This window comes from Pseudomonas gingeri (genome assembly GCF_013386165.1).
Taxonomy (GTDB): domain Bacteria; phylum Pseudomonadota; class Gammaproteobacteria; order Pseudomonadales; family Pseudomonadaceae; genus Aquipseudomonas; species Aquipseudomonas gingeri_C.
Window position 1 is genome coordinate 113,014 of the sequence record NZ_JACAOS010000016.1, and the last position, 113,166, is coordinate 226,179.

107 protein-coding genes and 4 pseudogenes (2 of these 111 cut by a window edge) are annotated in these 113,166 nt (G+C 61.3%); 70 read left to right on the forward strand and 41 right to left on the reverse strand.

Annotated features, from left to right (window positions below; translation table 11 throughout):
* The 4 genes from fmdA to HX866_RS16845 all read left to right on the forward strand — a co-directional run.
* A protein-coding gene (gene fmdA / locus HX866_RS16830) for a formamidase (protein ID WP_177140129.1) crosses the window boundary here: on the forward strand, positions 1-523 show its final stretch. The gene continues 707 nt to the left of window position 1, outside the view; only the last 523 of its 1,230 coding nucleotides appear in the window; its start codon lies off the left edge, out of view; it ends in the stop codon at positions 521-523.
* Between the two features lie 30 nt (positions 524-553).
* Positions 554-898, forward strand: a complete 345-nt coding sequence (locus HX866_RS16835; RefSeq protein WP_177095727.1) for an FmdB family zinc ribbon protein — start codon at positions 554-556, stop codon at positions 896-898.
* Positions 899-912: 14 nt separating this feature from the next.
* A complete protein-coding gene (locus HX866_RS16840; RefSeq protein ID WP_177095729.1) occupies positions 913-1,956 on the forward strand; it encodes an aliphatic amidase in 1,044 nt (347 codons plus the stop codon).
* 90 nt (positions 1,957-2,046) lie between these two features.
* Positions 2,047-2,970: an AAA family ATPase gene (locus tag HX866_RS16845; protein ID WP_177096922.1), complete on the forward strand. Its 924-nt coding sequence runs from the start codon at positions 2,047-2,049 to the stop codon at positions 2,968-2,970.
* An 11-nt stretch (positions 2,971-2,981) separates the two neighbouring features.
* Here HX866_RS16845 and HX866_RS16850 read toward each other — a convergent pair whose 3' ends face one another.
* Positions 2,982-4,157, reverse strand: a complete 1,176-nt coding sequence (locus HX866_RS16850; RefSeq protein WP_177095731.1) for a GGDEF domain-containing protein — start codon at positions 4,155-4,157, stop codon at positions 2,982-2,984.
* Positions 4,158-4,542: 385 nt separating this feature from the next.
* On the opposite strand from HX866_RS16850, the gene HX866_RS16855 reads away from it, so the two are divergent.
* The 24 genes and pseudogenes from HX866_RS16855 to HX866_RS16970 all read left to right on the forward strand — a co-directional run bounded on the left by HX866_RS16855 (position 4,543) and on the right by HX866_RS16970 (position 30,577).
* On the forward strand, positions 4,543-6,060 hold the full coding sequence (locus tag HX866_RS16855; RefSeq protein ID WP_177140130.1) for a hypothetical protein: 1,518 nt from the start codon (positions 4,543-4,545) through the stop codon (positions 6,058-6,060).
* Complete coding sequence (locus tag HX866_RS16860) at positions 6,057-6,452, forward strand: hypothetical protein (RefSeq protein WP_177140131.1); 396 nt, start codon at positions 6,057-6,059, stop codon at positions 6,450-6,452. Before HX866_RS16855 ends, HX866_RS16860 begins: the two co-directional genes overlap by 4 nt.
* A 644-nt stretch (positions 6,453-7,096) precedes the next feature.
* Positions 7,097-8,791: a 2-isopropylmalate synthase gene (gene leuA, locus HX866_RS16865; protein ID WP_177140132.1), complete on the forward strand. Its 1,695-nt coding sequence runs from the start codon at positions 7,097-7,099 to the stop codon at positions 8,789-8,791.
* Between the two features lies 1 nt (position 8,792).
* On the forward strand, positions 8,793-9,533 hold the full coding sequence (locus tag HX866_RS16870) for an AraC family transcriptional regulator (RefSeq protein WP_177095740.1): 741 nt from the start codon (positions 8,793-8,795) through the stop codon (positions 9,531-9,533).
* Positions 9,534-9,716: 183 nt separating this feature from the next.
* Positions 9,717-11,180 carry an efflux transporter outer membrane subunit gene (locus HX866_RS16875; RefSeq protein ID WP_177095742.1) on the forward strand — a complete coding sequence of 488 codons (1,464 nt, stop codon included), beginning with the start codon at positions 9,717-9,719 and terminating at the stop codon, positions 11,178-11,180.
* Positions 11,177-12,349, forward strand: a complete 1,173-nt coding sequence (locus tag HX866_RS16880) for an HlyD family secretion protein (RefSeq protein ID WP_177095743.1) — start codon at positions 11,177-11,179, stop codon at positions 12,347-12,349. Before HX866_RS16875 ends, HX866_RS16880 begins: the two co-directional genes overlap by 4 nt.
* Positions 12,342-13,883, forward strand: coding sequence for a DHA2 family efflux MFS transporter permease subunit (locus HX866_RS16885; protein WP_177095746.1), 1,542 nt, complete (start codon positions 12,342-12,344; stop codon positions 13,881-13,883). The genes HX866_RS16880 and HX866_RS16885 overlap by 8 nt, the downstream gene beginning before the upstream one ends.
* A gap of 463 nt (positions 13,884-14,346) precedes the next feature.
* The gene (locus HX866_RS16890; RefSeq protein ID WP_177095748.1) at positions 14,347-15,123 is read left to right on the forward strand and encodes a DUF3050 domain-containing protein; all 777 of its coding nucleotides are present in this window, start codon (positions 14,347-14,349) and stop codon (positions 15,121-15,123) included.
* The gene (locus HX866_RS16895; RefSeq protein ID WP_177095751.1) at positions 15,120-15,467 is read left to right on the forward strand and encodes a DUF4437 domain-containing protein; all 348 of its coding nucleotides are present in this window, start codon (positions 15,120-15,122) and stop codon (positions 15,465-15,467) included. The genes HX866_RS16890 and HX866_RS16895 overlap by 4 nt, the downstream gene beginning before the upstream one ends.
* A gap of 25 nt (positions 15,468-15,492) precedes the next feature.
* Positions 15,493-16,422, forward strand: coding sequence for a diiron oxygenase (locus HX866_RS16900; protein WP_177095753.1), 930 nt, complete (start codon positions 15,493-15,495; stop codon positions 16,420-16,422).
* 12 nt (positions 16,423-16,434) lie between these two features.
* A complete protein-coding gene (locus HX866_RS16905) occupies positions 16,435-19,911 on the forward strand; it encodes an amino acid adenylation domain-containing protein (RefSeq protein WP_177140133.1) in 3,477 nt (1,158 codons plus the stop codon).
* Positions 19,912-19,931: 20 nt separating this feature from the next.
* The gene (locus HX866_RS16910) at positions 19,932-20,399 is read left to right on the forward strand and encodes an SRPBCC family protein (RefSeq protein ID WP_177095757.1); all 468 of its coding nucleotides are present in this window, start codon (positions 19,932-19,934) and stop codon (positions 20,397-20,399) included.
* Positions 20,400-20,663: 264 nt separating this feature from the next.
* Entirely contained in the window at positions 20,664-21,554 is an 891-nt protein-coding gene (locus HX866_RS16915) for an acetaldehyde dehydrogenase (acetylating) (protein WP_177095759.1), read from the forward strand.
* Entirely contained in the window at positions 21,551-22,546 is a 996-nt protein-coding gene (gene dmpG / locus HX866_RS16920) for a 4-hydroxy-2-oxovalerate aldolase (RefSeq protein WP_177095761.1), read from the forward strand. The genes HX866_RS16915 and dmpG overlap by 4 nt, the downstream gene beginning before the upstream one ends.
* A 22-nt stretch (positions 22,547-22,568) precedes the next feature.
* Positions 22,569-24,119, forward strand: a complete 1,551-nt coding sequence (locus HX866_RS16925; protein WP_177140134.1) for an amino acid adenylation domain-containing protein — start codon at positions 22,569-22,571, stop codon at positions 24,117-24,119.
* Positions 24,120-24,151: 32 nt separating this feature from the next.
* On the forward strand, positions 24,152-25,123 hold the full coding sequence (locus HX866_RS16930; RefSeq protein WP_218179304.1) for a chlorinating enzyme: 972 nt from the start codon (positions 24,152-24,154) through the stop codon (positions 25,121-25,123).
* The gene (locus HX866_RS16935) at positions 25,117-25,347 is read left to right on the forward strand and encodes an acyl carrier protein (protein WP_177095766.1); all 231 of its coding nucleotides are present in this window, start codon (positions 25,117-25,119) and stop codon (positions 25,345-25,347) included. Before HX866_RS16930 ends, HX866_RS16935 begins: the two co-directional genes overlap by 7 nt.
* A 54-nt stretch (positions 25,348-25,401) precedes the next feature.
* Positions 25,402-26,838 (forward strand): class I tRNA ligase family protein, encoded by a 1,437-nt coding sequence (locus tag HX866_RS16940; protein ID WP_177140135.1) that lies wholly within the window; start codon positions 25,402-25,404, stop codon positions 26,836-26,838.
* Positions 26,839-26,854: 16 nt separating this feature from the next.
* On the forward strand, positions 26,855-27,469 hold the full coding sequence (locus HX866_RS16945; protein ID WP_177095769.1) for a LysE family translocator: 615 nt from the start codon (positions 26,855-26,857) through the stop codon (positions 27,467-27,469).
* Between the two features lies 1 nt (position 27,470).
* On the forward strand, positions 27,471-27,863 hold the full coding sequence (locus tag HX866_RS16950) for a cupin domain-containing protein (protein ID WP_177095771.1): 393 nt from the start codon (positions 27,471-27,473) through the stop codon (positions 27,861-27,863).
* Positions 27,856-28,596 carry a thioesterase II family protein gene (locus tag HX866_RS16955; RefSeq protein WP_177095773.1) on the forward strand — a complete coding sequence of 247 codons (741 nt, stop codon included), beginning with the start codon at positions 27,856-27,858 and terminating at the stop codon, positions 28,594-28,596. Before HX866_RS16950 ends, HX866_RS16955 begins: the two co-directional genes overlap by 8 nt.
* 22 nt (positions 28,597-28,618) lie before the next feature.
* Positions 28,619-29,215, forward strand: coding sequence for a LysE family translocator (locus HX866_RS16960; protein WP_177095775.1), 597 nt, complete (start codon positions 28,619-28,621; stop codon positions 29,213-29,215).
* Positions 29,216-29,226: 11 nt separating this feature from the next.
* Positions 29,227-29,586 (forward strand): annotated as a pseudogene (locus HX866_RS16965) (alcohol dehydrogenase catalytic domain-containing protein); the annotation flags it as partial.
* 172 nt (positions 29,587-29,758) lie between these two features.
* Positions 29,759-30,577 (forward strand): AraC family transcriptional regulator, encoded by an 819-nt coding sequence (locus HX866_RS16970; RefSeq protein WP_177095778.1) that lies wholly within the window; start codon positions 29,759-29,761, stop codon positions 30,575-30,577.
* 51 nt (positions 30,578-30,628) lie between these two features.
* On the opposite strand, the pseudogene HX866_RS16975 reads toward HX866_RS16970, so the two are convergent.
* The 10 genes and pseudogenes from HX866_RS16975 to exaC form a co-directional block, all read right to left on the reverse strand.
* Positions 30,629-30,899: pseudogene (locus HX866_RS16975) on the reverse strand (phosphate ABC transporter ATP-binding protein); the annotation flags it as partial.
* A gap of 387 nt (positions 30,900-31,286) precedes the next feature.
* On the reverse strand, positions 31,287-32,045 hold the full coding sequence (locus HX866_RS16980) for a LexA family transcriptional regulator (protein WP_177140136.1): 759 nt from the start codon (positions 32,043-32,045) through the stop codon (positions 31,287-31,289).
* Between the two features lie 228 nt (positions 32,046-32,273).
* Positions 32,274-32,801, reverse strand: coding sequence for an inorganic diphosphatase (ppa, locus tag HX866_RS16985; protein WP_100941554.1), 528 nt, complete (start codon positions 32,799-32,801; stop codon positions 32,274-32,276).
* Between the two features lie 199 nt (positions 32,802-33,000).
* Positions 33,001-33,828 carry a zinc-dependent peptidase gene (locus HX866_RS16990; RefSeq protein ID WP_177140137.1) on the reverse strand — a complete coding sequence of 276 codons (828 nt, stop codon included), beginning with the start codon at positions 33,826-33,828 and terminating at the stop codon, positions 33,001-33,003.
* Between the two features lie 4 nt (positions 33,829-33,832).
* Positions 33,833-34,483, reverse strand: coding sequence for a DedA family protein (locus tag HX866_RS16995; protein ID WP_177095819.1), 651 nt, complete (start codon positions 34,481-34,483; stop codon positions 33,833-33,835).
* 221 nt (positions 34,484-34,704) lie between these two features.
* Entirely contained in the window at positions 34,705-35,163 is a 459-nt protein-coding gene (locus tag HX866_RS17000; protein ID WP_177095821.1) for a GNAT family N-acetyltransferase, read from the reverse strand.
* Between the two features lie 103 nt (positions 35,164-35,266).
* Entirely contained in the window at positions 35,267-36,097 is an 831-nt protein-coding gene (gene eutC, locus HX866_RS17005; protein WP_177140138.1) for an ethanolamine ammonia-lyase subunit EutC, read from the reverse strand.
* Positions 36,094-37,488 carry an ethanolamine ammonia-lyase subunit EutB gene (locus HX866_RS17010; protein ID WP_177095825.1) on the reverse strand — a complete coding sequence of 465 codons (1,395 nt, stop codon included), beginning with the start codon at positions 37,486-37,488 and terminating at the stop codon, positions 36,094-36,096. The genes eutC and HX866_RS17010 overlap by 4 nt, the downstream gene beginning before the upstream one ends.
* A 222-nt stretch (positions 37,489-37,710) precedes the next feature.
* Positions 37,711-39,081 carry an ethanolamine permease gene (eat, locus tag HX866_RS17015; RefSeq protein WP_177095827.1) on the reverse strand — a complete coding sequence of 457 codons (1,371 nt, stop codon included), beginning with the start codon at positions 39,079-39,081 and terminating at the stop codon, positions 37,711-37,713.
* A gap of 227 nt (positions 39,082-39,308) precedes the next feature.
* Positions 39,309-40,829: an acetaldehyde dehydrogenase ExaC gene (gene exaC / locus HX866_RS17020; protein WP_121135010.1), complete on the reverse strand. Its 1,521-nt coding sequence runs from the start codon at positions 40,827-40,829 to the stop codon at positions 39,309-39,311.
* Between the two features lie 428 nt (positions 40,830-41,257).
* On the opposite strand from exaC, the gene HX866_RS17025 reads away from it, so the two are divergent.
* The 4 genes from HX866_RS17025 to HX866_RS17040 all read left to right on the forward strand — a co-directional run bounded on the left by HX866_RS17025 (position 41,258) and on the right by HX866_RS17040 (position 45,512).
* Complete coding sequence (locus HX866_RS17025) at positions 41,258-43,174, forward strand: sigma-54-dependent Fis family transcriptional regulator (RefSeq protein WP_177140139.1); 1,917 nt, start codon at positions 41,258-41,260, stop codon at positions 43,172-43,174.
* 79 nt (positions 43,175-43,253) lie between these two features.
* Positions 43,254-44,603, forward strand: a complete 1,350-nt coding sequence (gene mpl / locus HX866_RS17030) for a UDP-N-acetylmuramate:L-alanyl-gamma-D-glutamyl-meso-diaminopimelate ligase (RefSeq protein WP_177095831.1) — start codon at positions 43,254-43,256, stop codon at positions 44,601-44,603.
* Positions 44,600-45,232, forward strand: a complete 633-nt coding sequence (gene ubiX / locus HX866_RS17035) for a flavin prenyltransferase UbiX (RefSeq protein WP_100941544.1) — start codon at positions 44,600-44,602, stop codon at positions 45,230-45,232. Before mpl ends, ubiX begins: the two co-directional genes overlap by 4 nt.
* The gene (locus HX866_RS17040; protein ID WP_177140140.1) at positions 45,225-45,512 is read left to right on the forward strand and encodes a YceK/YidQ family lipoprotein; all 288 of its coding nucleotides are present in this window, start codon (positions 45,225-45,227) and stop codon (positions 45,510-45,512) included. The genes ubiX and HX866_RS17040 overlap by 8 nt, the downstream gene beginning before the upstream one ends.
* Positions 45,513-45,715: 203 nt before the next feature.
* Here the strand turns inward: HX866_RS17040 and HX866_RS17045 are convergent, their stop codons facing one another.
* The 3 genes from HX866_RS17045 to HX866_RS17055 all read right to left on the reverse strand — a co-directional run bounded on the left by HX866_RS17045 (position 45,716) and on the right by HX866_RS17055 (position 48,661).
* Entirely contained in the window at positions 45,716-46,357 is a 642-nt protein-coding gene (locus tag HX866_RS17045) for an NAD(P)H-binding protein (protein ID WP_177095835.1), read from the reverse strand.
* Between the two features lie 27 nt (positions 46,358-46,384).
* Positions 46,385-48,103, reverse strand: a complete 1,719-nt coding sequence (locus HX866_RS17050) for a C13 family peptidase (protein ID WP_177103338.1) — start codon at positions 48,101-48,103, stop codon at positions 46,385-46,387.
* Positions 48,104-48,205: 102 nt separating this feature from the next.
* Entirely contained in the window at positions 48,206-48,661 is a 456-nt protein-coding gene (locus HX866_RS17055) for a MaoC family dehydratase (RefSeq protein ID WP_100941540.1), read from the reverse strand.
* 163 nt (positions 48,662-48,824) lie between these two features.
* Here HX866_RS17055 and HX866_RS17060 point away from each other — a divergent pair, with 163 nt between their 5' ends.
* The 5 genes from HX866_RS17060 to HX866_RS17080 all read left to right on the forward strand — a co-directional run bounded on the left by HX866_RS17060 (position 48,825) and on the right by HX866_RS17080 (position 51,267).
* On the forward strand, positions 48,825-49,187 hold the full coding sequence (locus HX866_RS17060; RefSeq protein WP_177095839.1) for a CidA/LrgA family protein: 363 nt from the start codon (positions 48,825-48,827) through the stop codon (positions 49,185-49,187).
* The gene (locus tag HX866_RS17065) at positions 49,184-49,900 is read left to right on the forward strand and encodes an LrgB family protein (RefSeq protein WP_177095842.1); all 717 of its coding nucleotides are present in this window, start codon (positions 49,184-49,186) and stop codon (positions 49,898-49,900) included. The genes HX866_RS17060 and HX866_RS17065 overlap by 4 nt, the downstream gene beginning before the upstream one ends.
* A 10-nt stretch (positions 49,901-49,910) precedes the next feature.
* The gene (locus tag HX866_RS17070) at positions 49,911-50,501 is read left to right on the forward strand and encodes an LON peptidase substrate-binding domain-containing protein (RefSeq protein WP_177095844.1); all 591 of its coding nucleotides are present in this window, start codon (positions 49,911-49,913) and stop codon (positions 50,499-50,501) included.
* Positions 50,502-50,684: 183 nt separating this feature from the next.
* The gene (locus HX866_RS17075; RefSeq protein ID WP_177140141.1) at positions 50,685-50,933 is read left to right on the forward strand and encodes a cold-shock protein; all 249 of its coding nucleotides are present in this window, start codon (positions 50,685-50,687) and stop codon (positions 50,931-50,933) included.
* Positions 50,934-51,033: 100 nt separating this feature from the next.
* Positions 51,034-51,267, forward strand: coding sequence for a cold shock domain-containing protein (locus tag HX866_RS17080; RefSeq protein ID WP_177095848.1), 234 nt, complete (start codon positions 51,034-51,036; stop codon positions 51,265-51,267).
* Here HX866_RS17080 and HX866_RS17085 read toward each other — a convergent pair.
* Both HX866_RS17085 and HX866_RS17090 read right to left on the reverse strand, forming a co-directional pair.
* Positions 51,261-52,577 (reverse strand): bifunctional DedA family/phosphatase PAP2 family protein, encoded by a 1,317-nt coding sequence (locus HX866_RS17085; RefSeq protein WP_177140142.1) that lies wholly within the window; start codon positions 52,575-52,577, stop codon positions 51,261-51,263. The two genes, HX866_RS17080 and HX866_RS17085, sit on opposite strands and share 7 nt — an antisense overlap.
* Before the next feature lie 172 nt (positions 52,578-52,749).
* Positions 52,750-53,436: a DNA-3-methyladenine glycosylase gene (locus HX866_RS17090; protein WP_177103351.1), complete on the reverse strand. Its 687-nt coding sequence runs from the start codon at positions 53,434-53,436 to the stop codon at positions 52,750-52,752.
* Between the two features lie 181 nt (positions 53,437-53,617).
* On the opposite strand from HX866_RS17090, the gene HX866_RS17095 reads away from it, so the two are divergent.
* From HX866_RS17095 to HX866_RS17155, 13 genes are all read left to right on the forward strand, one after another.
* The gene (locus tag HX866_RS17095; RefSeq protein ID WP_177125431.1) at positions 53,618-54,889 is read left to right on the forward strand and encodes a glutamate-5-semialdehyde dehydrogenase; all 1,272 of its coding nucleotides are present in this window, start codon (positions 53,618-53,620) and stop codon (positions 54,887-54,889) included.
* Between the two features lie 16 nt (positions 54,890-54,905).
* Positions 54,906-55,580 (forward strand): nicotinate-nucleotide adenylyltransferase, encoded by a 675-nt coding sequence (gene nadD, locus HX866_RS17100; RefSeq protein ID WP_177096924.1) that lies wholly within the window; start codon positions 54,906-54,908, stop codon positions 55,578-55,580.
* A 70-nt stretch (positions 55,581-55,650) separates the two neighbouring features.
* Positions 55,651-56,145 (forward strand): ribosome silencing factor, encoded by a 495-nt coding sequence (gene rsfS / locus HX866_RS17105; RefSeq protein WP_100941530.1) that lies wholly within the window; start codon positions 55,651-55,653, stop codon positions 56,143-56,145.
* Positions 56,146-56,154: 9 nt separating this feature from the next.
* Complete coding sequence (rlmH, locus tag HX866_RS17110; RefSeq protein ID WP_040071182.1) at positions 56,155-56,622, forward strand: 23S rRNA (pseudouridine(1915)-N(3))-methyltransferase RlmH; 468 nt, start codon at positions 56,155-56,157, stop codon at positions 56,620-56,622.
* A gap of 9 nt (positions 56,623-56,631) precedes the next feature.
* A complete protein-coding gene (mrdA, locus tag HX866_RS17115; RefSeq protein ID WP_177095855.1) occupies positions 56,632-58,518 on the forward strand; it encodes a penicillin-binding protein 2 in 1,887 nt (628 codons plus the stop codon).
* 38 nt (positions 58,519-58,556) lie between these two features.
* Positions 58,557-59,660, forward strand: a complete 1,104-nt coding sequence (rodA, locus tag HX866_RS17120; RefSeq protein ID WP_177096925.1) for a rod shape-determining protein RodA — start codon at positions 58,557-58,559, stop codon at positions 59,658-59,660.
* A 17-nt stretch (positions 59,661-59,677) separates the two neighbouring features.
* Positions 59,678-60,688, forward strand: coding sequence for a lytic murein transglycosylase B (gene mltB / locus HX866_RS17125; RefSeq protein WP_177095857.1), 1,011 nt, complete (start codon positions 59,678-59,680; stop codon positions 60,686-60,688).
* On the forward strand, positions 60,688-61,704 hold the full coding sequence (locus HX866_RS17130) for a septal ring lytic transglycosylase RlpA family protein (RefSeq protein ID WP_177095858.1): 1,017 nt from the start codon (positions 60,688-60,690) through the stop codon (positions 61,702-61,704). The genes mltB and HX866_RS17130 overlap by 1 nt, the downstream gene beginning before the upstream one ends.
* Before the next feature lie 181 nt (positions 61,705-61,885).
* Positions 61,886-63,049, forward strand: coding sequence for a D-alanyl-D-alanine carboxypeptidase family protein (locus tag HX866_RS17135; RefSeq protein ID WP_177095861.1), 1,164 nt, complete (start codon positions 61,886-61,888; stop codon positions 63,047-63,049).
* Positions 63,050-63,148: 99 nt separating this feature from the next.
* Entirely contained in the window at positions 63,149-63,424 is a 276-nt protein-coding gene (locus HX866_RS17140; RefSeq protein WP_121141521.1) for a DUF493 domain-containing protein, read from the forward strand.
* Positions 63,424-64,074, forward strand: coding sequence for a lipoyl(octanoyl) transferase LipB (gene lipB / locus HX866_RS17145; RefSeq protein ID WP_177095864.1), 651 nt, complete (start codon positions 63,424-63,426; stop codon positions 64,072-64,074). The genes HX866_RS17140 and lipB overlap by 1 nt, the downstream gene beginning before the upstream one ends.
* Position 64,075: 1 nt before the next feature.
* A complete protein-coding gene (gene lipA, locus HX866_RS17150) occupies positions 64,076-65,101 on the forward strand; it encodes a lipoyl synthase (protein WP_256261412.1) in 1,026 nt (341 codons plus the stop codon).
* 3 nt (positions 65,102-65,104) lie between these two features.
* On the forward strand, positions 65,105-66,067 hold the full coding sequence (locus HX866_RS17155; RefSeq protein WP_177140143.1) for a S66 peptidase family protein: 963 nt from the start codon (positions 65,105-65,107) through the stop codon (positions 66,065-66,067).
* Positions 66,068-66,074: 7 nt separating this feature from the next.
* Here the strand turns inward: HX866_RS17155 and HX866_RS17160 are convergent, their stop codons facing one another.
* The 5 genes from HX866_RS17160 to leuS all read right to left on the reverse strand — a co-directional run bounded on the left by HX866_RS17160 (position 66,075) and on the right by leuS (position 72,284).
* A complete protein-coding gene (locus tag HX866_RS17160; RefSeq protein ID WP_177140144.1) occupies positions 66,075-67,394 on the reverse strand; it encodes a lytic murein transglycosylase in 1,320 nt (439 codons plus the stop codon).
* A 79-nt stretch (positions 67,395-67,473) separates the two neighbouring features.
* Positions 67,474-67,635 carry an alternative ribosome rescue factor ArfA gene (gene arfA / locus HX866_RS17165; RefSeq protein WP_100941520.1) on the reverse strand — a complete coding sequence of 54 codons (162 nt, stop codon included), beginning with the start codon at positions 67,633-67,635 and terminating at the stop codon, positions 67,474-67,476.
* Between the two features lie 270 nt (positions 67,636-67,905).
* Positions 67,906-68,943: a DNA polymerase III subunit delta gene (gene holA / locus HX866_RS17170; protein ID WP_177095871.1), complete on the reverse strand. Its 1,038-nt coding sequence runs from the start codon at positions 68,941-68,943 to the stop codon at positions 67,906-67,908.
* Positions 68,944-68,983: 40 nt separating this feature from the next.
* Complete coding sequence (locus tag HX866_RS17175) at positions 68,984-69,589, reverse strand: LPS-assembly lipoprotein LptE (protein ID WP_177095873.1); 606 nt, start codon at positions 69,587-69,589, stop codon at positions 68,984-68,986.
* Between the two features lie 88 nt (positions 69,590-69,677).
* Positions 69,678-72,284 carry a leucine--tRNA ligase gene (leuS, locus tag HX866_RS17180; RefSeq protein WP_177095875.1) on the reverse strand — a complete coding sequence of 869 codons (2,607 nt, stop codon included), beginning with the start codon at positions 72,282-72,284 and terminating at the stop codon, positions 69,678-69,680.
* A 223-nt stretch (positions 72,285-72,507) separates the two neighbouring features.
* On the opposite strand from leuS, the gene HX866_RS17185 reads away from it, so the two are divergent.
* Both HX866_RS17185 and HX866_RS17190 read left to right on the forward strand, forming a co-directional pair.
* Positions 72,508-72,825 carry a hypothetical protein gene (locus HX866_RS17185; protein ID WP_177095877.1) on the forward strand — a complete coding sequence of 106 codons (318 nt, stop codon included), beginning with the start codon at positions 72,508-72,510 and terminating at the stop codon, positions 72,823-72,825.
* 121 nt (positions 72,826-72,946) lie between these two features.
* Complete coding sequence (locus tag HX866_RS17190; RefSeq protein ID WP_177095879.1) at positions 72,947-73,708, forward strand: YdcF family protein; 762 nt, start codon at positions 72,947-72,949, stop codon at positions 73,706-73,708.
* Between the two features lie 235 nt (positions 73,709-73,943).
* Here the strand turns inward: HX866_RS17190 and lnt are convergent, their stop codons facing one another.
* The 5 genes from lnt to miaB form a co-directional block, all read right to left on the reverse strand.
* Positions 73,944-75,467, reverse strand: coding sequence for an apolipoprotein N-acyltransferase (lnt, locus tag HX866_RS17195; protein ID WP_177095880.1), 1,524 nt, complete (start codon positions 75,465-75,467; stop codon positions 73,944-73,946).
* A gap of 8 nt (positions 75,468-75,475) precedes the next feature.
* Entirely contained in the window at positions 75,476-76,315 is an 840-nt protein-coding gene (locus HX866_RS17200; RefSeq protein ID WP_177095882.1) for an HlyC/CorC family transporter, read from the reverse strand.
* 34 nt (positions 76,316-76,349) lie between these two features.
* On the reverse strand, positions 76,350-76,808 hold the full coding sequence (gene ybeY, locus HX866_RS17205) for an rRNA maturation RNase YbeY (protein WP_177095884.1): 459 nt from the start codon (positions 76,806-76,808) through the stop codon (positions 76,350-76,352).
* Positions 76,801-77,808 (reverse strand): PhoH family protein, encoded by a 1,008-nt coding sequence (locus tag HX866_RS17210; RefSeq protein WP_177095886.1) that lies wholly within the window; start codon positions 77,806-77,808, stop codon positions 76,801-76,803. The genes ybeY and HX866_RS17210 overlap by 8 nt, the downstream gene beginning before the upstream one ends.
* A gap of 73 nt (positions 77,809-77,881) precedes the next feature.
* On the reverse strand, positions 77,882-79,210 hold the full coding sequence (gene miaB, locus HX866_RS17215) for a tRNA (N6-isopentenyl adenosine(37)-C2)-methylthiotransferase MiaB (protein ID WP_177140145.1): 1,329 nt from the start codon (positions 79,208-79,210) through the stop codon (positions 77,882-77,884).
* Between the two features lie 132 nt (positions 79,211-79,342).
* Here miaB and HX866_RS17220 point away from each other — a divergent pair, with 132 nt between their 5' ends.
* Positions 79,343-79,669, forward strand: a complete 327-nt coding sequence (locus HX866_RS17220; RefSeq protein ID WP_177103365.1) for a DUF1820 family protein — start codon at positions 79,343-79,345, stop codon at positions 79,667-79,669.
* 115 nt (positions 79,670-79,784) lie between these two features.
* Here HX866_RS17220 and HX866_RS17225 read toward each other — a convergent pair whose 3' ends face one another.
* The 4 genes from HX866_RS17225 to HX866_RS17240 all read right to left on the reverse strand — a co-directional run bounded on the left by HX866_RS17225 (position 79,785) and on the right by HX866_RS17240 (position 83,329).
* Positions 79,785-80,333: a tetratricopeptide repeat protein gene (locus HX866_RS17225; RefSeq protein ID WP_177095890.1), complete on the reverse strand. Its 549-nt coding sequence runs from the start codon at positions 80,331-80,333 to the stop codon at positions 79,785-79,787.
* A gap of 226 nt (positions 80,334-80,559) precedes the next feature.
* On the reverse strand, positions 80,560-81,843 hold the full coding sequence (gene hemL / locus HX866_RS17230) for a glutamate-1-semialdehyde 2,1-aminomutase (RefSeq protein WP_177140146.1): 1,284 nt from the start codon (positions 81,841-81,843) through the stop codon (positions 80,560-80,562).
* A gap of 17 nt (positions 81,844-81,860) precedes the next feature.
* Positions 81,861-82,484 (reverse strand): thiamine phosphate synthase, encoded by a 624-nt coding sequence (thiE, locus tag HX866_RS17235; RefSeq protein WP_177095894.1) that lies wholly within the window; start codon positions 82,482-82,484, stop codon positions 81,861-81,863.
* A gap of 47 nt (positions 82,485-82,531) precedes the next feature.
* Positions 82,532-83,329, reverse strand: a complete 798-nt coding sequence (locus HX866_RS17240) for a hydroxymethylpyrimidine/phosphomethylpyrimidine kinase (RefSeq protein WP_177140147.1) — start codon at positions 83,327-83,329, stop codon at positions 82,532-82,534.
* Positions 83,330-83,615: 286 nt separating this feature from the next.
* On the opposite strand from HX866_RS17240, the gene HX866_RS17245 reads away from it, so the two are divergent.
* The 4 genes from HX866_RS17245 to HX866_RS17260 all read left to right on the forward strand — a co-directional run bounded on the left by HX866_RS17245 (position 83,616) and on the right by HX866_RS17260 (position 90,283).
* Positions 83,616-86,000, forward strand: coding sequence for a hybrid sensor histidine kinase/response regulator (locus HX866_RS17245; protein WP_177125439.1), 2,385 nt, complete (start codon positions 83,616-83,618; stop codon positions 85,998-86,000).
* 77 nt (positions 86,001-86,077) lie between these two features.
* A complete protein-coding gene (locus HX866_RS17250) occupies positions 86,078-87,727 on the forward strand; it encodes an acyl-CoA dehydrogenase family protein (RefSeq protein WP_177103373.1) in 1,650 nt (549 codons plus the stop codon).
* Positions 87,728-87,959: 232 nt separating this feature from the next.
* Positions 87,960-89,432, forward strand: coding sequence for an AMP nucleosidase (gene amn, locus HX866_RS17255; protein ID WP_177095900.1), 1,473 nt, complete (start codon positions 87,960-87,962; stop codon positions 89,430-89,432).
* A gap of 218 nt (positions 89,433-89,650) precedes the next feature.
* Positions 89,651-90,283, forward strand: a complete 633-nt coding sequence (locus HX866_RS17260; RefSeq protein ID WP_256344944.1) for a pseudouridine synthase — start codon at positions 89,651-89,653, stop codon at positions 90,281-90,283.
* Between the two features lie 12 nt (positions 90,284-90,295).
* Here HX866_RS17260 and HX866_RS17265 read toward each other — a convergent pair whose 3' ends face one another.
* Entirely contained in the window at positions 90,296-90,505 is a 210-nt protein-coding gene (locus HX866_RS17265) for a DUF2788 domain-containing protein (protein ID WP_100941503.1), read from the reverse strand.
* Between the two features lie 91 nt (positions 90,506-90,596).
* The gene (locus HX866_RS17270) at positions 90,597-91,076 is read right to left on the reverse strand and encodes an Lrp/AsnC family transcriptional regulator (RefSeq protein ID WP_007937367.1); all 480 of its coding nucleotides are present in this window, start codon (positions 91,074-91,076) and stop codon (positions 90,597-90,599) included.
* A gap of 457 nt (positions 91,077-91,533) precedes the next feature.
* On the opposite strand from HX866_RS17270, the gene HX866_RS17275 reads away from it, so the two are divergent.
* Complete coding sequence (locus tag HX866_RS17275; protein WP_177140148.1) at positions 91,534-92,640, forward strand: DUF6515 family protein; 1,107 nt, start codon at positions 91,534-91,536, stop codon at positions 92,638-92,640.
* Between the two features lie 4 nt (positions 92,641-92,644).
* On the opposite strand, the gene HX866_RS17280 is transcribed toward HX866_RS17275, so the two are convergent.
* Positions 92,645-93,535 (reverse strand): cation diffusion facilitator family transporter, encoded by an 891-nt coding sequence (locus HX866_RS17280; protein ID WP_177125441.1) that lies wholly within the window; start codon positions 93,533-93,535, stop codon positions 92,645-92,647.
* A 33-nt stretch (positions 93,536-93,568) separates the two neighbouring features.
* Positions 93,569-93,988, reverse strand: coding sequence for a polyribonucleotide nucleotidyltransferase (locus HX866_RS17285; RefSeq protein ID WP_177140149.1), 420 nt, complete (start codon positions 93,986-93,988; stop codon positions 93,569-93,571).
* A 1,094-nt stretch (positions 93,989-95,082) separates the two neighbouring features.
* On the opposite strand from HX866_RS17285, the pseudogene HX866_RS34815 reads away from it, so the two are divergent.
* The 3 genes and pseudogenes from HX866_RS34815 to hrpB form a co-directional block, all read left to right on the forward strand.
* A pseudogene (locus tag HX866_RS34815) lies at positions 95,083-95,502 on the forward strand (HAMP domain-containing protein); the annotation flags it as partial.
* A gap of 147 nt (positions 95,503-95,649) precedes the next feature.
* On the forward strand, positions 95,650-96,363 hold the full coding sequence (locus HX866_RS34820) for a methyl-accepting chemotaxis protein (RefSeq protein ID WP_371319267.1): 714 nt from the start codon (positions 95,650-95,652) through the stop codon (positions 96,361-96,363).
* Positions 96,364-96,433: 70 nt separating this feature from the next.
* Entirely contained in the window at positions 96,434-98,968 is a 2,535-nt protein-coding gene (gene hrpB, locus HX866_RS17295; protein WP_177140151.1) for an ATP-dependent helicase HrpB, read from the forward strand.
* 9 nt (positions 98,969-98,977) lie between these two features.
* On the opposite strand, the gene HX866_RS17300 is transcribed toward hrpB, so the two are convergent.
* Complete coding sequence (locus tag HX866_RS17300) at positions 98,978-100,060, reverse strand: endonuclease/exonuclease/phosphatase family protein (RefSeq protein ID WP_177140152.1); 1,083 nt, start codon at positions 100,058-100,060, stop codon at positions 98,978-98,980.
* A gap of 10 nt (positions 100,061-100,070) precedes the next feature.
* Positions 100,071-100,733, reverse strand: a complete 663-nt coding sequence (locus HX866_RS17305; protein WP_177095913.1) for a YciC family protein — start codon at positions 100,731-100,733, stop codon at positions 100,071-100,073.
* 183 nt (positions 100,734-100,916) lie between these two features.
* Between HX866_RS17305 and HX866_RS17310 the strand changes: the two genes are divergently transcribed.
* The 3 genes from HX866_RS17310 (at position 100,917) to HX866_RS17320 (ending at position 103,201) form a co-directional block, all read left to right on the forward strand.
* Positions 100,917-101,693, forward strand: coding sequence for a DUF2076 domain-containing protein (locus HX866_RS17310; RefSeq protein WP_177095915.1), 777 nt, complete (start codon positions 100,917-100,919; stop codon positions 101,691-101,693).
* A gap of 391 nt (positions 101,694-102,084) precedes the next feature.
* A complete protein-coding gene (locus HX866_RS17315) occupies positions 102,085-102,564 on the forward strand; it encodes a LabA-like NYN domain-containing protein (RefSeq protein ID WP_121134960.1) in 480 nt (159 codons plus the stop codon).
* A gap of 25 nt (positions 102,565-102,589) precedes the next feature.
* Positions 102,590-103,201 carry a 3'-5' exonuclease gene (locus HX866_RS17320; RefSeq protein ID WP_177095917.1) on the forward strand — a complete coding sequence of 204 codons (612 nt, stop codon included), beginning with the start codon at positions 102,590-102,592 and terminating at the stop codon, positions 103,199-103,201.
* Here the strand turns inward: HX866_RS17320 and HX866_RS17325 are convergent.
* Positions 103,186-103,383, reverse strand: coding sequence for a hypothetical protein (locus HX866_RS17325; RefSeq protein ID WP_371318783.1), 198 nt, complete (start codon positions 103,381-103,383; stop codon positions 103,186-103,188). The genes HX866_RS17320 and HX866_RS17325 overlap by 16 nt on opposite strands.
* Before the next feature lie 586 nt (positions 103,384-103,969).
* On the opposite strand from HX866_RS17325, the gene HX866_RS17330 reads away from it, so the two are divergent.
* Positions 103,970-104,467: a BRO-N domain-containing protein gene (locus HX866_RS17330; protein ID WP_177125446.1), complete on the forward strand. Its 498-nt coding sequence runs from the start codon at positions 103,970-103,972 to the stop codon at positions 104,465-104,467.
* A 153-nt stretch (positions 104,468-104,620) separates the two neighbouring features.
* Here the strand turns inward: HX866_RS17330 and HX866_RS17335 are convergent.
* Positions 104,621-104,803: pseudogene (locus HX866_RS17335) on the reverse strand (Lrp/AsnC family transcriptional regulator); the annotation flags it as partial.
* A gap of 115 nt (positions 104,804-104,918) precedes the next feature.
* On the opposite strand from HX866_RS17335, the gene yedA reads away from it, so the two are divergent.
* Together yedA and HX866_RS17345 are read left to right on the forward strand one after the other, a co-directional pair.
* Positions 104,919-105,809 carry a drug/metabolite exporter YedA gene (gene yedA, locus HX866_RS17340; protein ID WP_177095921.1) on the forward strand — a complete coding sequence of 297 codons (891 nt, stop codon included), beginning with the start codon at positions 104,919-104,921 and terminating at the stop codon, positions 105,807-105,809.
* 73 nt (positions 105,810-105,882) lie between these two features.
* Positions 105,883-107,217: a DEAD/DEAH box helicase gene (locus tag HX866_RS17345; RefSeq protein WP_177095923.1), complete on the forward strand. Its 1,335-nt coding sequence runs from the start codon at positions 105,883-105,885 to the stop codon at positions 107,215-107,217.
* A gap of 179 nt (positions 107,218-107,396) precedes the next feature.
* Here HX866_RS17345 and HX866_RS17350 read toward each other — a convergent pair whose 3' ends face one another.
* Both HX866_RS17350 and HX866_RS17355 read right to left on the reverse strand, forming a co-directional pair.
* A complete protein-coding gene (locus HX866_RS17350) occupies positions 107,397-108,635 on the reverse strand; it encodes a TIGR03862 family flavoprotein (RefSeq protein WP_177125447.1) in 1,239 nt (412 codons plus the stop codon).
* Between the two features lie 401 nt (positions 108,636-109,036).
* On the reverse strand, positions 109,037-109,957 hold the full coding sequence (locus HX866_RS17355; protein ID WP_177095925.1) for a histone deacetylase family protein: 921 nt from the start codon (positions 109,955-109,957) through the stop codon (positions 109,037-109,039).
* A 93-nt stretch (positions 109,958-110,050) separates the two neighbouring features.
* On the opposite strand from HX866_RS17355, the gene HX866_RS17360 reads away from it, so the two are divergent.
* The 3 genes from HX866_RS17360 (at position 110,051) to HX866_RS17370 (ending at position 112,290) form a co-directional block, all read left to right on the forward strand.
* Complete coding sequence (locus HX866_RS17360) at positions 110,051-110,620, forward strand: GNAT family N-acetyltransferase (RefSeq protein WP_177095927.1); 570 nt, start codon at positions 110,051-110,053, stop codon at positions 110,618-110,620.
* A gap of 210 nt (positions 110,621-110,830) precedes the next feature.
* Positions 110,831-111,700 carry an acyl-CoA thioesterase II gene (gene tesB / locus HX866_RS17365; RefSeq protein ID WP_100941483.1) on the forward strand — a complete coding sequence of 290 codons (870 nt, stop codon included), beginning with the start codon at positions 110,831-110,833 and terminating at the stop codon, positions 111,698-111,700.
* The gene (locus HX866_RS17370) at positions 111,697-112,290 is read left to right on the forward strand and encodes an HAD family hydrolase (protein ID WP_177140153.1); all 594 of its coding nucleotides are present in this window, start codon (positions 111,697-111,699) and stop codon (positions 112,288-112,290) included. Before tesB ends, HX866_RS17370 begins: the two co-directional genes overlap by 4 nt.
* A 151-nt stretch (positions 112,291-112,441) precedes the next feature.
* Here HX866_RS17370 and HX866_RS17375 read toward each other — a convergent pair whose 3' ends face one another.
* On the reverse strand, positions 112,442-113,166 hold the 3' portion of the coding sequence (locus HX866_RS17375) for an alpha/beta hydrolase (protein WP_177125449.1). 265 nt of this gene lie beyond the right edge of the window; the window shows 725 of its 990 coding nt (coding positions 266-990); its start codon lies off the right edge, out of view; the stop codon is at positions 112,442-112,444.

Genomic DNA, 113,166 nt, shown 5'->3' on the forward strand with positions numbered 1-113,166 from the left:
CTTCCCGGTCTACGTCAACGGCGCCGGCTTGTCGGTGGGCGATCTGCACTTCAGCCAGGGCGATGGCGAGATCACCTTTTGCGGTGCCATCGAGATGGCCGGCTGGGTGCACATGAAGGTCGAGCTGATCAAGGGCGGCATGGCCAAATACGGGATCAAGAACCCGGTGTTCAAGCCAAGCCCGATCACCCCGAACTACAAGAACTACCTGATCTTCGAAGGCATCTCGGTGGACGAGAGCGGCCAGCAGCACTACCTGGACGTCAACGTCGCCTACCGCCAGGCCTGCCTCAATGCGATCAACTACCTGACCAAGTTCGGCTATTCCCCGGCCCAGGGTTACGCCTTGCTCGGCTCGGCTCCGGTGCAGGGACATATCAGCGGCGTGGTCGACATTCCCAACGCCTGCGCAACCCTGTGGCTGCCGACCGAGATCTTCGAGTTCGATATCAACCCCAATGCCAACGGTCCGACCAAGCACCTGGATGGCAGTATCGACCTGCCTATCGCCCACGATCTGTAAGGCGCCATCAACCTTCCGGGAGGCCCCACGATGCCGACTTACGAATACCAATGCCAGGCTTGCGGCACCTTCACCATGCTACGGCCGATGAACCAGCGCCATGAGCCCTGCCAGTGCCCCTATTGCGGCGGTGCTGGCGGCGGCTTGCAGCTGTCGGCGCCGGCCTTGAACTGCCTGTCGAGCAGTCAGCGCCAGGCTATCGCGACCAACGAGCGCAGTGCTCATGCGCCGCAGACCGTCGCCGAGTACCAGCAGCGGCGCCACCCCAAGGGCTGCGGTTGCTGCTCGCCGAACAAACCGGTAGTGCCGACCAAGGCCAATCCCCTGGGACTCAAGAGCAAGACCGGGCCACGGCCCTGGATGATCAGTCACTGACAGAGGGTTTTTTCATGCGCCATGGCGATATTTCCAGCAGCCCGGATACCGTCGGTGTTGCTGTCGTGAACTACAAGATGCCGCGCCTGCACAGCAAGGCCGAGGTCATCGACAATGCCCGCAAGATTGCCGAAGTGATCAAGGGCATCAAGCAGGGACTGCCGGGCATGGACCTGGTGGTGTTTCCCGAGTACAGCACCATGGGCATCCTCTATGACCATGACGAGATGATGGCCACCGCCGCAACCATTCCCGGCGAAGAGACCGCGATCTTTTCTGCGGCCTGTCGCGAGGCCAATACCTGGGGCGTGTTTTCCCTGACCGGCGAGCGCCACGAGGAACATCCGCACAAGGCGCCCTACAACACCCTGGTGCTGATTGATAACCAGGGCCAGATTGTCCAGCGCTATCGCAAGTGCATCCCCTGGTGCCCCATCGAAGGCTGGTACCCGGGGGATCGCACCTATGTCTGCGACGGGCCCAAGGGCATGAAGGTCAGCCTGATCATCTGCGACGACGGCAACTACCCGGAGATCTGGCGCGATTGCGCGATGAAGGGCGCGGAGCTGATTGTCCGCTGCCAGGGCTATATGTACCCGGCCAAGGAACAGCAGGTGCAGATGTCCAAGAGCATGGCCTGGGCCAATAATTGCTATGTCGCGGTGGCCAACGCCGCCGGCTTCGACGGTGTGTATTCGTACTTCGGACACTCGGCGATCATCGGCTTCGATGGCCGGACCCTGGGTGAGTGTGGCGAGGAGGAGATGGGCATCCAGTACGCCCAGTTGTCGATCTCGCAGATCCGCGATGCACGGGCCAACGATCAGTCGCAGAACCACCTGTTCAAGCTGCTGCACCGTGGCTACACCGGTATCTATGATTCTGGCGATGGCGACAAGGGCATCGCCGACTGTCCGTTCGAGTTCTACCGCACCTGGGTGCTCGATGCCGAGAAGGCCCGGGAGAATGTCGAGAACATCACCCGGCGCACGGTCGGCGTGGCGGACTGCCCGGTGGGGCAATTGCCCCATGGTGGCAAAGAAAAGACTGCGGGCTGAGGCATGTCATCGATCCAGCAGGTCCCTGCGTCGGGACAGCCCGAGGTGCACCAGCTGACCTCGCGTTTCACCTTCGAACCGGCGCAGGTGATGGCGCTGCTGCGCCAGCGCATCGTCGGTCAGGACGTGGCGTTGGCGGCGGTCGAGGCGCAGCTCAAGGTACTCAAGGCGGACATCGGTGATCGCGAGCGACCGTTGGGCGTCAACCTGTTCATGGGCCCGACCGGCGTCGGCAAGACCGAGATCGTTCGCCTGCTGGCCCAGGCCATTCATGGCCGTGCCGATGCGCTGTGCCGCATCGATATGCAGACCCTGGCCCAGGAACATTACGCGGCGGCGCTGACTGGGGCGCCGCCGGGCTATGTGGGCAGCAAGGAAGGCGTCAGCCTGTTCGACAGCGCGTTGATCGAGGGTACCTACAGTCGTCCGGGTATTGTCCTGTTCGATGAACTGGAAAAGGCCAGTGACGAAGTGCTGCGCAGCCTGCTAGGGATTCTGGAAAGCGGTCGCCTGAGCCTGGCCGGCGGCAGTCGTACCCTGGATTTCCGGAACAGCCTGATCTTCATGACCAGCAATATCGGTGCACGACAGGCCAATGCTCGACGGCAGCGGTTGAGCGACGGCTGGAGGCGCTTGCTGGCCGTCTTCGCCGAGTCCGAGACACACCTGCTGGAGCGGGCGCTGCACAGCCGTTTCGAGCCGGAGTTTCTCAACCGTATCGACCGTATCCTGGTGTTTGAACGCATCGAAGGGCGTTGGCTGGATGCGCTGTTGAATATCGAGTTGGCCAAACTCAATCAGCGCCTGGGACCCCATCGACAACTGGCGGTGGACGAACTGGCCCGTGGCTGGCTGATGCGTGAACATGATCCACGCTTCGGTGCCCGGGCGTTGGTGCGCAGGGTGCGGGTCGAGTTGGAGCCGGCGATTGCCGATTGCCTGCTGGGCTCGGCGCAGGTGGGCGCAATGCAGGCGACGGTGGCGGGACAGCGCTTGGTGGTGCGTTGCGCTTGACGACCAGCGGGTTACTGAACCTCGAAAACCGGGCTCAGGCCCAGCACCAATTCCACCCGGTTGCGTCCATTGCCCTTGGCTCCATACAGCGCCTCATCCGCCACCGACAGCAAGCGCGTCAGTTCGTACCCGACTTCACGGGTGGTCACCACGCCGATACTCACGCTGAGCATTCCCGGCTCCAGCAGCGTCAACCCGGCAAACCCGCTCCGAATCTTCTCCGCCACTTCCACGGCCTCGGCCTCATCGGTGTCCACCAGCAAACAGGCAAACTCTTCCCCACCGATGCGCCCGAACACATCCTTCTTGCGCAGGGCCTGGGCCAATACCCGGCCGAACGCAATCAACGCCTGATCGCCCATGGCGTGGCCAAAGGTGTCGTTCAGTCGTTTGAAGTGGTCCAGGTCGCAGAGCAGCATCGCCGCCAGGCTCGCGCGATGTTGGCACTCTTCGAGCAGCTGTCCGCCATGGACCATAAAGGCCCGGCGGTTGCCGATACCCGTCAACGCATCGCTGTAGGCCGCCGCCTTGAGCCGCAGTTCGGCCCGCTCCTTGACCATGGCCAGGGTCACGTAGGCGATGCCGATCACGTACAACATGGACTCGAACAGCATGAATGAGAAAAACGGCACGCCATCACCCGCACCGGTCAGTGCCTGGTCCAGATGCAGGCCTTTATCGGAAAAGGCCCGTACGCAGTAAAAGATTGTGTGCAGTATGGTCAGGATCAGCGCCGGTGAATAAGACACTTCCAGGCTCTTGCGACTGCGCCAGAACTCCAGCACGGTCATGATTCCGTAACTGGCGGCCAGCAGCGAGTAGGCGCTCACCCGTGCGGCCAGCGAGCCCATGAAGGCTGGTATCAGGCACAAGATCAGCCAGATCCCCGAGCCGCCCAGGATGCCGAGCATCGAGGGTGTTCGCCCGACAAACACCCGCATCGCCGTCCAGTTCATCGCCGCGCTCAGCAGCAGCACGACATTGCCCAACACCAGCGGTACAAAATCGATGCCCACGCCGCGCAGGCTCACCAGCAGCACGCCCAGGGAGGCCAACAACATCATGCTGCCCAGGTAGGCGAGGGGCCGCTCTCGGGTTTCGCGGCTCCAGGCGTGCAGGGTCAGTAGCCCCATCAGGCAAAAGATGAAGACCGAGACGATGAGCAGGGTGGGGATGTGCAGGGTCATGTGCTGGAGCTCCGTCAACCGGATACCGGGAGCAACCCGGAGCCGGGGCAGCCGGCGCCGAGTGCGGCGGGTGTGGAGAGGGCGGGACTGGGCACGTAAGGAGCACCTCGGCAATCACTCGGCGCGAGTGTAGCGGTAACGTCGAGGGGCTGCCTGCTTGTTGAGCAGGCCTGAATGGCTCGGTTCTTCATGGGACTCCGGGTGATCATTCTTCACTGATAGGTCTAGTGCCTACGGATAGTGATGATTTTCCTGACATTCAATGCGGTCACGTCCTGTCGACCCCCCACGTAAGCTTCGGCAGCAGGGCCGAACACTTGATTTTCTATTTCCGTCGGTCCCTTTCAAGGAGTGGTCGAGCGTTGAAACAGGGATCTCGTTAACCGTGGGCCATTACGATTCCAGGGGTAATTACTCGCCCACGCCAGGCCCATGTATTCCTTTGCCGCCGCGCAATCCTGAACGCCGTGCGATGCCACTGCCGCCCTATGACGGCGATTTCTACAGCCATGCGCGGCGAACCACAGAGTACGAAGTAGCGCCCAGCACCTGCCATATCGGTTTGAAGTTCATCTGGGATAACGGTGAAGGTTTGGGTTGTGATCTGCCCTGTGTACTGATGCCGGCCAATGGCGCGCCGATTCGGACCCGGCTGGATGAGTACAGCCGATTTGTCGGCAGCATTCCCGACGGGCCTTATCAGGCGCAGATGCTGGCGGATTTCGACGCCGAAGAGCCGGTGCTTCGCCACCGGGCTGAGGTGCAGGCTGCGTTGGAGGCGATTCTCGATGCGGAGCGTGCCGAAGCAGCGGCGCTGCAGGCTATTCAGGATCAGCGCGGTTTTGTCGCCAACGCGTTTTATACCCATCTGGCGATTGGGAAAGGGGCGCTTTATGGCGCTTGGGGATTGGTCAAAAGCTTTAAGGAATATGGCGACCTGATCAATCCCTTCGTTACCTTTTCCAATGTGGTGGCGGCTGCCTGGAATGCTGACGCCTCCAATGGCGGCAGTTGGATGGCTTCCTTTCGCGACAACTTTTCCCGGGAGCAGCACCGCGAACTGGTAGAGGCGCTGGGCTTTGACCCAAGCAAGATTAGCCGTGAGCAACTGGCTGACATCTATGAAACGGCATGCTTTGTCATGGCGGACGGGCCAAGTCGGGAGCTGCTGGCGCGATTTGTCGTTGACTATGTGAAGGCCCAGAACCGCGAGGAGATTGCCGAGTTCAGCGGCGCGGTGGTTTTCGAGATTGCCTTGATTGCGCTGCTGGTCATGTATACCGGTGGTGCTGGCGCGGCGGCGAAAGGTGCGGCGTCGGTACGCAATCTGGCATTGACGCAACGTCTGGGCAGTGGGGTGAAGAGGCTCGGCCAAAGCCTCAGGAACGCTAGAATCAAAAAGGCGGGACGGGTTGAAGGGAAGGGCGCTGGGGCGCAGATTGTCGAGATTGAGCGGCCGAAAGAGCTTCCCAAGGCCGCGTTAGTCGCAACTGTGCTGAGGGACTGGTCGCATTTGACGTTGAGTCAGCGCCATTTTGTGAACAAGGTGACAACCGCGAAAGCTGCCGGTAATACGATGTATACCGTTCCTCGTGAGGTTGTGCTGAAGGATTTGAAGGAAATTCACCTTCATGGGGAAAGTATTCGGACTGGGGACAAATTTAAAACGTCATCAGGGCGAATTTATGGGTTGCATGAACATTCAATTCATCCGGTTGGTGGGCCTGGTACAGTGAATTTAACCTCTCAGCAATATAAGGTTTTGATTGAGGGCAAAAGAAAAGGCCGAGCGGGTGCAGAGAATTATATGGGGTTCGTTGTTCGAAGCGGTGGTATGACTTCCGAAGAAGCTGCCGTGGTGTCCAAGCTGTTAGATGTATCGGGTGGCGGAGGTGGGAAATGACAAAGGCATTGGATTTTTTAATTAAAAAAAATGTCGACGAATCTGATATTTTAAAATGCTTTGACGCATTTTTTGATTGCAAAGTCAGTGCTGTGGATCGCCCCAATCAAGAGTGCAATTTTTTCTTGCACTGTACTGATTATTCAGAGGGTTTTCGTTGGGCTGCTTTCTTGAGCTGGAGTGAGTCAGCAGGCGAGTTTGATGAGCTCTCCCTGGCACGGCATATTGTGAGTTTCCTTCAAACAGAGGTTTTGTTTGAGCCTAATGCTGTAAAGCTACCTGTCCCTTTGACGTATATTTTCATGACGGTGGGGGGGGCTGCTTTTGCTGCCGACTACCTTGATCTTGAAGACGGTATAGATGTTCTTTCTGGAAGTCTTGTTTTAGTTTGAAGTTGTTACTCATGCGGTCAGTAATGAAAACTGTTCACGGAGCGCCGCTTTTTAAAAACGGATGGAGGGGGGGTTGTACCCTTGAGTCTCATCCACCCAAAGCGGCCAGTGAAATAAGGCATGCGCCACCCGACGAAGACCTACGGTATTCGCAGTTGGTGACGCTGTTTACGCTGTCAAATCCGTGGATGGCCGGCCTGCATTTACTGAGCAATGCAGGAGAGGTTCGCCCCTAATTGGGAGAGTCGCCGCTGCGAGGTGCCCGCAGCGGCTAAAAAGACAGGAATGAGTGAGTGATCTGAGCGTTTGGAATCGACTCGCCACTTTCAACATCAGCGGTGGTCGAAGCCGGCCAGAAGCACATGGCGACTTCGGACCGTCCCTACCCCTGGCGCGCGCGGGTCACTGAAGTAACCCCCTCAAGTCGATCTTTTCAAGATCTAAAATCGTGCAGCCTCGCCATCGCCCGCCATAAAACACCAATAATTCAGAAAAATTGGCTGTTTTTGTGTTTTTTTTCCTCTGGCGGCCTCAACAAAGCAATTTGTATCAAACTGTGTTCGGCTAGTATTGGATCCAATGTCCGGTGGCGCCAAGCCCGTGTGCCTGGCCACAGACGAACTGTTCTAAAAAGGAGAAACGCCATGATGCTCAAGGATCCTTCCAGCAAATATCGACACTTCACCACGGTCAACCTGCCGGACCGTACATGGCCCGATAAGGTCCAGGCAGTCGCGCCAACCTGGTGCAGTGTGGATATGCGCGACGGCAATCAGGCGTTGATCGAGCCAATGAACGCTGAGCGTAAGCGGCGTTTTTTCGAGCTGTTGGTCAAGGTCGGTTTCAAGGAAATCGAAGTGGGCTTTCCCGCGGCTTCGCAAACCGATTTCGACTATATTCGTGAACTCATTGAGAGTGGCGCGATTCCCGACGACGTGACGATCCAGGTCATGACGCAAGCGCGCAGTCATCTCATCGAGCGCACCTTTGAAGCATTGAAGGGGGCTCCCCGCGCTATCGTGCACGTTTACAACGCGACGGCTCCGGTGTTCCGGGATGTTGTGTTTAATGTGGACCGTGCGGGTTGCATCGAGATTGCCACCCAGGCGACTCGGGAAATCAAGGGGCATATGGAGGCCAACTCCGGTACGCAATGGACGTTCCAATATTCCCCGGAAACCTTTTGCTTTACTGAGCTGGATTTCGCCCTGGAAATCTGTGAAGCAGTGACGGACGCCTTCGAGCCGAGCCCGTCCAACAAGATGATCCTGAACCTGCCGACGACCGTGGAAGTCTCCACCGCTAATGTGTTTGCCGATCAGATCGAGTGGTTCGGTCGGCATTTCAGTCGGCGTGACAGCGTCGTCATCAGTGTTCACCCGCACAATGATCGGGGCACCGGGGTTGCCACCGCCGAGCAGGCGTGCCTGGCGGGTGCCGAGCGGGTAGAGGGCACGCTGTTCGGTAACGGCGAGCGCACCGGCAACGTCGATATCCTCACCCTGGCGATGAATCTCTACACCAGCGGCATCGATCCGCAGTTGGATTTCTCCGACATCATCCATGTGCAGCGCGAAGTGGAGTTCTGCAACCAGTTACCCACTCATCCACGTCACCCCTATGCCGGCGAGTTGGTATTCACCGCCTTTTCGGGGTCGCACCAGGACGCGATCAAGAAGGGCTTCGCCGCACGCCAGGCCAACCCGCAGGGCTTTTGGGAAGTGCCTTATCTGCCAATCGATCCCGTCGATATGGGGCGCAGCTATGAGGCAGTGATACGCGTCAACAGCCAGTCGGGCAAAGGCGGGGTGGCCTATCTGCTGGAGCAACACGGCATCGTGATGCCGCGCCGCTTGCAGATGGAGTTCAGCAACCTGGTTCAGCAGGAAGCGGATGGAGGCGGCCAGGAGATCAGCGGCGATATGATCCTTGCCTGCTTCACCCAGCATTATCTGGATCAGGGCAAACCTTACACCTTGCTGCCGCCCAAGTTGGTGACCGAAGGTAACGTGACCTACCTCGAGGGGACGCTTCAACACGGGACGCGCAAGATCGACTTGAGCGGCGAGGGCAACGGCCCGCTGGCGGCGCTGGTGGATGCTTTTGCGCACCGTGGCATTCACTTCGATATCGCGGATTATCACGAACACGCCACTCGCGATGGAGCCCAGGCCGAAGCGCTGGCCTATGTGGAGATTCGTGTGGATAACCAATTGCTGTTTGGTGCCGCCCGTGATGGCAGTAGTTTACTGGCTTCGCTCAAGGCGGTGACGAGCGCCGTCAATCGCGCCTCGCGCCTCGGCTTGCTCAGCGTGATAACCGACGCGGTGGCTTCTTGAGGTGAATGCTCATAAAGCCTTGGCGTCACTCGCCGGTAACTACGGGCATGGAGACATAGTGGCTTCGCATCAGCATGCCAACGGTCAGTTGGTGCATGCCATCAACGGTGTGATGCTGGTCTCGGTTGTCGGCAGGACGTGGGTGGTACCTTCCGGGCATGCGCTATGGGTACCTTCAGGCATGGAGCACCAGATTCGCATGACTGGCGAGGTGCGCATGCGCACTTTGCTGATCACGCCTGGTGCTTACAGCGCGCTGACGGAGGAGTGCCAAGTGATCAAGGTGTCGCCACTGTTGCGTGAGTTGATCGTGGCAGCGGCCGATGTACCGGGCGATGAACGTGAGGTTACGCGCCATCTGCAGATTGTCGATCTGATTTTCTCGGAGCTCGAGAGCGCGGACCGGGTGGTGGCGCATGTGCCGATTCCGGATGAGCCGCGACTCAAGTCGCTGTGCGCCGACTTTATCGACAACCCCTCCCAGGAGTCGAAACTGGAGCATTGGGCGGTGCAACTCAACATGAGTTCGCGCACTCTGGCGCGGCTGTTCCAGAAAGAATTGGGCATGAGCTACGGCGAATGGCGCAAGCGCACGCGGCTGCTGCTCAGTTTGCAGCGGCTGGCGTCGGGTGTGTCGATTCTGGAAGTGGCGCTGGAGCACGGTTACCAAAGCCCCAGCGCTTTCACCGCAATGTTCAAGCGCACCATGGGCTACACCCCGAGCAACTGCCGCCTGGTCTGACCCCTCAAACATTCCTATTGCACAGGGCCCCCCTTTTGCGGGGGCACGCGTGCCCGTGCCCAGGGTTCGGGCGCTCTTTGGGCACGTTGTCTCAATCGAAACGATAGTTGTCTGGAACTCGGGAGAAGCGCAGCCCGGCGCTCTCATACCCTGCGTATCTATTCAGAACTCTGGACTCCTGCGATGCTTTCGCCCTCTTTTACCGCGCGGCACGGCTGTTTTTCGCTCTTGGGCGTGGCGGTCGTTTTGTTGGCGGGTTGTTCATCATGGGTCGCCCATCAGCCGGCACAACCGCACCCGGAGCGCATCGATGCCCTGAGCCGTCTGCCGCAAGGAGTCTCCGCCCAGGCGTTGCCCGAACGCTGGTGGCAGTTGTACAACGCCCCCCAACTGGACGCGCTGGTGCAGCAGGCGCTTGAGCACAACCGCGACTTGGCGGCCGCCCAGGCCCATGTGCAAGCGATGCTCGCCGGGATCATGCAAGCCGACGCCGAGCGCTGGCCGTCCACCCAGGCGTCACTGGGCGCCGCTTACGGCAAGACCGCCGATGACCAGACGCTCGCCAAAGCCACCGATAGTCATGCGCCGTCGCAATGGGAGTTCAATCCCGGCTTCGAATTGTCTTATCAAGTGGATATCTGGGGCCAGGTGCAACGCGGCATCGAGCTTGCCCAGGTCCAGGCCGCCGCCGCCCAGGACGCTGAAGACTTGCTTCGCATCACGCTCGTGGCGCAAACCACACGCGCCTATGTGAACGTCTGCGCCCTCGGCGCACGGGCCAAGGTTCAGCGGCATTCGCTGGACGTGGTTGGCAAAAGCCTTGCGTTGACCGACCGCCGGCGCCAGGCCGGCGAGGTCACCGATCTTGAATACGCGCGTATGCAGGCCCTGCAAGGCGAGACCCTGGCCTTGCTGCCGATGCTTGAAGCGCGTCGACAAGCCGCGCTGTATGAACTGGCGATGTTGACCGGCGTGGCCGACCTGCAGCAAGGCGCCGCCACCTGTGACGTCGTACCGCAACTCAACGCCGAGCTGCCTGTGGGCGACGGTTGGCAGTTACTGGCACGCCGCCCGGATATTCGCCGGGCCGAGCGAGAGCTGCAGGCGGCCGCGCTGCAGGTGGACATCGTGCAGGCCGATCTGTACCCGAAAGTGACCTTTGGTGCGTCGGTGTCCTCATCCAGCCACGCTCCCCATGAGCTGGGGGACAGCAGCGCGGTGATGTTCGGTATAGGCCCGTTGATTACGTGGCAATTTCCCAACTGGCGCGCCAATCGCGCGCGGGTCAACCAGGCCCGGGCACTCGAGCAGGTCGACGTGGCACGATTCGAGGGCAGTGTCCTCAATGCCCTCAAGGACGTGCGCCAGGCGCTCGCGTTGTATGACGGCGAGCGCCAGCGCCACGCGGCCTTGAGCCAGGCCCTGGACAGCAGTCGCCAGGCCTACAAGCTGGCTCAGCTCAACTACAACGCCGGGTCTATCGACTTCCTTGATGTGCTCGACAGCGAGCGCGAATTGATACGGATGCAGGCCACGCGCGCCGATGCCGACGGTCAGTTGTTGCAGCGTCAGATCGCGCTGTTTCACGCCCTTGGCGGCGGTTGGCAGTCGTCCTCTTCCGTCACCCTTTCCGGTACCCAGCCATGAATATCGCCGTTGATGAAAAAAACGTTTACCACGACGAGCATGAAAGTGTGGTCCAGCAACTGATGCATGAGCGCAAGCAGCGCCGCAAAAGAAATCTGATATTGCTGGGAGGCGCTGTGCTGCTGTGTGCGGCGGTGATCTTCGGGGTGTATTGGATGACGGTCGGCCGTTATCTGGAGCAGACCGATGACGCTTATGTGCGTGCCGACTGGATTCCGATCAGCCCACGGGTGTCCGGCTACGTCGCCCAGGTGCTGGTGGAGGATGACCAGCCGGTCAAGGCCGGGGACGTGCTGGTACGCATCGATGATCGCGACTATCAGGCGCGGCTGGAACAGGCACGTGCCGAATTGGCAGAAACCGAGGCATCGGTGGCGGCACAACAAGCCAACCTGCAAGTGACCGATGGCCTGATCACCCAACAGAAAGCCGGTCTTGCCCAGGCCGACGCCCAGACCCGCAGTGCGCGCGCCGAACTGCACCGCGCCGGCCTGGATCGCCAACGCTACGAAGGCTTGGTCCGCGACCACGCCGCCAGTGCCCAGCGCCTGGAAACCGCCTCCGCCAGCTATCTGCAGGCCAGTGCCGCGGTGGAAATGTCCCAGGCCATGCAACGTCAGCAAGACACCCGCTTGAACGTTGCCATCACTCGGCGCCAATTGGCCGAAGCCTCACTCAAACAACAGATGGCGCGGCGTAGCCAGGCCCAGGCGCTGTTGAGCCTGGCCACCAATGCACTGGAAGACACATTGATCCGCGCGCCAATCGACGGCGTGGTGGGGCAGCGCAAGGTACGTACCCGCCAATATGTGGCACCAGGTTTGCCGCTGCTGGCCGTGGTGCCGCTGCAACAGGCCTATGTGGTGGCCAACTACAAGGAGACCCAATTGCGCGAGATGCACGCCGGGCAAACGGTGGATATCAGCGTCGACAGCTATTCGGGGCGCAAGCTCAAGGGGCATGTGGTGAGTTTTTCGCCGGGCTCGGGTGCGGTGTTTGCCCTGCTGCCGTCGGACAACGCCACCGGTAATTTCACCAAGATCGTGCAGCGCTTCCCGGTGAAGATCCAGATCGACCAACACGACGAGGGCGGTCCCATCCTGCCGGGTATGTCGGTGATTACTACGGTTGACACCCGCCCCGGCACCCAGGGCGCTGGGCATGACTGAGGCCGCGGAGAAGACGGTTTCGTTTCGCGCCTGGGTCGCAGTGATCGGCGGTCTGTTCGGCTGTTTCATGGCCGGCATGAACGTGCATGTGACCAGCGCGGCGCTGCCGGAAATCGAAGGCTCCCTGGGCGCGACCTTCGAGGAGGGCTCGTGGATTTCCACCGCCTATCTGGTTGCGGAAATCGTCATGATCCCTCTGACCGCGTGGCTCGTGCAGGTGTTCTCCCTGCGCCGCGTCATGCTCGTCGGCTCGTTTGTCTTTCTGTTGGCTTCGATTGCCTGCTCCTGGGCGCCGAACCTGGAAGTGATGATCATCATTCGGGTGATTCAGGGCGCTGCCGGCGCGGTGCTGATCCCCCTGTCGTTTCAGTTGATCATCACCGAGTTGCCGCCGAGCAAGATCGCCATGGGCATGGCCTTGTTCGCGCTGTCCAACAGCGTCGCCCAAGCCGCCGGCCCCTCGATTGGCGGCTGGCTGACCGACGCCTATTCCTGGCGCTGGATTTTCTATCTGCAGTTGGCCCCGGGCATTCTGCTGTTAATGGCGGTGGCCTGGTCAATCGATGCTAAGCCCATGCAGTTGAGTTTGCTCAAGCGCGGCGACTGGGGCGGCATCACCGCCATGATCGTCGGCCTGGGTGGCTTGCAGATCGTCCTGGAAGAGGGCGGGCGCAAGGATTGGTTCGGCTCCGACTTTATCGTCTGGATGTCGCTGATTGCCGGCGTTGCCTTGGTCTACTTCGTGTTGTCGCAGCTGTATGGCAGCCGCTCCTTCATCAACCTGCGCCTACTCAAAAGCTACAACTTTGGCGTGGCCAGCGTGGCGATGTTCATTTTTGGCGCAGCTACCTTTGGCCTGGTGTTCCTGGTGCCCAACTACCTGTCCCAGCTGCAGGGGTATAACGCCCGTGAAATCGGGGTCAGCCTGATCGCCTACGGCCTGGTGCAATTGGTATTGGCACCCTTCATGCCGCGCCTGATGAAGTGGCTCAATCCCAAGTTCATGGTGGCCACTGGGTTTTTTATCATGGCGCTGGGTTGCTACCTCGGCGCTCACCTGAACGTCGACAGTGCGGCCAACGTGATCATTCCTTCGACCGTGGTGCGCGGCATCGGACAGCCGTTGATCATGGTGGCACTCTCGGTCCTGGCGGTTTCCGGGCTGGCCAAACACGAAGCCGGCTCCGCCTCCGCGTTGTTCTCGATGCTGCGCAACCTCGGTGGTGCAGTGGGCACGGCGGGGTTGACGCAGATCGTGGCCATGCGCGAACGCTTTCACTCCGAGCGGGTGGGCGAGTCCATCACCTTGTTTTCCCCGTCGTTCCAGGAACGCATGCGCGCCGGTATGGCCGACAGCGAAGCTTTCGTCTTTAACCAGTTGTTGCCCGCTCAACAGCAGGTGCTTGAAGGGCTGATCCACACCGTGCGCCGCGAGGCGTACCTGATGGCGTACAGCGATGCGTTCTACGTGTCCTGTGTTGCCCTGATCCTGTGCGGCATCGCGGCCCTGGCATTACGACAATCAAAGAGTTGAAACGCGTCCATGGCCCGCGGGCAGTTAGCGGGTGAACATCATCGATCAAGAGGGAACTTGAATGGTAAAAAGGCAAAATGCCGCTGGATAGCTGAATAATTTGCTCTATCAGCAAACACATATAAGTTAACAACGCTCTTGATGAGGGCGTTGGTTGACTATTGCCTGGCGAAGTTGATGTTAATAACTTTGGCCGGGCTTCTTTTGTTTGGGTTTTTTAAGCTTGGAAGCATTTTGTATTAAATTTATAAAAAATGCTTGCTGACAATCTGTGACTCCTCTAAGTTTCACCTTGCCTCGCCAACTGACCTCTCGTGTTGGTAGGGCATGATCGTGAATATAACTTGCATATCAACTTAAATCTGGCCGGCATTGGCGAGACGAGCCTGTTTATGCCTGAAAAATATAACCTTATATAGGTTTGGCGGCCAGGGCATAACTTAAGCCTGACAAGGAGCGCACCATGGAAGATAAAAAAACGCTGTTGGATGCAAAGAAAACCGAACTTGGAAATCACCGGATCTTTTCTGAAATCAACTCGTTACCGGTCTTGCGCGCTTTTATGGAAACCCATGTATTTGCTGTCTGGGACTTCATGTCCCTGGCCAAGCGCCTGCAACAGGACCTGACTTGTACCCGCCTGCCGTGGCTCCCGCCACTGGACCCGGCAGCCGCTCACTTGATCAACGAAATCATCCTCGGTGAAGAGTCCGATCAGAACCTGCAGGGCGGTCACTACAGCCACTTCGAACTCTACTTGCACGCCATGCGTGAGGTGGGTGCCAGCACTGACAAGATCGAGTTTTTCGTCGAAATGATGCGTGAGGGCATTGACCTTCAAACCGCCCTGATGCGCTGCGACGCCGGCCTGGCCGCCTCTGCATTCGTCACCGATACCATCGAAACCGCCATCAATGCATCCACCCACAGCGTCGCCGCAGCCTTTCTGCACGGGCGTGAAAGCGTCATCCCAGAGATGTTTCAGCGCATTCTGGATGACTGGGACATCACCTCCGACGACGCGCCGACGTTCCGTTATTACCTGCAACGCCACATCGAAGTCGACTCCGAAGATCACGGTCCGGCCGCCGAAAGTCTGCTCGCGCGCTTGGTCAATGGTGATGTCCAGCGCCAGGAAGAGGTCTACGTTTCGGCCATCGGCGCCGTGCAAAGTCGCTTGGCATTGTGGGACAACCTGCGCCTGGCCATGCGCGAAAACGTCAGTGAGTGTGTGGCATGAAAGTCGAAGTCATCGAAGCCGACCAAGCCCAATGGTTCGAGGTTAAGTCTGAGCGTGGTATCACCCTGACCGTATTCAAGGACACGCTGGACCACGTGAATAAAACCGGTGTTCGTACACGCTTGGTGCGCTTCCATCCGGGGGGCGGCACCCGTGAAATCTACACCCATGACTATCACGAAGAAGTGTATTTGATCGAGGGCGATCAAACAGAGTTGGCCAGTAAAGAGCGCGCACAGAAAACCTATCGGGACGGCAGTTACTTCTTTAGGGCCGCGCACACCGAGCACGGCCCGTTCAACTCTGAAGCAGGATGTCTGCTGTTTGAAGTGCACTATTACTGAACGTCATGAACAAAGGGATCGATTCATGAGAGCTGATGAGTACCAATCTTTCTCAGAGGCGTGGGAGGAGCGTGCGACGATTCGCACGCGGCCAAGAAGACGCTTGGAAGACGATGAAAAGTTGATATTCCCGATCAGTCGTCAACCGCTGGTAATGGGCGAGACATTTACACGGGAGTGCGCTGGCCTGCAGCAATTCGTACTTGTTCAGAGCTTGTACAAGTTCATTAATGATGTCGTGATTTTCGAAACGGAAATTGTCGATAAAACTGCACGGGCGATAGCAAAGGACAACTTTTCCATTCGTTTTCCGTTTGCCTGTCGGTATGACGCGATGACCGTGGTTGTCGACGAGGATTACCACGCGTTGGTGGCGATGGACTTCATGCAGCAGACCATCGAATTGACCGGCATCTTGCCGATCGAGTTGCCGGCACAAATCGAACTCAGCCGCTCGATACCCATGGCGTTGGCGCTGGCCCCCGACCACCTCAAGGCGGCCGTGGAGCTGATCTGCGTCGCCATCGCGGAAAACACCCTGACCAACGACGTCGCGGCATTTGCCCGGGACGACTCGGTCAAGGTCTCGGTCAAGGGGTTGATGGCCGACCACCTGGCCGATGAGGGGCGGCACTCGGGATTCTGGGCCAAGTTGACGCGTATTTACTGGAGCGCCGCGAGCGAGCAGGACCAGCACACGTTGGCGGCGATCATGCCGGTGTTCCTGCGTGAGTACCTGACCAACGAGATCCAGCAGGGCTTTGATTTCGCCTTGATCGATCACTTGCCGGTAAGTCCACCCGTCAAGGCGGCGCTGCGCGAAGAGGTCAAGGGCATGAGCTTTCCGATCACGGCGTCGCATCCACTGGTTGGCAACATCGTCCGCTTCTTCAAACACAGCGCCATGCTCGACGCTCCCTGCATGCAGGAAGCACTCGCCGATTATCTGCGCTAGAGGAGAACTTCAATGAGACATCTTGATATCGTTCTGTGCGGGCGCAGCCATGCGCTCGCCCACCTTACGCAAGAGCTGGAACAGATGGGCCATACGGCGCATCTGCTGAGCAGTGATAACGCTATTGATCGCTGTCAGCTACTGGCGCCGGATCTCTGCATCGATGACGCCAGCCTGGTGCGATCCCCGCCGTTTGCGATGGGTCACCGACTGTCCTTGCAAGTGCACTGCGACAATGCCGACGATGTCCTCGCCCCCTTGCAGTTGCACTGCCTGTGGCGTCCGCACGCCAGCGACTGGATGACGCTGGGCCAACGCGAAATCTGCGCTGGCAGCGCGGGTAACGGTGCCGACCTGAGCCGTGAAGCGATTGAGCAGATGGTTGAATTGGCCTGCCTACACATCGGCCGTTTCTCGCGCAGCGACGACTATCTGGATGACCGTCGCCCGTCGTTCCCAGCTATCGATAGTCTGTCGAGCCTGACCCTGCTGGACCGCTTGGCCTGGCTGCACCGGCACAATGCAACCACCGACGCCGGGGTGCTGGAAGAAGCCAGGCTTTCATTTGTACAGCGCCTGGGCGACAGCCTGCTGGCCAATTCCGAGCGTAACGCCTTGAAGGTGGATGGGCGGGGCATGTCTTATGCGCAACTGCATGCCTACAGCGTGGCGATTCAGGAGCGCCTGCAACCTTTCCTGCAGGCACCTGCCGCCGGGCTTACGGTGGTCGGTATCTCGTTGCCCAAAGGCACTGCGCTCTATGCGGCGATTCTGGCTGTGATCGGCTGCGGTGCGGTGTACTTGCCCCTGGACCCGGCCCATCCGGCCGAGCGCCGTGCGGCGATTCTCAAGCACGCCGGTGCCAGCCTGCTGATTCAGGACGCCGAGGCCAGCAACCCGCTGCCTGGCCTGGCCACGCTGGACATCAGCCACCTGGACTTCTTCCACCATGGCACCCAGGGTTACAGCCGCGTGGCCCTCGCACCGCGCCAGAGCCTGCTGCGTGTGGACCTGGCCGGCACGGCGCCCTGTGTGGCGATCTACACCTCGGGCACCACCGGGCAACCCAAGGGTGTACTGCTGACCGTCGATAACCTCAGTCACTTCTGCGCGTGGTATGCCCCTTACGTGACTCTGAGCGAACACAGCCGCGCATTGCAATTTTCCACGATCAATTTCGACGCGTCGTTGCTGGATATCTTCCCGACTTTGATCCATGGCGCCGAGTTGATCGTGCCCACCGAGGATCAGCGTCGGGATCCACTGGCACTGGCCGAGTTGATCGAGCAAGAGCAAGTCACCCACGCCTTCCTGCCGCCGGCGCTGTTGAGCATCATCCCGCTGCAGTCGCTGTTTGGCATGCAGCACCTGGTCACCGGCGGGGATGTGTGCGAGCCCCATGTGATCGAGCAATTGGTCGGGCAGTGCGCGTTGCACAACATCTACGGCCCGACCGAAACCACCGTGCTCGCTACCTGCCGCAGGTTCGAGCGCGGCGACAGCAATCGCAACCTCGGGTTGCCGATTGCCAACACCGCGATTTACCTGCTCAATGAGCAGGGTCAACCGGTAGGCGAAGGTGATAGCGGCGAGATTCATATCGCCGGCCCCGGCGTGGGAGCCGGTTACCTGGACGCCCCGCAGATGACCGCCGAGCGCTATCGCTTTCATGCTTTGCCCGACGGCCAGAGCCTGCGCCTGTATCGGACCGGCGACTTGGCGCGCTGGACGCAGGACGGCATACAGATCATCGGGCGTCTGGATAACCAGGTGAAGATCCGTGGTTTTCGCGTGGAGCCTGAAGAGATCGAACACCTGCTGCAATCGAGTCAGTTGTTCCGGCAACTGGTGGTGGTCATCGATAACCAGCGGCGCATCCTGGCGTTCTTCTCCCAGCCTCAGGGCGGCGATGGCCAGCAGGCCAGCGAGCAGCTGCAGACTTACGCCATCAACCATCTGCCCGATTACATGCGCCCCAGTGCCTACTGCCTGCTGGAGCAGTTGCCGGCCACGGCAAATGGCAAAATCGACCGCAGGGCCCTCAGGGACATGCCGGTCAACTACAAGCCCCAAGGGCCACGCCAGGCGCCGCAGAATCCTACCCAGCAGTATCTGCTGGAACTTTGGTCAGGCCTGTTGGATATGCCCACCGCGGATATCTCCGTGGATGACAGCTTCTTCAACCTCGGCGGGCATTCGATCCTGCTCTCGCAGATGCTGATGGGGATTCGCGCAGCGTTTGGCAAAGGGGTCTCGATCAACCGCTTTATCGAACAGCCGACGCTGATCAACCTCGCCAACCTGGTGGATCAGGACGTCGAGGCCGCGGCCACCGTCAGCCCGCAGGCGTTGCATGACGCGATGATCCGGCCGGAGTTGGAGGTGCTGCCGATCAGCCGTCTGGGCAATCTGCACAAGGTGATCGTTACCGGTTCCAACGGCTTCCTCGGCGTGCATATCGTGGAGGCACTGCTGGAGCTGGGCAGCACAGAAGTGGCTTGCCTGGTACGTGAGTCGGGGGGCATGAGTGCACAACAGCGCTTCGAAAACGCCTTGGTGCAGAACCGCCTCGAACATCTCGACCTGAGCCGGGTCAAGGTGCTGGCGGCTGATATCAGCCAGCCGCGCCTGGGCTTGTCCGATGCGGACTATGAATGGCTTGATCGTGAATACGGCGTGCTGATCTACAACGCGGCCAACGTCAACCATGTACTCGACTACGAGTCGCTGGTGAAGGACAACGTCACCCCGGTGTTGGAATGCCTGCAATTGTGCGAAGGGCGCAGCAAGAAGATTTTCAACTTCATTTCCACCTTGTCCGCCTCCAGCACCGTGGACGCACAGGGCCGGGTGTTGGAAGAACCACCGGCCTTCACCCCGCCGATCTACATTCGCAATGGCTACAACCTCTCCAAGTGGGTGGCCGAGCGCATCTTGTGGAACGCCAGTGAGGCGGGGGTCTGGGTCAATCTCTATCGCCCGGGGAACATCGCGTTCAACACCCGCAGCGGTGTGTGCCAGCCACACCAGAACCGCCTGATGTTGATGCTCAAGGGCTCGTTGCAACTTAAGGAAGTCCCCGAACTGGCGCTCAACTTCGACCTGATGCCGGTGGATTTCCTTGCGCGTTTTATCGCCTTTCACGCCAGTCGCCATCAACCGTCCAGGGCGGTGTTCAATCTGCATAACCCGCTGCCCCTGACGTGGAACCATTACCTGGAAGCATTCCGCTCCGCCGGGCACGACTTCCAGATGGTCCCGGTGACGCAATGGCAACAACGTCTGTCGGCCATCGATAGCGATAACGCGCTGTTCGGCGTGGTCGGGTTTTACCTCAATGGTTTCGAGGAAGACATCGGCGACATCTCGATGATCGAGTACCGCAATGCACTCTCGGGCATTCGCAGCATGGGTGAAGACTACCCGGCCAAGAACAGTGCGCTGCTGCAAAAAGGCTGTGATTACCTCAAGCAAATCGACTTTATCTGACCCAAAAAAGGAGTTTTCCCATGCAACATTTTGAACCCGATACCCTGGTCCGCAACCCGGTAGGCAACGCCATCGTCGCCAGTGTTGACGTGAATGCCGATGCCCGCAGCGTGTGGAATATCGTCGGTGATTTCTCGGGCTTCGCGAAGTTTATTCCGGCCCTGTCCCATATCGAAATGACCGGGACCGGCGTGCGTTCGGTACGCAAGAAGCTGTTCAAGGATGGCAACGTGGTGATCGAGCAACTCAATACCCACGACGCTGAACGCATGACCATGACCTGGTCACTGATCTACACCTCACTGAACATCGGCAACCTGTGGGCGGTCATGGAAGTCGTTCCTCTAGGGGCAAATCAGAGCCAGGCGACCTGGACCATCATTGGCCAGCCTTACACCGGCGGCAAGGAAGATATTCCTGCGTTCGAGGCATTCCTGCAGGGGTTTGCCGATGATGCAATGAAGAACGTGCAGGCGCTGTTTGCCTGACGCGTCGCTTCAATTGCCCTGCAAGCGCTCCGGGTGTGTGCGCTTGCAACCCTCCAACACCCTCCCTCCCAAGCCTTGCGCTGACGCTCTACTTTTCCACACGCGGACAGGTGAGCGTCATGTTTGTTTTTTCAGCCAAACCCAAGAACGTACAAGCAATGCGCGCAGTGGAAAGCTTATGGTTTATACACGGGCCAGGAACTCTCGAAACACAGAGTTTGCGGCGGGTGGGTGGCACAAAATCTCAGATCAGTGGTGAGCAAAATGGAATCTGCAATTTCTCGCAAGCGTGCTGCGATCATCGGATCGGGAAGCATAGGGATAGATCTGATGTACAAGGCCATGCGTTCTCGTCATCTGGATCTGAAGATGGTGGTAGGGCGCAGTCTCGCCAGCGAAGGTCTGGCCAGAGCCCGGGAGTTGGGTATTGCAACGTCTGCCGAAGGGATCGAATTCCTGGCCCATCACGCGAGCGGGATCGACATTGTTTTTGATGCCACCTCTGCTCAGTCGCATCGAGTCAACGAGCCGTTTTTTCGCAAAGCCAACCTGCTGGCGATCGACATGACGCCGGCAAAAATCGGAGCGATCTGTGTACCGTCGATCAATCTGGACAGCATGGTCAACGAGCGCAACGTGAATCTGGTGACCTGTGGTGGTCAGGCGAGCATTCCGCTGGCTTATGCGATCGCACAGGCCTTCGAGTCCCTGGAGTACATCGAGGTTGCGTCGACCATCGCCTCGGACAGTGCCGGTATGGCGACCCGAGAAAACATCAATCAGTACATTCTGACCACCGAGCAAGCGCTGCGGCATTTCACCGGGGCCGCGCGGAGCAAGGCGGTGCTGAACATCAACCCGGCCAAGCCTGGCATAAACATGCAGACGACGGTATTTGCCAAAGGCCGTTATGAAAGCCTGGAGAAAGTCCGTGCAAGTCTCAGGCAAATGGTTGCTCGCGTTCAACGCTACGTTCCCGGTTACCAGGTGGTCCTGGAGCCCATCGAGTCCAAGGGCTACCTGACCATGAGCGTGACGGTACGAGGCAGCGGCGATTACTTGCCCGCCTACGCAGGCAATCTGGACATCATCAATTGCGCCGCCATCGCCGTCGCCGAATTTCATTCTGCTTGCTGGGAGCGGACCGCCGCATGATTACCATCACCGATTGCACCTTGCGTGATGGCAATCATGCTGTGCGCCACCAGTTGACAAGAGACCAGATTCGTCAGTATGCCGAGCAGGCAGATAGAGCCGGTATCGACATCATCGAAGTTGGTCATGGCAATGGACTCGGCGGTTCTTCGGCGCTGTTGGGAACTAGCATTGTCGATGACCGGGACATGCTCGAAACCGCCCGTTCAGTGATCAAGAATGGACGGCTGGGGATTCATTTCATCCCAGGCCTGGGCAAATCGACTGACCTTGAAGTGGCAATCGATGTGGGTGTTGATGTCTTCCGGATCGCTTCTCACTGCACAGAAGCCAACATCACCGCGCCTTATATCGAGTCGGTCAAGAATCAGGGCAAGACCGTTTATGGCGTGCTGATGATGAGCCATATGGCCGAACCTGACGCACTGGCTCGACAAGCCTCACTCATGGCGAGCTATGGCGCCGATGCCGTGATTCTGATGGACAGTGCGGGCCACCTGACCCCCGACGATGTGCGCTGGCGGATCCAGGCAATTCAGAATTTGATCGATACGAAACTGGGATTTCATGCCCACAACAATCTGGGGCTGGCGGTCGCCAATTCAATCGCGGCGGTTGAAGAGGGCGCTCAACTGCTGGACGCCTGCATCAAGGGGTTTGGTGCCGGTGCCGGCAATACGCAACTTGAGACGCTGATTGCCGTGCTCAATCGCTCGGGGTATCGGACACGGTGTTCATTTGAAGGAGTCGCCGGCCTGGCACGGTCTTCGGAACAGTATTTGGATTGCCTGACTCCGCACATTGGCGCGGCCAATATCGCCAGTGGTATTCACGGTTTGTTTTCCGGTTTTGCACCGCATATAAAACGCGCCGCAGAGCAATTCAAGGTAGATGAGTTCCAACTGTATCAACTGCTGGGTCAACGTCAGTTAGTGGCTGGACAGGAAGACATCATCATCGAGACCGCCGCCAGGCTGTCCACCACTTACTGAGCCCACTTCAGGAATTAAATCGATGGCTGTAATTGATAAGCAGGGCCTTCGCACGCCCATGATTCATGAAAAGGTGGCTTATTGGGCGAGCGCAACGCCTGATGCGATGGCCGTTCGCAGTGCCACTGAAACGCTGACGTATGCTCAACTTGAGCGCGAGTCTTCTGCGTTGGCGGTATATCTGGGCGCTCAAGGTATTCACGCGGGTGACTTGGTCGGTATCTTTTTCCAACCGTCGGTGTCGACTCTGGTTTGCATGATCGGCATTCTCAAGTGCGGTGCCGCCTACGTACCGTTGGATATCGCCAATCCAGTTGCTCGACTGAGCCAGATGATTGGGCAACTTGCGAACCTGAAACTCATTTTTGCCTCGGCGCAGACCCAGGGGATCGTCAGCGGACAACCGGTCGCAGTCGCTGACATTGAAGTGGTGCGCCGGCAACTGGCACAAGTCCCGGTGGCCGGCGCGGATGTCTGGCCCGCCCAAGAGGACGACCTCTGCTACACCGTGTTCACGTCGGGTACCACCGGTGTCCCGAAAGCGGTCGCGATTACTCATCGCAGTTGGGCAAACCTGATCAACTGGCACGTCAATGAGTATGGTCTCGACCATGAGGCCAACGGCATCCTGGTGTCGGCTTTCGGCTTCGATATTTCCCAGCGCAGCCTGGTAACGCCGCTGTATTGCGGGGCGGCCATTTCGCTCACCAGCAGCAGCGTCTTCGATGGCTACGAGATTGCCGATCTGATCGAGCGTCACCGGATCGGCAGTATTCACCTGGCGCCGAGCTCCCTCTATCTGATTATTCAGGCCGGCCAGGCTGGCGATCAACTGGCAACGCTGCGGCACTTATTTATCGGTGGCGAAGTCTTGGCAACCGTCCGGGTGATGGGTTGGGCCATGGGCAAAGGTGCGGCGTGCAAGCTGATCCACCAGTACGGGGTGGCTGAATGTACGGACGTTGCCACGTGTTACCCGATGACCGACTACCCCACCTATCTGGTCGAAGGCATCCCTATGGGGAGCCCCGTGGGCAATTGCCGCGTAGACATCCTTGATGAACAGAATCGTCCGGTGGCCGTGGGCGACATTGGCCAGATCGTGATCTCTGGGATGGGGGTCGGCAGAGGCTATCTGAACAACCCAGCTCTGCAGGCCGAACGCTTCAGGCACATCGAGCTCGATAGCAGCGTTTGCCTGGCCTATTTCACCGGGGATTACGCTCGGCGCCTGTCGGACGACAAGTCCATCTGTCTGGGGCGCCGGGATAACCAGATCAAGATCCGCGGCATGCTGGTGAACCTATCCGAGATCGAGAATGGCCTTCGCAATGCCGTGTCGGCGGTCGAGGACGCCATTGTGCTGAACACCCAGGCCGTGCCGGGCCAAGATCCGGAGCTCACCGCATTTGTGACCATGTCTGACGAATTGCCTGCGCTTCGCGACATCGGTATGCAACTCGCAAGTCTCTTGCCTCGCCATATGCATCCACGGCGTTACGTGGCCTGCAAGCAATTCCCACTGACCCAGAACGGCAAGATCGATCGCCAAGCCCTGTTGGGTATGGCCTGACTGCGCACGCATCAACCAAAAAGGAGTCTTACATGACACAGATGGACCAAAAAATATCTGCTACGACCGGGCTACCTGCAAGTGCGGTCATCACTGATGACATTCAGGCGGACATCGAGTTCTTCGAGAAGAACGGCTTCATCGGTCCGATCAAACTCTATGAGCCGGACGAAGCGGCAGAAATCCTGCGGGCATTGCGCGCTGCCAACCATGACCGCTCGCACATTCTGTACGACAACAACATGAACTATGACCGACATTTCGATATTCCTGAATTGTCCCGGCACATCATGCACCCGACCATTCTGAAATACCTGCGCGGCATTCTCGGCAACGATCTGCTGTGCTGGCGCTCGGAATGGTTCGCCAAGTTTCCAGGCGGGCGGGGGACGGAATGGCATCAGGTCCGCGACTACAGCTATACCGACGGTAGTCCACTGATCGTGCCGACCCAGACGGATTGGAACGCCTACATCGACCTGACCGTGTGGACCGCGTTTACCCCCGCGACCAAGGAAACCGCCTGTATGCGCTTCCTGCCGGGTTCGCACAAGAAGTTCTACTACGACGAAAAGAAAAGCGTCTCCACGGGCCGCAATGGCGATTACCAGCACACCAAGACCGATACCGGCTTCTTTGGCTACGACTTTTCCGAATTCAAGGTTGATCCCTCCTGGGACCCGGAAAGTGCAAACCCGGTGGACATGGAACTGCAGGCCGGTGAGTGCGTGATCTTCACCGCATCCTGCGCCCACGCTTCGCACAACAACACCAGTGAGCGCCAGACGCGACTGGCCATTTCGGGCCGTTACGTGCCCACCCATGTGCGGGTTTATCCAGACCTGTCGCTCTACAACGCCCACGGCGAAACGTTCGATCTGGCCAACTACGCGACGGTGATGGTATCCGGTTCGGACACTTACGGGCACAACCAGATACGCAGTACCAACAATCGCGATCAGGAGTTTTCGTTCGTGCCGACAGAGGAGAAAACCACATGCTGAACGCTATTCACAAGATCTGCGTCGACGTACTCAAGTACCCGGAACTGAAGCTGGACGACGACTTCTTTGATGTCGGCGGACACTCTTTGATGATGGCGGAAATCCAGCGCCAGTTGCATGAGGACTTAAAAGTTCATATCAACATGGAATCACTGTTCCGCAATTCTTCGGTGATCAAACTCAGTAAGGCGATCCAGCCGACGTTCATCGATCAAGCGGGCTAACCCTGGGCCGGTCAACACTTGACTGTGTTGGCCACCCGACCTGGAGACAAGAAGATGAGAACTTTTGCGTTGCTGGAGCAACCACAAATTGGTGAGCCTGTAGACCTGACCTTCAAGCGTGGCTCGCTGTTTGCCGCCTTTATGAGCCGGGCGACCCAATGTGCACCGGTCAGTGCCGATAAAGTCGAGGCGGCCTTGCACCTCAATCGGCTGTTGGAAAATGGCCAGGTGCACTTCAATGCGCTTGAGAATGGCGCATTCGAGGCGTTCTACGGTCCTTCATGCGATGCCACAGTGCAGATATCCACGCAGATTTCTTTCTGGTCGGAAAAAATCGTATCGAAAATTCGAAAAACAGTGCGTCAGTCCCAAGGCGCAATCTGTTCGTTGAAGCTGTTCGACTCGGAGGAAAGCATCGACGTTTTCGTGACGGACTGGAGTTCCTGCACTGCAGCCTGTGCCATTGCGGTGCACAAATATCATTGGTTCACCCGGCGTTTGAGCGATCGCCCCGACGCTGACAACTACTTCACTGGCGCTTATGTGCGAAATCCACTGACCGGCGACCTGATGTCTGTCTGGGTAGCGGATTGGGTCAAGCCGGACTTCGGGACCGGTGCCGTCCTGGTCAACCCGGCCCACAACAAGACCGATCTCGAATTCGCCAGACGAGTTGGCCTGCCGATTCGCTTCGGCCTGTCCCTTAACGCACAGGTGGATGAGTACTCGATGCCAATCCCGCCGGTACTCAAGACCGGCTATGCCGTGCGTACCGGGTGGCTCGATGGCAAACCGGCCTCGCAAGTCCACAACGAAACCATCAACGTATTGCTTCGCAAGGGCAGTGCCCGGCTGCACGAAGACAAGCGCATTCCCGGAGAAGCGATCGCTCGTATCGAACGGACCTCCCCGGATCGAGCAGAGCTGTATTGGAATCCGCAGTACGGCACATTCCATCAAGAGTCCACGCAGGAAGGGCTGCCGGTTCGCGTCGACTTCAGCCCAAGCTTCCAGGCAGCGGTGACGACGGTCGCGCACCGTCCGGATCATCTACAAGTCGATGCATCGATCCAGAAAAAGAACATCGGTGTGCTGGCCGGCCTCATTTTCGATCTGGGTGGGATAGAGGCTTTTGTCCCGCTGACGTTGCTTGAGTCCGTCGAGTATTCCGGCAGTCGCGCTGAAGGTGATCCGGCGGTGGATCTTGCGCTTTTGGTCGGCGAAGAGCCCGAGAAGGTGCTGGTGATTCGTAAAGCGTTGATCGATCAGATCGACAGTTTTCTCAACGGCTGCCAAAAGCTTTCCGCCCGGCTGGGAGAAAACGGCACGCTGCCTCCTGCACAGGTGAGCGCCTCGTTGGGGCAAGGCGATCCTGTCTCCGCCTTCCGTACTTTTTATCAATGGCAGAAGCAGATGGTCGCCAATGATGAAGTCATTGATCAGTTTGCCTACACCTCAATTCTTTCGACGTTCGGCTTGCAGTCGGCCTAAATCTGGAGATTACATCATGGAAATTTTTCTCTACGCCTTCAGCGTCATGTACAGCCCCGGGCCCGTTAATGTGATGGGGCTGAACGCCGGTCTCACCGGGCAGTTTCGCCGCACGGTGGGGTTTTTTATCGGGGTCGGGTGCGCGATGTTCGCACTGTTCCTGATCTTCGGGTACACCGGTGAAGCGTTGATTTCACACTCGGTGCTGCCGTACCTGGCGCTCATCGGTGGGCTTTATACCCTGTACCTGGCGTTCAAGGTCTTCACGTCCAAAGTTGTCCTGCCAAGTAAAGCCGATCCCATGCAGCCGGCGGAAAAACCACTGACGTTCTGGAACGGCTTCCTGATCCAGGCATTGAATCCCAAGGGGATGATGGTGGTGCTGCCGATTACGACGGTCATGTTCCCCGCCGCTCACGTCACGGGTACGGGCATTGTCCTGGTGTCCACCCTGATCGCGCTGGGTGGCGCGGGGGCTCCAGGTATCTATTCGCTGCTCGGTGCCGTCCTCGGCAAGCGAATCACCAAGGAGTCTTACTTCAACTTCTTCAATCGACTGATGGGTATCGCGCTGGCGGTTTGTGCCGCTTTCATGCTTTACGACTTCTACGTTCACATCCAAGGGGTTTGACATGCTCAAACAACAATCGTCGATTAACTGGGATGCCGTTGCACAGGAGCAGTTGGGCGACCTGATCGTTCGCCAGATCATCAGCGGTGATGAGTTGATGATGGTGAAACTGACGATGAAGGCCGGCGCGGTGGTCAAGCACCACCGCCACCCGAACGAACAGATGACCTACATACTCAAGGGCAAGATCCGGTTTACCCATGGATTTGACATGGAGCAAAGCACAGTACTGTGCGCTGGCGACGTCCTGCACTTTGCGGCTAATGTACCGCACGCCGCCGAGTGTCTTGAGGACACCGTCGACCTGGATATTTTTACCCCTCCGCGCCGTGACTGGTTCGCCGCGAATGGCAACGCCTACTTCGAACAGCCTGTAGAGGCGGGCGATGAGTAGGCCGTCGAACAAGTGGCTCCACAGAACGGTTCAACCGGCGGCGCGCAGCCGCCTTGTGTGCTTTCCGTTCGGCGGCGGCAGTGCCTCGTTCTATCGCGACTGGCAGGCGATGCTGGGGCCGCAGATCGAGGTTTGCGCCGTCCAGTTGCCGGGGCGGGAGGCGCGGTTTGGAGAGCCGTTCATCACCAAAGTCGATGACCTTTTACCTCCGCTGGTGCACGCCGTCTCAGACCTGTTCGATCTACCTTTGCACTTATTCGGTTACAGCCTGGGCGCCGGTATAGCGCAAAAATTTGCCACTTACTGCGATTTGCTCTATCCCAACGCACAAATAGTTTCACTCACGGCGTGTGCCAGCTCTGCGGCTCTGGCACAGCGCATCAGTGCATCGACGATGAGCGATGAGCAATTTTTGGAGTACATCATGGCGCTCGGTGGACTGCCCAGCGAAGTCGCTGCTAATCCGGGTTTGCGTGCAATCGCCTTGAGAACATTGCGCAGCGATTTTGCGCTCTCCGAAAGCGTCGATCTGCCGGATGCCGATCCTATTGCACTGCCGATACTTGCGATCGGTGGGGATCGCGACCCCTCGGTGCCGGTCGCCGGATTGCAGGCGTGGTCGGGAAAGACCACGGGCAACTTTGTTCAACAGGTTTTCCCTGGGGATCATTTTTTTGTTCGACAGAACCTGCCGGGTGTTTTGCAGGCCTTGCGAGATTTCGTCGGCTTGTGACTATGAATGGATCGCCCTTGAAATGGACTTTATTAATATTTCACTCAACATCGCCGCGAGCGCATCGTTGATTCTGCTGATGCCGGGTCCCACCAACACCTTACTGATGACGTCCGGTTATACCAGCGGATCGGTTCGGACATTGCCGTTGATCGCCACCGAGGCGTTCGGCTACAGCATCGCGATCAGCGTCTGGGGCTTCTTACTCATTGCGTTGTCGGCGCGTTATCCGGACATAGGGATGGGCGTGAAGTTGCTATGCGCAGCGTATCTGTCCCTATTGGCGTACCGCATCGGCTCACTGAGGCAATTGGCGAGCGAGTCCCAACACACGGCGGTGAGTTGCAGGTCATTACTGACGGCAACGTTGCTCAACCCCAAGGCGCTGATATTTGCCTCTGTGGTATTTCCCCGAGAAGTTTATTCAACGGCTGAACTCTACAGCTGCGCGCTATTGTCGTTTGTGTTGATCCTCATGCCGATAGGCTTCGCCTGGGCGTGGCTGGGTCAGGTCGTCAGCAATGCACCCAACCACACCCTGCACCGATGGGTACCGAAGTTGATCGGGCTTTCGCTGTCGTCCTTTTCTGTCTACCTGACTTACTCGGCACTCCAATGAACGCTAGCGATATGCAAAGAGTGGTTTTTCGCTCCCACGGATCGCCTTCCGTACTGGAACATGAGTCGTTAACGCTCAACCCACTGAAGCCTGGTCAGGTGCGGGTTCGCAATCAAGCGATTGGTGTGAATTTTATCGACACCTATTTTCGTTCGGGCCTGTATCAGCCGCCCGGTTTACCGTCGGGGCTGGGCACCGAGGGCGCCGGAACGGTTGTCGAATGCGCTGTTGATGTGAATTACTTGCAGGTCGGCGACAGGGTGGGTTTACTCAAAGGCTTGACGACCCTCTGTCTGTTCAAACAGGCAAGCCAGCCGAAAAGCGGCGATACTGTGTCGTTTCATGCCGCTGCCGGTGGGGTGGGGTTGCTGGAAAGCCGCAACGCGACTGGATCTATCGTGCTTGTCCCTTGAATAAAGTTTCATGCCGACCGGATGAATGCCCTTCTAAAAGTAAGAGCTCGGTGCTAGCTTCTTAACACAAAGTATTCTCAACAATTGCCCGGTATGACGAAGTTAGATCAACCAGCCAAGGATCAGCGCCATGATTGAACTTCCTTCTTCAAAAGATTGGGTTCGACACTGCCACCCTTCCTCCAAATTCGAACGATTGGAGGCGTTTTTCAGTGGGCACGGCTTCGACCCGCATCGTCACGATACTTATGCCATTGGCCGCACGCTGTCAGGTGTACAGAGTTTTCGCTACCGAGGAGAGGCTCGGAACAGCCTGCCCGGAGGCACCATGGTGCTGCACCCGGATGAAGAGCACGACGGCCACGCTGGAAGCGATTCGGGCTTTCGCTATCGAATGCTCTATATCACCCCGGAGTTGGCGCAAGAGGTCCTGCATGGCAAACCCTTGCCGTTTCTCAAAGGCGGCATTTCAACTGATCCGCGTTTTGCGGCGGCGGCGGATAACATCCTTAACGCGCTGGATGACCCACTCGATCCACTGGCTGAAGATGACGCCATTTTCCAGTTATTCACGACGTTGCAGACGGTATGTGGTGAGCGCCCCGCTAATGGCGCTAATTGCTTCAGTGCCGCCAATAGGGCGCGGGAGTACATGAACGATAACCTCCACCAACCGGTCAGCCTGGATGATTTGGCCGAATGCACCGGTCGCGACAAGTGGAGCCTGTCAAAAGACTATCGAGTTTATTTCGGTACCAGTCCCCACCGTTACCTCACGATGCGCCGCCTGGATAGAGTGAAAGCGGCGATCTTTGCGGGAAAATCCCTGATTGAGGCGTCGGTGGAAGCAGGGTTTTTCGATCAGAGCCATATGACCAAGCATTTCAAAAACGCGTTTGGCGTTTCGCCCGCGCGCTGGTGCCGATCCAGGGACAGAGACCTGGCCTAGTATTTTCAATACGCTGGAAGGACGTTCCCACTGGCAGGGGTCTTCCAGGCGGCCAAAGCGCCCCGTTATATAGATCCTCGATCTGTTTCATCCGTGGCTTGGTAAAAATCTCATCCATATTGCCGTGCTCGAGCAACTCCCCCATGAACATAAGCGCGGTGCTGTCCGACAACCGCGCCGTCTGTCGCATGTTGCGGGCCACGATGATCACTGTGTACTGCGCTTTCAACTCGCTGAGCAACTGTTCGATGCGCCTGGTGGAACTCGGGTCGGGCACTGAGGTGGGTTCGTCAAGCAACAAGACCTGGGGCCGCAACGCAATTATCGTCGGACGAGGTCAAATGGTGTTGAACACCATCGGACAAGGGAGGGAATGCCAGAACCCTCCGGAATAGCTAGGCTATCGGTAGAATTCCCGGATGGGGCAGGATTATTTCGGACAATTAAAAAGCCGGCTTGTGGCCGGCTTCTCGGGGACGGGCTTGGCTTATTTTTGGTAAGCCTCGCTCGCCTTCAAAATGTACATCCAGATACACGATCCGGTTGTGGGACACCGTGCAGTTGTCACGCTCGGCGTCGTGGGCAATCTGACCTGCTGCAAGCAGGACGCTGCCCAAATGTGCCGCGCAGAATACCGGCATTTACGACAGATTCCCAGCGAAAACCACATGCCAGAGCTGTCGTTTTCAGACAAGAAGTGTTTTGTCCCCTATTTAGAGGGCACTGGCGGCCGTCGCTTGTTCAGCGTGGACCACCAGAACACCCACCCCAGTATCTGGATATTCTGCTCCTCGATCTGCTCCGCCGTGAACACTTCGTCCGGGTATTCGGCGCTGTTATGGCTGCGCAGCCGCAAGGCCCCCGCCGGTAGGCGGTAGACATACTTCACCCGCAACATGCCGTCGTGCTCCAGGGCGTAGATTTCGCCATCCACCACTTGGGTCAGACTGCGGTCGATGGCAATGGTGGAGCCGTCCTGGATCTTTTCCGCCATGCCGGTGCCGGTTATTGGCGCACAAATGGCCTGGTCGGGGTCGACGCCCATGGCCTGGAGGATGCGATAGGGTAGGCGGACCTTGCGCCCGGGTATGATCGCGATCTGGGTCTGGCTCGACCCGGGGGCTGCTGGTGTCTCCCGGTACAGCGGCACTTGCACGTCGTTGCGCTCGGTCGCGGCCAGGTCGCCACGGGCCGAATAGGGCTCCTTGTCATAGTGGGGCAGCGCCTCGAGTTGGCCCTCCGTCTCGTTGGCCGAGCCACCCGGGTGCTTGGGCCCTTCACCGGTGCGCAGCCAACGGCTGTTGACACACAACAGTTCGGCTATCTCGTCCAGTCGCGCCATGGGAATGCCGCGTTTGAACCAGTTGTTGACGTGCTGCGGCGTCACCTGCCGGTTGGCAGCGAAGTCCGAAGCAGATAGGTGGCACTCCCGCAGGAGGGCCCTTAATCGATCACCTGATGTATTCATGAACACAGAGTTTACTGGCGTGTTACACCCGTTTAAATAAACGAGGTGTTCAAAAATAGCGCTAGGCAGCACACGAACCGATTGGCACCGTTCAGAATTCCTACACTCAAATAGCTGCACCTGAGTCGCTGTGTTTATTTATTAAAACTCTTGTTTGTTTATTGGTAAACAGGCACAAAAAAACCCCGGCAAGCCGGGGTTCTTCGAATCGCGCCAGAGCGCGGCGGATCAGCCCTTGTAAGCGGCGACCGACTTCATGATTTCGGCACGGGCGGCTTCGGCATCGCCCCAACCTTCGATCTTCACCCATTTGCCTTTTTCGAGATCCTTGTAGTTCTCGAAGAAGTGCTTGATCTGCTCCAGCAGCAGCGGTGGCAGGTCAGTGTATTCCTTCACGTCGACGTACAGCTGGGACAGCTTGTCGTGTGGGACCGCGAGGACCTTGGCGTCGCCGCCGCCGTCGTCGGTCATGTGCAGGATGCCGACCGGACGGGCGCGGATCACCGAGCCAGGGGTCACTGGGTACGGGGTCACGACCAGCACGTCGAGGGGGTCGCCGTCGTCAGCCAGGGTGTTGGGGATGAAACCGTAGTTGGCCGGGTAGAACATCGGGGTGGCCATGAAACGGTCAACGAACAGGCAATCGCTGTCTTTGTCGATTTCGTATTTGATCGGCGCGTGGTTGGCCGGAATCTCGATCGCGACGTAGATGTCGTTCGGCAGGTCTTTGCCAGCCGGAATCTTGCTGTAGCTCATTGGGCGATGCCCCCGTTGGTTGATCAGAAAACTTGGCCGGTTTGACCAAAAAGTGGCGGGGATTATAGGCATATTCCGGGGCTGATGCCACGGGGGGCGGGACGTGTGGGATAGCACCTTGGTCGGGGGCGACTGGCTGGTGGGGGTGACTGGGAGGGCGGCGCAGGTCGGCAGGGCCTCATCGTCAGCACGCTGGCTCCTACAGGGTTGGAGGGGCGTCAGCGCCTTGGTAGCGCGGGTCGTGTGCTTGCAACTGCTGCAGCCGCTCCAGCGGGTCCTGGCGGTAGAACGCGCGCAATTGCTCGTACACCTGCGGATACGCGGTGGCCAGGATATCCGGGGCACTGAAGAAATATTCGCTGGTCACCGCGAAGAATTCCGCCGGGTTTTCCGCCGCATACGGGTCAATGGCGGTGTCGGCGTCGGGATTGCGATCCAGTTGGCGATTGAGGTCGTCGTAGGCGTGTTGCATGACCTTGGCCCAGTCGCCCACGCGCATGTCGCCGTGCAGCGGTGGCAGGCCGTTGGCGCTGCCGCTGAGCATGTCGAGCTTGTGCGCCAGTTCGTGGATCACCAGGTTGTAGCCTTCCCAGCCACCGCTGGCCTGCACGCCGGGCCAGGCGAGGATGATCGGGCCCTGTTGCCAGGCTTCGCCGCTGTGTTCGGCGTCCCATTCGTGCTCTACGCCGCTGGCGTCGCGATGGCGCTGGGGGCTGAGGAAATCGTCCGGGTAGAGGACGATTTCATGAAAACCCTGGTACCAGTTCAACTCGCCCAGGTGCAGCAGCGGCAATTGCGCCTGGGCCGCCAGCAGCAGGCGGCTTTGCTGGTCCAGCTCCACGCCTGGCAAGGTGCTCAGGTGCTTGTCGTCGAGGAACAAGACGCTGTGTTCCCGCAGCCAGCGATCCTCGACGTCGCTCAGGCCGTCGAGGAAACTCAGGTGTTCGCGGACCCGTTGCCAGGTCTCATCGGCAACCGGATGCCGGGCGAGGGTTCGCCGGCGACGCCAGGCACTCAGCGACCACACGGGGTCAGTGGGCTTTGGACGTGGCGTTGCCGAAGCGGCTGCGGACCACACCGACGATCATCGGCAGCAGCGACAGCAGGATGATACCGATCACCAGCAACGACAGGTTCTTCTTGATGAACGGTACGTTGCCGAAAAAGTAACCGAGGGTGACCAGGCCGCCGACCCAAAGAATGGTGCCGAGGATGCTGAACATGAAGAAACGCGGGTAAGGCATTCTGCCAACGCCGGCGACGAACGGTGCGAAGGTCCGCAGGATCGGCAGGAAGCGTGCCAGGGTCACGGTCTTGCCGCCATGGCGATCGTAGAAGTCGTGGGTCTTTTGCAGGTAGTCGCGACGGAAGATCTTCGAGTTCGGATTGCTGAAGAGTTTCTCGCCGGCCGTTCGGCCAATGATGTAGTTGGTGCTGTCGCCGAGAATCGCCGCCAGCATCAGCAGGCCGGCCAGCAGCACCGGGTCCATGCCGCCGCCCGCAGCCACGGCGCCGGCGATGAACAGCAGCGAATCGCCGGGCAGGAACGGCATGACCACCAGGCCGGTTTCGCAGAAGATCACCAGAAACAGGATGGCGTAGATCCAGGGCCCGTAGTTGTTCACCAGCATGTCGAGGTAGACATCGAGATGCAGGACTATGTCGATCGGGTTGAAATCCATGGGTGGCACCTGTGTGGACGGTCCGACTCGACGGGCCCGTGCAAGGAAAATAGATATGCGTAGTTAACTACAAGGAATGTAGTTTTTTCGTACATTCCGTGGGAAAGCGGGATTATAAGAGTTGGAGAGATTTCTGCCTGCTGAGTTTGTAGCGGGGGATGTCGAGCGCAGTGATGTTTGACTCTGCAGGCGCTGGCAAGCCAGCGCCTGCAGGGGGGCGGTCATTTGTCGTCGATCGGCAAGACGTAGTTCTTGAATTCGCTGTCTTCGCGAAAGCCAATGGATTCGTAGGTTTTCTGCGCCACCAGGTTGTCGCTGCTGGTGGACACGCGCAGACGAACGGCGTGGGTATCACGGGCCATTTTCTTCGCGGTGCGCATCAGGTTGTCGGCTACCAGCTGACGACGGGCGTCCTCGGCCACATAAATGTCGTTGAGTATCCACACCCGTTTGAGGGAGAGCGAAGAAAAGCTTGGATACAATTGGCAGAAACCGAGCAATTTCTTGTCGTCATCGTCCGCCAGAGCCAGGTAAATCACCGACTCTTTGCGTCGTAGGCGTTTTTCCAGAAAGCTGCGGGATGAGTCCGGGAAGGGCAGTGAGCCGTAGAATTCACGGTATTTGACGAACAAAGGCGTCAACAGGTCCAGATGTTCCAGGGTCGCTTGAGTAATCCGCATAGATCAGGCCTCAACTTCGTGGATATGACGGCAAACGGTTCACTCGGGCAGCCGCAGCGTCGATGCTGCCCAAAGCGCGGGAAAAGCGCAATCCGGATGACGGTCAGTCTTGGGGCGGGCCCAGTAGGAAGTTGCCGTTTGAATGGACATCCGAATCACTCTCCAGCGTTTGCACTTGAGCCTCGTCCTTGAGATTGACCCCCGATAATTGTCGGCGGCAGGCTTCTTTCATCAAATACAGCAGTTTGTGTGCGGCCATGCCGTAACTCATGCCCTCCAGACGCACGTTGGAGATGCAGTTGCGGTAGGCGTCGGTCAGGCCGACCTTTGGATTATAGGTGAAATACAACCCCAGGCTGTCTGGTGAGCTCAGGCCCGGGCGTTCGCCGATCAGGATCACCACCATTTTCGCTCCCAGCAGTTCGCCGACCTCATCGGCGACCGCCACGCGGCCCTGTTCCACCAGGACGACCGGCGACAGCGACCAGCCTTCGGCCTCGATCTGTTCTTCCAGGCGGGTCAGAAATGGCACCGTATGGCGATGCACGGCGAGTGCCGAGAGGCCGTCGGCCACGACGATGACCAGATCGACACCGCCGGGATGGGTCAGCGCATGCTCGCGTAGCTGCTGGGCCGAGGTGCTGTTGAGCTTGCGGCCCAGGTCCGGGCGTTGCAGGTAGCTGTGGCGATCATCGGCGGCGCTGTGCAGCAGCAAGGTGTCTCGCCCGCGCTCGGCCAGTTGTGCGCTCAAACCCGCATGGTCGAAGGGCAGATGCACGGCGTCGCGGGCCTGGGCGTGGGCGAACTGGAAATCCAGCTGCGCGCTGGTGGGCAGGCTGGTGCCGGTGCGACCCAGGGCAATCCGTGCCGGGGTCAGGCGGCGCAGTTCCAGCCAGGGGTTTTCGCTGTCGATCTCTTTGGCCATGTCGTTCATCCGAGCTGCGCCAGTGCCTGGCGAAATGCCGGGGGCAAGCTGTTGCCAAAATGCACCTTGCCGTCAGCCTGAGTAAAGATGCCCATCTTCGCCAGCCACTGTTCGAACTCCGGCGCCGGCTTGAGGCCCAGGGTCTGGCGGGCGTAGAGAGCGTCGTGAAAGGATGTGGTCTGGTAGTTGAGCATGATGTCGTCGGAGCCGGGAATGCCCATGATGAAGTTGATCCCGGCCACGCCCAGCAGGGTCAGCAGGTTGTCCATGTCGTCCTGGTCGGCTTCGGCATGGTTGGTATAACAGATGTCGCAGCCCATGGGCACGCCCAGCAGCTTGCCGCAGAAATGGTCTTCGAGGCCGGCGCGGATGATCTGCTTGCCGTTGTAGAGGTATTCCGGGCCGATAAAGCCGACCACGGTGTTGACCAGGAAGGGTTTGAAATGCCGGGCCACGGCGTAGGCGCGGGTTTCGCAGGTCTGCTGGTCGACGCCGAAGTGGGCGTTGGCCGACAGCGCGCTGCCCTGGCCGGTTTCGAAATACATCAGGTTTTGCCCGAGGGTGCCGCGATTCAGGCTCAGGCCGGCGTCGTAGCCTTCCTGCAGGACGCTCAGGCTGATGCCGAAACTGGCGTTGGCCGCTTCGGTACCGGCAATCGACTGGAACACCAGGTCCAGGGGCACGCCGCGGTTGATCGCCTCGATGGAGGTGGTGACATGGGTCAGCACACAGGCCTGGGTCGGGATTTCGTAGCGCTGGATGACCGCGTCGAGCATGTGCAGCAGGTCGCAGATCGAGGTCAGGCTGTCGGTGGCCGGGTTGATGCCGATCATGGCGTCGCCGTTGCCGTAGAGCAGCCCATCGAGGACGCTGGCGGCGATGCCGGCCGGATCGTCGGTGGGGTGGTTGGGTTGCAGGCGGGTCGACAGGCGACCGCGCAGGCCCAGGGTGCCGCGGAATTTCGTCACCACGCGGATCTTCTGGGCGACCAGTATCAGGTCCTGGACGCGCATGATCTTCGAGACGGCGGCGGCCATTTCCGGGGTCAGGCCTGGGGCCAGGGCGCGCAGGCTCTGTTCGTCGGCGGTGTCGCTGAGCAGCCAGTCGCGCAGGCCGCCGACGGTCAGGTGGCTGACGACGGCGAAGGCCTGTTTGTCATGGGTGTCGACGATCAACCGGGTGACTTCGTCGGATTCGTAGGGGATCAGCATTTCTTCGAGGAAATGCTTGAGGGGAATATTGGCCAGGGCCATCTGCGCGGCGACCCGCTCGCCGTCGTTGAGGGCGGCGACCCCGGCCAGGAAGTCGCCGGAACGGGCCGGACTGGCCTTGGCCATGACGTCCTTGAGGCTGTCGAAGCGATAGGTCTGGGCGCCGACGGAATGGGCGAATGTGGCCATGGGGCGGTGTCCTCCTGAACCTTTAGCAGTAGTGAATATACCCCCTCCCTTTGTAGGAGCGAGCTTGCTCGCGAAAAGTCGTCAACGATAATGCGGGATATCTGGATAACCGCAGTGTGGCCGCCATTTTTCGCGAGCAAGCTCGCTCCTACAGGGGGACGGGGTTGTGTTCTTGCATTTGAATGGCGCACACGCCGGGCCATGGGCCCGGCATGGTGCAACTCAGTTACCCGTGAGCATAGCGTCCGCCGGTGCTTCCGAGCGCTGATGGGCGGTCAATTGGAAGTAGATGAAGCCCACCACCATGAAGCCCAGGAAAATCAGGCCGATCAAGGTGTTGAACCAGGCCATCGCCACCAGGCAGACCACGGCCAATGCAAGAGCGATGCCGGGTACGATCGGATAGCCCGGCGCGCGGAAGCTGCGCTCCAGGTTCGGCTCGGTTTTACGCAGTTTGAACAAGCTCAGCATGCTGATGATGTACATCACGATGGCGCCGAATACCGACATGGTGATCATCGCTGCCGTCAGGCTCATGCCCTGCAGGTTGACCAGGCCGTCGCTGTAGATCGCCGCGATGCCGACGACACCGCCGGCCAGGATGGCCCGGTGCGGGGTCTGGAAACGTGACAGCTTGGCCAGCGAACGCGGCAGGTAACCGGCCCGGGCCAGGGCGAAGAACTGCCGCGAGTAGCCGAGGATGATCCCGTGGAAGCTCGCCACCAGGCCGAACAGGCCGATCCACACCAGCATGTGCATCCAGCTGGAATTGTTGCCGACCACCGCTTTCATCGCCTGGGGCAATGGGTCGTTGATGTTCGACAACTGGCGCCAGTCGCCGACGCCGCCTGCCATCACCATCACGCCGAGGGCCAGGAACACCAGGGTCAGGATGCCGCCGACATAGGCTTTGGGAATGGTGCGCTTGGGGTCCTTGGCTTCTTCGGCGGCCATGGCGGCGCCTTCGATGGCGAGGAAGAACCAGATCGCAAAGGGGATCGCGGCGAAGATGCCCGGGATCGAGTCGATGCTGAAGGTGGTTGAGCCGGACCAGCCATTGAGCACGAAATTACTGAAGCTGAAGCCTGGCGCGACCACGCCCATGAACACCAGCAACTCGGCGACCGCGAGCACCGTCACCACCAGTTCGAAGGTGGCGGCGATACTGACACCAAGGATATTCAGGCCCATGAACACCCCATAGGCGCCGACGGCGGCGAGGCGCGGGTCGAGGTCCGGGTACTGGACATTCAGGTAGGCGCCGATGGCCATGGCGATGGCCGGTGGGGCGAAGACGAATTCGATCAGGGTGGCGATCCCGGCGATCAGGCCGCCACGCTCACCAAAGGCCCGGCGGCTGTAGGCAAAAGGCCCGCCGGCGTGGGGAATCGCAGTAGTAAGTTCGGTGAAGCTGAAGATAAAGCAGGTGTACATGGTCGCCACCAGCAGGGTGGTGACGAGAAAACCCAGGGTACCGGCGGTGCCCCAGCCATAGCTCCAGCCAAAATACTCGCCGGAAATCACCAGGCCCACGGCAATGCCCCAGAGGTGCAGGGTCCCGAGGGTAGGTTTGAGTGCGGTTTGTGTTGTCATAAGTCCTCGCTTGTCGTTTTTATTGTTGGATGGAACGGACTTTCGGTGTTGTAGATGTGAATGACGCGCACGCAGGGTCTGGGCCGAAGTCGCCAGGGTTTGGGTAGGCGTTGTTAGTCGGGGCGCTTCGCGAGCAAGCTCGCTCCTACAGGGGGGGATGTACGCAAAATGGCGTACCAATACGGTCCCTTGTAGGAGCGAGCTTGCTCGCGAGGCAGTCTCAGGGTTTAGAAGAACCCAAGTGGATTGATGTCATAGCTCACCAGCAGGTTCTTGGTCTGCTGGTAATGATCGAGCATCATTTTGTGGGTTTCACGGCCCACGCCGGATTTCTTGTAGCCACCGAACGCGGCATGCGCCGGGTACAGGTGATAGCAGTTGGTCCACACACGACCGGCCTTGATCGCCCGGCCCACGCGGTAGGCACGGTTGATATCACGGGTCCACAGGCCCGCACCGAGGCCGAACTCGGTGTCGTTGGCAATCGCCAGGGCTTCGGCTTCGTCCTTGAAGGTGGTGATGCTCACCACCGGGCCAAAGATTTCTTCCTGGAACACGCGCATCTTGTTGGTGCCCTTGAGCAGGGTCGGCTGGATGTAATAGCCGGTAGCCAGATCGCCCTCGAGTTTCTGCACCTGGCCGCCGGTCAGCAACTGCGCGCCTTCCTGCTTGGCGATTTCCAGGTAGGAGAGGATCTTGTCGAACTGCTGCTCGGAAGCCTGGGCGCCGACCATGGTGTCGGTGTCCAGCGGGTCGCCACGTTTGATCTGCTCGACTTTCTTCATCACCACTTGCATGAACTCGTCGTAGATCGACTCTTCAATCAAGGCGCGGGACGGGCAGGTGCAGACTTCGCCCTGGTTGAAGAACGCCAGTACCAGGCCTTCGGCGGCCTTTTCGATAAAGCTCGGTTCGGCTTTCATGATGTCGGCGAAGAAGATGTTCGGCGATTTGCCACCCAGCTCCACGGTGGACGGGATGATGTTCTCGGCCGCGCATTTCATGATGTGCGAACCGACCGGGGTCGAGCCGGTGAAGGCGATCTTGGCGATGCGTTTGCTGGTGGCCAGGGCTTCGCCGGCTTCTTTGCCGAACCCTTGCACCACGTTCAGCACGCCGGGTGGCAGCAGGTCGCCGATCAGTTCCATGAGCACAGTGATGCCCAGTGGCGTCTGCTCGGCCGGTTTGAGCACCACGCAGTTGCCGGCGGCCAGGGCCGGGGCGAGTTTCCAGGCGGCCATCAGGATCGGGAAGTTCCACGGGATGATCTGCCCGACCACGCCCAGCGGTTCATGGATGTGGTAGGCCACGGTGTTGCCGTCGATTTCCGCGGCGCTGCCTTCCTGGGCCCGCAGGCAGCCAGCGAAGTAGCGGAAATGGTCAGCGGCCAGCGGGATGTCGGCGTTGAGGGTTTCGCGCACGGCCTTGCCGTTGTCCCAGCTTTCGGTAATCGCCAGGGTTTCCAGGTTCTGTTCGATACGGTCGGCGATTTTCAGCAGCACCAGCGACCGCGCCTGGACCGAAGTGGCGCCCCAGGCATCGGCGGCGGCATGGGCGGCGTCGAGGGCCTTGTCGATGTCCTTGGCGTTGGAACGAGGGAATTCGGCGATGGCCTTGCCATTGACCGGAGAAGTATTGGTGAAGTACAGGCCGTCGACAGGCGCGACGAATTCACCGTTGATGTAGTTGCCGTACTTGGACTTGAACGAAACGATGGCGCCGGCAGTACCAGGGTGGGCGTAACGCATGGTGTGTGTCTCCTTGGCTATTGTGCTTATAAGGGAGTACGCGGGGCTAGGCCCTAGCGCTTGATAAGCGTAGAGCAAAGGTCGGGCCAGTGCGTCGTGGACCGGGCGCCAGAGCCTTTGGTCAGGTTGGGCGGTGACGTAGGACGGTACTGTTGCGACAGGGTTGATACAGCCGGGGTGACAGTTTGTACCGTGGTTGGCACAGCCTGTGACTCGACGGTCGTGGGATGATTGCATTGCTCGCGGTGCTGGAGGATGCTGGGCATTCAGACGAACGTGCACGGAATTTCGGACACCATGCACCCTGTAGGAGCGAGCTTGCTCGCGATGGTCGTCAACGATAACGCAGGGAGCCTGATACCCCGCGGTGTCTAGACGTTCATCGCGAGCAAGCTCGCTCCTACAAGGATGGGGGAGAATAATAAGAAATGCAGAACAATCATCTGAGTCGCCACGCCCAGCAGGTGCTGACCGTGACCCAGGGCAAGGCCCGCCCGGGCGGGCCCGGCAGTGACCCGTCGATCGCCCGCTCCTGGCTGCGCTGCCTGGAGGACTATCACCTCGACCCCGCGCTGAGCATCGCCCCCACCGTGCTCGAACACGGTCGGCTGCTGGAAAGCCGCGAGCGCTTGCGCCAGGTCCTGCAAATCGCCGGCAATGAAATGACCAGCCTGCATCAGCAACTCTCCGGTGCCGGTCACGCGGTGCTGCTCACCGACGCGCGCGGGGTGATCCTCAACTGCGTTACCGCTCCCGCCGAACGGAAGATTTTCGAGCGCGCCGGCCTCTGGCTCGGCGCCGATTGGAGTGAGGCCTGCGAAGGCACCAACGGCATCGGCACCTGCCTGGTGGAGCGCCAGTCCCTGACTATCCATCAGGATGAACACTTCCGTGGTCGCCACACGGGCCTGACCTGTTCCGCCAGCCCGGTCTTCGATCCCCAGGGCGAATTGATGGCGGTACTCGACGTCTCGTCGGCCCGCCCGGAAGTCTCCCGCCAGAGTCAGTTCCACACCATGGCGCTGGTCAACCTCTCGGCGAAGATGATCGAGAGCTGCTATTTCCTGCGGCACTACGACAACCACTGGTTGCTGCGCTTTCACTTGCAGGCCGAGTCGGTGGGGCTGTTCAGCGAGGGCTTGCTGGCGTTCGACGGCGAAGGGCGGATCAGTGCGGTCAACCAGAGTGCCCTGAACCTTCTGGGGCAGGGCCGCAGCGGCTTGCTCGGCCAACCGGTGGAGGCGTTCTTCGATTGCTCGCTGGATGAACTGCTTGGCCGCGCCAGTGCCCAGGCCAGCGCCAGTTGGCCGCTACGGAGCCGTGATGGCCGTGCCCTGTTCGCGGTGTTGCGCGGCCAGTCGCGCAGCGTGCCCAAGGTGCTGGTGCCGGCGCCGGCAGCGTTGGCGCGACCGAAGCTGTCGAATATCTGCCTCGGCGATCCGGCCTTGCAGACGGATTTTCGTCGGGCACTGCGGGTCTTCGAACGCGATGTGCCGTTGTTGATCAACGGCGAAACCGGCTCGGGCAAGGAAGCCTTCGCCAAGGCCGTGCACCAGGCCAGCCAGCGCGCCGATAAAGCCTTTGTCGCCCTCAACTGCGCGGCGATTCCCGAGAGCCTGATCGAAAGCGAGCTGTTCGGTTATCGCGGCGGCAGCTTTACCGGCGCCCGCAAGGAAGGCATGCGCGGCAAGTTGCAACAGGCCGATGGCGGCACGCTGTTTCTCGATGAGATCGGCGATATGCCGCTGGCGCTGCAGACCCGTTTGTTGCGGGTACTGGAGGACCGTCAGGTGGTGCCCATCGGCGGCGAGCCGGAGGCGGTCAATGTGCGGATCATCAGCGCCACGCACCGTAACCTGATGAACCGGGTCGGCGACGGCAGCTTCCGCGAGGACCTGTACTACCGGCTCAATGGGCTGGAAGTGGGGTTGCCGGCGCTGCGTGAGCGCAGTGACAAGTCGCAGTTGCTGGATTTCCTGCTGGCGGAAGAGGCCGGAGAGCAACAGGTGCTGATTGATGCCGGGGCGCGTCAGGCGCTGCTGGCGTTCGAGTGGCCGGGCAACGTGCGGCAGATGCGCACGGTATTGCGCACGCTGGCGGCATTGTGTGAGGACGGCCGGATTGGCCTTGAGGATCTGCCGGCGCTGATCCGCCAGGCGCGGCCGAGTCTGGTCGTGGTGGCGGTTGATGAGCCGTCTGCACATCCCCTCGAAGACGCCGAGCGCCAGGCCTTGTTAAATGCCCTGGAGCAACAGCGCTGGCACATGACCCACACGGCCGAGCAACTGGGGGTCAGCCGCAATACCTTGTATCGCAAGCTGCGCAAGCACGGGATCGCCCGCTAGACCCGGTTTGGCGGTGAAACACCAGGTGCGATTTCCCACGCCCTGGGCTAACCTGCGACCAAGTTTTACGAGGTCGACTATGCACATTCATATTCTGGGTATCTGCGGTACGTTCATGGGTTCGATGGCTGTCCTGGCCAAGGAACTGGGCCATCACGTCACCGGTTCCGATGCCAACGTCTATCCGCCCATGAGCACCCAGCTCCAGGCCCAGGGCATCGAGCTGACCCAGGGCTACGATCCGGCACAACTCGATCCGGCCCCGGACCTGGTGGTGATCGGCAATGCCATGTCCCGTGGCAATCCGGCGGTCGAGTACGTGCTGAACAAGGGCCTGCCCTATGTTTCCGGTCCGCAGTGGCTGGCGGACCATGTGCTGCAAGGCCGCTGGGTCCTGGCCGTGGCCGGCACCCACGGCAAGACCACCACCAGCAGCATGCTCGCCTGGGTCCTGGAGCATGCCGGCATGAGCCCGGGTTTCCTGATCGGCGGTGTGCCGCAGAATTTTTCGGTGTCGGCCCGCCTGGGCACGACGCCGTTCTTCGTGATCGAAGCCGACGAGTACGACAGCGCCTTTTTCGACAAGCGCTCCAAGTTTGTCCACTACCGTCCGCGCACCGCGATCCTGAACAACCTGGAGTTCGATCACGCGGATATCTTCCCGGATCTGGCGTCCATCGAGCGACAGTTCCACCATCTGGTGCGGACCATTCCGAGCGAAGGGCTGGTGATCCATCCGACCACCGAGCCGGCCTTGCAGCGCGTGATCGAAATGGGCTGCTGGACCCCGGTACAGACCACCGGCGTCGGCGGTCAGTGGCAGGTCAAGCTGCTGAGCGAAGACGGCTCGCGTTTTGAAGTGATGTTCGAAGGTGTGGCCCAGGGCGTGGTTGAGTGGGACCTGACCGGTCAGCACAACGTCGCCAATGCCCTGGCCACCCTGGCGGCGGCGCGGCATGTCGGCGTGGTGCCGGCCATGGGCATTGCCGCCCTGAGTGCGTTCAAGAGCGTGAAGCGGCGGATGGAAAAGGTTGCCGAAGTCCACGGCGTGACGATCTACGATGACTTCGCCCACCACCCGACCGCGATCGCCACCACACTCGATGGCCTGCGCAAGAAAATCGGCGACGCGCCATTGATCGCCATTATCGAGCCGCGCTCCAACTCGATGAAGCTCGGCGCCCACCGTGACGGCTTGCCGGACAGCGTGGTCCAGGCCGATCAGGTGATCTGGTATGCGCCGGCCAACCTCGGTTGGGACCTGGGGGCCACGGCGGCACTCTGCTCCGTGCCGTCCATCGTCAGCGACTCCCTGGAAGGCATCATCGAACGGGTGAAAAGCCAGGCCAAACCCGGGACCCACGTGGTGATCATGAGCAACGGCGGCTTTGGTGGCCTGCACGGCAAACTGGCCGAGGCGCTGCAATGAACAACGGACCGGAACGCATCACCCTGGCGATGACCGGCGCTTCCGGCGCGCCCTATGGCCTGCGTCTGTTGGACTGCCTGGTGCGCGAGGATCGCGAGGTGCACTTCCTGATCTCCAAGGCCGCGCAGTTGGTGATGGCCACCGAGACCGACGTGGCGCTGCCGCCCAAACCGCAGATGATGCAGGCCTTCCTCACCGAATACACCGGCGCTGCCGCAGGGCAGATTCGGGTGTATGGCAAGGAAGACTGGATGTCGCCGGTGGCCTCGGGCTCCGGCGCGCCGGCGGCGATGGTGGTGGTGCCGTGTTCCACCGGGACCTTGTCGGCCATTGCCACGGGGGCCTGCAACAACCTGATCGAGCGGGCGGCGGACGTCACCCTCAAGGAGCGCCGCCAACTGATCCTGGTGCCGCGCGAGGCGCCGTATTCGAGCATTCACCTGGAGCACATGCTCAAGCTGTCGAATATGGGCGTGACGATCCTGCCGGCGTCGCCGGGCTTTTATCACCAGCCGCAGACCATCGATGACCTGGTGGACTTTGTTGTGGCGCGGATTCTCAATCTGTTGAATATCCCCCAGGACATGCTGCCGCGTTGGGGCGAGCATCATTTGAGCAGCGATGAGTAAGCCGCTGCTTTGCCTGTTGCTGGTGCTGCAACTGGCCGGTTGTGCGACCGTGCGGACCCTGGATGCCGGCAAGACCGGGGCACCCGTGGTGTATTCGGGCATGCGCCTGGATCTGTATGCGTTGCAGGGCGGTTGTTGCGCTTATGACCGGTTTGGGGCGCAGGCGCCGAGTTATCCCGGGGTGGATCTGCCGGCCAGTGCGTTGCTGGATACGCTGTTGTTGCCGCTGTCGGTGTTGACGGTATTGGGCGTGGGGTATCAGGCGACCGGGGGGTTGTAGTCGTACAGGTGGTTTTTGTGAGAGGGCAAGTTCTGACGCCGTTCAGTTAAGGGCGTTCGAAATCTTGTGGCGAGCGGGCTTGCCCGCGTTGGGCTGCGAAGCGGCCCTAAAACCAGTGATCGCAGCGTGTCAGTTAGAACGCGATGATCGATTTTGCGACTGCTTCGCAGCCGAGCGCGGGCAAGCCCGCTCGCCACAGTTGTTTATTTGCCCAACCGGCGCAATTCATCCGACTCGATAATCCGCACCCCATCCTGCTCTTCCAGCGCCAGGCGCCACAGCGCCCGCGCCAGTTGACAGGCTTCGATACCGCGATATTTTCCCGGAATCAGCTTCGACAGCGGTGCCGCCAACTGTTCCGCCAGGCGCGGCTCAACCCGCTCACCCAGCAGCAACGAAGGCCTGGCGATGGTCAGCTGTGGCCAGTTCTGCGCGCGCAGTGATTGTTCCATCTCGCCTTTGACCCGGCTATAGAACACCTTGGATTTCGGATCGGCATCGATGGCACTGACCACGATCAGATGCCGCGCGCCCATTTCCCGCGCGCGCTTGCCGAAGGCCACGACCATGTCATGGTCCACGGCGCGGAAGGCTTCTTCGGAGCCCGCCAGCTTGATGGTGGTGCCCAGGCAGCAGATCGCCAGGTCGACACGGCCGCTCAGTTGCGGCAGGAAAACCGTTGGATCACCGACCGGATTTTCCAGGTGCGGATGGGCGGCCAACGGTCGGCGCGAGGGCGCGAGTACACGGGTAACCGTCGGCTCGTTGAGCAGGCGATCAAGTAGATGTTCACCGGTCAGACCGGTGGCTCCAGCGAGCAGGATGTGCTGAGGCGTCAAGTACATAAAATACCTCCCTTGATACAGTTCAGCTTAGTTGCTCTTGGCAGTCTTGTTGTCTGCGGAAGCGCTTTGCAAGGCTTTTCTTGCCTGTTGTTTGCGCAACGCCTGCCAATGGGCAAGCACTCCCTTGGGGGCCCAGATCTGCGGTTCCGAGGCTTCGAAGTTGTCCGCCTGTTCGCGCTCGGCGACATGGGCCTTGGCCAGGGCGAAGGCTTGTTGCAGGTCGTCGGTCTGGTTCAGTGCCTGGGCGAACAGTGCGTCGCCAAAATAGGTGAAATCCGCTTCCTCGGAACAGCCGAAGGACACTCGGTCAGCGCGGGACGCGGTCATGATCAAGGTCCTTTCATCCTTGAGCGCGGGGATAAAGCCGCCGGAGTAGCAGGCGGAAATCACGATGACTTTGTCACGGTTTTTCAGGGGCGCCAGCGCCGAGGCCAGTTCGTCGGCCGGCAGGTCGGCCAGCTCCAGGCGCGGCTGATCCAGCACAAACTCGTGCTCATGGGTGCCATGGCTGGTCAGGTAGATAAAGATCAGGTCTTCCGGTCCGCTGCGCTCGGCCAGGGTCTGGGCGGCGCGGCGCAGGTTTTCGCGGGTCGCCATCGGGCGATCGCCGAGGTGGTCACGGTGGTTCACCAGGCTGATCTGGCCATAGGCGCCGAAGCGGGTGGCGAGCATCTGGCTGACGTAGTCGGCCTCGCGCATGAACACGCTTTGTTTGCCGTCACCGGCCAGCACCAGGCTGTAGAGTTCGATGGCCGAGGTCGAGGCCGGCACGGCGGCCAGGGCTTTTTCCAGCAGCGGGCCCTGGGCCAGCAGGCCAAGTTCCAGCAGGTCGGGCAGCAGCTTGCCGTCGGCATCGCGAACCCGCTGGCCGTTGGTCCAGGTGCCGCTTTGCACGCTGCCGTCGGCGAGGATCAGGCTGCCGCTGCCGTTGTAGGTATCGCTGGCGAACTCGCCGATATAGACGCTGCCGTCGCCCAGGGTCAAATGGCCCCGGCCGTTGAAGCGCCACTCGCTGAACTCGCCGCGATAGTGGCTGCCGTCGACACCGATCAGTTGGCCCTTGCCGCTGAGCACGCCTTCCTTGAATTCACCGATCCAGACATCGCCATCGGCGTTTTCGTAGCGGCCCTTGCCATTCAGCTGGTTACGCTTGAAGCCGCCGGCATATTGGTCGCCGTCGGCACTGTTGAAGGTGCCGACCCCTTCCAACTGGCCATTGACGAAGTGGCCGGTGAACAAATTGCCGTTGGCATCGCTGCGCTGGCCCTCGCCATTGGGCTTGCCGTGGGCGAATTCGCCCTGGTATTGGCTGCCGTCTTCCAGTTCCAGATGGCCGAGGCCCGAGTACTGGTCGTCCTTGAATTCGCCACGGTAGGTCATGCCGGCTTCTTTGAGCGTGCCTTCGCCGTCGCGCCGGCCCTGTTTGAAGCCGCCGGTGTAGTTGCTGTCGTGGACGGTCAAGGTGCCCTGGCCGTGGAACAGGCCTTGCTGGAACTGGCCCTTGTAGACCTCGCCATTGCTGCCATGCCACTCGCCGTCGCCTTGCCACTGGCCATGGTCGAACTGGCCGGCGTACCAACTGCCGCTGGGGTAGTCGATACGGCCCTGGCCTTGCAGCAGCCCATTGACCACTTCGCCGCGATAGCGACCGCCGTCCGGCAGACGGGCGTCTGGCGGCAATAGCGATTCGCCATCACCGCAGGCGGTGAGCAGCAGGGTCAAAGCAAGGGGTACGAGTGGGCGCATAACGGGATCCGGGTAATTAGGGGACCGAGTATGCCGTAGCAATATGGCGTGTCCAGTGTCCTGCACGAAACAGAGTGCACTCTGTTTCGTGAGTACGCGGTATCAGACGAAGCAGAGTGACAGGGGTTCGGCGATATAGGCGGGTTTTTCCTGACCTTCGATCTCCAGCGTAGCGGTGGCCTTGAGCAGCCATTGGCCCGGTTTTTTCTCGGTGACCTCGGTCAGCGCGACCTTGAGGCGGACCCGCGAGTCAACTTTCACCGGCTGGATGAAGCGCACGCTGTCCAGGCCGTAGTTGACGGCCATCTTCAAGCCTTCGGGCATGATGAAGATGTCTTCCATCAGTTTCGGAATCAGTGACAACGAGAGGAAACCGTGGGCGATGGTGCTGCCGAACGGCGTTTGCGCCGCCTTGACCGGGTCGACATGGATGAATTGATAATCGCCGGTGGCTTCGGCAAACAGGTTGATCCGTGCCTGGTCGATGGTGAGCCATTCGGAATGTCCGAGTTCCTTGCCGACATAATCGTTGAGCTGCGCTACAGGTACATAGGGCATTGACACACTCCTTGGTCTATCGAGTTATCGGGCCTCGGGTTGCAGCCCTTGGCATCCACTGTAGATCATCATGGGACATGTGCCGGGTCAAGCCACCATACCTTTGGCGAATGGCGGCGTATGGGCATGCTTATAATGCGGGCATCTTCAGGGGAGAGTTCGGATGTTGTTACGCGGCCTGACCTGGCTGGTGCTGTTTCAGTTGCTCGGTACAGCCCTCAATCATTTGTGTGTGCCGGTGTTACCGGGACCGATTATCGGCCTGCTGTGCTTGCTGGTGTTTTTGATGGTGCGCGGTGAAGTCAGTGCGCCGCTGAGCGAGGCGGCCTCCAGTTTGTTGCGTTATCTGCCGCTGTTGCTGGTGCCGCCAGCGGTGGGGGTCATGGTCTATGCCCGGCAGATCGCTGCGGACTTTTGGGCGATTGTCGGCGCGCTGGTTTTGTCGGTGCTGATTTCCATGGCGTTCGCCGGCGTGTTGATGAATGCCCTGGTCAAGCGTCATGCCCGGCGCGGAGAGCGCCCATGAACCTCGACTGGCAGGGCGCCGGGGCGGCGGTGATCCATCATCCGTTGTTCGGCATCGGCATCACCCTGGGCGCCTATCAACTGGTGCTGGTGGGCTTCGAGAAAACCCGCTGGGTTTTCCTGCAGCCGGTGCTGGCCTCGATGGCGTTGGTGGTCGGTATCCTGTTGCTCTGCGGCCTGGAGTACGCCGAGTACCGCAGGAGCACCGAGATTCTCGGTATTCTGCTGGGGCCGGCGACGGTGGCGCTGGCCGTGCCGCTGTACCTGAACCTGCGGCGAATCCGGCAGTTGTTCTGGCCGATTTTTACTACGCTGGTGATTGGCGGGACCCTGGCGACGGGCTTGGGGGTGTTGCTCGGCTGGCTGTTCGGTGCTGAGCCCATGATCCTGATGACGCTGTTGCCCAAGTCGGTGACCTCGCCCATCGCCATGCTGGTGGCCGAGCAGATCGGCGGGGTGGCCGCCCTGGCGGCGGTGTTCGTATTGATCACCGGGGTGATCGGCGCCATTGCCGGGCCCTGGCTGCTGACGCGGTTGGGTGTGCACACGGCGGAAGCCCGGGGCATGGCCCTGGGCATGACCGCCCATGCGGTGGGTACCTCGGTGGCCTTGCAGGAAAGTGAAGAGTGCGGCGCCTTCGCGGCGTTGGCGATGAGCCTGATGGGCGTGGCCACGGCAGTCTTTCTGCCGTTGGCGGTAACTTTGGTGGTTTAAGGAAATCGTTATGAGCCTGGCGTTGTTTCCCCTGAACACCGTGCTGTTTCCCGGTTGTATCCTCGATCTGCAGATTTTCGAGGCGCGGTACCTGGACATGATCAGCCGCTGCATGAAACAGGGCAGCGGTTTTGGCGTGGTGTGCATTCTTGAAGGCCAGGAGGTCGGCGATGCGCCGGAAGGCTTTGCCCTGGTCGGCTGTGAAGCCACGATCCGCGATTTCCAGCAGCAGGATAACGGCCTGTTGGGCATTCGGGTCGAGGGCGGCCGGCGTTTCCGGGTACTCCACAGCGAGTTGCAGCGCGATCAACTGACGGTTGCCGAGGTCGAGTGGCTGGATGAGGTTCCCGAGCAGCCGTTGCAGGACGAGGACGAGGACCTGGTGGCGCTGCTCAAGGCGCTGGCCGAACACCCGATGGTCGCGGCCCTGAACATGGGCACCGAGGCGACCGGGCAGCAATCACTGGCCAATCAGCTGGCCTATCTGCTGCCGTTTTCCGAACTGGACAAGATCGATCTGTTGGAGCTGGACGATCCTCAACAGCGCCTGGATGCGATTCAGGTGTTATTGGACGAATTGCAGGGCGAGTTGTTTGCTTGAGTGGGTCCATGTAATGACATGGAATAACCGTTATATAAAAATAATCTGAAAACCTGTCAGAAATGACAGTAGCCCGACGGGCGCAATGGATCCAGGATTGAACGGCAGAAATATGGAAAGCTCGTAGGACGAAAGTTGTCCACGGACGAGCTTTTCGTCATTCAGTGACTGGGAATATTGGAAATGTCAGAGCATACGGAACACAAAGAACACTCGTCGGACCACGAGCACAAAACAGGTACGGTCAAGTGGTTCAATGATGCGAAGGGGTTCGGGTTTATCACGCCAGAAGATAACTCCCCGGATCTTTTTGTGCATTTCAAATCCATCATGGGGACCGGTTTTAAAACGCTCACCGAAGGGCAGAAAGTCAGGTTCAAAGTCGTTAGAGGGCAGAAGGGGCTTCAGGCAGACGACGTTCACGTGGTTTGAGCTTCTGCCGCGAAGAGACAGCGGTCCTCACATCTCCCGGACGGCCGAACCTCATCTGTTCGGTTTCGGGCGTGCGTCTTCCTTTTTGGGAGAAACAGTCATGGATAAGCACGGCGAAGAACGTTATGACACCGCCCGGGGCGGTATCGGCGTGATCACCGCACATGTGGACGGACGCGAGCTTTTCTTTCATGTGAAATCCGCTGCTGACGGTGGGCCGACCTTGAAGGCCGGCGACACCGTGGCGTATGACGTCGTGCAGGGCGCGGATGGGCGGTTCTATGCCATCAATCTTGAAGTCGTTGAAGCTGATCCGCCCGAAACGCCTCAATAGGCATATCGCCCGATCTCATGCTGCAAATGCCACAGCGCGTGACACCCATAGATGGCCACGGCAGCCGGCAGGATCAGCCACCAGGCCCGCGGTGGCATGGCCGGCAGCGGCATGAAGCGCTGGCTGAGGCTCAGGCTGGCGGCGAGCACCGTGATGGCGAGCAGGGCGCCGGCGAGGATATCGGTGGGCCAGTGTGCGCCCAGGTACACCCGTGACAACGCGATCATCAGCGCCGGCAGGCAACCGAGCAACAGCCAGGTCACCCGCATCCGTGGCGGTTGCTCACGCCCGGCCAGCACCGCGAGCATCAGGAATAAGGCGAACGAGCCCGAACTGTGGCCGCTGGGCATGCTGAAACTGGTGATCGGCTCGGCCAGGACTTCCGGGCGCAGGCGCGCGAAGAAGTATTTTGCGGCGGTGTTGCCCAGCGCCGTGACGGCCAGGGTGGCGCCGAAAAACAGCCCCTGGCGCCACTGGCGGGCGAGAAACAGCAGCGCGGTCAGCACCCCGGCCACGATGAACTGGATACGGAAGTCGCCGAGGCGGGTGGCGATCACCGCCGCCATGTCCAGCGCTTTGTCGCGATGTTCCTGTACCAGTGCCATCAAGCCCTGGTCGAAGGCCTTGAGGTGCGGGTAGCCGATAAGCAGGGCAATCAGCAACGCCAGGCTCAGGCCGGAAATCAGCCAGGTAGCCCTGGGATGGCGCTTCACGCTGCAATGGATGCACAGTCCGATCAGCGCGAGGACTCCGGCTGCAACCACGCCGGTCTGTGACCAGAAGCCTTCGGGCAAGGGCAGGCGGATGGCCGCGCCGGTGGCCCAGCCCGGTAGCAGGTAGACCACCGACCAGCCTACGCCGGCGATCAGGCTGACGCCGATAAAGCGCGGAAACGGCATGTCGCACATGCCTGCGATCATCGGCAGCATCGGGCGCAGGGGGCCGATAAAGCGTCCCACCAGCAGGCTGGCGATGCCATAACGCTGGAAATAGCTTTCGGCGCCGTTTATCCATTGCGGGTGGCTGCGCAGGCCCGGCAGGCGTCGGATGTTCTGGTGGAAGCGGCGGCCCAGGGTGTAGGAGATCACATCACCGAGCAAACCGCCGATGAACCCCAGCAGCAGGGTTTCTCCCAGGGGCAGGGCGCCACTGCCGGCCAGCACGGCGATGGCGAATAGTGTCACCGTGCCCGGCACGATGCTCCCGATAATGGCCAGGCATTCGAGGCAGGCGACGAGGACAATCGCCAGACCCAGCCATTGTGGGTTGGCTGTCAGCCAGCCGGTGATGCTATCGAGCCATGGGCCCATCGTTGAATTCCTTTTTCAGGTGAAACAAAAATATTCAATATCGCGCTCCCTGTGGGAGCTGGCTTGCCAGCGATGAGGCCAGCAAGTCTTGTATCGATTATCCGACCGCCATCGCCAGCAAGCCGGCTCCCACAATAGGTTTTGTGTTCGCAAGGGGCATAGGTGGCGTTCTTCAGTTGTGCAAAACGTAATCGCGGCCTTCGACCTGCCCCCGCCGGAGTGGATTGCGTGTGCACCAGGCCGCATGGCTGGCATCGACGAAGCGGTACATCAGGTGTTCGTCACGCCCGCCGGGAATGCCCAGGCGGGTGGTCTGGATGATCGGCGTCACCTGGATACCGACATCCTCGACCACCAACCCTTGCGGGTCGAAGCGCTTGGCGTCCCACATCGGCACCTTGAGTCCGAGGGCCTTGCACAGCAGGGTTTGCCCGGCGCAGAGCTTCTGTGCGGGGCGCGCCGTGCCATTGGCCGCCGGATTGTTCAGCAGCATCTGCGCCAGGCTGGCCGGGCCGGACAGTTCGTCGACCCACGGATAGGCGGATTTGATCAGCACCGCGTTGCCCGGCCCGTGGGCGCTGAAGTTCAGCGAATCGCCGCCGCGGGAGTAATACATATAGATATGTCCGCCATCCAGAAACAAAGCCTTACGCTTTTCTGTATAGCCGAGGGAGGCATGACTGCCTTTTTCTTCGAGGTAATAGGCTTCGGTTTCGATGATCCGCGCCGCCAGCCAGAGATCGCCGACCTTGTGGCGGACGACTTTACCCAGCAGTTCACGGGCGAGCAGTTGTGCGTCGCGGTCGAAAAAGGTGTCGGGCAGTGCGTTCGGCAAGGGCGCTAGGGCGGGACTGGGCATTGTGGGCGCGAGACGGTTGATAGCTGGTCGGAGGGCAAGCATAACGTTTTATGCCTTAATCGCGTCTGAACACCGACTATTTACCCTCCATTTCGACCATCCGCCCGGCACCGCTGTCCGTGAGGCGGCGCGACAGCTATAATCAGCCGCTTTCCTCTTTGCCAAGTCCCCCCTTAGAGCCATGACTGAGTCCGTTCTCGACTATATGACCCGTCTGGGTCGCGCTGCCCGCGAGGCTTCCCGCGTGATCGGCCGTGCCAGCACCGCGCAGAAGAACCGCGCCCTGCTGGCCGCCGCCACGGCGTTGGACGCTGCCCGCGGCGAACTCAGCGCCGCCAACGAACTCGATCTGGCCGCCGCCCGCGCCAATGGCCTGGAGCCGGCGCTGGTTGAACGTCTGGCCCTGACCCCTGAGCGCATCGACGGCATGATCGTCGGCCTGCGCCAGGTGGCGAGCCTGCCGGACCCGGTGGGGGCGATCCGCGACATGAGCTACCGGCCGTCGGGGATTCAGGTCGGCAAGATGCGCGTGCCCCTGGGGGTGATCGGCATCATCTACGAGTCGCGGCCGAACGTGACCATCGATGCCGCCAGCCTGTGCCTCAAGTCGGGCAACGCGACCATCCTGCGCGGCGGCTCCGAGGCCATTCATTCCAATCGTGCCATTGCCGCCTGCGTCCAGCGCGGCCTGGACGAGGCCGGTCTGCCGGCGGCGGTGGTGCAGGTGGTGGAAGTCACCGACCGCGCCGCTGTCGGTGCGCTGATCAGCATGCCCGAATACGTCGATGTGATCGTGCCGCGTGGCGGCAAGGGCCTGATCGAACGGGTCAGCCGCGACGCGCGGGTGCCGGTGATCAAGCACCTGGATGGCATCTGCCACGTGTATGTCAGCGCCCACGCCGACCTGGCGAAGGCCCGCGATATCGCCTTCAACGCCAAGACCTATCGTTATGGCATCTGCGGCGCCATGGAAACCCTGCTGGTGGACAAAACCGTCGCCGCCGAATTCCTCCCGGCCATGGCTGAACGCTTGCGCGCCAAGGGCGTCGAGTTGCGTGGTTGCGAGCGCACCCGTGCGGTGATCGAGGCCATCGCGGCAACGGAAGAAGACTGGAGCACCGAATACCTGGCGCCGATCCTGTCGATTCGCGTCGTCGACGGTCTGGACGCGGCCATCGAGCACATCAATCATTATGGCTCGCACCACACCGATGCCATCGTCACCGAAAACCTGGCGCAGTCCCGGGCATTCATGGCCGAAGTCGATTCCAGTTCGGTGATGATCAATGCCCCGACCTGCTTCGCCGACGGCTTCGAATACGGATTGGGTGCCGAGATCGGCATTTCTACTGATAAGCTGCACGCCCGCGGCCCGGTAGGGCTCGAAGGCCTGACCTGCGAGAAGTACATCGTGGTCGGCGACGGGCAGTTGCGCGGTCAGGCTGCGGTCTGATCGAGTGAGCAAACGTCTGTCAGCCGTCGTCAGCCCGCGCCAGGTTTCGCCCCGGCGTATTGGCGTGCTCGGCGGAACCTTCGACCCGGTGCACATCGGCCATTTGCGCAGTGCCCTGGAAGTCGCGGAACTGATGGATCTCGATGAGTTGCGCCTGACCCCCAGTGCCCGGCCGCCCCATCGCGATACGCCGCAGGTCTCGGCCATTGATCGATTGGCGATGGTCGATTGCGCGGTGGCCGGCGTGAGCCCGCTGGTGGTGGACGACCGCGAGCTGCAACGGGACAAACCGTCCTACACGATCGACACCCTGGAACTGATGCGCGCCGAGTTGGCCGCTGAAGACCAGTTATTCTTGTTGTTGGGCTGGGACGCATTTTGCGGCCTGCCCACGTGGCACCGCTGGGAAGAGTTGCTCCAGCATTGCCATATCCTGGTGCTGCAACGCCCGGATGCCGACAGCGAACCGCCGGATGCCTTGCGCAACCTGCTGGCCGCGCGCTCGGTCAGCGACCCGAAGGCCCTGCCGGGGCCTGGCGGGCATATTACATTCGTCTGGCAGACACCCCTCGCGGTGTCAGCCACCCAGATCCGTCAACTGCTGGCCAGCGGTAAGTCGGTACGTTACCTGGTGCCTGACGCGGTCCTGGCCTATATCGATGCGCACGGGCTGTACCGTGCGTCGAACTGAAAAGGCGCGCTTGAAAGCACGAACAGTCGTGTATTGAAGCGCCCGAACATATGAGCAAAACGAGTTTTATATGACCAACAACGACGTAAACAAAGTAAAGCGCAAAGGTACTTTCAAGAGTGCTCCGCTGCCTGAGAAAGTCCTCAGCGGCGAGCCCCTCAAGGGCGAAGAGCTGGTCAAGGTCGCCGTCGCGGCCCTCGAAGACGTCAAGGGCCAGGACATCCTGGTGATCGACGTTCGCGAAAAGCAGAGCATCACCGACTTCATGATCATCGCCACCGGTACCTCCAACCGCCAGATCGGCGCGATGCTGGACAAGGTCCGCGAAGCGGTCAAGGCCCTGGGCATCAAGCCGCTGGGTGAAGAAGGCAAGGGCGACAGCGACTGGGTCCTGTTGGACATGGACGATGTGATCGTCCACATGATGACCGCCAGCGCCCGTCAGTTCTATGACCTGGAACGCCTGTGGCAGGGTGCCGAGCAGAGCCGTTCGGCCAGCGCTGCACACCACAGCCCGGAAAACACCCATGAGCATTTCATCAAGCTCAACAAAGATCAGGAATAAGGTGGCGTTGTGCGCCTGCGCCTGATTGCTGTCGGTTCGCGTATGCCCAAGTGGGTGGAAGAGGGTTGGCACGAGTATGCCAAGCGTCTGCCATCCGAGCTGGCGCTGGAACTGGTGGAAATTCCGCTCAACACCCGGGGCAAGAACGCCGACGTGACGCGTTTTATCCGTCAGGAAGGCGAGGCCATGCTGGCCAAGGTCGGTCCCAACGAGCGGATCGTCACGCTGGAGGTCCATGGCAAGCCGTGGAGCACCGAGCAGTTGGCGGTCGAGCTGGATCGCTGGCGGCTGGATTCGCGCACGGTCAACTTCATGGTCGGCGGCCCCGAGGGGCTGGCGCCGGAAGTCTGTGCGCGGGCCGATCAACGCTGGTCGCTGTCGCCGCTGACCTTGCCGCACCCGCTGGTGCGGATCCTGATCGGTGAACAGCTGTATCGCGCCTGGACCGTGCTGTCCGGGCACCCTTACCATAAATAAGCCTGCCGAATGACCCAGCCGATTCGCCTCAAGGACCACGAGAAAGACGCCCGTCTGGTGCGTAACCGTGTCGTGGTCGGCGCAATCGTGGTGGTGGCGCTGATCGGCGTGCTGATCGCCCGGTTGTATTTTCTCCAGGTGATCCAGTACGACTATCACTCGACCAAGTCGGAGAACAACCGTGTCCATGTGCAGTCGATTCCGCCAAGCCGTGGCCTGATCTACGACCGCAACGGCCTGGTGGTGGCGGATAACCGACCCAGTTTCAGCTTGAGCGTCACCCGTGAACGCTCGGGTGACTGGCGCCAGGTGCTGGATGTGCTGGTGGAGGTGCTGCAGCTCGCCCCGGAAGATCGCGTGCTCTTCGAAAAACGCGTGCGCCAGGGGCGGCGGCCGTTCGAGCCGGTACCGATCCTGTTCGAGTTGACCGAGGAACAGATCGCCCGGGTGGCCGTGAACCAGTTCCGCCTGCCCGGTGTCGAGGTGGTGGCGCAATTGGTCCGCCATTATCCCCAGGGGGCGCATTTTGCGCACTCGGTGGGCTACATGGGACGGATCAACGAGGCCGAGCTCAAGACCCTCGACCCGGTGAACTACAGCGGCACCCATCATATCGGCAAGACCGGCATCGAGCGTTTCTACGAAGCTGAGTTGCATGGACAGGTCGGTTACGAGGAAGTCGAGACCAACGCCCGTGGACGTATCCTGCGGGTGCTCAAGCGCACCGACCCGGTGCCGGGCAAGGACATTGTCCTGAGCCTGGACATCAAGTTGCAGGAAGCCGCCGAAGAAGCCCTCGGCGGTCGGCGTGGCGCCGTGGTGGCGTTGAACCCGGCCACCGGCGAAGTGCTGGCGATGGTCAGCCAGCCCAGTTTCGACCCGAACCTGTTTGTCACCGGAATCGGCTTCAAGGCCTATGCCGAGTTGCGCGACTCCATCGACCGGCCACTGTTCAACCGGGTGCTGCGCGGCCTCTATCCGCCAGGTTCGACCATCAAGCCAGCGGTGGCGATTGCCGGGCTCGACAGTGGCGTGGTCAACGCCACGACGCGGGTCTTTGACCCCGGTTACTACGAACTGCCCAACTACGATCACAAATACCGTAACTGGAACCGCACCGGTGATGGCTGGGTGGACCTGGACACGGCGATCATGCGTTCCAACGACACCTACTTCTATGACTTGGCGCACAAGCTGGGCATCGACCGGCTGTCCACCTACATGAACAAGTTCGGCCTGGGCCAGAAGGTCTCCCTGGACATGTTCGAGGAATCGCCGGGGCTGATGCCTTCGCGGGAATGGAAGCGCGCCACCCGACGCCAGGCCTGGTTCCCGGGCGAAACGCTGATTCTCGGGATCGGCCAGGGCTATATGCAGGCCACGCCGCTGCAACTGGCCCAGGCCACGGCACTGGTGGCGAACAAGGGCGTGTGGAATCGACCGCACCTGGCCAAGACCATCGAAGGCCAGAAGCCGCAGGATCAGGATCCGATGCCGGATATCGTCCTGCGTAATCCCTCCGATTGGGAAAAGGTCAGCCACGGCATGCAGCAAGTGATGCACGGCGCCCGTGGCACTGCGCGCAAGGCGGCCGCCGGCTCGCAGTACCTGATTGCCGGCAAGAGCGGCACGGCCCAGGTCGTGGCGATCAAGCAGGGCGAGAAGTACGACCGCTCGAAAGTCCAGGAACGCCACCGTGACCACGCCCTGTTCGTCGGCTTCGCGCCGGCCAACAACCCGAAAATTGCGGTGGCGGTGATGGTCGAGAACGGTGAGTCCGGCTCCGGCGTCGCCGCGCCGGTGGTTCGCCAGGTCATGGACGCCTGGTTGCTCGGCCCGGATGGCAAGCTCAAACCCGAATATGCCGACTCAACCCCCTTGCAGGTGATGCCTTGATCGCCAATTTCGACCGCATCCTCTCCAGCGAGGATGTGATGCGCCGCCGGGCTACCTTGTTGCAACGCATGCACATCGACGGCCCCTTGCTGATCCTGCTGCTGACCCTGGCGGCCGGTAGCCTGTTCGTCCTTTATTCGGCCAGCGGCAAGAGCTGGGACCTGCTGATCAAGCAGGCCACCTCCTTCGGCATCGGCCTGGTCTCGATGTTCGTGATTGCCCAGCTCGAGCCGCGCTTCATGGCGCGCTGGGTGCCACTGACCTACGTGCTGGGGGTGATGCTGCTGGTGGTGGTGGATGTCATGGGCCACAACGCCATGGGCGCCACGCGCTGGATCAACATTCCGGGGGTGATCCGCTTCCAGCCGTCGGAATTCATGAAGATCCTGATGCCGGCGACCATCGCCTGGTACCTGTCCAAGCGCACCCTGCCGCCGCAGCTCAAGCACGTAGCGATCAGCCTGATGCTGATCGGCGTGCCGTTTATCCTCATCGTCCGCCAGCCCGACCTCGGCACCTCGCTGCTGGTCCTGGCCGGCGGTGCGTTCGTGCTGTTCATGGGCGGCCTGCGCTGGCGCTGGATCATCAGCGTGCTGGCGGCGGCGATCCCGGTGGCGGTGGGCATGTGGTTCTTCATCATGCACGACTACCAGAAACAGCGGATCCTGACCTTCCTCGACCCGGAAAGCGATCCGTTGGGCACCGGCTGGAACATCATCCAGTCCAAGGCCGCCATCGGTTCCGGCGGCGTCTTCGGCAAGGGCTGGCTGCTGGGGACCCAGTCGCACCTGGACTTCCTGCCGGAAAGCCACACCGACTTCATTATCGCGGTGATGGGCGAAGAGTTCGGCCTGGTGGGTATCTGCGCCTTGCTGTTGCTCTACTTGCTGCTGATCGGTCGCGGGCTGGTGATCACCGCCCAGGCCCAGACGCTGTTCGGCAAACTGCTGGCCGGCAGCTTGACCATGACGTTTTTTGTGTATGTTTTCGTCAACATCGGTATGGTCAGCGGTCTGCTGCCGGTGGTGGGGGTGCCATTACCCTTCATTAGCTACGGCGGAACTTCGCTGGTGACACTGCTGTCAGCGTTTGGGGTTTTGATGTCGATCCATACCCACCGCAAGTGGATCGCGCAGGTTTGAGCAAGGTGAACAATTCAATGCAAGTATTGCGCGGTTGGGCGGCTCGGTGTGCGCCGTGGATAGGCCTGGTCGGCTGTCTGGGTGCAGGGACGGGCGCGCTGGCCGGTGACTACGAAGGTTCGCCGCAAGTGGCCCAGTTCGTCGCGGAAATGACCCGCGACTACGGCTTTGCCGGTGAGCAACTGATGGAGGTGTTCCGTCAGGTCGAGCGCAAGCAGAGCATTCTCGACGCGATTTCGCGCCCGGCGGAGCGGGTCAAGCCGTGGAAGGAATACCGGCCGATCTTTATCACCGATGCGCGGGTGGCCCGTGGCGTCGACTTCTGGCGCCAGCATGAAGCGGCCCTGGCCCGCGCCGAGCAGGAATACGGCGTGCCGGCCCAGGTGATTGTCTCGATCATCGGTGTGGAAACCTTTTTTGGCCGCAACACTGGCAACTACCGGGTGATTGACGCCTTGTCGACCCTGGGCTTCGACTATCCGCCACGGGCCGAATTCTTCCGCAAGGAGCTGCGTGAGTTCCTCCTGCTGGCCCGTGAGGAACAGCTGGATCCCTTGAGCCTCAAGGGTTCCTATGCCGGGGCCATGGGCCTGCCGCAGTTCATGCCGAGCAGTTTCCGCGCCTACGCGGTGGATTTCGACGGCACCGGGCATATCAATATCTGGACCAACGCCGACGACGCCATCGGCAGCGTGGCCAGCTATTTCAAACGCCACGGCTGGGTGGCCGGGGAGCCGGTGGTCAGTCGCGCGGATGTGCGTGGCGACCAGGTCGACCAGGGTCTGAGCCCAGGGATTGATCCGGTGAAGACCGTTGGGGAGTTGCGGGCGCTGGGCTGGTCGAGTCATGATGCGTTGCGCGATGATATGCCAGTGACGGCGTTTCGCCTGGACGGCGAGAATGGCCCTGAATATTGGATGGGCCTGAAGAATTTTTATGCGATCACGCGCTATAACCGCAGCGTAATGTACGCCATGGCCGTGCATCAGCTGTCTGACCTGTTGGTCCAAGCACGGGGCGTCAAGTAATGCAGGCTTTGCCGATTCCAAAACCACTGAAGCTGTTGGCTTACACCGCGTTGGCGGTGCTGGTGGTCAGTTGTTCGACCAGCCGCTCGCCGTATCAGTCGTCGTCATCTTCCAATACCATCCGCGCCAAGCCGGGCCTGGACATCAACCGTGCCCATAAAGACGGCGCGCCGTGGTGGGACGTCGATGTGTCGCGCATCCCGGATGCCACGCCGACCCTGCACACTGGGCCGTACAAGGCCAACCCCTACACGGTGCTGGGCAAGACCTACTTCCCCCTGACCGACTCCAAGCGCTACGTGGCCCAGGGCACGGCGTCCTGGTACGGCACCAAGTTCCATGGCCAGAACACCGCCAACGGCGAAGTGTATGACCTGTATGGCATGAGTGCCGCGCACAAGACCCTGCCGTTGCCCAGCTATGTGCGGGTGACCAACCTGGACAACAACCGCAGCGTGATCCTGCGGGTCAACGACCGTGGGCCGTTCTACTCGGACCGCATCATCGACTTGTCCTACGCCGCCGCGAAGAAGCTCGGTTACGCCGAGATCGGCACGGCGCGGGTCAAGGTCGAGGGTATCGACCCGCAGGAATGGTGGGCCCAACGGGGTCGTCCGGCACCGCTGATGCTCAACGAGCCGCAAGTGGCGCAGTCCCAGGCCCCAGCCCTGACCGCGTCCACCGGGACCATCGAGCAGTGGACCCCGCCGCCACAGCAACACGCCACCGACGTTGTGCCCGTACAGGCAGACGCAAAAAAAAACGGTTCTGCACCAGCCTCTGGCCAGTATCTCCAGGTGGGCGCCTTCGCCAACCCGGACGCTGCCGAGCTGCTGAGGTCGAAGCTAAGCTCGATGGTGAACGCGCCGGTGTTCGTGAGCTCGATCGTGCGCAACCAGCAGACCCTGCATCGGGTGCGGATGGGGCCGATCGGCACGCCGGGTGAAGTACAGCAAGTGCAGAACAGCGTACGTCTGGCCAATCTCGGTTCGCCGAGTCTGGTGACGTCGGAGTAACACAGGCACAATTGTGGATTGGGCCGCGTTCGACGGGCCGGGTCCTGGGTTGTTGGTTCGTTTGATAATAAAAGCCTGGAAAGGGTGGTGGAGCGAGCAACCTGACACGTGGCAGTTGGAAAACTGTCTGATTTATTTTTGCCCGCGAGGGCAAGTTTCCATTAGCGATTTCGAGAGACGGATGAACATCACCACCTTTGCCAAACGTTTGTGCCTGCTTGTACCCCTGATCGTTGCGCCTGCCGCCTGGGCCGCCGATGAAATGGCCCTGCCGGCTTCGCCGCAACTGGCCGCCAAGGCCTATGTGCTCATGGATGCCGCCAGCGGCAACGTGCTGGTCGAGAACAACGGCGACCAGCGCCTGCCCCCCGCCAGTCTGACCAAGCTGATGAGTGCCTACATCGCGACCAAGGAAATCCGTCGCGGGCAGATCGGCGAGAACGACATGGTGACCGTCAGCGAAAACGCCTGGCGTACCGGCGGCTCGCGGATGTTCATCAAGGTCGGTTCCCAGGTGACGGTCAGCGACCTGCTGCACGGCATCATCATCCAGTCCGGCAACGACGCCACCGTGGCGCTGTCCGAGCACATCGCCGGCAGCGAAGACGCGTTCGCCGACATGATGAACAAGACGGCTGCCGAACTGGGCATGACCAACAGCCACTTCATGAACCCGACCGGCCTGCCGAACCCGGATCACTACTCTTCGCCCCACGACATGGCGATCCTGGCGCGGGCGATCATTCGTCTCGACCCGGTGCACTATGCGATCTACTCGCAGAAAGAGTTCTTCTGGAACGGCATCAAGCAGCCTAACCGCAACCTGCTGCTGTGGCGTGACAAGACCGTCGACGGTCTGAAAACCGGCCACACTGAAGAAGCCGGCTACTGCATGGTGGCTTCGGCCGTACGTGATGGCCAGCGCCTGATCGCCGTGGTGTTCGGCACCAACAGCGAATCGGCTCGTGCTTCTGAAACCCAGAAGCTGCTGACCTACGGTTTCCGCTTCTTCGAAACCCAGACCTTCTACCAGAAGGGCACTGAACTGGCCCAGGCACCGGTCTGGAAAGGCACCACCCACCAGGTCAAGGCCGGCCTGGCCGAAGACCTGACCATGACCATGCCTAAAGGCCAGCTCAAGAAGCTCGCCGCCACCATGACCATGAACCCGAAATTGGTCGCCCCGATTGCCAAGGGTGACGTGATCGGCAAGGTTGAAGTCAAACTGGACGACAAAGTGGTACACAGCGCTGATCTGATCGCGCTGGACGCGGTCGAGGAAGGTGGTATCTTCCGTCGCCTGTGGGACAGCATCCGTATGTTCTTCTACGGCATGTTCAACTGAGGCATTCGACCGCTAGCAGAGAGTGTCGATTTGCGTACCTCGTGCCTGACCCGGGCGCGAGGTATGTCCGTTGCCTGGGCTTACGAGGCCGTTATTGTCATGACAGACACTGAAGTAAAAGCACCGAAAATCGAATTCCCGGTCACCGACTACCCGGTCAAGGTGATCAGCGACACGGGTGTGGGCAACAAGGACAAGATTGTCGAGATCGTCAAGAAACACGCGACGATCAACGACGATCGCGTCGACGAGCGCCAGAGCACCAACGGCAAGTACACCACGATCCAGCTGCACATCGTGGCCACCGGCCAGGACCAGCTGTACGACATCAACAGCGAGTTGCGGGCCACCGGTTTCGTACACATGGTGCTGTGATGGGCGCTGTGCTGGGCTTTCGCGAGCTCGGCCAGACCCCTTACGAGCCGGTCTGGCATGCCATGCAGCGTTTTACCGATGGTCGCAAGAACGCCGACGCGGCGGATGAAGTCTGGCTGGTGCAGCATCCGTCGGTGTTCACCCAGGGCCAGGCCGGCAAGGCCGAGCACCTGCTGCTGCCGGGAGATATTCCGGTGGTCAAGGTCGATCGCGGCGGTCAGGTGACTTATCATGGTCCCGGCCAACTGGTGGCCTACCTGTTGCTGGACGTTCGTCGCCTGGGTTTTGGCGTGCGCGAACTGGTCAGCCGGATGGAGCGTTGCCTGATTGAGCTGCTGGCCAGCTACGGCGTGAGCGCCGAGGCCAAGGCCGACGCGCCCGGCGTGTATGTCGACGGGGCGAAGATCGCTTCCCTGGGCCTGCGGATTCGCAACGGTTGTTCGTTCCATGGCCTGGCGCTGAATGTCGACATGGACCTTGGGCCGTTTCGACGGATTAACCCCTGCGGTTATGCGGGGCTGGCGATGACCCAGCTGCGCGACCACACAGGACCGATTGAATTTGCCGAGGTAAGTGCCCGGCTGCGCGCGCAGCTCGTCAAACACCTCGACTATGCTGAGCAGACGACCCTAACGGGCGGAATCGATTGATATGACTACTGCGCAAGACGCTGTGCAAACCCTGATCCCGACGCTGGATGTTTCCGAGCGCCCGGCCCGTGCGAAAGTCGAAGCTGGCGTGAAACTGCGCGGTGCCGAGAAAGTTGCCCGTATCCCGGTGAAGATCATTCCGACTACCGAGTTGCCGAAGAAACCCGACTGGATTCGCGTGCGCATCCCGGTTTCCCCGGAGGTCGACCGGATCAAGGCCTTGCTGCGCAAGCACAAGCTGCACAGCGTCTGCGAAGAGGCCTCCTGCCCGAACCTGGGCGAGTGCTTCAGCGGCGGTACCGCGACCTTCATGATCATGGGTGATATCTGCACCCGTCGTTGCCCGTTCTGCGACGTTGGCCACGGCCGGCCGAAGCCCTTGGACGTCAACGAGCCGGAAAGCCTGGCCATCGCCATTGCCGACCTGCGCCTGAAGTACGTGGTGATCACCTCCGTGGATCGCGACGACCTGCGTGACGGTGGTGCCCAGCACTTCGCCGACTGCATCCGCGAGATCCGCAAGCTGTCGCCGAACGTGCAGCTCGAAACCCTGGTTCCCGACTACCGTGGACGGATGGACGTCGCGCTGGAAATCACCGCCGCCGAGCCGCCGGATGTGTTCAACCACAACCTGGAAACCGTGCCACGCCTGTACAAGGCCGCGCGTCCGGGTTCCGACTACCAGTGGTCGCTGACCTTACTGCAACGCTTCAAGCAGATGATGCCGCACATTCCGACCAAATCCGGTTTGATGCTGGGCCTGGGCGAGACCGACGAGGAAGTCATCGAAGTCATGCAGCGCATGCGCGAGCACGACATCGACATGCTGACCCTCGGCCAGTACCTGCAACCGTCCCGCAGCCACTTGCCGGTGCAGCGTTTTGTGCACCCGGACACCTTCGCCTGGTTCGCCGAGGAAGGTTACAAGATGGGCTTCAAGAACGTGGCTTCCGGGCCGCTGGTGCGTTCTTCCTACCATGCCGACGAGCAAGCCAAGCTGGTCAAGGCTGAGCTGATGGGAGCGTAACCCGTGAACCAGCGTCGACCCGTGCAGGCTTCCTATCAGGTCCAGAGCGCGGTGCCGGCGCTGCGTCAGGGCGGGGTGATCGGTCTGATCGCCCCGGCTGGCCCCGCTGCCCTTGATCCGCTCAAGGCGCAGCAGTGGGTCCAGGCCCGCGGCTATGAGCTGCGAATATTTCCGGGTGTCTCGCAACGCGACGGTTACCTGGCCGGCAGTGATGAAGTGCGCCTGCGGGACTTGCACGACGCCTTTGCCGATCCTGAAATCGATGTGATTCTCTGTCTGCGTGGGGGCTACGGTTGCCCGCGGTTGTTGGACGATATTGATTTCGAGTTGCTCAAAAAACATCCAAAACCTTTGGTCGGCTACAGCGACATCACCGCGCTGCACCTGGCGATTGCCCGTTATGCGGGGTTCATGACCTTTCACGGGCCGCTGTTCAATGCGGATCTGCTGGGGGAGAAGCTGCCACCGACCGAGTCCTCGTTGTTCAACCTGCTGACCGGGCAGGTGCGGGCCGGCAGTGCATTCGAGCATCCTGCGGCGTTTCCCTTGACCAGCGTGGTTCCGGGCGTGGCCTCGGGGCGCCTGCAAGGCGGCAACCTGTCGTTGATCTGTGCGACCTTGGGCACGCCCTATGAAATCGATACTTGCGGCGTGATCCTGCTGATCGAGGACGTCAACGAGCCGCTGTACCGGGTTGACCGCTTACTGACCCATCTGCGCCTGGCGGGCAAGCTGGAAGGCCTGAGCGGTGTGCTGGTGGGAGATTTCGCCGGGATTGATACGGAGGCGCTGGTGCGCTTGCTCAAGCAGGAACTGGGGCCCTTGGGCATTCCGGTGCTGGCGGGTTGGCGCAGCGGGCATTGTGACCCGAACCTGACGCTGCCCCTGGGCGCGCAGGTGCGGTTGGATGCCGATGCCCGGCAGGTGGTGTTGGAACAGGACGTCGTCCTGACCCGCTGCCGGTAATACCTCATCACGGGTTACGCAAGCTCTCCAGCAGCTTGTGATTCGGATAGCCATCCGCCGGCCAGCCCAAGACCTGCTGGGCGCCACGAATCGCCTTGCGGGTATTGGCGCCGATGATGCCGTCGGGATTGCCGGCGTCATAACCCTTGGTGCTGAGCAAGGACTGCAACTCGATCCGCTCGGAGCGGCTCAACGGCAGGTCATCCTTCGGCCATTCGCCACGAATCAAACCCCCACCAGTAAAACGCTGGGACAACAAGCTCACCGCCAGCCCATAGGACGACGAATTGTTGTACTTGAGGATGGCGCGGAAGTTGTCCAGCACCAGGAACGCCGGGCCACGGTATCCCGCCGGCAGCAAAAGGGCGGCAGACAGTGGCGCCGAGCCGTTTGGCAAGGCGCCGCCCACTGGCAGGCGAATGCCCATCTGTAGCCATTCACTCACCGACTTGCGTGTCGTGCCGTCAGCCTGGGCGTAGTCGAAGGCCGGTGGCAGCACCACTTCCATCCCCCATGGCTGCCCACGCTGCCAGCCCGAGCTTTGCAGGTAATTGGCGGTCGAGGCCAGGGCATCGGCCGAGTCGTTCCAGATATCACGGCGCCCGTCGCCGTCGAAGTCCACCGCATAGCTGTTGTAGGTGGTGGGGATAAACTGGGTCTGGCCCATGGCCCCGGCCCAGGAGCCGAGCATCTGCTCGGGCTGGATATCGCCATGTTGGATAATCTGCAACGCCGCCAGCAACTGGGCCTGGGCGAATCCCGGGCGGCGACCTTCGTAGGCCAGGGTCGCGAGGGAGCGGATCACCGATTTGTCGCCCTGGAACTGGCCGAAATTGCTTTCCATGCCCCACACGGCGACCAGGGCCTCGCGGTCGACGCCATAACGTTGTTCGATGCTCGACAGCAGCGCGCTGTTCTGTGCCAGCAGTGCCTGGCCCTTGCGTACACGCACGGGAGACAGGGCGCCGTCGAGGTATTCCCAGACCGGGCGGGTGAATTCCGGTTGGCTGCGGTCGGCCTTGATCACGCTCATGTCCGGGGTGACACCGGCAAAGGCGGCGTCGAATACAGCGGCTGTGATGCCGGCTTTCAGGGCATCGATACGGAACGCGGACATCCACTCGCCGAAGCTTTGTGCAGGTTGGATCGTCAGGTCGTCATTGGCCTGCGGCAGGACAGGAACCGGGGCTGGGGCGGCTGCGGGGAGGGTTTGCAGCGGCTCGGCGTCGGCAGCGGTCGGCTTTTCCGCGCAGGCAACTAACAGGATAAAGCTGGTGGCGGCGAACAGTCGGCGTACGGGACGACGAAGGGTAAGGCAAAAGGGCATGCGCGGGTCCGGATAATGCGAATCAGGTGCTGACCTTACCATGCTTGAGGGGGTGCAGTCGTGATGGCACGTCAGGCTTTCAGGCCGCCAGAAAGTAAGAAGCCTCCCAGCTTTTAGACTGGAAGGCTTCGCGGCGGTAGCTGCCTTTGCCTTTCGCCGGTTGTTCCTGACGGCTTCGGAACAGTGGCTGGGCGATGATGGATTTGGCTTTATTGGGACGGTGCCGGGACGGCTTGCTCATGGTGGTGCACTCTTGAGGTGGGTGAAGAGTGCGAATCATCGGGCAGATGCGGGTATCTGTCCAGTGGGGGCATTTGGCAATCATTTTATGCGCTAGATACCGTCTTGCCGGCTAACGTACAAGTACGATCAACGCGGTCCCTTGTAGGAGCCGAGCTTGCTCGCGATGAGGCCCTTAAGCCTTGCGCTGTCCTGCGGACGCCATCGCGAGCAAGCTCGGCTCCTACAGGAAATGAGGCGAGAGCGAGTATTGCGTAGGCAACACCCGCGGTTATTCCGCCGGCAACGCCAGCCGTTGCCCACACATCAGCAGGCTCAACCGGCTCAGGCTGCTCCATGGCGAACCCGGCGCCTGGCCCTTGATCTGCGCGTCGATCCGTTGCGCGTCCAGCAGCAACTGGCTCCAGCGTTGCGCCGTGTGCCGTTGCAGGGCTTTGCTCATCAGCGGTTTGCGCTTGTCCCAGACCGGTGGCCGGGCCTGGCTGAAGGCCTTGTCCAGCGGCACGCCCTGGCTGTATTGCAACGACAGGTTGGCCAGCAACCGCAGTTCCCGGGCCAGCGCCCAGAGAATCACCGGCGGCTCGACCCCTTCGCCGCGCAGCCCTTCGAGCATCCGCAGGGCATGGGCCGCTTCACCGTTGAGCACCGCGTCGACCAGACCAAAGACATCGAAGCGGGCACTGTCGGCGACGGCCGCTTGCACCGTTTCCACGGTGATCTGCCCGCCTTCAGCCATCAGCTTGAGCTTTTCGATTTCCTGGGCGGCAGCCAGCAGGTTGCCTTCAACCCGCGCCGCAATCAGTTCCACCGCGTCTTGCTGGGCTGAAAGACCGGCCTGGGACAGACGCTGGCGAATCCACTGTGGCAACTGGGCCGCGTCCACCGGCCAGATCTGGATGAACTGGGTGTCCGAGCCTTCGACCAGGGCCTTGCCCCATTTGGTTTTCTGCGCACTGCCGTCGAGCTTGGGCAGGCTGATCAGCAGCAGGGTGTCTTCAGCCGGGCGCGAGCAATATTCGATCAGTGCCGCGGCGCCCTTGTCCCCGGGCTTGCCCGAAGGCAGGCGCAGTTCCAGCAGGCGTTTTTCGGCGAACAGCGACATGCTGGCACCGGCTTGCAGCAGCGTGCCCCAATCGAAGTTGGCGTCGGCGCTGAATACCTGGCGTTCGTCGAAACCTTGTTGGCGAGCGGCACCACGGATGGCGTCGGCGGCTTCCTGGCAGAGCAGCGGGTCGTCGCCGCTGATGACGTAGACCGGCGCAAGGCTGCCTTGCAAGTGTTTGGCGAGTTGGGCGGGGGCGAGTTTCATAGGCGGGCAAAGGCGGGGCGCCCAGGGCGCCCCGACAGGCTTACTGCTGCGGCAGTTGCAGCGGCGATTGCTGCGGCTGCGACGCTTCGTACTTGCGCGCGGCTTCCAGGGCGTCGGCATCGGCCTTGGCCTTGGCATCGGCGGTCTGTTGCAGGGCATCCAGTTGCGCCGGTGTCAGCAGTTGCAGGCGCAAGACCATCTGCTGGATCAGGTCGCGACGCATTTCCTTGCGCAGTTGGCCCGCTTCGGCATCGCCAGCGGTGATGTTGTTGCCGTCGTGCACGTAGTACTTCTGGATCTGCAGCTTGCCGGTGAGCAGTTGCAGGTCGTGGTCGCCGCGGATTTCATAGTACAGCGCGGTGTTGAGCTCGTACTCGGCGTTACGGCCGGCGCCCGAGTAGGTCGCGTCACGCTGGGTTTCCTGCTCGTCGGTCAGGATCAGCTTGTAAGGCGCACCGGAGTAGACCTTGACGCCGCTGTGCTCGAGGACCTGGGTCAACTGCTTGACCGTGTCGCCGTAGGCGTTGCGGGCGCTGACCGCCAGTTCCTTGATGGTCAGCTGATTGGTGCCGGTGCCGCGCAGCTGGAAGCCGCAGGCGCTCAGCAGCACGGCGAGGCCCATTACCAGCAGATTGCGTTTGATCATCTTGTTGCTCCCCTTGAAACCCTGTGGGTCGACGGTGCGACCTCGGAAGTCTTGCAAGGCGCCCACAATGGTGGGCGCCCGATCCCATTTAGCTGGCGACGATATTGACCAGTTTGCCGGGCACGACGATCACTTTACGAATCGTCAGGCCATCGGTGAAGCGCAATACGTTTTCATTGACCCGTGCCGCCGCTTCGATTTCTTCGCGGCTGGCGCTGGCCGGCATGTCGATCTGCCCGCGCAGCTTGCCGTTGACCTGGATAACCAGCACCAGGCTGTCCTGGACCAGTGCGCTGTCGTCCACCGCCGGCCAGCGGGCGTCGATGACGGCATCGGCATGGCCCAGACGGCTCCACAGCTCGTGGCTGATGTGCGGGGTGATGGGGGCCAGCAACAGGGTCACGGCTTCCAGGCCTTCGTGAACCAGCGCACGATCCTGTTCGGTAACTTGTGCGGCTTTTTCCAGCACGTTCATCAGCGTCATCACCTGGGCGATGGCGGTGTTGAATTTGTGATTCTGGCCGACGTCGTGGCTGGCCTGCTTGATGGCCAGGTGGATCGAACGGCGCACGGCTTTCTGTTCGTCGTTCAGATCGGCGACGTTCAGTTTGCCCGGCTGACCCTGGATGACATGGGCTTGGGCCAGGCGCCAGACGCGCTTGAGGAAACGGTGCGAACCTTCGACGCCGGAGTCGGACCATTCGGCGCTCATGTCCGGTGGCGAGGCGAACATCATGAACAGGCGGCAGGTGTCGGCGCCGAACTGATCGATCATCGACTGTGGGTCGACGCCGTTGTTCTTCGACTTGGCCATCTTCTCGGTGCCACCGATTTCCACCGGCAGGCCGTCGCTCTTGAGCTTGGCGCCGATGACTTTGGCCTTGGCGTCGCGCTCGAGTTCGACGTCCGCCGGGTTGAACCAGGTGTAGGCACCGTTGGTTTCGCGACGGTAGTAGGTCTCGGCGATCACCATGCCTTGGGTCAGCAGGTTCTTGAACGGCTCGTTGGAGCTGACCAGGCCTTCGTCGCGCATCAGCTTGTGGAAGAAGCGCGCGTAGAGCAGGTGCAGGATCGCGTGTTCGATACCGCCGATGTATTGATCCACCGGCAGCCAGTGGTCGGCGGCGGTTTTTTCTACCAGGCCACCCTCGTAGTGCGGCGAGGCGTAGCGGGCGTAATACCAGGACGACTCGACGAAGGTGTCCATGGTGTCGGTTTCACGCTTGGCCGGTGCGCCGCATTTCGGGCAGCTGCACTCGTAGAACTCGGGCATGCGAGCCAGCGGCGAACCGGCGCCGTCCGGCACCACGTCTTCGGGCAGCACGACCGGCAGCTGGTCTTCCGGTACCGGTACATCGCCGCAGGTGTCGCAGTGGATGATCGGGATCGGGCAGCCCCAGTAGCGCTGGCGGCTGATGCCCCAGTCGCGCAGGCGGAACTGGGTGCGCGAGGCACCGAGGTTTTTCTTGATCAGCGCGACTTCCATGGCGTCGAACGCGCCCGCGAAGTCCAGTCCGTCGAACTCGCCGGAGTTGATCAGGCTGCCGTGTTCGCCGTAGGCGCCTTGCCACGGTGCCGGGTTGGTATCGCCCGAGCTGGTGCGCACCACCGACTTGATCGGCAGGTCGTACTTGTGGGCGAACTCGAAATCACGCTCGTCGTGGGCCGGTACGGCCATGACCGCGCCGTCGCCGTAGTGCATCAGCACGTAGTTGGCGACCCACACCGGCAGTTGCTCGCCGGTCAGTGGGTGCTCGACGAACAGGCCGGTCGGCAGGCCTTTCTTTTCCTGGGTGGCGACGTCGGCTTCGGCGACGCTGCCGCCCTTGCATTCGGCGATGAACGCCTGCAGTTCGGGGTTGTTGCGCGCGGCCAGGCTCGCCAGCGGGTGCTCGGCGGCCACGGCGACGTAGGTCGCGCCCATCAGGGTGTCCGGACGGGTGGTGAAGACTTTCAGGTTGCCGGCTTCGCCGATGGAGTCGACGTGGTACGGGAACTGGACTTCCATGCCACGGGACTTGCCGATCCAGTTGCGCTGCATGGTCTTGACCTGCTCGGGCCAGCCCGGCAGTTCGTCGAGGCCTTCCAGCAGCTCATCGGCGTAGGCGGTGATCTTGAAGTAGTACATCGGGATTTCGCGCTTTTCGATCAGCGCGCCCGAACGCCAGCCGCGGCCGTCGATCACTTGTTCGTTGGCCAGTACGGTCTGGTCAACCGGGTCCCAGTTGACGGTGCCGTTCTTGCGGTAGATCACGCCTTTTTCGAACAGGCGGGTGAACAGCCATTGTTCCCAGCGGTAGTAATCCGGCTTGCAGGTGGTCACTTCGCGGGACCAGTCCACCGCCAGGCCCAGGCTGCGCAGCTGGGTCTTCATGTAGGCGATGTTTTCGTAGGTCCACTTGGCCGGTGCGACGTTGTTCTTCATCGCGGCGTTTTCCGCCGGCATGCCGAAGGCGTCCCAACCCATGGGTTGCAGGACGTTCTTGCCTTGCATGCGCTGAAAACGCGCGATCACGTCACCGATGGTGTAGTTGCGCACGTGCCCCATGTGTAGCTTGCCGCTGGGGTAAGGGAACATCGACAGGCAGTAGTAAGTCTCCTTGCCTGGCTGTTCACTGACTTCAAAGGACTTTTGCTCGTCCCAGAACGATTGGGCGGCGTTTTCGATTTCACGGGGCTGATAGTGTTCGTGCATGGCTACTTGTACTGGAAAGGGTGGCCTAATCCTCTTCAACGCATCCGTCAGGCGGTGCTGGAAGTGGAGTTACAGGAAGCGCCGTAGCATACATGACGCTGCTCTATCGAGGGAAACCCTGATTGCACTGCCGCAGCCGTTGGTCGCGGCGGTCGGCTGGTTTGCCGAGCGCCGCTAAGCTTGGAGGAGGGGGAGTGATTCTTGTCTTCAATGAGGTGAGCGGATGGTGGAGTCGCAGCGATATGTCATGAAACCCGAGTTGTACGAACGTTTGATCGTCCGTCTGGGGCTTGCCCTGGACGCAGCCAATACGGCGGTTCGATTGCGTGATGAGCGCCCGGCCGAGTTGGAGTTGCGTGGCTTGAGCCACGCCGAGTTCGAATTGATCAGGGCTTACCTGGATCTCAGTGGGCAGGATGTGCCTGTGCCGCCTTCCGTTGTGGAGCACAAGGTCTCACCGCGTTCGGCCGAGATTATCTGGTTGAAGGACAAAATGCCCTGTGCGGGTTCGGCGAAGTTCAAATCCGCGGGGGTCAAGTAAGTTCGCCCGGCGACAGGCTGTTGTCTGTCGCTCATCTGGCTTCAGTTTGAAGTCATTGTTCCAGAAGGTTGTTGATTGACCCCGATGCACTTAGGCTTCGGGCATCTTCTGGAGATGCCCGATGCCTGTTCGTTACATCCTCAAACAATTGCTCTTGCCACCCGGCCTGCTGTTGCTGTTGCTGCTGTTTGCCTGGTGGTTTCGCCGTACTCGCCCACGTCTGGCCGGGCTGTGTTTTGCCCTCGGCCTGGGCGGGTTCTGGTTGATGAGTCTGCCGGTGGTGGTGGAATGGGGCGCGCGGGCCCTGGAGACGGTGCCGCCGCTTGAACGCAGTGAGTGGGCGGGGCTGGCGCAGCGGGCCGATGCGATTGTGGTGCTGGGTTCGGGGCGCGAGCGCGGCGATCCGGCGTGGGGCGAGGATCAGCCGACCGGGATTGGCCTTGAGCGTCAGCGTTATGCGGCGCGTTTGGCCAAGGCTTCCGGGCTGCCGGTGCTGACCAGCGGCGGTTTGCACTACGGCACGCCGCCGAGCGAAGCGGCGTTGATGGCGGCGTCGATGCAGAGCGATTTCGACGTGACGGTGCGCTGGCAGGAAGGGCGTAGCACCACGACCTGGGAAAATGCCAAGTTCAGTTATGACGTATTGGCGCCGCTGGGCATCAAGCGCGTGGTGGTGGTGACCCATGCGGCCCATATGCCGCGTTCGGTGTGGAGTTTCGAGAAGGCCGGTTTTACCGTGGTACCGGCGCCGGTGGGCTTTCTTGGGCGGGATAATGCCCGTCCGTTGGGCGGTTGGCTGCCGGAGTTCAATGCGTTCTGGCGCAGTGGGCAGTTGATCAACGAGGCGGTGGGGCAGGTGGGTTACCGGTTGTTCTATCGCTGACTCAAGGCTGGAATAAACCAATGTGGCGAGCGGGCTTGCCCGCGCTCGGCTGCGCAGCAGTCGTAAAACCGGACGCCTCGCTGTGTCAGGCACAACGAATTCTCTGGTTTTAGGGGCGCTTCGCACCCCGGCGCGGGCAAGCCCGCTCGCCACAAGACCGCGATCGGCTTCAAGCGTCCTTGGCTGACGGGCATTAGGGTAAGCCTCTTTGCCACAGGAATGGCTGCGTTTTTATTCAGACCGTCTTGGCAATGCGGCTGGCCAGCAAGGCCCAGCCGAACAGCAAGCCACACAGGATGATCAGCGGCCACGAACGCCACTGCAGGTAAGGCGTCAGGTCGTGCATCGGCACCACTTCGCCGTACAGGATGCCTTGCTCGAACTGCGGAATCCGCGTGGTGATCTGGCCATAGGGGTTGATCAGGCCGGTGACACCATTATTGGTGGCGCGAATCATCCAGCGCCCGGCTTCCAGTGCACGCATCTGGGCCATTTGCAGATGCTGCAAGGGGCCGATCGACGTGCCGAACCAGGTGTCGTTGCTGATGGTCAGCAACAGGTCGCTGCGCGCCGACAGGCTGGCGGCGAACTCCGGGTAGACCACTTCGTAGCAGATGAATGGAGCGATCTGATAACCCTTGGCCTGTAACAACGGCTGGTCAGACGGGCCACGGGCGAAGTCGGACATCGGCAGGTTGAAGAAGTCGATCAACCCGCGCAGCAGGTCCTGTAGCGGCACGTATTCGCCAAACGGCACCAGCTTCTGCTTCAAGTAGGTACCGTCGCCTTCACCCGTCACGGTGATGCCGTTGTAATAGCGCTTCTCGTTGTTCACCACTTCGCGGATCGGTACACCGGTGATCAGTGCCGAATGCCGCTCTGCGGCGAAGCGGCCCATCATCGTCAGGTAGCCCTCGGCCGACTCCTTCAGTATCGGCACGGCGGTTTCCGGCCAGACCAGCAGGTCCACGCGTTTGGAGCGGAAACTCAGGTCGCGGTACAGCGCCAGCTGCGCATCGATCTGCGTAGGGTCCCACTTCATGCTCTGTTCGATATTGCCCTGGACCGCCGCCACCGTCAGCGGTTCGCCCGACGGGCTGGTCCAGGCGTGATGCTTGAGCGCAATACCGGCGACCCAAGGGCCGACCAATAGCACGACACCGAGGGCGATAAAGGCCTTGCGCCCGCCCTTGAGCAAACGGCGGGCGTTGTACAGCAGCGCAGCCGTCAGGGCCAGGGTAAAGGAGATCAGCCAGATCCCGCCCAGCGGCGCCAGGCCGCTGAGCGGGCCATCGAGCTGGCTGTAGCCGGAATAAAGCCAGGGGAAACCGGTCAGGAACCAACCGCGAAAGGCTTCCTGGCCCACCCACAGGGCGGCAAACGCCAGGGCGTCGGCCAGCGGCGCTTCATTGCGGCGTATCCAGCGCGCCCAGAGCCAGGCCGGCAGGGCAAAGAACCAGGCAATGGCTGCCGTGAACGCGAGCATCAGGAAACCCGCCAGCAACACCGAAGCATCGCCGTAGGTATGGATGCTCACATAGATCCAGCTGGTGCCGGCGCCGAACAGGCCGAAACCGAAGCACCAGCCGCGCCCCAGTGCCTGGCGTGGCGACAGCTCGCGCAGGCCGGCATAGAACGCCCCCACCGCCAGCAACGCCAATGGCCAGATATCGTACGGCGCCAGGGCCAGGGTGGTCAGTGCGCCAGCCACCACGGCCAGCAGGTTACCGGGCCAGCCGGGGCGGGTTAAGCGCAGCATGTGAATCCTTAGCGGCTAATAGGGGTCAGGCGGATCAGATGAATGCGACGGCTGTCGGCATTCAGGATACGGAAACGATACGCGCCGATTTCGGTGATTTCATTACGCTTGGGCAAGTGCCCGAACGCGCTCATCACCAGTCCACCGACGGTGTCGAACTCGTCATCGGAGAATTCGCTGTCGAAGAACTCGTTGAAGTTCTCGATCGGCGTCAGGGCCTTGATCAGGAAGTCGCCGCTGGGCAGGGGCTTGATGTAGCTGTCTTCCTCGACGTCATGCTCGTCCTCGATATCGCCGACGATCTGTTCCAGCACGTCCTCGATGGTCACCAGACCGGCCACACCGCCGTATTCGTCGATGACGATGGCCATGTGATTGTGGTTGGCACGGAACTCGCGCAGCAGCACGTTCAGGCGCTTGGACTCGGGGACGAAGGTCGCCGGGCGCAGCAGGTCCTTGATGTTGAAGGTGTCGCCGTTTTCCTGCAGCACCAGCGGCAGCAGGTCCTTGGCCAGCAACACGCCCATGACGTCGTCATGGCTTTCGCCGATCACCGGGTAGCGCGAGTGCGCGGCATTGATGATCGAGGGGAGGAATTCGCGGGGAGTCTGGGTCGCCTTGATGCTGATCATCTGCGAGCGCGGGACCATGATGTCCCGGACTTGCAGGTCAGCGACCTGGATGGCGCCTTCGACGATGGCCAGCGCTTCGCTGTCCAGCAATTTGTTCTGGTGTGCTTCGCGCAGCAGCTCCAGCAGCTCCTGGCGGTTTTTCGGCTCATGGGCAAAAGCCTGGGTCAGTTTACCCAGCCAGGACTTCTGCCCGTTGCTCGATCGATCTTCGCTCATAGCGATTTACTCGTATCCCTTGGTAGTGGAGTGATCAGTGTTCGTCATCAATATAAGGGTCAGGATGACCCAATTCGGCAAGCAACGTTCGTTCCAGCGCTTCCATTTCCTCGGCTTCCTCATCGTCTATGTGGTCGTAACCCAATAGATGCAGGCAGCCGTGAATGACCAGATGGGCCCAGTGGGCCTCCAGCGTCTTGCCTTGTTCGGTGGCTTCGCGGGCGACCACCGGAACACAGATCACCAGGTCGCCCAGCAGCGGGATATCCAGCAATTCGTCCGGTACGTCGGCGGGAAAGGACAGCACGTTGGTCGCGTAGTCCTTGTGCCGCCAGGTGTGATTGAGTTCGCGGCCTTCGGCTTCATCCACCAGGCGGATGGTCAGCTCGGAGTCGGCTGTGCGCTGGCGCAGGGCCAGTTCGCACCATTGGCGAAAGTCGGCTTCGCTCGGCGCGGGCGCTTCGCTTGCCAATTGCAGGTCGAGTTCAAGCATCGCGCTGGCTGTCCTTCACGGCAGACGGTTCGCTGGCGCGGTGCTCGAAGCGCTCGTAGGCTTCGACGATGCGTTGCACCAGCGGGTGACGGACGACGTCTTTGGACAGGAAGTGCGTGAAGCTGATGCCCGGTACGTCTTTCAGCACTTCGATGACATGGGTCAGGCCGGATTTGGTGCCCTTGGGCAGGTCGACCTGGGTGATGTCACCGGTGATCACCGCCGTGGAGCCGAAACCGATACGGGTCAGGAACATTTTCATCTGTTCGACGGTGGTGTTCTGGCTTTCGTCGAGGATGATAAAGCTGTTGTTCAGGGTCCGGCCGCGCATATAGGCCAGCGGCGCGACTTCGATGACCTGGCGTTCGATCAGCTTGGCGACGTATTCGAAGCCGAGCATTTCATACAGGGCGTCGTAAAGCGGGCGCAGGTACGGGTCGATTTTCTGCGACAGGTCGCCTGGCAGGAAACCGAGCTTTTCACCGGCTTCGACCGCCGGGCGCACCAACAGGATGCGGCGCACCTGCTCGCGCTCCAGCGCATCAACGGCGCAAGCCACCGCCAGGTAGGTCTTGCCGGTACCGGCCGGGCCGATGCCGAAATTGATGTCGTTGCCGAGGATTTCCTTCACATAACGCTGCTGATTCAGGCCGCGGGGGCGAATCATGCCTTTTTTGGTGCGCAGGGCCACGCTGGCTTCGGCCACCGGGTTGTTATGCAGGTCTTCGACACTCGACTCCTGCAGGAACAGGTGGACCATGTCTGGAGACAGCTCGCTGCCCTGGGTTTCCCGATACAGGCGACGCAGCAGGATTTCTGCCGAGGACGTGAGCTTGGGTTCGCCGATCAGTTCGAACTGATTGCCGCGATTGCGGATCTCGATGGCCAGGCGTTGTTCGATCAAGCGCAAATGCTCGTCGAACTGCCCGCACAGATTGGCGAAGCGGCGAGCCTCGAAAGGCTCGAGAATGAAACGATGTGGTTCGATGGGTGCGTTCAAGGTCGTTTTTAGCCGCCCGACGGCAATTGAGATGAAATCAAGGATAACGCTAGCAGCCCGGGGGTGAAAGCCCTCATTGCAGCATCGAGCCGCGCAGGGAATGCGGTTGTGCGGCGTCGATGTGCACGTCAAGAAACTGGCCGATCTGCTGGGGATTGTCGCAGCGGAAGTTGACGATACGATTATTCTCGGTGCGGCCCTGCAATTCTCCAGGGTCCTTCTTCGAATAATCGGTCACCAGGATGCGTTGGATCGTACCCACCATTTGTCGGCTGATCTCGAATCCTTGCTGGTTCAGGCGATGTTGTAGGGCGTTGAGGCGCTCTTTTTTCACCGCTTCCGAGGTTTCGTCCGGCAAATCCGCCGCAGGGGTGCCCGGACGCTGGCTGTAGACGAAGGAGTAGGAGAAGTCGAAACCGACGTCTTCGATCAGCTTCATGGTCTGCTGGAAGTCTTTCTCGGTTTCGCCGGGGAAGCCGACGATAAAGTCCGAGCTGATGCAGATGCCCGGCACGGTGGCGCGCAATTTGCGCAGCTTGGACTTGTATTCCAGTGCCGTGTGGTTGCGTTTCATCGCCGAAAGAATCCGGTCCGAGCCCGACTGCACCGGCAAGTGCAGGTGCTTGACCAGCTGTGGGACCTCGGCGTGGGCCTGGATCAGGCTGTCGGAGAACTCCAGTGGGTGCGAGGTGGTGTAGCGGATCCGCTCGATGCCGTCGACGGCGGCGACCACACGGATCAATTCCGCCAGGTCCGCCAGGCGACCGTCATGGGTGGTGCCGCGATAGCCGTTGACGTTCTGCCCCAGCAGGGTCACTTCGCGCACGCCGTGCTCGGCCAGGTGGATGATCTCGGCGATCACGTCGTCGAACGGCCGGCTGACTTCTTCGCCGCGGGTGTAGGGCACCACACAGAAGGTGCAGTACTTGCTGCAGCCTTCCATGACCGAGACATAAGCGCTCGGGCCGTCGATGCGCGGTTCGGGCAGATGGTCGAACTTTTCGATTTCCGGGAACGACACGTCCACCTGCGGCAATTTGGTGGCGCGGGCGGCATCGATCATTTCCGGCAGGCGGTGCAGGGTCTGCGGGCCGAAGACCACGTCGACATAGGGGGCGCGGTCGCGAATGGCGGCGCCTTCCTGGCTGGCGACGCAGCCGCCGACGGCGATGACCATCTCCGGGTTCGCCAGTTTCAGTTCGCGCCAGCGGCCCAGCTGGGAGTAGACCCGGTCCTGGGCGCGCTCGCGGATCGAGCAGGTGTTGAGCAGGATGACATCCGCGTCTTCGGCGCGGGCGGTGACTTCCAGGGCCTGGTGTTCGCCCAGCAGGTCGACCATGCGCGAGCTGTCGTACTCGTTCATCTGGCAACCGTGGGTTTCGATGTAAAGCTTCTTGGCCATGGATATTCATCAAGTGGTTCAAAGAACCGCGCATTATAGTGGTCATCGCGCTTGCTTCCTAGCGCTGTGCATTCGGCGGCTATGCTATAGTTCGCGCCCTCTTTTTATCCCCCGATGTGTTGCCCGCCCACCATGACCAAACGTGAAGCCCCCATCTACAAGGTGATTTTTCTCAACCAGGGCCAGGTGTTCGAAATGTACGCCAAGCAGATCTATCAGAGCGATCTGTGGGGCTTCCTGGAAGTCGAAGAATTTGTCTTTGGCGAGCGCACGCAACTGGTGGTCGATCCCGGTGAGGAAAAACTCAAGGCTCAGTTCGAGGGTGTGGTGCGCAGTTTCGTGCCGATGCATTCGATCGTGCGGATCGACGAGGTCGAGCGCTTGGGCACGCCGAAGATCAGCGAGGCGCGGGGCCTGAGCAATGTGATGCCATTCCCGATGCCAATGCCTGAGAAATAAAAAAACAAAAAAAGCGCGAAGCTGCCTTCAAGTAGGAGCCGGCTTGCTGGCGATAGCGGTGGTGAATGTTACACAGTCATCGCCAGCAAGCCGGCTCCCACAGAGGGATGTGTATTCAGGGCAACGGCGAGAACGGTGTACGGCCGTCAGCCGTCTGCAATTCCAGCAGGTATTTGCGGAAGATCTGGCCCAGCACCTGGGTCGCCATCTCCAACTGGTCACGGGGCATCTGCGCCGCGACCTCATCCGCCGTGTCCAGTGCGTCTTCCGCACCGTTGACCGCCGCCATCTTCAGCACGATATAGGCCTGGACGTTATTGGCCGGCACACCCTCGCCCTTGTAGAACATGATGCCGAGCTGGTATTGCGCCTGGGCGTGACCTTGCAGGGACGCCTGTTCGAAATGACTCAGGGCCTTGTTGAGGTCGTGTTGCGGGTTTTTGTCGTCGTGATAGAACGCACCCAACTCGTATTGCGCTTGCGCATCGCCGCCCTTTGCCGCTTCTTCGCAGGCGGCCAGGGCCTCGGCGAGGTCCTGTGGCTGGGAGTTGAGGGTGCAACGGCCCATCGCCGGGATCAACAACGAGTTACCGCCTGCATATGCCAGCAGCGGCTGAAGGAGCAACAGGCAGCCCAATGCAAGGGCGCGGCCGGTGCGGTTCATGGGAATCGACGTACCTCTGAAGGGCGGGCGGACCCGGCCAGGGGATGACTATGGCGCGCATTATGAAATAAGCGGGGGCCACCTTACAAAGTCTTTACTCGTTTTTCTGCTGCACGGGCGCTATATGGCTTTGTTTTGCAAGTATCTGGACAAGAGGACGGTAGGAAACAGGGGAAGTTTAGGCGGGAAAACCGACGCCGGCTGAAGCCGACGTCGGGGACATCGGTTACTTCAGTGCGGCAAAAGCCTTTTCAGCGGCATCCAAGGTCAGTTTCAGCTCGGTTTCGCCGTGGGCGATGGAGGTGAAACCGGCCTCGAAGGCACTCGGCGCCAGGTACACGCCGCCGTCGAGCATCAGGTGGAAGAAGCGCTTGAAGCGCTCGGCGTCGCTGGACATCACGTCGTCGAAGGTGACGATGTCGTCCGCGCTGCTGAAGTACAGGCCGAACATGCCGCCGGCCTGGGTGGTCACGAACGGGATACCGGCCGCGTCGGCGCGCTCTTGCAGGCCCTGGAGCAGGCGGCGGGTGTAGTCGCTCAGTTCGGCGTGGAAGCCCGGGCGGCTGATCAGGCGCAGGGTGGTCAGGCCAGCGGCCATGGCCAGCGGGTTACCGGACAAGGTCCCGGCCTGGTAGACCGGGCCCAGCGGGGCGATGCAGGACATGATCTCGCGCTTGCCGCCGAAGCAGCCCACCGGCATGCCGCCGCCGATGATCTTGCCGAAGGTGCTCAGGTCCGGCTTGACGCCATAGTGGGCCTGGGCGCCGCCGAGGGCGACGCGGAAGCCGGTCATCACTTCGTCGAAAATCAGCACCACGCCGTGCTGGTCGCACAGGGTCCGCAGGCCTTCGAGGAAACCTGGTGCCGGCGGCACGCAGTTCATGTTGCCGGCCACTGGCTCGACGATGATGCAGGCGACGTCCTGGCCGACTTCGCCGAGTTTCTTCGCGACCGCATCGATATCGTTGAACGGTAGGGTCAGGGTGTGTTTGGCGAAGTCCGCCGGTACGCCGGCCGAACTCGGTACACCCTGGGTCAGGGCGCCGGAACCGGCCTTGACCAGCAGGCTGTCGGAGTGGCCGTGGTAGCAGCCTTCGAACTTGATGATGTTGTCACGGCCGGTGAAACCACGGGCCAGGCGGATGGCGCTCATGGTCGCTTCGGTGCCGGAGCTGACCATGCGGACCATCTCCATCGACGGCACGATTGAGCAGACCAGGTCGGCCATCTCGGTTTCCATGGCGGTCGGTGCGCCATAGGACAAGCCGTGTTCCAACTGCTTGCGCACCGCGTCGAGCACGTCCGGATGACTGTGGCCGAGGATCATCGGGCCCCAGGAACCGACGTAGTCGACGTAACGCTTGTCGTCTTCGTCGGTGACATAGGCGCCTTCGGCGTGTTTGAAGAACAGCGGCGTGCCGCCGACGCTCTTGAACGCGCGAACCGGCGAGTTGACGCCGCCGGGGATGTGTTTCTGGGCACTGGCAAACAGGGTTTCGGAACGAGACATGGGCAGGCTCTCAGGAGTCATGAAGTAAAGAGGGCGTTGAAGGCGCGGGCGCGGCGGGTCACTTCCTGGGTGCTGTCGGCACCGAACAGGCCATGGATCACGGCCAGCAGGTCGGCACCGTGGGCCACCAGCGGGGCGGCGTTGTCCAGGGTGATGCCGCCGATCACCGCGATCGGCAATTGCAGCAGCGGGCGCGCGCGTTGCAGCAGTGCCACGTCGGCGGCAGGGGCGCCGGGCTTGGTGTTGGAGTTGAAGAAGCGCCCGAAGGCGACATAACTGGCGCCTTCCCGGGCCGCCTGTTCGGCGAGTTCCAGCTGCGCGTGGCAGGTGGCGCCGATAATGGCCCGGCTGCCCAGCAGCGAGCGGGCCGGTGTCAGCGGGCCGTCGGTCTGCCCCAGGTGCACGCCAACCCCCAGCCGTGCCGCCAGTTCGGCGTCGTCGTTGATGATCAGGCGGGTCTTGTAGCGTTCGCAGAGCACCCGCAGGGCTTCGGCTTCGCGCAGGCGACGGGCCTCATCGGTGCTTTTGTCGCGGTACTGCAGCAAGGTCACGCCGCCATCCAATGCCGCCTCGACATAAGACAGGAACTTGCCGGCCAGCAATTGGCTATCGGTGATGGCATAGAGGCCGCGTAGTTTCATTGGGATAGCTTCATCGGATCAGCCTCGGGGGTTGGAAGCGCTGGAGGTTACGAGCAGAAATCCAGGGGCAGGCGTCGGGGTACGAACTGGCCTTTGCCCAGTTGCTCGGCATCGCGCAGGGTCCGCCAGGTGTAGTTCAGCGCGGTCTGCACGGCGCTGACCAGGCCTTCGCCCAGGGCCAGGCGTCCGGCGAGGGTGCTCGCCAGGGTGCAGCCGGAGCCGTGATAACTGCCGGGCAGGCGCTGGCATTTGAAGGTCTGGCGGGTGCCGTCGCGGCTGTACAGGCGGTTGTGGATTTCATCTTCGTCGCCATGTCCGCCGGTGATCAGCAGGTGTTGGCAGAACGGCAGGAGTTTTTCCGCGCATTCGTCGGCGCTGCCTTCGGGCAGTTCGGCGAGGATGCGTGCTTCCGGGAGGTTGGGGGTGGAGATGGTCGCCAGCGGCAGCAGGCGTTCGCGCATGGCATAGCCGACTTCGTCCTTGCCCAGGCGCCCGCCGCCGCCGGCGCGCAGCACCGGGTCGCAGACCAGCGGCAGGTGCGGGTGCGCCAGGAGCAGTTCGACCACGGTGTCGACCATTTCCAGGGAGCCGAGCATGCCCAGCTTGACGGCCGCCACGGTCGAGTCGTTGAGCACGGCATTGGCCTGGGCCAGCACCCACTCACGGTCGAGCACGCGGAAATCGCTGACGTTGACCGTGTCTTGCACGGTCAGCGCGGTTACCGCAGGAGCGGCATGGCAACCCTGGGCGAGCAGGGCTTCGATATCTGCCTGGAGGCCGGCACCGCCACTGGGATCGTGGCCGGACAGACAGAGGACAACGGGACGTGAGCTGTAGGTATTCATGGAGCGCGAGCTTACCACCAAACGCTTTTTTCGGGACCGCCCGCCCGGCGTTGAATTTGCGCCCTGAAGCTTTTTTCAGCGCGGCCGATAACCCTTCGCTATATAGCGCGATTGTGCGTTGTGACGCCCGTTCTAGAGCCTTTGGATAAAATATTTCAATGGTGTGTTTTAGCCATCAGTGGCTATGCTAAAGTGGATCCAAACGAATAACAGGTCATGATGTTTCACGTCGTCTCAAAGGGAAGGGGGGCTCCTGACGCGACTTGATTGACCACGCTGGGGCTGTATGCGCTATTTGCTGCTGATTTTGTTGAGCTGGCTGCCGCTGTTGGCGAGTGCAGTCGAGTTTGATGAGACCACTCAGAGCCTGCCTCTGGGCCGAGTCATGCAGGTATTCGAAGACGCGAGCGGCCAAGCCGATATCGCGCAGGTTGCCTCGCCCGCCATGGCGGCCCAGTTCCATCAGCACAATAAGGCCTCGCTCAATGCCGGCTATTCGCTGTCGGCGTTCTGGCTCAAGGTCGACCTGACCTACACGCCGAAGAATCCCAACACCCCGCGCATCTGGTTGCTGGAGTTGGCCTATCCGCCGATGAAGCACATCGAGCTCTATCTACCGGGCGCCGATGGTGGCTACCACCTGGCCCAGCGCACCGGTAATGACCTGCCGTTCGCCAGCCGCCCGATCAAGCAGAACAACTATCTGTTCGAACTGCCGTTCACCCCCAATCAAAGCCAGACCGTCTATCTGCGGCTGCAAACCGAAGGCTCGATGCAGGCGCCGCTGACCCTCTGGTCGATGCAGGCCTACCTCGAAGAGCAACCGGTGCGGTTGTATGTATTAGGGCTGATTTATGGCGTGCTGCTGGGGATGCTGGTCTACAACCTGTTCATCTACCTCAGCGTGCGCGACACCAGCTACCTCTATTACATCTTCTATATCGCTTCGTTCGGCTTCTACCAACTGTCGGTCAATGGCGCCGCGACGCAGTATTTCTGGCCGGACAGCCCTTGGTGGGCCAACGCCTCGACGCCTTTCTTCATAGGCCTGGCGGGTTTCTTCGGTTGCCAGTTCACCCGCAGCTTCCTGCACACCAGGGCCTACGGTCGCTGGCTGGACCGGCTGTTGTTGCTGTTGATGGCCTACAGCGTGGTGGTCACGGGGCTGTCGCTGATGACCAGCTATGCCTTGGCCCTGCGCCTGGCAACCCTCCTGGCCCTGGCGTTCACCGTGACCATTTTTGTCGCCGGGATCAGCGCCTGGTATCGCGGATTGCGGGTGGCGCGTTACTTCATCATCGCCTGGTCGGCGTTCCTGCTCGGCGGTCTGGTCAACACCCTGATGGTGTTGGGTTACCTGCCGAACGTGTTCCTGACCATGTATGCCAGCCAGCTCGGCTCGGCCCTGGAGGTCGGCCTGTTGTCCCTGGCCCTGGCCGACCGGATCAACACCATGCGCGCGCAGCAGGCGCAGACCTTGCTCGAGTCCGGGCAGAAGCTGGAAGGGCTGAACCGCGAGCTGGCCAACAGCAATCGGCTCAAGGACGAGTTCCTCGCCACCGTCACCCATGAACTGCGCACGCCGATGAACGGTGTCATCGGCTCCCTGGAGCTGATGCAGACCCTGGAGCTGGATGGGGAGCTGGCGCAATACCAGCAGACGGCGGCAGGTTCCGCCCGGGACATGATGCGCATGGTCAATGGCATCCTGACCCTGACCGAATTGCAGGCAGGCCGGCTCAAGGTGACGACGCAGTCATTCGGCCTGCGGCGCTTGCTCGATGGCTTGCAGGAACAGTTCGCCGGTCGCGTGCAGGGCAAGGGCCTGCATTTCGCCATTGAAGTGGACGACAACGTGCCGGACAGTCTCCACGGCGACGCGCAGAAGATCCTGCAGTGCCTGGAGTGCCTGGTGGACAACGCCATCAAGTTCACCCGCGAAGGTGGGCTGGTGCTGCGGGTCCACGGCCAGCAGGTGGCGGAACAGCAATGGGCCCTGTCGTTTGCGGTGATCGACAGCGGCATCGGTTTTATCGACCTGGATGAAGCCACGCTCTATCAGCGTTTCTTCCAGCTCGATGGCTCGATGACTCGCGAATATGGCGGCCTGGGGATTGGCTTGGCGATTTGTCGGCAATTGATCGATTTGCTGGGTGGTCACCTCACCCATCAATCGGAGCCGGGCATGGGCAGTCGCTTCCAGCTTGACGTCGAAGTCGATGCGTTGATCCCGAGGGCGTTGCGGTCTTCGGCGTCGTCGGTGGCGCGTTATCCCTACGACTGCACCCTGCTGCTGGTGGATGACAACAACGTCAGCCAATTGGTGGTGCGCGGCATGTTGCTCAAATTGGGCTATCGGGTCTTCACCGCAGTCGATGCCCGAGCCGCCCTTGATGTGCTGCACGGGCAGGCGGTGGATGCGCTGTTGCTCGATTGCTCACCACAACCGGCGGACGAAGTGTTGCTCTGCCGTCAGTTGCGGGCCATGCCCGGCGGCGCCGACCTGCTGATCCTGGCCCTGGTCAGCTCGACCGAGGCCAGCGAACGCGAGCGCTGCCTGGCGGCCGGGGTCACGGACACCTTGTCGAAACCGGTGCGTTTCGAGGAGCTGAAGAGCCTGTTGGCCCGCCGTCTATTGGCCGCCACAGAGGGTGAAAGCGCCGGTACTTAGGCGCTTATGTCACTTTTTTCGCGGCGATACGCGTGATTCACTGGGCTCCTTGGCACTTTGCAAAGGAGCCCGACAGCATGAATCTCCATCAGTACGCTGAAACCCACGAGGTCACCAACCAGCCACCGTCGCTGGACGGGACCAATCTCTATCGCATCGACCTGCCGCTGCAAGAGTGGGCGCGGCGGTTTGGCGCCGGCTGGGCGGAATCGCGGATCGAGGCCTATGGCGCCCTGGCCGGCGGGCCGCTGATGGAGGCGGGGTTTCTCGCCAACCAGAACAAGCCGGTGTTTGTCAGCCATGATCGTTATGGTCATCGCCAGGACCTGGTGGAATTCCATCCGGCCTATCACGAGTTGATGCGCACCGCCGTCGAACACGGCTTGCCGTCGTTGCCCTGGACCGATCCGCAAGAGGGCGCCCATGTTGCCCGCGCCGCCATGACCTACCTGCACAGCCAGGCCGAGGCCGGTACCGGCTGTCCACTGACGATGACCTTCGCCTGCGTGCCGGCCTTGCGCCTGCAACCGGAGATCGCCGGGCAATGGCTGCCGAGCATTCTCAGTACTCAATACGACCCGCGTAATCTCGGCATTGCCCACAAGACCGGGGCGACTATCGGCATGGCCATGACCGAGAAGCAGGGCGGCACCGACGTGCGTGCCAACACCACCCGGGCTTATCCCGTCGGTGCTGGCGGCCCGGGGCAGCCTTACGAGTTGGTGGGGCACAAATGGTTCTGTTCGGCGCCCATGTGCGACGCCTTCCTGACCCTGGCCCAGACCGACAAGGGCCTGACCTGCTTCCTGCTGCCGCGGCACCGCCCGGATGACAGCCGTAACCAGTTCTATATCCAGCGCTTGAAAAACAAGCTGGGCAACTGCTCGAACGCTTCGAGCGAAGTGGAGTTCCGTGGCGCTTTGGCCTGGATGATTGGCGAGGAAGGGCGCGGTGTGCCGACCATTATCGAAATGGTGGCGATGACCCGTTTCGACTGCATGGTCGGCTCCAGTGCCTTGATGCGCCAGGCGCTGACCCAGGCCAGTCATCATTGTGCCCATCGGTTGGTTGGTGGTCGCGTGCTCGCCGAGCAGCCGCTGATGCAGAACGTGCTCGCCGACCTGGCGCTGGAGAGCGAGGCGGCGCTGGCCTTGAGCTTGCGTATGGGGCGTGCGCTGGATCGTCTGGGGGACGACCATGAAGCGAAATTTGCCCGTTTGGTGACGGCGGTGGGCAAATACTGGATCTGCAAACGTGCGCCGGCGATGATCAACGAAGCGGCCGAGTGCATGGGGGGGGCCGGGTATGTGGAGGACAGCATTCTTCCACGTCTTTATCGCGAAGCGCCGGTCAACTCGACCTGGGAAGGATCAGGGAACGTGCAATGCCTGGATGTGCTGCGTTCGCTGTCCAAGGAGCCCGGCGTGCTGGAAGTGCTGTTCAGCGAGTTGGGCGATGGTCATGGGGACAAGCGCCTGGCCCGGCATATCGAACACTTGAAGTTGGCGTTTACCGACACCCACGATATCCAGTACCGCGCCCGACAACTGACCGAAGACATTGCCCTGGCGTTGCAGGCCAAGTTGCTGCTGGAGGCGGGCAATGCCGAGGTCAGCGATGGTTTTATCGCCAGTCGGCTGGAGGCCGGAGGTCGGGTCTACGGCACCTTGCCCCGTGGGGTGAATGTCGAGGCCATCGTGGCCCGTTCGACGCCGCAGGGGGGCTGAGGGCAAACACGGATATTGTGGCGAGCGGGCTTGCCCGCGCTCGGCTGCGAAGCAGTCGCAAAACCGATCACCCTGTTCTACCTGACACACCGCAATCACTGGTTTTAGGGTTGCTTCGCAACCCAGCGCGGGCAAGCCCGCTCACCACAAGGGTAAGTGCTGAACGGAAAGCCACTGTTCCCGTCTGACGATGTTGCAGGCAAGATGAAGGTCTGCAACATCAGAAGACAGGATGCTCTCCGTGACCGAAGCTTTTATTGTCGTGCAATCCCCCGAACAAGCCGTGGACCGTCTGGCCGAACTCCACGAGCGTGCCACCAGTGCTCTGAGCCAGGCGCTCAAGCGTTACCTCAAGGACCGCGTCGAACCCGATGCCGCCCAGCGCGCCCTGTTCCGCTACCCCGAATTACGCCTGACCTACACCTACCAGGGTGAAGTTCCCGCCACTACCCGGGCCTACGCCAAGGTCCAGTTGCCGGGCACCTACAGCGTTACCGTCACGCACCCGGCGGCGTTCCGCAAATATTTGCTGGAGCAACTGGTACCGCTGATGCGCGACTTCACCGTGACGGTGGAAGTGGGCGTCAGCGAACAGAACATTCCTTACCCGTACGTGGTCGAGCAGGGCGATGAACTGGCCGGCTCCGGCGTCACCGCCTCGGCCCTGGCGCGGGTTTTCCCGAGCACTGATCTGTCGGCCGCCACCGATGACATCGCCGATGGCCTGCACGACTGGGAAAACACTTCGCCCTTGCCCCTGGCCCTGTTCGATGCCGCCCGGGTGGATTTCTCCCTGCGGCGCCTGGTGCATTACACCGGCAGCGACTGGCGCCATGTGCAGCCATGGATCCTGCTGACCAACTACCACCGCTATGTCGATCAGTTCATCCTGCATGGCTTGCAGCAGCTACGTGACGACCCACGTTTCGTGCGTATGGTCTTGCCGGGCAACGTGATCATCGACAAGAGCATGGAATACGGCGAGGCCCAGGCCGTGGCCGCCGGCGTGGTCTGGCACCGCTACCAGATGCCGGCGTATCACCTGCAAGCTTCCGACGGCCATGGTGTGACCCTGGTGAATATCGGCGTCGGCCCGTCCAACGCGAAGAACATTACCGACCACCTGGCGGTGCTGCGTCCGCATTGCTGGCTGATGATCGGCCACTGTGGCGGCCTGCGCCAGTCCCAGACCATCGGCGACTATGTACTGGCCCACGCGTATATGCGGCGCGACGGGATTCTCGACCGGGTGGTGCCGCCGAACATCCCGATTCCGGCCCTGGCCGAAGTGCAGATGGCTTTGCAGCAGGCGGCGGCCAACGTCACCGGCGAACGTGGCGACGACCTGAAGAAACGTCTGCGCACCGGCACCGTATTGACTTACGACGACCGTAACTGGGAACTGCGTTGGGCCCAGGAACGGCCGTTGATCAACCTGTCCCGCGCCGTGGCCGTGGACATGGAAAGCGGCACCATCGCCGCCCAGGGTTATCGTCTGCGGGTGCCGTACGGCACCTTGCTCTGTGTCTCGGACAAGCCGCTGCACAGTGAAATCAAACTGCCGGGCTCGGCGAACGCCTTCTATGAGCGGGCTGTCAGCCAGCACTTGAAGATCGGCATTGCGGCGGTGGACCTGCTGCGCACCGAGTTGCATTCGCTGCATTCGCGCAAGCTGCGCAGTTTTGACGAGCCGCCGTTCCGTTAAGCCCGGCCAACCCCGTCATCCGAGGTGGTGGCGTACGCAGGCTTTGCGTTCGCCACTGGCCTTGTGGGAGCTGGCTTGCCGGCGATGGGGCCCTGAAGTCTTGCAGCGCTCCAGCAGACGCCATCGCCAGCAAGCCGGCGCCTACAGGATGTGTGCTGGAAATAATGGGCGACACACCCTAGCATGGCGGCTCCTGATCCTCAGATGTCCTCTTTGCCATGTCTCGTCCACCCCGTCCCGTTGTGCGTCATTCGGCCGCGAAAACCCCTGTCGCGCCGCGTCGGGTTGCCAAGGCCGCGCCGGTCGAACCCAAACTGATCCTGTTCAACAAACCCTTCGATGTGCTGACGCAGTTCAGCGATGGAGAAGGGCGCGCGACGCTCAAGGATTTTATCGACGTAGCGGGTGTCTACCCCGCCGGTCGGCTGGACCGCGACAGCGAGGGGCTGCTGTTGCTGACCAACGACGGCCAGCTCCAGGCGCGTATTGCCGACCCCAAGCACAAGCTGGCGAAAACCTATTGGGTGCAGGTCGAGGGCACGCCGAGCGCCGAGCAGATCGAGCAATTGCAAAAGGGCGTGGAGTTGAACGACGGCATGACCTTGCCCGCCCAGGCGCGGCAGATCGACGAACCGGCGCTCTGGCCGCGCAACCCGCCGGTGCGGTTTCGCCAAAGCATTCCCACTTCCTGGCTGGAACTGATTATTCGCGAGGGGCGTAACCGTCAGGTTCGGCGCATGACGGCGGCAGTGGGCTTGCCGACCTTGCGCCTGGTGCGGGTGCGCATCGGTGATTGGACCCTGGATGGACTGGATCAAGGTCAGTGGCGAGAAGTGCCGGCGCGTTTGTAGCGTGTGTGGGCTTTAAAGCGACCCGGACTCGATCAACCCGATCACTACGCTCTTGATCACAAAGGCGACGATACCCAGGCCCAGCACGAAGAACAGGATAAAGGTGCCGAAGCGCCCGGCCTTGGATTTCTTCGCCAGGTCCCAGACGATAAAGCCCATGAAAATGACCAGGATGCTGACCAGGCCGGTCATCATCCACTCTTCGAAAACGGCAGGATCCATCAGACCTCTCCAGCGCGAGTAGGGCGCGAAACCGTTCGATTATACGCCATGGGCGGCAGCGCATCTGATCTCGGGCAATAAAGCGATCTCTTCAACTGCGCAAATGGGTCAACGGCAACTCGGTGCTGTTGAGCACCTGGTTCAGCACAAAGCTGGAGCGCACGCTGGTCACCCCTTCGATGCGCGTCAGGTGCCCCAGCAGCAGTTTCTGGTAGTGATCCATGTCCGGCACCACCACCTTCAACTGATAGTCGGCGTCCATCCCCGTCACCAGGCTGCACTCCAGCACCTGGGGCAGGGTGCGGATCGCCGCCTCGAAGTTTTCGAAACGCTCCGGGGTGTGCCGGTCCATGCCGATCAGCACATAGGCGGTCAGGCTCAGGCCGAGCATCTTGCGGTCGAGCAACGCCACCTGACGGGAAATATAACCGTCGTCTTCCAATTGCTTGACCCGCCGCGAACAGGGCGAGGGTGACAGGCCGATACGCTCGGCCAACTCCTGGTTGGAGATGCGGGCGTCGCGTTGCAATTCCGCCAGAATGCTAAGGTCATATCGGTCAAGTTTGCTCATCGCTCAGGCCTTTCTAATAACTATTGCGGTAAATTATCTATCTTAAGTTAAAAATTGCGCAAGACATGTTTATTTGAGCAATGTTCGCAATCCTGTGTCGTCGCCCCGGGCCTATGCTTATCACCAGAATCACTGCCCGGACAAGTGTCCAGTCTCGCAATGTGTTTTCACCGTCGAGACAGACACCCCAGTCCACTGCGGCTCGCCGAATCCGGCCAGCCGCGGCCGACAATCCCACAGGGTTGCGCCGGCCACCGGGCTACACGCTGTCCAGAAGACGGTGTGAGGTGAGCCGACGTCAAAAGCGTCGAGCACGGACGAAGTTCTCAAGGGGAGGCCGACGGGTCTCCCTTTTTTAATGGGCGAAAAATAAGTTGCTCGACTGGTAAAGTGTCACCGAACCGGAATCCGCTTTTCCAGTCTTATGGATAAGCCCTGAAACGCAGTGAGGAATGGCATGAAATCGCGCATCTGGCGTCTGGCAGGTGTTGGCTTGCTCTGTATGAGTGTTGGTGCGCAAGCACTGGCTGAAAACCAGGGTGATGATAATCAGAAACATGAGGGTGAACATCGCCCTGAAGGCCGTCCGGCAGGCAATGAGGGCCGTCCGCAAAACAACCAACAGCATCCTCAGGCCCCGGCCCCACGGCCAGCCGCCCCGGAAGTGCGTCCCCAGGCGCCGCAACCGCGCCCGGCGGCGCCTGCGCCTCAGGCTCGTCCGGAAAACAATCAGCAGCATTTCGAGCGGCACGAGCAGGCCCCTGGCGGGCAATGGCAAGGCCGTCCACCGCAGAACGAACCGGCTCCGGCACCTCGTCCGGCTCCGCAGAACAATCTGCCGATCCAGCCCCACCCCGATAGCGTGCGCCAGACCCAGGAACCGTTGCGTGGCAACTATTCCGATATTCCCCGGCGCAATGGCAACGCCCCTAATTGGCAGGGTGGCAACAATAACAATCGTCCTGGTGGCAACTTCGAGCACCACGACGACCGTCGCTGGCCGGGACGTCCCGACGGCCATGGCAATGGTTGGGGCCCGGGCCCGCAATATCGTCCGGGTTATGTGATCGATCGTTTTCCGGAGCGCAACTGGCGGGTGCCTTACCGCGGCCAGGACTATTTCTTCTCCGGTGGCTACTGGTATCGCCCGCAGGGCGCACGCTACATCGTCGTCGCGCCGCCACGGGGGATTCGCACCACCTACCTGCCTGACTATGCGCGGGAAGTCTGGATCGGCAGCTCGCTGTTTTTCCTCGCGGCGGGTGCCTATTACCTCTACCAGGAAGATACCCAGGACTACGTGGTGGTCGATCCACCGGCCGCCGCGCCGCAGGTGGCACCGGCGCCGCAAGGCAATGGTTACGATGTGGTGGCCTATCCGGCCAACGGCCAGAGCCCGCAGCAGGTCCAGCAGGATGGCGAGGATTGCTATCGCTGGGCGGTGCAACAAAGTGGCTTCGACCCGGCCAACGTGACCTACGCGCCGGCACCGGCGGTGGTCCAGGCCTACCGCCAGGCCCAGGGCAACTGCCTGAGCAGTCGCGGTTACCAGGTCAACTACTGATCCGTCAGTGGCGTGGCTTGACCACCTCTCGCGGGTCGGCGTGCACCAGCACCTCGGCCTGCGGGTAAGCGGCATGGATGGCATCGGCGGCCTGGTCACTCAGGCCGTGGGCCACCGATAGCGTCAACTCTCCCGGCAACTCCAGGTGCAACTGCACAAACCAGCGGTTGCCGGAGATTCGCGTGCGCAGGTCATGGGCACCCAGCACCCCGGGTACGCCGCAAGCCAACTCCAGCATATGCTGGCTGATGTCCGGCGACAGTTCCTCATCCATCAGCACGGCGAAGCTTTCCCGGCCGATCTGGATCGCACTCCACAGGATATAGACCGAGATCCCCAGGCCGAACCAGGCGTCCACCTGCGGCCAGCCGAAACCTGCGAGCACCAGCGCCACCAGGATACTGGCGTTGAGCAGCATGTCCGAGCGGTAGTGCAGGGAATCGGCGCGCACGGCGGTGGAGCCGGTTTCGCGGACCACCTTGTGCTGCAACAGCAGCAAGGCGGCGGTCAGGATCAGCGAAAACACGATCACCCCGATGCCGATCCACGGTGCGCCGACCGGTTCCGGGTTTTTCAGGCGCTCGAAGGCCTGGACCGCGATCAGCACCGCACTCACCGCAATGAACAGCGCCTGGGCCATGCCCGAGAGGGATTCGGCCTTGCCGTGGCCGTAGCGGTGATCGTTATCGGCCGGGCGCAGGGCGTAGTGCACCGCCAGCAGATTGAGAAACGAGGTGACGCCGTCGAGCAGCGAGTCGGTCAGCCCGGCGAGCATGCTCACCGAGCCGCTCAGCCACCAGGCGCCGGCCTTGGTCAGGATCAGGAGGCTTGCCACCCCGACCGAAGCCCGGGTAGCCAGGCGTAAAAGACGGGCGTGTTCCGGGCTGCTGGTCATGGGGGCGGCGATCCTCTTTCAGTGGGCGTGGGCTCAGGCCGCAGGGCGCAGGTTGTACATCGCCAACTGTTGCAGGTTGCCTTTTTGCTGGATCAGGCGCGGGTCGTTCAGTGGCAGGGTCTGGTGCAGTTCGGTCCTGAGAATCGCCTGCAACTTGAGGTTGTCGACGTGGCCATCAGCGGTAATCGCTTCCTGGAGTTTTTCCGGGGCGATCTGCGCGGTCTTGCCGTGGGGCAGGTAGATAGCGCCGGTGGCGAAGTCGACGCCGAACGCGATCAAGCCGGGGATGACGAAGAACAGGATGCCGACGGCATCGAGGCCGGCGATCAGCGGGTCGATCCGACCTTCGATCTGGCCACGGCGATCCGGGTAGAAAATCGAGCCGCAGGCGCTCAGTTGGGTCAGCAGGGTAGCCGCTAGAACAGTGCCGATAACACGGGAAGCAATACGCATGGATATCTCCTGAAGGAAACGTGAAGCCGCTGGGGCCGCGTCTGGATCAGTTGTTAAGACCGCAATCAAGGCCAGGCAGTTCGCCGTTATACCCGGCTCTCTGTCCGGGAGCCACCCTGAATGCGTTGCCGATTGATGAAGCCTTGTGCGCTTTGTCCCCCTCGTCGGGCCAGGCGCGGGTCGAAGCCTTCGACAAGACCTTTCCAGGCGGCCGATGAATGTCGCAAATCTTCAATCATTCGTGCAAAGCCTCCAACTGTTTCGCGGCATCTGGCCGCTAGGATGGGCGCGTCCCACCTGATCTGCGCAAGGCGCCCTGGCGCTGCTCGTCCCAGAAAGGCGGCGCTGCGTTCGCTCCCAGCCCGGCAGTCGAGGAACCGCTTATGTTCAAACCCGTATTGGCGCTGATGAATCGGGCGCGTTACCTACAGAAGTTTTGTCTGATTTTTCTGGTTTTCATGTTGCCGTTTGGTTGGCTGGCTTTTGACAAGCTGGCGACGTTGACGGTCGAGTTGCAGGGCGCGCAACGCGAGTTGTTGGGGTTGCAGGCCTTCGAGGCGGCATTGCCCGCTTACAAGGCAGCCTTGGACCTGGCGGCTTTGCATGTCCTGAGCCACGCCCGCAACAAGCCTGACAGTGTTACCGCCATAGAGGTCGGGCGACGAACGTTGGAGCAGACCGGGCAGACTTTTGGCGACTGGCTGGGCAATAGCCCTTTTGCCGCACGCCGTTTTATGGCCAAGGATCCGTCGACCACCTTGGGGGTGCCACAGGCCAACCAGGTACTCAGCGCCCTTTATCTGGATGAAACCCGTGCCGCCCTGGCGCAGTTGGCGACGTTGAAGGAAATCGGCGCTGACTCCCGCTTGACCATGGACGGCAATCCACAGTTGTACCGTGCGACCGACCTGCTGATCAGCGAGATCCTGCCGCTTTACGCGACGTTGGCGCAGACCCGTGGTTATGCGGCTTACGTCAGTGGTTATGGTTTTCTGGAGTCCACTTCCCGGGCGACGGTGGTGAGTCAGCCTGCGTTGCTGGAGCCCTATATCGAGGCCCGCAGCGGTGTGGACAATCCGACCGCGCGTGGGCTGATGGCCGATGCCGCGCAGGAGGCCCGGGCGCTGTACATAAGCAGCATCGTCGAACCCTATTCCCAGAGTGGTGCCTATGACGAGGCTTCCATCGAGCACTGGCAGGAGCGTTTCAACCGCTACCAACCCAGCGTCGAAAAACTCGATACCGCTTTCAAGGCCGTAGTCGGCGACAGTGCAGCGCTGTTGCGTGAGCGAGTGTCGAGCAGCCAGGAGCGCCTGGTCAGTTGGGCGCTGCTGCTAAGCGCCATCGTGCTGGTGATCATCTACCTGTTTTGCGGCTTCTTCCTGTCGGTCCGCGAAGCGCTTCGCGGCATTCGCGAGGCCATGCGCCGGCTGGCCGCCGGTGACCTTGGCCATGTGCTGCGGGTGCAGGCCCGGGATGAAGTGGGCGATCTGGCCGAGGACTTCAACCGGATGCGCGCCGGCATCGCCGAACTGATCGTGCAGGTCAGCGGGTTCTCCTCCACGACCCAGGGCAAGGCTGAAGACCTGAGCCAAAGCGCCACCGCCAGTCAGCGCAGCGCTGACCGACAAGGTGCGGAGCTGGCGCTGATCGGCACCTCGATGAGCGAGTTGGTGAGCAGCGTGCAAGAAGTCAGTCGCGCCTCCCAGACCACGGCGCAGAGTGCCAGTCGGGTCGGCGACACCTGTCGCGAAGGCAGTCGTCAGGCCGGTTCCGCGGCTGCCGGCATCCAGCAACTGTTCCGCGAAATGGACCATTCGATGTTGGCCATCCAGGCGGTGGATGAGCAGAGTCGGGCGATCGCCCTGGCGGTCGGGCAGATCCGCAGCGTCTCCGAGCAAACCAACCTGCTGGCGCTCAATGCGGCCATCGAAGCGGCTCGTGCCGGCGATCAGGGGCGTGGCTTTGCGGTGGTCGCCGATGAGGTCCGCCATCTGGCGATACGCTCCCAGGCGCTGACCGGGGATATTCAGCAGACCATCGAGAGCCTGCAACAACAGGTCGGCAACGCGGTGCGAACCATCCAGAGCAGTCATGCCAGCGCGTCGACCCGGGTCGCTGAAGTGACCCTCACGGCGGATATTTTCCAGGCGATCACCCAGGCGATGGGGGAAATTATCGATCACAACCTGCAGATCGCCTCGGCTGCCGAACAGCAGGCGCAAGTGGTCGAAGGTGTGGAGCGCAACACCCTGGAAATTCGCGCGTTGAGTGAAAGCAACGCTGGTGAGGCGCGCACGACCGTGCAAGTCAGCGACGAAGTGGCGGGCATGACCCGGGAGTTGCATCGGCTGATCGCCCACTTCAAGGTCTGAGCCGCGAGCCCTTTAGCTTTGGAGGCCTGCCGGGTTCGCCGTATAATTCACGGTCAGCCTGGGAGCCACCATGAATTCGTTGCCGATTGATGAAGTATTGCCGGCCTTGCGCCAGGCGTTGAGTGAACGCCATGAAGCAGTACTGGAAGCGCCACCAGGTGCGGGTAAAACCACCCGGGTGCCGTTGGCGTTGTTGAACGAGCCGTGGCTGGCCGGGCAAACCATCCTGATGCTCGAACCCCGGCGCCTCGCCGCCCGGGCAGCGGCCGAGCGGTTGGCCAGCGAGCTGGGGGAGAAGGTCGGAGAAACCGTCGGCTACCGCATCCGTCTGGAAAGCCGGGTCGGCCCGAAGACGCGCATTGAAGTGGTCACCGAAGGCATTCTCTCCCGTCGCCTGAATGACGATCCGGCCCTTGAGGGCGTCGGGTTGGTGATTTTCGACGAGTTCCACGAACGCAGCCTGGACGCCGATCTGGCCCTGGCCTTGAGCCTCAACGGGCGACAGATGTTTCGTGACGAGCAGCCGCTGAAGATCCTGTTGATGTCCGCCACGCTGGAAGGCGAGCGCCTGGCCGGGTTGCTGGATAACGCACCGGTGGTGCGCAGTGAAGGGCGGATGTTCCCGGTGGACCTGCGTTGGGGCCGGGCCTTCCAACCCGGCGAATTTATCGAACCGCGTGTGGTGCAGACCGTGCTCGAGGCGCTGGACGCCGAGCACGGCAGCCTGCTGGTGTTCCTGCCGGGTCAGGCGGAGATCCGCCGGGTGCATCAGCAACTGGAGGAGAGCCTGGGGGGGCGTAGCGATGTGCTGCTGTGCCCGCTGCATGGCGAACTGGATCTCGCCGCCCAGCGTGCCGCCATCGAGTCGGCACCGGATGGCAAGCGCAAGGTGGTGCTGGCGACCAACATCGCTGAAACCAGTCTGACCATCAATGGCGTGCGGGTAGTGGTCGACGCCGGGCTGGCGCGAGTGCCGCGTTTCGACCCCGGCAGTGGCATGACCCGTCTCGACACCCAGCGTATCTCCCGGGCCAGTGCTACCCAGCGTGCGGGGCGGGCAGGGCGTCTGGAACCGGGGGTGTGTTATCGGTTGTGGTCGCAGGATCAGCATGAACAGCTGGCGGCCTATGGCTCTGCGGAAATTCTCCAGGCGGACCTGGCCGGGCTGGCCTTGCAACTGGCGCGTTGGGGCGTGGCGCCTGGCGAGTTGGTCTGGATGGATGCGCCGCCGGCCGCCGCTTATGGCCAGGCGCAGGAGCTGTTGCAACGGCTCGGTGCCTTGGCCAGCAAGGCCGGCGCCGAGTACGCCTTGACGAATCATGGCCAGGCCATGGCCGAGTTGCCGGCTCATCCGCGTATCGCCCATTTGTTGTTGCGCGGCCAGGCGCTTGGGTTGGCGGCGATGGCCTGTGATGTGGCGGCGCTCCTGGGCGAGCGGGATATCCAGCGTGGCGGCGGGGCGGACCTGCACACACGCTTGGCTTTGTTGGCGGGCGAAGAGCGCGCGGCACGCGGCGCCCAGGGTGGTGTGCAGCGGGCCAGGCAGTTGGCGCGGCAGTATCGCGGTTACTTGCGCGGCTCAGCGAGCGAGCCGGTGGCCGACCCTGAGCATCCGCGCTGGCTGGGCGCGTTGCTGGCCCTGGCGTACCCCGATCGGGTCGCGCAACAGCGCCGTGAAGGTGGCGCGGAATACCGGTTGGCCAACGGGCGGGCAGCCCTGTTCAGCGAGACCGACAGCCTGATGAAACAGCCCTGGTTGGTGGTGGCCGACCTGGGCAGCCGTCAGGGTCAACGGGAAGAGCGTATCTACCTGGCCGCGGAATTTGATCCCGGCCTGTTCGATACGGTGTTGGCCGAGCAGGTGAGCACGCTTGACCAATTGGACTGGGACGAGCGCGAGGGCGTGCTGCGGGCCGAGCGTCAGCGCAAGGTCGGTGAATTGATCCTCAGTCGTGAGCCCTTGACCGGCCTGGACGAGTCGGCGCGCAGCCAGGCGCTGGTCAACCTGGTCCGGCGCAAGGGCCTGGAGCTGTTGCCCTGGACCCCGGAGCTGCGTCAATGGCAGGCGCGGGTGGCCTTGTTACGCCAGCTTGATCTGGAAGGAACGGGCAAAAGCGACTGGCCGGATGTCAGCGACAAGAGCTTGCTGGCGACCCTGGAACAGTGGCTCAAACCGTATCTGGGGCGGGTATCGCGGCTCAGCCATTTCGCTCAGCTCGATCTGTCTTCGATGCTGCGCAACCTGTTGCCCTGGCCATTACCGCAACGCCTGGACGAGCTGGCGCCGCACCATCTGAGCGTGCCTTCGGGTTCGTCGATCCGCCTGGACTACAGCGAACAGCCGCCGATCCTGGCGGTGCGTCTGCAGGAGTTGTTTGGCCTGGCCGAAACACCACGGATTGCCGGTGGCCGCCAGGTGGTGAAGTTGCATCTGCTATCGCCGGCTCGACGTCCGGTGCAGGTGACACAGGATTTGGCCAACTTCTGGCGTAGCACCTACGCGGAAGTGAAGAAGGACCTCAAGGGCCGTTACCCGAAGCATTATTGGCCGGACGATCCGTTGGTGGCCGAGGCCACTGCTCGGGCAAAACCGAGGGGGACCTGAGGCGGTCAGTTACTGCGCCGGCGGCAACAGAAACCGTGCCAGCACCGGCAAGTGATCGGAAATCGTCAAGGTATCGTCCTGCCTGACCTGGGCCTCGACCCGCTTGAGCTTGGAGCTGTAGAAAAAATAATCCAGGGTCCGATCCGGCTCACTGACGTCGGGGTCGTTCGGGTAAAACGTCAGCCACTGCTCACGGTCGATGCCGCTGGCTTCGTTGTTGCTCGGGATCATCGGGTACTTGTCCCACAACACATGCAACTCGCTGTCCGCCGAGTAACCGCCGCGCAAGCGTGGCGGCAGGCGCAGGTACTGGCCCAGTGGTAGCAGGTTGAAATCGCCGCCGATCAGCCACGGTGTGCCCTGGCTTTCGAACTTGTCGAGCAAATGCAGGGTCGCCCCCACCTCTCTGAGTTGAGTGTTGTTCTGGGCATAGGCGCCCAGTTGCGTATTGACCACCGCCAGTTGTCCGCCATCGCTCAACGGCAGGTAGTTCACCAGCAGGGCCGGGCGCGGCTGAAACTGGCGCTTGAGCAGATTGTCCGGGGCCAGGGGCAGTTGCTGGCGTTCGGCGTGTTCGACCTGATAACGACTCAAGGTCGCCAGCTTGCGTCCGACGCTGCCGAAAATATGCAGGTTGGGCACAAAGTCGGCTTTCCAGTCGAACGCCTGGGAACTGCAGGGATACAGGTCTGCCAGGCGCTCCTGGAGCAACTTCAACTGATCCTGATAGGCGCTGGACTTGGCGTTCTCGTCGACCTCCTGCAACAGCAGGATATCCGGCCGCTCGTCGCGGACCACCCGCGTCACCTCGTCCAGGCTGAAGGCCATGTCCTCCGGGGTCGGGCGCTCGTCCGGGCCGCTGCCGTCGGGCAGGTCGTACCAGAACACATAGCGCTTGCCCGCCAGGTACTGGAGGTTCCAGGTCATCACCTTGAGGGCCTGGCCCGCCACCAGCACCGGTGCCTCGGCGGTGCAACGCACGGCCAGGGTTTCGCGGTCTTCCGGGCGCCAGGTCAGGCTGTAGACCAGCAGGGCGATCAGGCCCGCGACAATCAGCAGGCCGGCCACCAGGTAACGTAATAGACGGGTCATGGGCCTCGCTTCAGTTTTTGCCGGAGTTTTCACCGATCAGCATGTAGATTCGGAACAGCACAACACTGCTGAACAGTTGCAGGAAACTGTGGGCGCTGTCGATGATCAGCATCAACACCGGGTTCTGCGGTGCCGGATAGACACTCAGGCTCAGGCCCTTGAGCAGCCAGAGTGGACCCATTACACACAAAATGCAGGTGAAGGTTAGCCAGAAGTGGCCGCGGCTCAAGGCGAAACTTTCCTTCATCGCCCGCAACGGCTCGCGCCCGCGCAGCACCAGCAGGTATTCGGAGAAGGCCAGTATCACGGTCAGCCAGATGCCGGGAATGAAATACAGCGACAGGCCCAGCACGATGGTGAGGGTATTGACCGCCGACAGCAGGGCGAAACGCGGCCACAGGCGCAGGGCCATGGCCAGCAGGTCACGGTTGGCTGGCGTTTCGCCACGACTGCGGGCATCGAGAAACAGGATCAGTGCCGCCGTGTAGATCGGATAGACCAGCAACCCGGCCACCAGCCCATAGGCCGGCGAGGCATCCGGGCCCACGGCGTTGTCCAGCAGTTGCTGGAGCAGGGTTTCGAAGATCACCAGCGGCAGGCACAGCCAGACAATCTGGCGCAGGTTACGCTGGAAAAAGTACAGGGCATCACGGATTACATTGAACGGGTTCATCGGTTGTCTATCGCGCAGGCTGAGGCAGGGCATCACTTTAACCGATGGCACGGGCCGACACTCAAATGTAAACGTTAGGTAAGGACTATTGAAACTTCCAGTAACAACCCCATAACTGAGGTACGCCTTGGCCCGGTCGGGTCGGGGCGATCGATTTCTACCCGGCAATCTAATGAGGTCGCCATGAACAGCGAAGAGCAAACCCTGATCGATGGACTGTTTTCACGGTTGCAGCAAGCCGGAACGGATTCAGCCCCGCGTGACGCCCTGGCGGAGGCGCGGATCAAGGAACACCTGACTCGCCAACCGGCTGCACCCTACTACATGACTCAGTCGATCCTGGTGCAAGAGCACGCGATCAAGAGCCTCGACGAACAGAACAAGCAATTGCAGGCGCAGGTGCAGCAGTTGCAGGACGAGTTGCAGCAGGCCCGCGCCCAGAGCGCCGCGCCGGCGCAGAGCAGCGGTGGTTTCCTGTCGAGCATTTTTGGCGGTAGCCGCGACCCGGCCCCCGCACCGGCCCCGAGCAATTCCGGTGGCGGCTGGCGTGAGCCAGGGCGTCCGGGCTTCAATGCTCCGCCGCAGCAGAACTACAACCCACAGCCGAACTATCAGCAGCCAGCCTACGCGCAACCTGCGCCACAGCAGGCGGCTCCGGCGGCGCCTATCGGCAGCGGTTTCCTCGGTGGCGCGCTGAAAACAGCGGCCGGTGTGGCCGGTGGTGTGATGCTGGCGGAAGGCATCAGCAGCCTGTTCCATCACAACCAGCAGCAACCGCAGATCATCGAGGAAATCATCGAGCCGAGCCCGATGAGCAACAACGGTGGCGGCGGTGGTTGGGGTGACGATCAGCGTATGGCCAACAACGATTCCTGGGGCAGCAATAACCAGGGTGGTTTTGACGACACCGATTTTAATGACGACAGTTCCTCCTTCGGCGATGACGATTCCTACGTCTGATCCCCATCTGGGTTATGGAGCGCTGAACGGTAGGAGCAGCCGGTCGACGCTCGATTGCTCGCGATGAGGCCCGTAAGTTCTGCATCGCCCTGACGGGCGTCATCGCCGGCAAGCCAGCTCCCACAAGGGTCGCGGAATCACCTGCCTTCTGCATTGAAACACCGGCCTGTGGGAGCCGGCTTGCTGGCGATGAGGCCGGTAAGTCTTGCATCTTCCTGTTGGGCGCCATCGCCAGCAAGCTGGCTCCCACAGTGTTGCTGCACGTCGAGGGCAAGCCCTCACGCCGCTGATTATTCGCTGAACACTCCCCCAGGCTGGCATACTGCGCAGCTAATCGCTCCCGAGCGTTCGCCATCACCCGCCAGTGCGCTTTGCGCCATGAGGATTCGCGGTGAAGAAAATCGCTGTGTTCGCCGATGTGCAGAACCTCTACTACACCGTTCGTCAGGCCTATGGTTGTCACTTCAACTATGCCGCTCTGTGGGCCGATATCAGCCAACGCGGGGAGATCGTCGAGGCCTACGCCTACGCCATCGATCGCGGCGACAGCAAGCAGCAGCAGTTCCAGCAGATCCTGCGCAACCTGGGCTTTACGGTGAAGCTCAAGCCTTATATCCAGCGTAGCGACGGCTCGGCCAAGGGCGACTGGGACGTGGGTATCACCATCGATATCATGGATGCGGCGCCCCACGTCGACGAAGTGGTGCTGGCCTCCGGCGACGGTGATTTCGACCTGCTGCTGACGCGCATCATCGACAAGCATCGCGTCGAGGCGGTGGCCTACGGCGTGCCGGGATTGACGGCCAACTCGCTGATTCGTGCGGCGAGCCGCTACGTGCCCATCGAAGGCGCGTTGTTGTTGAAAAACTGAAACTGATTTTGAAAGGGCTGGGCTTTTGGAACGTATTGCGGTCATCGACTTTGAAACCACGGGTATCACGCCGAACGCGGGATGCCGGGCCACGGAAATCGCCGTGGTCATCCTCGAACAAGGGCGCATTGTCGACCGTTACCAGAGCCTGATGAATGCCGGCGTGCGCGTGCCGGCGTTTATCGAACAACTGACCGGCATCAGCAACGCCATGTTGCGTACCGCGCCTTCGGCGGAGCGGGTGATGAACGAGGTCAACGAGTTCGTTGGCATCACGCCGTTGCTGGCCCATAACGCCGCGTTCGACCAGAAGTTCTGGGACTACGAGTTGGGGCGGATCAAGCGCACGCGCTTGCAGAATTTTGCCTGTTCGTTGTTGTTGGCGCGGCGGCTGATGCCGTCGGCGCCGAATCACAAGCTCGGTACATTGACCGCCTTCGCCCGCTTGCCGCACACCGGTCAGGCGCACCGGGCCATGGCCGATGCCGAGATGGCGGCAAACCTGCTGGCGCATATGGCCGGCGAGCTGCGCGACAAGCATGGGGTGCAGGCGTTGTCCCATGAGTGGTTGTGCAAATTGCAGAAGGTGCCGGCGGCGAAGATCGGTGAGCATTTGAAGCGTTATCGGGGCGTCTGAGGGCGCTTATTTGCGATATCGCTCTGGGCTTCGGCAATCAGGTCGTCAAAAGAAACGCGCATGGGCGTTTCATTCGCTTCAATGCGTGCCTTGGCCAACTGAGCCAGATCCAGATCATCTAGACGTTCCATCGTCGCCTCGAACACATCCGCAGGGACCGTGTTGCTCAAAGTTTTGCGCATAACAAGGACTCCTAAGGGTAATGCCAGTCAGTTAAGAGCGATCTTAAGTCTGGCAGGGACTTGTGGCGAGCGGGCTTGCCCGCGCTCGGCTGCGAAGCAGCCGTAAAACCGGCCACCTCGATCTACCTGATGAACCCAATTTGCCGGTTTGGGGGCGCTTCGCACCCCAGCGCGGGCAAGCCCGCTCGCCACAATATCGTGCTCGGCTTCAGGTCTTATGAGTGGGGTGGGATTGTTCCTGAGTAGTTCCTTTTGTCGTGCAGCTTTTAGGAAATGTCGTACTGCGGGTGGCGACCTGTGCTGTCTTTTCCCCGCGGCATTGCGGCGTTAGCCTTTCTCCTGTCATCGCAAAATCGGTGACAGGGCCTAGGAACCCTTGCTGAGCTGGACTAGGCGCTTTGCGTCCACCTTCTGATTGCGGCGCTTTTTTTATGCCCGGATAATCAGCCATGGTGGCCGTGCGCGGGCACGCTTCTGCGTGGCCGGGGTTGTCTGAGGACTCGGTTCCTACCCCGCGTACGGCTGCCACCCAAGTCCGTAGGAAGACGATTGGCAGTTTTTTTCAGACAGCCAAGAGTAATCCGCAATGGACAATTCCATTCCCGCAATACAGGTTGATATCAGCCTCGAACCGCAAATCTTCACCCGCCACCACCTCAAACTCCGCACCTTGCTCCTGCATGACGAAGCGTGGTTCTGTGCCCGTGATATCGGGCATCTGATGGGGATCGAGTGGCATGAGCGTAAAGCGATCAAGCTCGATCCGGATCAGCGGCGGGTGCAGAAACTCAAGGGCAGCGGCCCCTCTGAGGATCACCTGATGCTCAGCGAATCCGGTGTCTACGCGATGCTGGTCTATCACTACTTGCCGGAGAATCGCCACCTGCGCCAGTGGCTGACGCATCAGGTGTTGCCGATGTTGCGCGGCCAGCCGCAGCCGGCTTTGACCCAGGCGCCGAGCCTTGGGATTCTGGAATGGGAGGGCGGCGTGTTGAGCCTGTTGCATTGGCGCAAGGAACCGTGGATTCGGCTGTGTGATATGCCGCAGGTGGTGCCGGTCAGTGGGTGTGGCAGCGTCTGGTAGATAGCGATCGCGAGCAAGCTTGCTCCTACAGGACGGCGTCGTGCGCAAGACCTGTGCACGACGTGAAACCTGTAGGAGCAAGCTTGCTCGCGATGGGGTGCGAAGCACCCCCAAAACCGCCACGCACGTTGTAGAAGGCAGAACGCGACAACCTCAGCCCTTCGCTTTCCCATTCGCCTCCAGATGCTCCAACGGCACCCGCCGTTCAATCGCGCTCGACAACACAATAGAGGTCATGCTGAACCCGTACTGCGCCACGCGACTGATCAACTCCTCCGGCTCCGCCGTCTGCAAAATCACGCGCGGATTCCCGCTCACCCGATGGCATTCGGTAACATGATCTCCATCTTTTAAAAAGTGTACTGGCCTCATAACACGGTTTTGTAACTTATTATTTGCCGGTCGTCTTTCTAGAATAAGCCTCCCTTATCCTGCCTGGATCTGCCCCCCCATGTCCGCCCCACGCCGTTTCCCGTTACCGTTGATCGGTGCTTTTTTTGCGTTGTATTTCATCTGGGGCTCGACCTACCTGGGGATTCGTATTGCCGTGGAATCCTGGCCGCCGCTGATGCTGGGCGGTATCCGCTTCGTTATCGCCGGCAGCCTGCTGTTCGCCTATCAACGTTTTCGCGGTGTGCCGGCGCCGACCTGGCAGCAATGGAAAGCGGCGGCGGCCATCGGCGTGCTGTTGCTCAGTTTCGGCAACGGCGCGGTGAGTGTGGCCGAGCACACCGGCGTGGCGTCGGGCGTCGCCGCGCTGACGGTGGCCACGGTGCCGCTGTTCACCTTGCTCTGTGGTTATTTCTGGGGCGCCCGCAATACCGGTCTGGAATGGGCCGGGATTGTGCTCGGCCTGATCGGTATCGGCTTGCTGAACATGGGTTCCAACCTGCAAGCCAGCCCCTTTGGCGCCGGCCTGCTGTTGCTCGCCGCTGCAACCTGGGCCTTCGGTTCGGTCTGGAGCAAGCACCTGCCGCTGCCCCAGGGCGGCATGGCCAGCGCGGCGGAGATGCTGGTAGGGGGCGTGGTGCTGCTGTTGGCCAGCTTTTTCAGTGGCGAGCGCCTGACCCAGATGCCCTCCACCGGGGGCTGGCTCGCTCTGGTCTACCTGATCATCTTCGGCTCGATCATTGCCTTCAACGCCTACATGTATCTGTTGAAGCATGTCCGCCCGGCGGCGGCCACCAGCTATGCCTACGTCAACCCGGCAGTGGCGGTGTTGCTGGGCATCCTGTTTGCCGGTGAGCACATCGGTTGGCAGGAGTGTATGGCCATGGCGGTGATCATCAGTGCGGTGGTGTTGATCGGTTTACCACAGTGGCGCAAGCCGAAAGGAGCCTGACAGGGTAAACTGCCGCGCATTGCCCCTATGCGCTGGCACTTTTCCACCGGTGCTCTCTTTTTATGGTACTTGCATGACATTCGCCACACTCGGCCTGATCGAACCCCTGACGCGGGCCCTGGATACTCTGGGCTACCAGACCCCCACACCGATCCAGGCCCAGGCCATTCCTGCCGTGCTGGCCGGTCGCGACCTGATGGCCGCGGCCCAGACCGGTACCGGCAAGACCGCCGGTTTCGCCTTGCCGCTGTTGCAGTTGCTGACCATGGAAGGGCCGAAGGTCACCGCCAACTCGGTGCGTTCGCTGATCCTGGTGCCGACCCGCGAGCTGGCCGAGCAGGTGCATGAAAGCGTGCGCCAGTACGCCGAGCACCTGCCGCTGAGCACTTACGCGGTGTACGGTGGCGTCAGCATCAATCCGCAGATGATGAAGCTGCGCAAGGGTGTCGACCTGCTGGTGGCGACCCCCGGCCGTCTGCTCGATCTCTATCGCCAGAACGCGCTCAAGTTCAACCAGTTGCAGACCCTGGTGCTCGACGAAGCCGACCGCATGCTCGACCTCGGTTTCCAGGAAGAACTGGGCAATATCTACAAGGCGCTGCCGAAAAAGCGCCAGACCCTGCTGTTCTCCGCGACCTTCTCCGACGCCATCCGCCTGTTGGCCGGGCAGATGCTCAACGATCCGCTGAGCATCGAGGTCAGCCCGCGCAACGTCGCCGCCAACACCGTCAAGCAGTGGCTGGTGACGGTGGACAAGAAGCGCAAGCCGGAGCTGTTCGTGCACCTGATGCGCAAGCAGCACTGGAAGCAGGTCCTGGTGTTTGCCAAGACCCGCAATGGTGTCGACCAGTTGGTCGAGAAGCTCCAGGGCCTGGGCATCAATGCCGATGGCATCCACGGTGACAAACCCCAGGCCACCCGCCAGCGTGCGCTGGATCGTTTCAAGGCGAGTGAAATCCAGATCCTGGTGGCCACCGATGTGGCGGCCCGTGGCCTGGACATCGAGGACTTGCCGCTGGTGGTCAACTTCGACCTGCCGATCGTGGCCGAAGACTACATTCACCGGATCGGTCGTACTGGCCGTGCCGGCGCCACCGGTGAAGCGATTTCCCTGGTCTGCGCCGATGAGGTGAATCTGCTGTCGGCCATCGAGACCTTGACCCGTCAGACCCTAAAACGCCAGGACGAAGCCGGTTTTGAGCCGGATCACCGGGTGCCGGACACCGATGCCTCGGGCAGCGTGATCAAGAAACCGAAAAAGCCGAAAAAACCCAAGGCCGCCGGTGGCAAGCGCAACCTCGGCAAGTGGGTGGACAGCGGCGAGAAGCCGGAAGATGTGGCGCCGTCGGTCAAGCCGGTGCGCAAGGTACCGGTGTTCAATACCGGGCCGCGCAAGCGCAAGCCGTAAGGCGAGCGCCGTTATTGTCGATACCGTGTTGACCCTGGACTCGCAACCACGGTCAGCAGGGGCATTGTAGGTGCCAGCTTGCTAGCGATCAGGGCGGGAGCCTTGTGTTGATCTCCTGGACGCTATCGCCAGCAAGCCGGCTCCTACAGGTGTCAGCGTTCACTCGAGAATCTCTTGTCTCAAGCCTTGCGCCGCAACCACTCCAGCATCCCTTGTCCCGCCACTCGCCCGCTGGCAAAGCAGGCGGTGAGCAGGTAGCCGCCGGTCGGCGCTTCCCAATCAAGCATTTCCCCCGCACAGAATACGCCGGGTAAGGCCTTGAGCATCAATCGCTGGTCCAACACCTCGAACGCTACGCCGCCCGCGCTGCTGATGGCCTCGTCCAGCGGTCGCGCCTTGACCAGCGTCAGCGGCAAGGCCTTGATGGCAGCGGCCAGACGCGCCGGGTCGGCAAAGATCTCGGCGTTTGTCAGCTCTCGCAACAAGGCGGCCTTGAGCCCGTCGATCCCCAACTGACTGTGCAGGTGCTTGGCCATGGAGCGTGAACCGCGCGGCTTGGCCAGCGCGGCCTGAACCTTGTCCACGGACTTGCCGGGCAACAGGTCGATCTCGATGATCGCGCTGTTTTGCTGATTGATCTGCTCACGGATCGGTGCTGACAACGCGTAGATCAGGCTGCCTTCGATGCCGCTGGCCGTTATCACGCATTCGCCCAGGCGTGGTGTGCCATGGGGCAGGGCGATGGCGACGTTCTTCAACGGCGCGCCGGCAAACTTGCTGCGCAACACTTCACTCCAGGCGGCGACGTCGAAGCCGCAGTTGCTTGGCTGCAAGGGCGCGACGCTCACGCCCTGTTGCTCAAGTAGCGGCAGCCAGGCTCCGTCGGAGCCCAGTCGTGCCCAGCTGCCGCCGCCCAGGGCGAGGAGCGTGGCGTCGGGCCGCAGGTTTTTTTCGCCGTCGGGGCTGTGGATAACCAGTTTGCCGTCGCGCCAGCCCTGCCAGCGATGGCGGGTGTGGATAACTACCCCGGCTTCGCGCAGGCGCTTGAGCCAGGCGCGTAGCAGCGGGGCGGCTTTCATATCGCTGGGGAAGACCCGGCCTGAGCTGCCGACGAACGTAGTTATCCCCAGGCCATGAATCCATTCGCACAGCGCATCGGCGCCGAAGGTTCGCAGCAGCGGGGCAATTTGTGGCGCACGTTCGGCATAGCGGGAAAGAAACGCCGGGTAGGCCTCGGAATGGGTGATGTTCATGCCGCCGACGCCGGCCAGCAGGAATTTGCGCCCCACCGAAGGCATGCCGTCGTAGAGATCGACCTGGATACCCGCCTGGCTCAGGACCTCCGCGGCCATCAGACCGGCAGGGCCGCCACCGATAATGGCGACGCGGGGGGAGGTATCAGGGGTTGGCTGGGTCATGGCGGGCGGCGAATTGGCTGAACGAGCCGGGCATTCTACGTTTTTCCGGCAGGGCTGTGGTGTATGCAAGGCCTTGGGGATGGGCCGAAGGTGGGTGTCGATTTTGCGGACGCCATCGCGAGCAAGCTCGCTCCTACAGGTATTTTTCGCTTTAGCACGGACCTGTAGGAGCCGGCTTGCTGGCGAAGAACGATAACGCGGTGTTCCTGACGGACCGCGTCGCCTGAATTGCCAGCAAGCCGGCTCCTACGGGATGTCGTCGGGCATGGGCTTGGCGGAGATCAGGGTATCTGTACAAAAAACATACAGCGCTCTGCAGCCCTTTCTCTACAAGGCCTGCAGCGCATTTCACTCAGGTTATCCACAGGCGGTTCCACAGCCATTGTGGGTAAGCCCAGAGTTCAATGACAACCCGATGACGTCCAGACCTTTTGCGCGCTGTGGTGCAGGATCCCGTGGCGCCGGGCCAGGGCCTGGCGGTCCTTGCTGTAGCCGCCGCCGATCACCCCGACCACCGGGATATCCCGGCCCAGGCAATGACGCAGGACACTTTCATCCCGGGCGGCGACCCCTTCATCGGTGAGTTTCAGGTAACCCAGGGCATCGTCCTTGTGCACATCCACACCGGCGTCATACAGCACCAGGTCCGGCTGATAGAGCGGCAGCAGGTAATTCAGCGTGTCATCCACCACCTTGAGGTAGTCGCCATCGCCCATGCCCATGGGCAAGGGAATGTCCCAATCGCTATGGGCCTTGCGGGCCGGGAAGTTTTTCTCGCAGTGCAGGGAAACCGTGATGGCGTCCGGGGTGTCTTCGAGGATCCGCGCCGTGCCGTCGCCCTGGTGCACGTCGCAGTCGAAGATCAGCACCCGACCGACACGGCCGCTTTCCAGCAGGTAGCGGCTGATGATCGCCAGGTCGTTGAAAATGCAGAAACCCGCCGGATGATCGTAATGGGCATGGTGCGTGCCGCCCGCCAGGTGACAGGCCAGGCCATGTTCCAGCGCCTGTTCGGCGGCCAGCAGCGAGCCGCCGACGGCGCGCACGGTGCGTCGCGCCAGGGCCTCGTTCCAGGGCAGGCCGAGGCGGCGCTGGTCTTCGCGGGACAGTTCGCCGGCCATATAACGTTCGATATAGCCACGGTCGTGGGCCAGGGCGAGGATATCCACAGGACAGATGGCTGGGCGCAGCAGGTCGGCGTCCCGGGTCAGGCCGCTGTCCACCAGGTGATCGCGCAGCAGGCGGAACTTGTCCATGGGAAAGCGATGGTCCGCCGGGAAGTCCGGGCTGTAATCATCGTGGTAGATCAAAGGCAGCGGCATGGCGAATTCATGTAGGAGGAAGTGAAGGATCTTATCAGCGCGGTACACTCACGAGCAGGGAGTCAGTGTTGAAAGAATCCGGAGGGAGAGTTGATGGTGCCGATACTGGAACTTGAGAGTGCACGCTTGCGGTTGCGCCAGTGGCGCGACGAGGACTTGCCGGAGTTCGCCCGGATGTGTGCCGATCCTCAGGTGATGCGCTATTTGCCGACGGTCCTCGACCGTCTGCAAAGCGCCGCGCTGATCGGCCGGATTCGCGGGCACTTCGCCGAATACGGTTTTGGCCTCTGGGCGCTGGAGCGCAAGGACACCGGGGCGTTTATCGGCCTGACCGGGCTGATGCAAGTTAACTTCGACGCCGCCTTCACTCCGGCGGTGGAGATCGGTTGGCGCCTGGCCCGCGAGCACTGGGGCCTGGGTTATGCCAGCGAGGCGGCCTGGACCGCGTTGCGTTGTGGTTTCGAGCGCTTGTCCCTGGATGAGGTCGTGGCGTTTACCAACGAAAGCAATACGGCCTCGCAGAAGGTCATGCAGGCCATCGGCATGCATTACGACCCGCAGTCCGACTTCGATCATCCCAAGCTGGCCGAGGATCACCCGTTGCACCGTCACGTGCTCTACCGCATCAGCCATGGGCAATGGCTGAAAACCTTGCAGGCATGACCCGGAGTTGGCCGATCCGCTGCAACGCCGGGGCTGATAAACGCTGTATCATCAAGGCTGAACACGGCCCCTTGTAGGCGCTGGCAAGCCCGCTCCTACAGAGGGCGCGTTTTCCCTGGCGACGGGTTTGCAGCCTGTTCGCCACACAAGCACGGATGGCTTGATATCGTCTTTAAGTAAACAGCATTGCCCTGTGTGAGGAGCGTTTGAATGAGCCAAGTGCTGGAAGACCTGGTCGACTTGCTGACCCTGGAACCGATTGAAGAAAACCTGTTTCGCGGCCGTAGCCAGGACCTGGGCTTTCGCCAGTTGTTCGGCGGCCAGGTGCTGGGCCAGTCGCTGTCGGCGGCGAGCCAGACGGTCGAGGAAGCGCGGCATGTGCATTCGATGCACGGTTATTTCCTGCGGCCGGGCGATGCCGGCCTGCCGGTGGTCTACTCGGTGGACCGGGTGCGCGACGGCGGCAGCTTCAGCACCCGGCGCGTCACGGCGATCCAGAAGGGCCAGCCGATCTTCACCTGCAGCGCCTCGTTCCAGTATGACGAGGAGGGCTTCGAGCACCAGAGCAGCATGCCCCAGGTGGTCGGACCGGAGAACCTGGCCACCGAGCTGGAACTCACCCAGCAGCGCGCACACCTGATCCCCGAGCACATGCGTGAAAAACTCCTGTGCCCCAAGCCGATTGAAGTGCGCCCGGTCACCGAGAAGGACCCCTACAACCCGCAGCCATCCGACCCGGTCAAGTACGTCTGGTTCCGCGCCGACGGGGCGCTGGCCGATTCGCCGGCGTTGCATAAATACCTGCTGGCCTACGCCTCGGACTTCGGTCTGCTGACCACCTCCTTGCTGCCCCATGGCAAGTCGGTGTGGCAGAAGGATATGCAGGTCGCCAGTCTTGACCATTCGTTGTGGTTCCACGCCAACCTGCGGGCCGACGACTGGTTGCTGTATGCGATGGACAGTCCGTGGGCCGGCAATTCCCGTGGGTTCTCCCGGGGCAGCGTGTACAACCGCGCTGGCGTGCTGGTGGCGTCGGTGACCCAGGAAGGGCTGATTCGTCATCGCAAGGATTGGGCATGAGTCTGGCTGAAGTGCGTCACTGGGTGTTCGACATGGACGGCACCCTGACCGTGGCGGTGCATGACTTCGCGGCGATCCGCGTGGCCCTGGCGATCCCGCCGGAAGACGACATCCTCACGCACCTGGCGGCGCTGCCCGCCGCCGAGGCTGCGGCCAAGCATGCCTGGTTGCTGGAGCATGAGCGGGATCTGGCGCTGGGATCGAAACCGGCGGTGGGGGCGGTGGAGCTGGTGCGCGAGTTGGCGGGGCGTGGTTATCGTCTCGGTATTCTCACGCGTAACGCCCGGGAGCTGGCCCATGTGACGCTGGAGGCCATCGGTCTGGCCGACTGTTTCGCGGTGGATGATGTGCTGGGCCGTGATGAAGCACCGCCCAAGCCACATCCGGGAGGCTTGCTGAAGTTGGCCGAAGCCTGGGATGTGGCGCCGAGCGAGATGGTGATGGTCGGTGATTACCGCTTCGACCTGGATTGCGGGCGGGCGGCGGGCGCGCGGACCATTTTGGTCAACCTGCCGGACAACCCCTGGCCGGAGTTGACGGATTGGCATGCCGAGGATTGCCTGGCCCTTCGGCAGATGCTTTCGGCTTGATGATGCCCCCCTGTAGGAGCGAGCTTGCTCGCGATGGACGCAAACGATAACGCAGCGTTTGCTGGACGAATGCGGCGCTCTCAAGTCCATCGCGAGCAAGCTCGCTCCTACAACGTCTCCTAGGGAAATGTCCGCTCGCGACAAGGATCGCTTACTTCCCGAACAACGCCTTCTGCCCCTGCGGCGAAGTCAGCATGCCATCGCCGTTATGCCCGACGCCAGGCACCTCGACCAGGGTCTGGGTGAACCCTTGCGGATGACGCTGTTGCAGGTAGGCAAAATAGTTGTGCCCGCGAATCAACCGATACGGCCCCTGAGCCTCGGCCCCACAGGTCTTGTCCAGCGCCGGATGGTTCGGGTCGGTGTCCTGTTGTCCCAGCAGGTAGGTGATATCGCGCTGTACATAAGCCTGTTCCAACTGCGCCGGTGATTGTCCCTTGGCGTAGTCCGGCAGGTTCTGCAGGCCGTATTTCCAGTCGTTGAACCCCGGGCAGCTCGACGGATTGAACCCCGCCACTGGTCGCTGGGCGTTGAAGTAGGCATAGGACGACGGGTTGGCGACCACATAACGCAGCTTGACGCCGCTCCCCGCCAATTGCTCGTCGCCATGCCCCACCAGGGCATAACGCTGCACCACCTGACCGCCGCCGGAGTGCCCGGCGACCACTACTTCGCGCAGGGCCGGAAACTTTTTCCGATTGCCCAGGCGCGCCAGGACTTCATCCAGCGCCGCATAGGAACTGATCGCCGAAGGCCCGGTGGAGGCCGAGCCGGCCATCCAGTCTTCGCCCTGCCAGCGCAGCAGGTTGCCCGGCAGGTGATTGCGCTGCACATCGCTTTCATTGAGGAACTGCGGCGCGATGATCAGGGTATTGC

Coding starts and splice junctions, on each gene's coding strand:
- HX866_RS16915 (WP_177095759.1), top strand. CDS start 20,664: ATGGAATCTGCAATTTCTCGCAAGCGTGCTGCGATCATCGGATCGGGA.
- HX866_RS17095 (WP_177125431.1), top strand. CDS start 53,618: ATGACTGAGTCCGTTCTCGACTATATGACCCGTCTGGGTCGCGCTGCC.
- HX866_RS16905 (WP_177140133.1), top strand. CDS start 16,435: ATGAGACATCTTGATATCGTTCTGTGCGGGCGCAGCCATGCGCTCGCC.
- HX866_RS16995 (WP_177095819.1), bottom strand. CDS start 34,483: ATGGATTTCAACCCGATCGACATAGTCCTGCATCTCGATGTCTACCTC.
- HX866_RS16840 (WP_177095729.1), top strand. CDS start 913: ATGCGCCATGGCGATATTTCCAGCAGCCCGGATACCGTCGGTGTTGCT.
- HX866_RS17075 (WP_177140141.1), top strand. CDS start 50,685: ATGTCAGAGCATACGGAACACAAAGAACACTCGTCGGACCACGAGCAC.
- HX866_RS17000 (WP_177095821.1), bottom strand. CDS start 35,163: ATGCGGATTACTCAAGCGACCCTGGAACATCTGGACCTGTTGACGCCT.
- HX866_RS16850 (WP_177095731.1), bottom strand. CDS start 4,157: ATGACCCTGCACATCCCCACCCTGCTCATCGTCTCGGTCTTCATCTTT.
- miaB (WP_177140145.1), bottom strand. CDS start 79,210: ATGGCCAAGAAGCTTTACATCGAAACCCACGGTTGCCAGATGAACGAG.
- lipB (WP_177095864.1), top strand. CDS start 63,424: ATGGGCGCTGTGCTGGGCTTTCGCGAGCTCGGCCAGACCCCTTACGAG.
- HX866_RS17175 (WP_177095873.1), bottom strand. CDS start 69,589: ATGATCAAACGCAATCTGCTGGTAATGGGCCTCGCCGTGCTGCTGAGC.
- hemL (WP_177140146.1), bottom strand. CDS start 81,843: ATGTCTCGTTCCGAAACCCTGTTTGCCAGTGCCCAGAAACACATCCCC.
- mltB (WP_177095857.1), top strand. CDS start 59,678: ATGCAAGTATTGCGCGGTTGGGCGGCTCGGTGTGCGCCGTGGATAGGC.
- amn (WP_177095900.1), top strand. CDS start 87,960: ATGCTCTCCGTGACCGAAGCTTTTATTGTCGTGCAATCCCCCGAACAA.
- HX866_RS17190 (WP_177095879.1), top strand. CDS start 72,947: ATGCCTGTTCGTTACATCCTCAAACAATTGCTCTTGCCACCCGGCCTG.
- eat (WP_177095827.1), bottom strand. CDS start 39,081: ATGACAACACAAACCGCACTCAAACCTACCCTCGGGACCCTGCACCTC.
- HX866_RS17070 (WP_177095844.1), top strand. CDS start 49,911: ATGAGCCTGGCGTTGTTTCCCCTGAACACCGTGCTGTTTCCCGGTTGT.
- HX866_RS16960 (WP_177095775.1), top strand. CDS start 28,619: ATGGACTTTATTAATATTTCACTCAACATCGCCGCGAGCGCATCGTTG.
- HX866_RS17350 (WP_177125447.1), bottom strand. CDS start 108,635: ATGACCCAGCCAACCCCTGATACCTCCCCCCGCGTCGCCATTATCGGT.
- HX866_RS16860 (WP_177140131.1), top strand. CDS start 6,057: ATGACAAAGGCATTGGATTTTTTAATTAAAAAAAATGTCGACGAATCT.
- HX866_RS16845 (WP_177096922.1), top strand. CDS start 2,047: ATGGCGCTGCTGCGCCAGCGCATCGTCGGTCAGGACGTGGCGTTGGCG.
- mrdA (WP_177095855.1), top strand. CDS start 56,632: ATGACCCAGCCGATTCGCCTCAAGGACCACGAGAAAGACGCCCGTCTG.
- HX866_RS16890 (WP_177095748.1), top strand. CDS start 14,347: ATGGAAGATAAAAAAACGCTGTTGGATGCAAAGAAAACCGAACTTGGA.
- HX866_RS17275 (WP_177140148.1), top strand. CDS start 91,534: ATGAAATCGCGCATCTGGCGTCTGGCAGGTGTTGGCTTGCTCTGTATG.
- mpl (WP_177095831.1), top strand. CDS start 43,254: ATGCACATTCATATTCTGGGTATCTGCGGTACGTTCATGGGTTCGATG.
- HX866_RS16945 (WP_177095769.1), top strand. CDS start 26,855: ATGGAAATTTTTCTCTACGCCTTCAGCGTCATGTACAGCCCCGGGCCC.
- eutC (WP_177140138.1), bottom strand. CDS start 36,097: ATGAACGACATGGCCAAAGAGATCGACAGCGAAAACCCCTGGCTGGAA.
- yedA (WP_177095921.1), top strand. CDS start 104,919: ATGTCCGCCCCACGCCGTTTCCCGTTACCGTTGATCGGTGCTTTTTTT.
- rodA (WP_177096925.1), top strand. CDS start 58,557: ATGCGCCGCCGGGCTACCTTGTTGCAACGCATGCACATCGACGGCCCC.
- HX866_RS17140 (WP_121141521.1), top strand. CDS start 63,149: ATGACAGACACTGAAGTAAAAGCACCGAAAATCGAATTCCCGGTCACC.
- HX866_RS16955 (WP_177095773.1), top strand. CDS start 27,856: ATGAGTAGGCCGTCGAACAAGTGGCTCCACAGAACGGTTCAACCGGCG.
- HX866_RS16895 (WP_177095751.1), top strand. CDS start 15,120: ATGAAAGTCGAAGTCATCGAAGCCGACCAAGCCCAATGGTTCGAGGTT.
- HX866_RS16980 (WP_177140136.1), bottom strand. CDS start 32,045: ATGAATACATCAGGTGATCGATTAAGGGCCCTCCTGCGGGAGTGCCAC.
- HX866_RS17055 (WP_100941540.1), bottom strand. CDS start 48,661: ATGCCCTATGTACCTGTAGCGCAGCTCAACGATTATGTCGGCAAGGAA.
- ybeY (WP_177095884.1), bottom strand. CDS start 76,808: ATGCTTGAACTCGACCTGCAATTGGCAAGCGAAGCGCCCGCGCCGAGC.
- hrpB (WP_177140151.1), top strand. CDS start 96,434: ATGAATTCGTTGCCGATTGATGAAGTATTGCCGGCCTTGCGCCAGGCG.
- leuA (WP_177140132.1), top strand. CDS start 7,097: ATGATGCTCAAGGATCCTTCCAGCAAATATCGACACTTCACCACGGTC.
- HX866_RS17085 (WP_177140142.1), bottom strand. CDS start 52,577: ATGGGCCCATGGCTCGATAGCATCACCGGCTGGCTGACAGCCAACCCA.
- thiE (WP_177095894.1), bottom strand. CDS start 82,484: ATGAAACTACGCGGCCTCTATGCCATCACCGATAGCCAATTGCTGGCC.
- exaC (WP_121135010.1), bottom strand. CDS start 40,829: ATGCGTTACGCCCACCCTGGTACTGCCGGCGCCATCGTTTCGTTCAAG.
- HX866_RS16885 (WP_177095746.1), top strand. CDS start 12,342: ATGACTGAGGCCGCGGAGAAGACGGTTTCGTTTCGCGCCTGGGTCGCA.
- HX866_RS16835 (WP_177095727.1), top strand. CDS start 554: ATGCCGACTTACGAATACCAATGCCAGGCTTGCGGCACCTTCACCATG.
- HX866_RS17330 (WP_177125446.1), top strand. CDS start 103,970: ATGGACAATTCCATTCCCGCAATACAGGTTGATATCAGCCTCGAACCG.
- HX866_RS17250 (WP_177103373.1), top strand. CDS start 86,078: ATGAATCTCCATCAGTACGCTGAAACCCACGAGGTCACCAACCAGCCA.
- HX866_RS16950 (WP_177095771.1), top strand. CDS start 27,471: ATGCTCAAACAACAATCGTCGATTAACTGGGATGCCGTTGCACAGGAG.
- HX866_RS17285 (WP_177140149.1), bottom strand. CDS start 93,988: ATGCGTATTGCTTCCCGTGTTATCGGCACTGTTCTAGCGGCTACCCTG.
- HX866_RS17220 (WP_177103365.1), top strand. CDS start 79,343: ATGACCAAACGTGAAGCCCCCATCTACAAGGTGATTTTTCTCAACCAG.
- HX866_RS17265 (WP_100941503.1), bottom strand. CDS start 90,505: ATGGATCCTGCCGTTTTCGAAGAGTGGATGATGACCGGCCTGGTCAGC.
- HX866_RS16935 (WP_177095766.1), top strand. CDS start 25,117: ATGCTGAACGCTATTCACAAGATCTGCGTCGACGTACTCAAGTACCCG.
- dmpG (WP_177095761.1), top strand. CDS start 21,551: ATGATTACCATCACCGATTGCACCTTGCGTGATGGCAATCATGCTGTG.
- HX866_RS17355 (WP_177095925.1), bottom strand. CDS start 109,957: ATGCCGCTGCCTTTGATCTACCACGATGATTACAGCCCGGACTTCCCG.
- HX866_RS17080 (WP_177095848.1), top strand. CDS start 51,034: ATGGATAAGCACGGCGAAGAACGTTATGACACCGCCCGGGGCGGTATC.
- arfA (WP_100941520.1), bottom strand. CDS start 67,635: ATGAGCAAGCCGTCCCGGCACCGTCCCAATAAAGCCAAATCCATCATC.
- lipA (WP_256261412.1), top strand. CDS start 64,076: ATGACTACTGCGCAAGACGCTGTGCAAACCCTGATCCCGACGCTGGAT.
- HX866_RS17130 (WP_177095858.1), top strand. CDS start 60,688: ATGCAGGCTTTGCCGATTCCAAAACCACTGAAGCTGTTGGCTTACACC.
- rsfS (WP_100941530.1), top strand. CDS start 55,651: ATGACCAACAACGACGTAAACAAAGTAAAGCGCAAAGGTACTTTCAAG.
- HX866_RS16880 (WP_177095743.1), top strand. CDS start 11,177: ATGAATATCGCCGTTGATGAAAAAAACGTTTACCACGACGAGCATGAA.
- HX866_RS16970 (WP_177095778.1), top strand. CDS start 29,759: ATGATTGAACTTCCTTCTTCAAAAGATTGGGTTCGACACTGCCACCCT.
- HX866_RS17325 (WP_371318783.1), bottom strand. CDS start 103,383: ATGCGCAAAACTTTGAGCAACACGGTCCCTGCGGATGTGTTCGAGGCG.
- HX866_RS17160 (WP_177140144.1), bottom strand. CDS start 67,394: ATGCCCTTTTGCCTTACCCTTCGTCGTCCCGTACGCCGACTGTTCGCC.
- leuS (WP_177095875.1), bottom strand. CDS start 72,284: ATGCACGAACACTATCAGCCCCGTGAAATCGAAAACGCCGCCCAATCG.
- HX866_RS17245 (WP_177125439.1), top strand. CDS start 83,616: ATGCGCTATTTGCTGCTGATTTTGTTGAGCTGGCTGCCGCTGTTGGCG.
- HX866_RS17135 (WP_177095861.1), top strand. CDS start 61,886: ATGAACATCACCACCTTTGCCAAACGTTTGTGCCTGCTTGTACCCCTG.
- HX866_RS17045 (WP_177095835.1), bottom strand. CDS start 46,357: ATGTACTTGACGCCTCAGCACATCCTGCTCGCTGGAGCCACCGGTCTG.
- HX866_RS17305 (WP_177095913.1), bottom strand. CDS start 100,733: ATGAACCCGTTCAATGTAATCCGTGATGCCCTGTACTTTTTCCAGCGT.
- HX866_RS17270 (WP_007937367.1), bottom strand. CDS start 91,076: ATGAGCAAACTTGACCGATATGACCTTAGCATTCTGGCGGAATTGCAA.
- HX866_RS16875 (WP_177095742.1), top strand. CDS start 9,717: ATGCTTTCGCCCTCTTTTACCGCGCGGCACGGCTGTTTTTCGCTCTTG.
- HX866_RS17360 (WP_177095927.1), top strand. CDS start 110,051: ATGGTGCCGATACTGGAACTTGAGAGTGCACGCTTGCGGTTGCGCCAG.
- HX866_RS17225 (WP_177095890.1), bottom strand. CDS start 80,333: ATGAACCGCACCGGCCGCGCCCTTGCATTGGGCTGCCTGTTGCTCCTT.
- HX866_RS16930 (WP_218179304.1), top strand. CDS start 24,152: ATGACACAGATGGACCAAAAAATATCTGCTACGACCGGGCTACCTGCA.
- HX866_RS16940 (WP_177140135.1), top strand. CDS start 25,402: ATGAGAACTTTTGCGTTGCTGGAGCAACCACAAATTGGTGAGCCTGTA.
- HX866_RS17300 (WP_177140152.1), bottom strand. CDS start 100,060: ATGACCCGTCTATTACGTTACCTGGTGGCCGGCCTGCTGATTGTCGCG.
- HX866_RS17065 (WP_177095842.1), top strand. CDS start 49,184: ATGAACCTCGACTGGCAGGGCGCCGGGGCGGCGGTGATCCATCATCCG.
- HX866_RS17040 (WP_177140140.1), top strand. CDS start 45,225: ATGAGTAAGCCGCTGCTTTGCCTGTTGCTGGTGCTGCAACTGGCCGGT.
- HX866_RS17050 (WP_177103338.1), bottom strand. CDS start 48,103: ATGCGCCCACTCGTACCCCTTGCTTTGACCCTGCTGCTCACCGCCTGC.
- HX866_RS17345 (WP_177095923.1), top strand. CDS start 105,883: ATGACATTCGCCACACTCGGCCTGATCGAACCCCTGACGCGGGCCCTG.
- HX866_RS16900 (WP_177095753.1), top strand. CDS start 15,493: ATGAGAGCTGATGAGTACCAATCTTTCTCAGAGGCGTGGGAGGAGCGT.
- HX866_RS17090 (WP_177103351.1), bottom strand. CDS start 53,436: ATGCCCAGTCCCGCCCTAGCGCCCTTGCCGAACGCACTGCCCGACACC.
- HX866_RS16910 (WP_177095757.1), top strand. CDS start 19,932: ATGCAACATTTTGAACCCGATACCCTGGTCCGCAACCCGGTAGGCAAC.
- HX866_RS17240 (WP_177140147.1), bottom strand. CDS start 83,329: ATGAATACCTACAGCTCACGTCCCGTTGTCCTCTGTCTGTCCGGCCAC.
- HX866_RS17370 (WP_177140153.1), top strand. CDS start 111,697: ATGAGTCTGGCTGAAGTGCGTCACTGGGTGTTCGACATGGACGGCACC.
- HX866_RS17280 (WP_177125441.1), bottom strand. CDS start 93,535: ATGACCAGCAGCCCGGAACACGCCCGTCTTTTACGCCTGGCTACCCGG.
- HX866_RS16925 (WP_177140134.1), top strand. CDS start 22,569: ATGGCTGTAATTGATAAGCAGGGCCTTCGCACGCCCATGATTCATGAA.
- HX866_RS17200 (WP_177095882.1), bottom strand. CDS start 76,315: ATGAGCGAAGATCGATCGAGCAACGGGCAGAAGTCCTGGCTGGGTAAA.
- HX866_RS17010 (WP_177095825.1), bottom strand. CDS start 37,488: ATGGCCACATTCGCCCATTCCGTCGGCGCCCAGACCTATCGCTTCGAC.
- ubiX (WP_100941544.1), top strand. CDS start 44,600: ATGAACAACGGACCGGAACGCATCACCCTGGCGATGACCGGCGCTTCC.
- HX866_RS34820 (WP_371319267.1), top strand. CDS start 95,650: ATGAGCGAGTTGGTGAGCAGCGTGCAAGAAGTCAGTCGCGCCTCCCAG.
- ppa (WP_100941554.1), bottom strand. CDS start 32,801: ATGAGCTACAGCAAGATTCCGGCTGGCAAAGACCTGCCGAACGACATC.
- HX866_RS17185 (WP_177095877.1), top strand. CDS start 72,508: ATGGTGGAGTCGCAGCGATATGTCATGAAACCCGAGTTGTACGAACGT.
- holA (WP_177095871.1), bottom strand. CDS start 68,943: ATGAAACTCGCCCCCGCCCAACTCGCCAAACACTTGCAAGGCAGCCTT.
- HX866_RS17310 (WP_177095915.1), top strand. CDS start 100,917: ATGAACAGCGAAGAGCAAACCCTGATCGATGGACTGTTTTCACGGTTG.
- HX866_RS17060 (WP_177095839.1), top strand. CDS start 48,825: ATGTTGTTACGCGGCCTGACCTGGCTGGTGCTGTTTCAGTTGCTCGGT.
- HX866_RS17260 (WP_256344944.1), top strand. CDS start 89,651: ATGTCTCGTCCACCCCGTCCCGTTGTGCGTCATTCGGCCGCGAAAACC.
- HX866_RS17025 (WP_177140139.1), top strand. CDS start 41,258: ATGCAGAACAATCATCTGAGTCGCCACGCCCAGCAGGTGCTGACCGTG.
- lnt (WP_177095880.1), bottom strand. CDS start 75,467: ATGCTGCGCTTAACCCGCCCCGGCTGGCCCGGTAACCTGCTGGCCGTG.
- tesB (WP_100941483.1), top strand. CDS start 110,831: ATGAGCCAAGTGCTGGAAGACCTGGTCGACTTGCTGACCCTGGAACCG.